At 60.2% G+C, this 104,747-nt stretch carries 106 protein-coding genes; 38 read left to right on the forward strand and 68 right to left on the reverse strand.

What is annotated here, in order from left to right:
* Window positions 1-10: 10 nt before the first annotated feature.
* Genes copD through FBY02_RS06135 form a run of 4 tightly spaced genes read right to left on the reverse strand, consistent with a single transcriptional unit; the run spans window position 11 to window position 4,110 of the window.
* The gene (gene copD / locus FBY02_RS06120) at window positions 11-937 is read right to left on the reverse strand and encodes a copper homeostasis membrane protein CopD (RefSeq protein WP_256662476.1); all 927 of its coding nucleotides are present in this window, start codon (window positions 935-937) and stop codon (window positions 11-13) included.
* Between the two features lies 1 nt (window position 938).
* A complete protein-coding gene (gene copC, locus FBY02_RS06125; protein WP_144924687.1) occupies window positions 939-1,325 on the reverse strand; it encodes a copper homeostasis periplasmic binding protein CopC in 387 nt (128 codons plus the stop codon).
* A 56-nt stretch (window positions 1,326-1,381) separates the two neighbouring features.
* Window positions 1,382-2,293, reverse strand: coding sequence for a copper resistance protein B (locus tag FBY02_RS06130; protein WP_144924690.1), 912 nt, complete (start codon window positions 2,291-2,293; stop codon window positions 1,382-1,384).
* An 11-nt stretch (window positions 2,294-2,304) separates the two neighbouring features.
* On the reverse strand, window positions 2,305-4,110 hold the full coding sequence (locus FBY02_RS06135; RefSeq protein WP_144924693.1) for a copper resistance system multicopper oxidase: 1,806 nt from the start codon (window positions 4,108-4,110) through the stop codon (window positions 2,305-2,307).
* 336 nt (window positions 4,111-4,446) lie between these two features.
* On the opposite strand from FBY02_RS06135, the gene nadA reads away from it, so the two are divergent.
* Window positions 4,447-5,505 carry a quinolinate synthase NadA gene (gene nadA / locus FBY02_RS06140; protein ID WP_024779477.1) on the forward strand — a complete coding sequence of 353 codons (1,059 nt, stop codon included), beginning with the start codon at window positions 4,447-4,449 and terminating at the stop codon, window positions 5,503-5,505.
* Between the two features lie 123 nt (window positions 5,506-5,628).
* On the opposite strand, the gene FBY02_RS06150 is transcribed toward nadA, so the two are convergent.
* From FBY02_RS06150 to FBY02_RS06185, 8 genes are all read right to left on the reverse strand, one after another.
* The gene (locus FBY02_RS06150) at window positions 5,629-6,117 is read right to left on the reverse strand and encodes an RDD family protein (protein ID WP_144924700.1); all 489 of its coding nucleotides are present in this window, start codon (window positions 6,115-6,117) and stop codon (window positions 5,629-5,631) included.
* A 93-nt stretch (window positions 6,118-6,210) separates the two neighbouring features.
* On the reverse strand, window positions 6,211-6,423 hold the full coding sequence (locus FBY02_RS06155; RefSeq protein ID WP_040070294.1) for a cold-shock protein: 213 nt from the start codon (window positions 6,421-6,423) through the stop codon (window positions 6,211-6,213).
* A 395-nt stretch (window positions 6,424-6,818) separates the two neighbouring features.
* The gene (gene gcvT, locus FBY02_RS06160; RefSeq protein WP_144924703.1) at window positions 6,819-7,943 is read right to left on the reverse strand and encodes a glycine cleavage system aminomethyltransferase GcvT; all 1,125 of its coding nucleotides are present in this window, start codon (window positions 7,941-7,943) and stop codon (window positions 6,819-6,821) included.
* Between the two features lie 35 nt (window positions 7,944-7,978).
* On the reverse strand, window positions 7,979-9,355 hold the full coding sequence (locus FBY02_RS06165; protein ID WP_144924706.1) for an L-serine ammonia-lyase: 1,377 nt from the start codon (window positions 9,353-9,355) through the stop codon (window positions 7,979-7,981).
* Window positions 9,356-9,463: 108 nt separating this feature from the next.
* Window positions 9,464-12,313 (reverse strand): aminomethyl-transferring glycine dehydrogenase, encoded by a 2,850-nt coding sequence (gene gcvP / locus FBY02_RS06170; protein WP_144924709.1) that lies wholly within the window; start codon window positions 12,311-12,313, stop codon window positions 9,464-9,466.
* Between the two features lie 10 nt (window positions 12,314-12,323).
* On the reverse strand, window positions 12,324-12,707 hold the full coding sequence (gcvH, locus tag FBY02_RS06175; protein ID WP_144924712.1) for a glycine cleavage system protein GcvH: 384 nt from the start codon (window positions 12,705-12,707) through the stop codon (window positions 12,324-12,326).
* Between the two features lie 424 nt (window positions 12,708-13,131).
* Window positions 13,132-14,640 (reverse strand): sigma-54-dependent transcriptional regulator, encoded by a 1,509-nt coding sequence (locus tag FBY02_RS06180; protein WP_144924714.1) that lies wholly within the window; start codon window positions 14,638-14,640, stop codon window positions 13,132-13,134.
* Between the two features lie 110 nt (window positions 14,641-14,750).
* On the reverse strand, window positions 14,751-15,656 hold the full coding sequence (locus FBY02_RS06185; RefSeq protein ID WP_144924717.1) for a LysR family transcriptional regulator: 906 nt from the start codon (window positions 15,654-15,656) through the stop codon (window positions 14,751-14,753).
* Window positions 15,657-15,768: 112 nt separating this feature from the next.
* Here FBY02_RS06185 and FBY02_RS06190 point away from each other — a divergent pair, with 112 nt between their 5' ends.
* The gene (locus FBY02_RS06190; RefSeq protein WP_144924720.1) at window positions 15,769-16,647 is read left to right on the forward strand and encodes an MBL fold metallo-hydrolase; all 879 of its coding nucleotides are present in this window, start codon (window positions 15,769-15,771) and stop codon (window positions 16,645-16,647) included.
* 94 nt (window positions 16,648-16,741) lie between these two features.
* Window positions 16,742-17,356 (forward strand): NAD(P)-dependent oxidoreductase, encoded by a 615-nt coding sequence (locus FBY02_RS06195; RefSeq protein ID WP_144924723.1) that lies wholly within the window; start codon window positions 16,742-16,744, stop codon window positions 17,354-17,356.
* 122 nt (window positions 17,357-17,478) lie between these two features.
* Here FBY02_RS06195 and FBY02_RS06200 read toward each other — a convergent pair whose 3' ends face one another.
* From FBY02_RS06200 to glpK, 11 genes are all read right to left on the reverse strand, one after another.
* Complete coding sequence (locus FBY02_RS06200; RefSeq protein WP_178111831.1) at window positions 17,479-17,808, reverse strand: GlpM family protein; 330 nt, start codon at window positions 17,806-17,808, stop codon at window positions 17,479-17,481.
* Window positions 17,809-17,834: 26 nt separating this feature from the next.
* Window positions 17,835-19,163 (reverse strand): sigma-54 dependent transcriptional regulator, encoded by a 1,329-nt coding sequence (locus FBY02_RS06205; protein ID WP_144924729.1) that lies wholly within the window; start codon window positions 19,161-19,163, stop codon window positions 17,835-17,837.
* The gene (locus tag FBY02_RS06210; protein ID WP_144924732.1) at window positions 19,160-21,061 is read right to left on the reverse strand and encodes a sensor histidine kinase; all 1,902 of its coding nucleotides are present in this window, start codon (window positions 21,059-21,061) and stop codon (window positions 19,160-19,162) included. Before FBY02_RS06210 ends, FBY02_RS06205 begins: the two co-directional genes overlap by 4 nt.
* 159 nt (window positions 21,062-21,220) lie before the next feature.
* A complete protein-coding gene (locus FBY02_RS06215; protein WP_024779491.1) occupies window positions 21,221-21,955 on the reverse strand; it encodes an amino acid ABC transporter ATP-binding protein in 735 nt (244 codons plus the stop codon).
* On the reverse strand, window positions 21,952-22,623 hold the full coding sequence (locus FBY02_RS06220) for an amino acid ABC transporter permease (protein WP_041020253.1): 672 nt from the start codon (window positions 22,621-22,623) through the stop codon (window positions 21,952-21,954). The genes FBY02_RS06215 and FBY02_RS06220 overlap by 4 nt, the downstream gene beginning before the upstream one ends.
* Window positions 22,623-23,369 carry an amino acid ABC transporter permease gene (locus tag FBY02_RS06225; RefSeq protein WP_144924735.1) on the reverse strand — a complete coding sequence of 249 codons (747 nt, stop codon included), beginning with the start codon at window positions 23,367-23,369 and terminating at the stop codon, window positions 22,623-22,625. Before FBY02_RS06225 ends, FBY02_RS06220 begins: the two co-directional genes overlap by 1 nt.
* 192 nt (window positions 23,370-23,561) lie before the next feature.
* Window positions 23,562-24,476, reverse strand: coding sequence for a glutamate/aspartate ABC transporter substrate-binding protein (locus FBY02_RS06230; RefSeq protein ID WP_055126729.1), 915 nt, complete (start codon window positions 24,474-24,476; stop codon window positions 23,562-23,564).
* A gap of 439 nt (window positions 24,477-24,915) precedes the next feature.
* Entirely contained in the window at window positions 24,916-26,454 is a 1,539-nt protein-coding gene (gene glpD, locus FBY02_RS06235; RefSeq protein WP_144924738.1) for a glycerol-3-phosphate dehydrogenase, read from the reverse strand.
* A 348-nt stretch (window positions 26,455-26,802) separates the two neighbouring features.
* Window positions 26,803-27,528, reverse strand: a complete 726-nt coding sequence (locus FBY02_RS06240; RefSeq protein ID WP_144924741.1) for a hypothetical protein — start codon at window positions 27,526-27,528, stop codon at window positions 26,803-26,805.
* Between the two features lie 222 nt (window positions 27,529-27,750).
* A complete protein-coding gene (locus FBY02_RS06245) occupies window positions 27,751-28,506 on the reverse strand; it encodes a DeoR/GlpR family transcriptional regulator (RefSeq protein WP_144924744.1) in 756 nt (251 codons plus the stop codon).
* A gap of 94 nt (window positions 28,507-28,600) precedes the next feature.
* Window positions 28,601-30,106: a glycerol kinase GlpK gene (gene glpK / locus FBY02_RS06250; RefSeq protein ID WP_144924747.1), complete on the reverse strand. Its 1,506-nt coding sequence runs from the start codon at window positions 30,104-30,106 to the stop codon at window positions 28,601-28,603.
* 195 nt (window positions 30,107-30,301) lie between these two features.
* Between glpK and ybaK the strand changes: the two genes are divergently transcribed.
* Both ybaK and FBY02_RS06260 read left to right on the forward strand, forming a co-directional pair.
* Window positions 30,302-30,772: a Cys-tRNA(Pro) deacylase gene (gene ybaK / locus FBY02_RS06255; protein ID WP_144924750.1), complete on the forward strand. Its 471-nt coding sequence runs from the start codon at window positions 30,302-30,304 to the stop codon at window positions 30,770-30,772.
* 113 nt (window positions 30,773-30,885) lie between these two features.
* Window positions 30,886-31,668, forward strand: a complete 783-nt coding sequence (locus FBY02_RS06260) for a PhzF family phenazine biosynthesis protein (protein ID WP_144924753.1) — start codon at window positions 30,886-30,888, stop codon at window positions 31,666-31,668.
* A gap of 134 nt (window positions 31,669-31,802) precedes the next feature.
* On the opposite strand, the gene FBY02_RS06265 is transcribed toward FBY02_RS06260, so the two are convergent.
* Both FBY02_RS06265 and argF read right to left on the reverse strand, forming a co-directional pair.
* A complete protein-coding gene (locus tag FBY02_RS06265; protein WP_144924756.1) occupies window positions 31,803-32,912 on the reverse strand; it encodes an ABC transporter ATP-binding protein in 1,110 nt (369 codons plus the stop codon).
* Entirely contained in the window at window positions 32,909-33,829 is a 921-nt protein-coding gene (argF, locus tag FBY02_RS06270; RefSeq protein ID WP_144924759.1) for an ornithine carbamoyltransferase, read from the reverse strand. The genes FBY02_RS06265 and argF overlap by 4 nt, the downstream gene beginning before the upstream one ends.
* A 403-nt stretch (window positions 33,830-34,232) precedes the next feature.
* Between argF and FBY02_RS06275 the strand changes: the two genes are divergently transcribed.
* The 3 genes from FBY02_RS06275 to grxD all read left to right on the forward strand — a co-directional run bounded on the left by FBY02_RS06275 (window position 34,233) and on the right by grxD (window position 37,207).
* Window positions 34,233-34,517, forward strand: a complete 285-nt coding sequence (locus tag FBY02_RS06275) for a hypothetical protein (RefSeq protein ID WP_047701161.1) — start codon at window positions 34,233-34,235, stop codon at window positions 34,515-34,517.
* 131 nt (window positions 34,518-34,648) lie between these two features.
* Window positions 34,649-36,757 carry a molybdopterin oxidoreductase family protein gene (locus FBY02_RS06280; RefSeq protein WP_144924762.1) on the forward strand — a complete coding sequence of 703 codons (2,109 nt, stop codon included), beginning with the start codon at window positions 34,649-34,651 and terminating at the stop codon, window positions 36,755-36,757.
* A gap of 99 nt (window positions 36,758-36,856) precedes the next feature.
* Entirely contained in the window at window positions 36,857-37,207 is a 351-nt protein-coding gene (gene grxD, locus FBY02_RS06285; RefSeq protein ID WP_144924765.1) for a Grx4 family monothiol glutaredoxin, read from the forward strand.
* Between the two features lie 230 nt (window positions 37,208-37,437).
* Here the strand turns inward: grxD and bfr are convergent, their stop codons facing one another.
* Together bfr and FBY02_RS06295 are read right to left on the reverse strand one after the other, a co-directional pair.
* The gene (bfr, locus tag FBY02_RS06290; RefSeq protein ID WP_041020241.1) at window positions 37,438-37,911 is read right to left on the reverse strand and encodes a bacterioferritin; all 474 of its coding nucleotides are present in this window, start codon (window positions 37,909-37,911) and stop codon (window positions 37,438-37,440) included.
* A gap of 199 nt (window positions 37,912-38,110) precedes the next feature.
* Window positions 38,111-38,329, reverse strand: a complete 219-nt coding sequence (locus FBY02_RS06295; protein WP_041020240.1) for a bacterioferritin-associated ferredoxin — start codon at window positions 38,327-38,329, stop codon at window positions 38,111-38,113.
* Window positions 38,330-38,625: 296 nt separating this feature from the next.
* Here FBY02_RS06295 and FBY02_RS06300 point away from each other — a divergent pair, with 296 nt between their 5' ends.
* The gene (locus FBY02_RS06300) at window positions 38,626-39,228 is read left to right on the forward strand and encodes a peroxiredoxin (RefSeq protein WP_144924769.1); all 603 of its coding nucleotides are present in this window, start codon (window positions 38,626-38,628) and stop codon (window positions 39,226-39,228) included.
* 132 nt (window positions 39,229-39,360) lie between these two features.
* Here the strand turns inward: FBY02_RS06300 and rnt are convergent, their stop codons facing one another.
* Window positions 39,361-40,038, reverse strand: coding sequence for a ribonuclease T (gene rnt / locus FBY02_RS06305; RefSeq protein ID WP_144924772.1), 678 nt, complete (start codon window positions 40,036-40,038; stop codon window positions 39,361-39,363).
* Window positions 40,035-41,081, reverse strand: a complete 1,047-nt coding sequence (pyrC, locus tag FBY02_RS06310; RefSeq protein WP_144924775.1) for a dihydroorotase — start codon at window positions 41,079-41,081, stop codon at window positions 40,035-40,037. Before pyrC ends, rnt begins: the two co-directional genes overlap by 4 nt.
* Window positions 41,082-41,271: 190 nt before the next feature.
* Here pyrC and FBY02_RS06315 point away from each other — a divergent pair, with 190 nt between their 5' ends.
* On the forward strand, window positions 41,272-42,297 hold the full coding sequence (locus FBY02_RS06315) for an OmpA family protein (RefSeq protein ID WP_144924778.1): 1,026 nt from the start codon (window positions 41,272-41,274) through the stop codon (window positions 42,295-42,297).
* A 128-nt stretch (window positions 42,298-42,425) separates the two neighbouring features.
* Window positions 42,426-43,643, forward strand: a complete 1,218-nt coding sequence (locus FBY02_RS06320; RefSeq protein ID WP_024779511.1) for an argininosuccinate synthase — start codon at window positions 42,426-42,428, stop codon at window positions 43,641-43,643.
* Between the two features lie 93 nt (window positions 43,644-43,736).
* On the opposite strand, the gene FBY02_RS28310 is transcribed toward FBY02_RS06320, so the two are convergent.
* Window positions 43,737-44,228 (reverse strand): hypothetical protein, encoded by a 492-nt coding sequence (locus tag FBY02_RS28310; RefSeq protein WP_144924780.1) that lies wholly within the window; start codon window positions 44,226-44,228, stop codon window positions 43,737-43,739.
* Window positions 44,229-44,702: 474 nt separating this feature from the next.
* Between FBY02_RS28310 and FBY02_RS06330 the strand changes: the two genes are divergently transcribed.
* Window positions 44,703-45,329, forward strand: coding sequence for a response regulator transcription factor (locus FBY02_RS06330; protein WP_024779512.1), 627 nt, complete (start codon window positions 44,703-44,705; stop codon window positions 45,327-45,329).
* 54 nt (window positions 45,330-45,383) lie between these two features.
* On the opposite strand, the gene FBY02_RS06335 is transcribed toward FBY02_RS06330, so the two are convergent.
* The 8 genes from FBY02_RS06335 to metG form a co-directional block, all read right to left on the reverse strand.
* Complete coding sequence (locus tag FBY02_RS06335; RefSeq protein WP_144924783.1) at window positions 45,384-45,563, reverse strand: PA3496 family putative envelope integrity protein; 180 nt, start codon at window positions 45,561-45,563, stop codon at window positions 45,384-45,386.
* A 107-nt stretch (window positions 45,564-45,670) separates the two neighbouring features.
* Window positions 45,671-46,309 carry an endonuclease III gene (gene nth / locus FBY02_RS06340; protein WP_144924786.1) on the reverse strand — a complete coding sequence of 213 codons (639 nt, stop codon included), beginning with the start codon at window positions 46,307-46,309 and terminating at the stop codon, window positions 45,671-45,673.
* On the reverse strand, window positions 46,306-46,836 hold the full coding sequence (locus tag FBY02_RS06345; protein WP_144924789.1) for an Rnf-Nqr domain containing protein: 531 nt from the start codon (window positions 46,834-46,836) through the stop codon (window positions 46,306-46,308). The genes nth and FBY02_RS06345 overlap by 4 nt, the downstream gene beginning before the upstream one ends.
* Entirely contained in the window at window positions 46,829-47,443 is a 615-nt protein-coding gene (locus FBY02_RS06350; protein ID WP_144924792.1) for an RnfABCDGE type electron transport complex subunit G, read from the reverse strand. Before FBY02_RS06350 ends, FBY02_RS06345 begins: the two co-directional genes overlap by 8 nt.
* Window positions 47,440-48,426, reverse strand: a complete 987-nt coding sequence (locus FBY02_RS06355; protein WP_144924794.1) for an RnfABCDGE type electron transport complex subunit D — start codon at window positions 48,424-48,426, stop codon at window positions 47,440-47,442. The genes FBY02_RS06350 and FBY02_RS06355 overlap by 4 nt, the downstream gene beginning before the upstream one ends.
* Window positions 48,413-49,426 (reverse strand): electron transport complex subunit RsxB, encoded by a 1,014-nt coding sequence (gene rsxB, locus FBY02_RS06360; protein WP_144924797.1) that lies wholly within the window; start codon window positions 49,424-49,426, stop codon window positions 48,413-48,415. The genes FBY02_RS06355 and rsxB overlap by 14 nt, the downstream gene beginning before the upstream one ends.
* Window positions 49,423-49,995: an Rnf-Nqr domain containing protein gene (locus FBY02_RS06365; protein WP_144924800.1), complete on the reverse strand. Its 573-nt coding sequence runs from the start codon at window positions 49,993-49,995 to the stop codon at window positions 49,423-49,425. The genes rsxB and FBY02_RS06365 overlap by 4 nt, the downstream gene beginning before the upstream one ends.
* A gap of 117 nt (window positions 49,996-50,112) precedes the next feature.
* Complete coding sequence (gene metG / locus FBY02_RS06370; protein ID WP_144924802.1) at window positions 50,113-52,158, reverse strand: methionine--tRNA ligase; 2,046 nt, start codon at window positions 52,156-52,158, stop codon at window positions 50,113-50,115.
* 305 nt (window positions 52,159-52,463) lie between these two features.
* Between metG and apbC the strand changes: the two genes are divergently transcribed.
* On the forward strand, window positions 52,464-53,558 hold the full coding sequence (apbC, locus tag FBY02_RS06375) for an iron-sulfur cluster carrier protein ApbC (protein ID WP_144924805.1): 1,095 nt from the start codon (window positions 52,464-52,466) through the stop codon (window positions 53,556-53,558).
* A 122-nt stretch (window positions 53,559-53,680) separates the two neighbouring features.
* Here apbC and FBY02_RS06380 read toward each other — a convergent pair whose 3' ends face one another.
* Window positions 53,681-54,439, reverse strand: a complete 759-nt coding sequence (locus FBY02_RS06380; protein ID WP_144924808.1) for an SDR family oxidoreductase — start codon at window positions 54,437-54,439, stop codon at window positions 53,681-53,683.
* A 56-nt stretch (window positions 54,440-54,495) separates the two neighbouring features.
* Between FBY02_RS06380 and FBY02_RS06385 the strand changes: the two genes are divergently transcribed.
* From FBY02_RS06385 to groL, 4 genes are all read left to right on the forward strand, one after another.
* On the forward strand, window positions 54,496-55,227 hold the full coding sequence (locus tag FBY02_RS06385; protein ID WP_144924812.1) for a HugZ family protein: 732 nt from the start codon (window positions 54,496-54,498) through the stop codon (window positions 55,225-55,227).
* Window positions 55,228-55,326: 99 nt separating this feature from the next.
* Window positions 55,327-55,803, forward strand: coding sequence for an FxsA family protein (locus tag FBY02_RS06390; protein ID WP_144924815.1), 477 nt, complete (start codon window positions 55,327-55,329; stop codon window positions 55,801-55,803).
* A 243-nt stretch (window positions 55,804-56,046) separates the two neighbouring features.
* A complete protein-coding gene (locus FBY02_RS06395; RefSeq protein WP_047701141.1) occupies window positions 56,047-56,340 on the forward strand; it encodes a co-chaperone GroES in 294 nt (97 codons plus the stop codon).
* Between the two features lie 50 nt (window positions 56,341-56,390).
* Window positions 56,391-58,034, forward strand: a complete 1,644-nt coding sequence (gene groL, locus FBY02_RS06400) for a chaperonin GroEL (RefSeq protein WP_144924819.1) — start codon at window positions 56,391-56,393, stop codon at window positions 58,032-58,034.
* Window positions 58,035-58,339: 305 nt separating this feature from the next.
* Here groL and FBY02_RS06405 read toward each other — a convergent pair whose 3' ends face one another.
* Window positions 58,340-59,083, reverse strand: a complete 744-nt coding sequence (locus tag FBY02_RS06405) for a phosphatase PAP2 family protein (RefSeq protein ID WP_144924822.1) — start codon at window positions 59,081-59,083, stop codon at window positions 58,340-58,342.
* Between the two features lie 53 nt (window positions 59,084-59,136).
* On the reverse strand, window positions 59,137-61,086 hold the full coding sequence (locus tag FBY02_RS06410; protein ID WP_144924825.1) for an LTA synthase family protein: 1,950 nt from the start codon (window positions 61,084-61,086) through the stop codon (window positions 59,137-59,139).
* Between the two features lie 208 nt (window positions 61,087-61,294).
* Here FBY02_RS06410 and colR point away from each other — a divergent pair, with 208 nt between their 5' ends.
* The 5 genes from colR to FBY02_RS28315 all read left to right on the forward strand — a co-directional run bounded on the left by colR (window position 61,295) and on the right by FBY02_RS28315 (window position 64,973).
* The gene (gene colR, locus FBY02_RS06415) at window positions 61,295-61,978 is read left to right on the forward strand and encodes a two-component system response regulator ColR (RefSeq protein ID WP_025215158.1); all 684 of its coding nucleotides are present in this window, start codon (window positions 61,295-61,297) and stop codon (window positions 61,976-61,978) included.
* The gene (locus tag FBY02_RS06420; protein WP_144924828.1) at window positions 61,968-63,257 is read left to right on the forward strand and encodes a HAMP domain-containing sensor histidine kinase; all 1,290 of its coding nucleotides are present in this window, start codon (window positions 61,968-61,970) and stop codon (window positions 63,255-63,257) included. Before colR ends, FBY02_RS06420 begins: the two co-directional genes overlap by 11 nt.
* A gap of 102 nt (window positions 63,258-63,359) precedes the next feature.
* Window positions 63,360-64,028, forward strand: a complete 669-nt coding sequence (locus FBY02_RS06425; protein WP_144924831.1) for a class I SAM-dependent methyltransferase — start codon at window positions 63,360-63,362, stop codon at window positions 64,026-64,028.
* Between the two features lie 4 nt (window positions 64,029-64,032).
* The gene (locus FBY02_RS06430; RefSeq protein WP_144924834.1) at window positions 64,033-64,743 is read left to right on the forward strand and encodes a lipopolysaccharide kinase InaA family protein; all 711 of its coding nucleotides are present in this window, start codon (window positions 64,033-64,035) and stop codon (window positions 64,741-64,743) included.
* A 2-nt stretch (window positions 64,744-64,745) separates the two neighbouring features.
* A complete protein-coding gene (locus FBY02_RS28315; protein WP_144924837.1) occupies window positions 64,746-64,973 on the forward strand; it encodes a hypothetical protein in 228 nt (75 codons plus the stop codon).
* Window positions 64,974-65,218: 245 nt separating this feature from the next.
* On the opposite strand, the gene FBY02_RS06440 is transcribed toward FBY02_RS28315, so the two are convergent.
* The 11 genes from FBY02_RS06440 to FBY02_RS06490 form a co-directional block, all read right to left on the reverse strand.
* Window positions 65,219-68,245 (reverse strand): multidrug efflux RND transporter permease subunit, encoded by a 3,027-nt coding sequence (locus tag FBY02_RS06440; protein ID WP_144924841.1) that lies wholly within the window; start codon window positions 68,243-68,245, stop codon window positions 65,219-65,221.
* Between the two features lie 13 nt (window positions 68,246-68,258).
* Window positions 68,259-69,407 (reverse strand): efflux RND transporter periplasmic adaptor subunit, encoded by a 1,149-nt coding sequence (locus tag FBY02_RS06445; RefSeq protein ID WP_144924844.1) that lies wholly within the window; start codon window positions 69,405-69,407, stop codon window positions 68,259-68,261.
* A 152-nt stretch (window positions 69,408-69,559) separates the two neighbouring features.
* The gene (locus FBY02_RS06450; protein ID WP_144924847.1) at window positions 69,560-70,654 is read right to left on the reverse strand and encodes a DUF1513 domain-containing protein; all 1,095 of its coding nucleotides are present in this window, start codon (window positions 70,652-70,654) and stop codon (window positions 69,560-69,562) included.
* Between the two features lie 2 nt (window positions 70,655-70,656).
* Window positions 70,657-71,721 (reverse strand): imelysin family protein, encoded by a 1,065-nt coding sequence (locus tag FBY02_RS06455; RefSeq protein WP_144924851.1) that lies wholly within the window; start codon window positions 71,719-71,721, stop codon window positions 70,657-70,659.
* Between the two features lie 26 nt (window positions 71,722-71,747).
* The gene (locus FBY02_RS06460) at window positions 71,748-73,184 is read right to left on the reverse strand and encodes a di-heme oxidoredictase family protein (protein ID WP_144924854.1); all 1,437 of its coding nucleotides are present in this window, start codon (window positions 73,182-73,184) and stop codon (window positions 71,748-71,750) included.
* A 150-nt stretch (window positions 73,185-73,334) separates the two neighbouring features.
* Complete coding sequence (locus FBY02_RS06465) at window positions 73,335-74,675, reverse strand: HAMP domain-containing sensor histidine kinase (protein WP_144924857.1); 1,341 nt, start codon at window positions 74,673-74,675, stop codon at window positions 73,335-73,337.
* A 65-nt stretch (window positions 74,676-74,740) separates the two neighbouring features.
* Window positions 74,741-75,178, reverse strand: a complete 438-nt coding sequence (locus tag FBY02_RS06470) for a Spy/CpxP family protein refolding chaperone (protein WP_144924860.1) — start codon at window positions 75,176-75,178, stop codon at window positions 74,741-74,743.
* Between the two features lie 155 nt (window positions 75,179-75,333).
* The gene (locus FBY02_RS06475; protein WP_144924863.1) at window positions 75,334-76,011 is read right to left on the reverse strand and encodes a response regulator transcription factor; all 678 of its coding nucleotides are present in this window, start codon (window positions 76,009-76,011) and stop codon (window positions 75,334-75,336) included.
* A gap of 7 nt (window positions 76,012-76,018) precedes the next feature.
* Window positions 76,019-76,429, reverse strand: a complete 411-nt coding sequence (locus FBY02_RS06480) for a translation initiation factor 2 (RefSeq protein ID WP_144924866.1) — start codon at window positions 76,427-76,429, stop codon at window positions 76,019-76,021.
* A gap of 96 nt (window positions 76,430-76,525) precedes the next feature.
* Window positions 76,526-76,825, reverse strand: coding sequence for a YciI family protein (locus tag FBY02_RS06485; protein WP_144924869.1), 300 nt, complete (start codon window positions 76,823-76,825; stop codon window positions 76,526-76,528).
* 1 nt (window position 76,826) lies between these two features.
* On the reverse strand, window positions 76,827-77,423 hold the full coding sequence (locus FBY02_RS06490; protein ID WP_144924872.1) for a septation protein A: 597 nt from the start codon (window positions 77,421-77,423) through the stop codon (window positions 76,827-76,829).
* Window positions 77,424-77,510: 87 nt separating this feature from the next.
* On the opposite strand from FBY02_RS06490, the gene FBY02_RS06495 reads away from it, so the two are divergent.
* From FBY02_RS06495 to rluB, 5 genes are all read left to right on the forward strand, one after another.
* Window positions 77,511-78,374, forward strand: a complete 864-nt coding sequence (locus tag FBY02_RS06495) for a PHP domain-containing protein (protein WP_144924876.1) — start codon at window positions 77,511-77,513, stop codon at window positions 78,372-78,374.
* A gap of 13 nt (window positions 78,375-78,387) precedes the next feature.
* Window positions 78,388-79,017: an L-threonylcarbamoyladenylate synthase gene (locus FBY02_RS06500; protein ID WP_024779546.1), complete on the forward strand. Its 630-nt coding sequence runs from the start codon at window positions 78,388-78,390 to the stop codon at window positions 79,015-79,017.
* A 132-nt stretch (window positions 79,018-79,149) separates the two neighbouring features.
* Window positions 79,150-79,848, forward strand: coding sequence for a ScpA family protein (locus FBY02_RS06505; RefSeq protein WP_173668659.1), 699 nt, complete (start codon window positions 79,150-79,152; stop codon window positions 79,846-79,848).
* Between the two features lie 11 nt (window positions 79,849-79,859).
* Window positions 79,860-80,798, forward strand: a complete 939-nt coding sequence (gene scpB, locus FBY02_RS06510; RefSeq protein ID WP_144924881.1) for an SMC-Scp complex subunit ScpB — start codon at window positions 79,860-79,862, stop codon at window positions 80,796-80,798.
* Between the two features lie 288 nt (window positions 80,799-81,086).
* Window positions 81,087-82,304, forward strand: coding sequence for a 23S rRNA pseudouridine(2605) synthase RluB (rluB, locus tag FBY02_RS06520; protein WP_144924889.1), 1,218 nt, complete (start codon window positions 81,087-81,089; stop codon window positions 82,302-82,304).
* A gap of 272 nt (window positions 82,305-82,576) precedes the next feature.
* Here rluB and FBY02_RS06525 read toward each other — a convergent pair whose 3' ends face one another.
* Entirely contained in the window at window positions 82,577-83,542 is a 966-nt protein-coding gene (locus tag FBY02_RS06525) for a leucyl aminopeptidase (RefSeq protein ID WP_144924892.1), read from the reverse strand.
* A gap of 90 nt (window positions 83,543-83,632) precedes the next feature.
* Window positions 83,633-83,770: a hypothetical protein gene (locus FBY02_RS28070; RefSeq protein WP_003178782.1), complete on the reverse strand. Its 138-nt coding sequence runs from the start codon at window positions 83,768-83,770 to the stop codon at window positions 83,633-83,635.
* 681 nt (window positions 83,771-84,451) lie between these two features.
* Between FBY02_RS28070 and FBY02_RS06530 the strand changes: the two genes are divergently transcribed.
* Together FBY02_RS06530 and arfB are read left to right on the forward strand one after the other, a co-directional pair.
* Complete coding sequence (locus FBY02_RS06530; protein ID WP_144924895.1) at window positions 84,452-85,861, forward strand: amino acid permease; 1,410 nt, start codon at window positions 84,452-84,454, stop codon at window positions 85,859-85,861.
* A gap of 201 nt (window positions 85,862-86,062) precedes the next feature.
* Window positions 86,063-86,476, forward strand: coding sequence for an alternative ribosome rescue aminoacyl-tRNA hydrolase ArfB (gene arfB / locus FBY02_RS06540; RefSeq protein WP_041020761.1), 414 nt, complete (start codon window positions 86,063-86,065; stop codon window positions 86,474-86,476).
* On the opposite strand, the gene FBY02_RS06545 is transcribed toward arfB, so the two are convergent.
* The 6 genes from FBY02_RS06545 to FBY02_RS06565 all read right to left on the reverse strand — a co-directional run bounded on the left by FBY02_RS06545 (window position 86,473) and on the right by FBY02_RS06565 (window position 91,305).
* On the reverse strand, window positions 86,473-87,672 hold the full coding sequence (locus tag FBY02_RS06545) for an MFS transporter (RefSeq protein WP_144924898.1): 1,200 nt from the start codon (window positions 87,670-87,672) through the stop codon (window positions 86,473-86,475). The two genes, arfB and FBY02_RS06545, sit on opposite strands and share 4 nt — an antisense overlap.
* A gap of 93 nt (window positions 87,673-87,765) precedes the next feature.
* Window positions 87,766-87,954, reverse strand: coding sequence for a hypothetical protein (locus FBY02_RS06550; RefSeq protein WP_144924901.1), 189 nt, complete (start codon window positions 87,952-87,954; stop codon window positions 87,766-87,768).
* 215 nt (window positions 87,955-88,169) lie between these two features.
* Window positions 88,170-88,313 (reverse strand): hypothetical protein, encoded by a 144-nt coding sequence (locus FBY02_RS28075; protein ID WP_178111823.1) that lies wholly within the window; start codon window positions 88,311-88,313, stop codon window positions 88,170-88,172.
* 141 nt (window positions 88,314-88,454) lie between these two features.
* Window positions 88,455-89,477, reverse strand: coding sequence for a transporter (locus FBY02_RS06555; protein WP_144924904.1), 1,023 nt, complete (start codon window positions 89,475-89,477; stop codon window positions 88,455-88,457).
* A 157-nt stretch (window positions 89,478-89,634) separates the two neighbouring features.
* Window positions 89,635-89,952, reverse strand: a complete 318-nt coding sequence (locus tag FBY02_RS06560; protein ID WP_144924907.1) for a PepSY domain-containing protein — start codon at window positions 89,950-89,952, stop codon at window positions 89,635-89,637.
* 225 nt (window positions 89,953-90,177) lie between these two features.
* Window positions 90,178-91,305: a glycerophosphodiester phosphodiesterase gene (locus FBY02_RS06565; protein ID WP_144924910.1), complete on the reverse strand. Its 1,128-nt coding sequence runs from the start codon at window positions 91,303-91,305 to the stop codon at window positions 90,178-90,180.
* Between FBY02_RS06565 and FBY02_RS06570 the strand changes: the two genes are divergently transcribed.
* Both FBY02_RS06570 and FBY02_RS06575 read left to right on the forward strand, forming a co-directional pair.
* On the forward strand, window positions 91,304-91,474 hold the full coding sequence (locus FBY02_RS06570; protein ID WP_144924913.1) for a M3 family metallopeptidase: 171 nt from the start codon (window positions 91,304-91,306) through the stop codon (window positions 91,472-91,474). The two genes, FBY02_RS06565 and FBY02_RS06570, sit on opposite strands and share 2 nt — an antisense overlap.
* A gap of 71 nt (window positions 91,475-91,545) precedes the next feature.
* Entirely contained in the window at window positions 91,546-91,872 is a 327-nt protein-coding gene (locus FBY02_RS06575; protein WP_144924916.1) for a DUF2025 family protein, read from the forward strand.
* Between the two features lie 57 nt (window positions 91,873-91,929).
* Here FBY02_RS06575 and FBY02_RS06580 read toward each other — a convergent pair whose 3' ends face one another.
* Complete coding sequence (locus FBY02_RS06580; RefSeq protein WP_144924919.1) at window positions 91,930-92,640, reverse strand: CTP synthase; 711 nt, start codon at window positions 92,638-92,640, stop codon at window positions 91,930-91,932.
* 14 nt (window positions 92,641-92,654) lie between these two features.
* Between FBY02_RS06580 and FBY02_RS06585 the strand changes: the two genes are divergently transcribed.
* Both FBY02_RS06585 and FBY02_RS06590 read left to right on the forward strand, forming a co-directional pair.
* Window positions 92,655-93,602 (forward strand): LysR family transcriptional regulator, encoded by a 948-nt coding sequence (locus FBY02_RS06585; RefSeq protein ID WP_144924922.1) that lies wholly within the window; start codon window positions 92,655-92,657, stop codon window positions 93,600-93,602.
* 86 nt (window positions 93,603-93,688) lie between these two features.
* On the forward strand, window positions 93,689-94,222 hold the full coding sequence (locus FBY02_RS06590; protein ID WP_144924925.1) for a DUF1003 domain-containing protein: 534 nt from the start codon (window positions 93,689-93,691) through the stop codon (window positions 94,220-94,222).
* Window positions 94,223-94,250: 28 nt separating this feature from the next.
* On the opposite strand, the gene FBY02_RS06595 is transcribed toward FBY02_RS06590, so the two are convergent.
* Window positions 94,251-94,859: a TetR/AcrR family transcriptional regulator gene (locus FBY02_RS06595; protein ID WP_144924928.1), complete on the reverse strand. Its 609-nt coding sequence runs from the start codon at window positions 94,857-94,859 to the stop codon at window positions 94,251-94,253.
* 187 nt (window positions 94,860-95,046) lie between these two features.
* Between FBY02_RS06595 and FBY02_RS06600 the strand changes: the two genes are divergently transcribed.
* Entirely contained in the window at window positions 95,047-96,105 is a 1,059-nt protein-coding gene (locus tag FBY02_RS06600) for an MBL fold metallo-hydrolase (RefSeq protein ID WP_144924931.1), read from the forward strand.
* Window positions 96,106-96,125: 20 nt separating this feature from the next.
* Here FBY02_RS06600 and FBY02_RS06605 read toward each other — a convergent pair whose 3' ends face one another.
* Window positions 96,126-96,443, reverse strand: a complete 318-nt coding sequence (locus FBY02_RS06605) for a helix-turn-helix transcriptional regulator (RefSeq protein ID WP_024779566.1) — start codon at window positions 96,441-96,443, stop codon at window positions 96,126-96,128.
* A 122-nt stretch (window positions 96,444-96,565) separates the two neighbouring features.
* The gene (locus FBY02_RS06610; RefSeq protein ID WP_144924935.1) at window positions 96,566-97,552 is read right to left on the reverse strand and encodes a hypothetical protein; all 987 of its coding nucleotides are present in this window, start codon (window positions 97,550-97,552) and stop codon (window positions 96,566-96,568) included.
* Window positions 97,553-97,716: 164 nt separating this feature from the next.
* Here FBY02_RS06610 and FBY02_RS06615 point away from each other — a divergent pair, with 164 nt between their 5' ends.
* Both FBY02_RS06615 and FBY02_RS06620 read left to right on the forward strand, forming a co-directional pair.
* Window positions 97,717-97,941, forward strand: coding sequence for a type II toxin-antitoxin system Phd/YefM family antitoxin (locus tag FBY02_RS06615; RefSeq protein ID WP_144924938.1), 225 nt, complete (start codon window positions 97,717-97,719; stop codon window positions 97,939-97,941).
* 99 nt (window positions 97,942-98,040) lie between these two features.
* Window positions 98,041-98,400 (forward strand): helix-turn-helix domain-containing protein, encoded by a 360-nt coding sequence (locus FBY02_RS06620; RefSeq protein ID WP_144924941.1) that lies wholly within the window; start codon window positions 98,041-98,043, stop codon window positions 98,398-98,400.
* Here the strand turns inward: FBY02_RS06620 and FBY02_RS06625 are convergent.
* The 4 genes from FBY02_RS06625 to FBY02_RS06640 form a co-directional block, all read right to left on the reverse strand.
* Window positions 98,372-98,557, reverse strand: a complete 186-nt coding sequence (locus FBY02_RS06625) for a hypothetical protein (protein WP_144924944.1) — start codon at window positions 98,555-98,557, stop codon at window positions 98,372-98,374. The two genes, FBY02_RS06620 and FBY02_RS06625, sit on opposite strands and share 29 nt — an antisense overlap.
* An 81-nt stretch (window positions 98,558-98,638) precedes the next feature.
* On the reverse strand, window positions 98,639-99,352 hold the full coding sequence (locus tag FBY02_RS06630) for an HNH endonuclease signature motif containing protein (protein ID WP_144924971.1): 714 nt from the start codon (window positions 99,350-99,352) through the stop codon (window positions 98,639-98,641).
* A gap of 324 nt (window positions 99,353-99,676) precedes the next feature.
* On the reverse strand, window positions 99,677-100,924 hold the full coding sequence (locus FBY02_RS06635; RefSeq protein WP_024776511.1) for a ribonucleotide-diphosphate reductase subunit beta: 1,248 nt from the start codon (window positions 100,922-100,924) through the stop codon (window positions 99,677-99,679).
* A 486-nt stretch (window positions 100,925-101,410) separates the two neighbouring features.
* Entirely contained in the window at window positions 101,411-101,674 is a 264-nt protein-coding gene (locus tag FBY02_RS06640; protein ID WP_144924947.1) for a DUF2790 domain-containing protein, read from the reverse strand.
* A 429-nt stretch (window positions 101,675-102,103) separates the two neighbouring features.
* Here FBY02_RS06640 and acs point away from each other — a divergent pair, with 429 nt between their 5' ends.
* Both acs and FBY02_RS06650 read left to right on the forward strand, forming a co-directional pair.
* Window positions 102,104-104,059, forward strand: a complete 1,956-nt coding sequence (gene acs / locus FBY02_RS06645; protein WP_047701102.1) for an acetate--CoA ligase — start codon at window positions 102,104-102,106, stop codon at window positions 104,057-104,059.
* A gap of 455 nt (window positions 104,060-104,514) precedes the next feature.
* On the forward strand, window positions 104,515-104,747 hold a 233-nt coding region (locus FBY02_RS06650; RefSeq protein ID WP_144924950.1), incomplete at its 3' end, for a transposase.

Consider the following 104,747-nt stretch of genomic DNA (forward strand, 5'->3'; position numbering starts at 1 on the left):
CCCACAGATGCTATTGCATCGCCGGGCTCAACGCCCCCAACCAGGCCACCAGTGCCAGGATGACCGCTGCCACTGAAAACTCGAGCACCATACTGCGCCGCAAGGCTCCCACGGCGATACTGTGTTCGCCGGTTTGCCTGGCCCGTTCCAACTGTGGGCTCAGATGAAAACGGTTCAGTGCGGCGAACACCAGCATGACTCCGAACAGGACGAGTTTGAGTGTCAGCAACTGACCGTAGGTGCTGTCGAACAGTCCGTCGATGCTCGGGCCGACGATGAACAGATAGTTCATCACGCCGGTCACGCTGATGATCAGCACGATCACCGCCCCGACTCTTTCGAAACCGGTCAGGGTTCGAGACAGCACTGACAAGCGCTGTTCGGCCTGGCGAAGCAGCAGTACAAACGCTGCCAACGCGCCGACCCAGGCACCCGCCGCCCACAGGTGCAAAAAGTCAGTGATGAAGTGCCAGCTCCGTCGTTCGCCTTCGTCCATGGCGCCATGGCCGGCCCACGCCAGTGTCGCAAGGGCCACGCCTGCGGCCAGCGTGCCCAGCCACAGGCTGGCGGTCGGTCTGTGTCTGCTTTGCGTCGCGGCGACAACGGTCAGCATCAATGCCAGGATCCGCAGACTCCAGCTCGACCCCACGTCAGTCTCCAATACCATCATCTCAAGGTGCGGTCGCAACTCGGTCCAATCCGTCACGCCGCTCATGGCCCAGACCATGCACAGCATGCCAGCGATGGACAGCAGCACGCCGATGATGGCCGTGCTCGCCAGCAGCCATGCGAAAGGCAACACTTCACCCAACCTTCGTTCCTGGCCCCGCAGACCATAAAGGCCGAAAACCGCCAGGCCGAACAGCAACATCAGATCCAGATAGAGGGCCAGGCGTAGAGCGATGTTGATCAGCGCTATGTCGATCGAGTCGCTCAACTCACTTCACCTTGAATGTGACGTTGCCGGTGATCGGGTGAGTATCGGACGATACCGCGCGCCATTGGACCTGATAGGTGCCCGACATGAGCGGGGTATTCGGGACGATGACCATGGTCTTGGGGTCTTCGCTGCCCGATACCTTGGCCGGCATAGGCATCGGCGAATGGGCCGACATGCCGGGCATCTCGGTCATCAGCAGCTTGGCGCCGGAGAACTTGGTCATCAGGTTCTCGGAAAAGTGCAGCTCGATTTTCTCCGGTGCCGATCCCTGCGAGCCTTCGGCAGGGGTGGTGGACAGCAGCTTGGGGTGTGCTTGGGTCAGGCCGCTGCTCAGCAGCCCGGTGGACAACGCGACGGTGATCACAGTGTTTTTGATGAATGACATGCAAGGACTCCTACAACGGTTTTCTAGTTTTTTGGGAAATGAAGGGGCTCAATCCGTCAGAACCACATGCGCACGCCCAGGACCAGGCGTGCCTCGCTACGGTCATCGCCTTCTTCGCGGGCGTAGTCGGCGGTGTTGCCATGGGTGCGGTTCCAGGTGACGCCGATGTAAGGGGCGAATTCGCGACGGATTTCATAACGAAGCCGCAGGCCCAGTTCGGTGTTCGATAACCCTGAACCCACCGCGCGTGCCGGATCGTTCTTGCCATGGAAATTGGCTTCGGCAGTGGGTTGCAGGATCAGGCGGTTGGTCAACAGGATGTCGTAGTCGCCTTCCAGGCGCATGGCGCTCTGGCCGTTCTCGCCGAGATAGGCCGTGGCTTGGGTTTCGAAGTTGTACAGCGCCATGCCCTGGATGCCCAAGGCAGCCCAGGTTTGTGGCTCGTCCGGCTTGAAGTCCTGGCGCACGCCGGCCACTACCTCCCACCAGGGGCTGATGGCGTGACCCCAAAGGGCCTGGAGTTCGGCTTCTTCAGTCTTGCCGTTGGTGCGTTCGCCTTCGGTGCGCAGCCACAACCGATCGATGTCGCCGCCGATCCAGCCGGAGGCGTCCCAACTCAGTGCGTTGCCTTCGTCGGCGTCTTGCCATTCCAATTGATTGACCAGGAAGAATGAGTTGAGCGCGCTGTCATTCATCCTATGGCCGCCGTGGTCCTCATAGACCGCTGCGCGATCGGCGGCGGTCAGTTCGGGGATCGGCGTGCGGCTGGTGGTCCTGGGCGGCTCCATCGACTGCATGTCCTGCATTGAATCCATGCCTTGCATCTGGCCGTGGTCCATGCCCTGCATCTGGCTGTGATCCATGCCTGGCATAGCGTTGCCGGCTGCCCAGGCGGGCGCGGCGATGCCTTGTGCCAGGCCGGCCATGACCATCATCGACAGGAGGGGGGATTGAATGTGGCGGGTCATGGTTCGGCTCCTCATTCCTGTACCCGGATTTCACGGAACATGCCCATTTCCATATGGAAGAGCAGGTGACAGTGATACGCCCAGCGTCCGAGGGCATCGGCGGTGACCCGGTAGCTGCGCCTGGAACCGGGCGGCACGTCGAGGGTGTGCTTGCGCACCATGAACTGACCGTTTTCGTCTTCCAGGTCGCTCCACATGCCGTGCAGATGGATGGGGTGAGTCATCATGGTGTCGTTGATCAGCACGATGCGCAGCCGTTCGCCGTACTTGAACAGCAACGGCTCGGCGTCGGAGAACTTCACGCCGTTGAATGACCAGACGAATTTTTCCATGTGTCCGGTCAGGTGCAATTCGATGGTGCGACCCGGTTCGCGGCCGTCCGGGTCTGGGAAGCTGCTGCGCAGGTCCGCATAGGTCAGCACCTTGCGACCATTGTTGCGCAGGCCCATGCCCGGGTCGTCGAGCTTGGGCTTGACGCTCATGGCCTGCATGTCCACCAGTGGGTTGCCTTGCTCCGATGCCGGATGGGACGGCATGTTGCCCATGCCGGGCATGGCGCCGTGGTTCATCATCGGCATGTCACCCTGATCCATGGTCGACATTTCGCCTTGATCCATGCCCTGCATGTCCTGCATGGCAGCGTGATCCATTGCGGGCATCTTGCTGTGATCCATGCCCTGCATCGATCCATGATCCATGCCGCCCATGCCCATGTCGTCCATGGTCACCAGTGGTCGCGGGTCCAGCGGTGGGACCGGGGCCGAGAGTCCGGCGTGGGTCGCCAGGGTGCCACGGGCATACCCGGTGCGGTCCATCGACTGGGCGAACAAGGTGTAGGCCTGCTCGGTGGGCTCGATGATGACGTCGTAGGTTTCGGCCACGGCGATCCGGAACTCGTCGACGGACACCGGATTGACGTATTGGCCATCGGAGGCGACCACGGTCATTTTCAGGCCGGGGATGCTCACGTCGAAGTAGGTCATGGACGAACCGTTGATAAAGCGCAGGCGAATCCGCTCGCCGGGCTTGAACAGGCCGGTCCAGTTCATGTCCGGCGCCTGGCCGTTCATCAGGTAGGTGTAGGTCGTGCCACTGACGTCCGCCAGGTCGGTGGGGTTCATTTTCATCTCGGCCCACATCTTGCGATCGGCCACGGTGGCGCCCCAGCCCTTGCTGGCGACATCGTCGATGAAGTCGCCGACGGTGCGTTTGTTGTAGTTGTAGTAGTCCGACTGCTTCTTGAGTTTGCGGATGACGTCGGCGGGGTCTTCGTCGGTCCAATCGGTGAGCATCACCACGTAGTCCCGTTCGTACTGGAAGGGCTCGGGTTCCCGGGCATCGATGACCAGCGGGCCATACACCCCGGATTGCTCCTGGAACCCGGAATGGCTGTGGTACCAGTACGTGCCGTTCTGGCGGACCTTGAATTGATAGACGTACTGGCCATCGGGTTCGATGCCCTTGAAGCTCAACCCTGGCACGCCGTCCATGTTGGCTGGCAGGAGAATGCCGTGCCAATGGATGGATGTGGTGTCTTTCAAGCGATTGCGCACCCGAAGGGTCACCGTGTCGCCTTCGCGCCAGCGCAGCAGTGGGCCGGGAATGCCGCCGTTGATGGTCTGGGCTATGCGGGGATGACCAGTGAAATTGACCGGGCTTTCGCCGATGAACAGGTCGAAATCGGTGCCGCTCAGTACATTGGGCTGGCCTGGGCCGGTCACCGCCCAGACAGGGGGGCGCCACAGGCCCAGACCACCCAGGATGCCGCCAGCGGTCAGGCCCTTTACGAAGGTGCGCCGGGAAGTTTTTGTTTGCATCGATAAAAGTCCATCCGTCGATTCGCAACGTGCATGGGGGCAATCCCCGTGCAGGTGTGAAGCAAAGATGACATAGGCGAGCGGGGCGGGTGATTACATTTCAGTCAGGTTGGTTCGCCCCTCCGTTCGCCAGCGATGCAGTGTTTGATGGCGTTGGAGCGTGCCGGCCAGGTACTGATCAGAATGATCTTTTGCATCGGCAGGATATTCTGTAGCCTTGCCGGCTTCACGTTGTCCCGTGCCTGATTGATACCCACTTTCCCGGCGGTACCCGAGTGGTCCGGAGCCGGGTGTATACTCGACTTTCGCGCAAATGCGCCTGCAGGTCTTGCGAACATGACCCAAATTTCCGAACGTCTTCTGGTCCAGGCTCACCTCGACGCCAAACAGCCCAAGCCGCTGAGTGCCGAGCAAGAAGCCTGGTACCGCGCCGCCATCGCCGCCGAGCTCAAGGCTCAGGACGCGGTGCTGGTCGCGCACTTCTACTGTGACCCGATCATCCAAGCCCTGGCCGAGGAAACCGGCGGCTGCGTGTCCGACTCCCTGGAAATGGCCCGCTTCGGCAATGCCCACCCGGCCAAGACCGTGGTGGTGGCCGGGGTCCGGTTCATGGGCGAGACCGCCAAGATCCTCAATCCTGAAAAACGCGTGTTGATGCCGACTTTGGAAGCCACCTGCTCTCTGGACCTCGGTTGCCCGGTGGACGAGTTCTCGGCGTTCTGCGACCAGCATCCGGAGCGTACCGTGGTGGTGTATGCCAACACGTCGGCGGCGGTCAAGGCCCGTGCCGATTGGGTGGTGACGTCCAGCTGTGCGCTGGAAATCGTCGAGAGCCTGATGGACAACGGCGAGACGATCATCTGGGGCCCGGACAAGCACCTGGGCACGTATATCCAACGCAAGACCGGCGCCGACATGCTGCTCTGGGACGGCGCCTGCATCGTCCACGAGGAATTCAAGTCCAAGCAATTGGAGGACATGAAGGCCCTGTACCCGGACGCCGCGATCCTGGTGCACCCGGAGTCGCCGACTTCGGTGATCGAACTGGCGGACGCCGTGGGCTCCACCAGCCAACTGATCGCCGCGGCCCAGAGCCTGCCGAACAAGACGCTGATCGTTGCCACTGACCGTGGCATCTTCTACAAGATGCAGCAGCTGTGCCCGGACAAGGTCTTCATCGAAGCCCCGACTGCCGGCAACGGCGCGGCCTGCCGCAGTTGCGCGCACTGCCCGTGGATGGCGATGAATACCCTGGAGCGTACCCTCAAGAGCCTGCAGGAAGGCACTAACGAGATCTTCGTCGACCCGGCGTTGATCCCCCAGGCCATTCGCCCGCTCAAGCGCATGCTGGACTTCACCCAGGCGGCGCGGATGAAGCTGGCGGGGAATGCCTGAGCCCTGATGTTCGTTCCCACGCTCCGCGTGGGAATGTCTCTACGGACGCTCCGCGTTCGGCTTTGGGACGCGGAGCGTCCTTGGCTGCATTCCCACGCAGAGCGTGGGAACGAGACGTGTGAATCACTTGGTCTTCTTGGGAATCCGCACCAATTGCGTATCCGAGTAGATGTCATGCCAGCTGCGCTTGCGTTTGTCGAACAACGACCAGAGAAAGCCCAGCCCCACCGGCAGCCATGAGGCAATCGACACCACGAACCGCAACAGCGCCTGCCACAGGCTGATGGCCGTGCCATCGGCGTTCTGTACGCGGACGCCCCACACCTGCATGCCTAGGGTCTGGCCGTTGTGGGTCCAGAACTTGGCGAAGAAACCGAACAGTACGAACAGCAGCACGGTGGAGAGCAACGGGTCGCCATCCAGTGCGCCGGCCTCGGTGAGGGCGCGCATTTTCTCTTCGCCGATGATTCCCATCTGGATCATCTTGTAGACGCCACTGGTGACGATCAGCAACGCCGTGCACAGCAGAAAGTCATAGAACATCGCCGCCAGGCGACGACCCAGGCCGACGGGAGGGAAGTCGCCCTGAGGGGTGAGCAGGTGTTTCGGCATGACGGCCTCGGACCAAAAAGAAGCTCATTCTACGGATTTACGCCCATAAAAAAGCCCCTGATATCAATCAGGGGCTTTTGGGGTCGCGAAAGCTTAGGCTTCGGCGACAACCTCGTCAGCCTGCATGCCTTTCTGGCCTTGCACGGCAACGAAGGTGACCTTCTGGCCTTCCTTCAGGCTTTTGAAGCCGCTGCCCTGGATGGCACGGAAATGTACGAACAGATCCGGACCGCTTTCAGGAGTGATAAAACCAAAACCCTTTTCGTCGTTGAACCACTTGACGGTACCGCTCTGACGCTCAGCCATTTTCTTATTTCCTTTGACGCTTAAATTGATGACAGCCTCTTTCACTGGAAAGAGTACTGGGGCTGGGTTGCAGGAAAGTAAGAGACGTCGAACGGGATGTAGCGAACTTCATAGGCTACTGCCCAGGTCACGATTCCAAGCGACCCATGCAAACACAGTGACCAAACTCTACGCCAACTACGAATGAAAAAACAACCCCCTCTAAAGGGCCCGGTTTTCCTCAGCTTGCCGCCATTTATGCGCTTCGTTGGCCTGGGCTTAATCGATAGGCGAGTTCAATTGTTTGCCAACGATATAAACACCGTTGAATAGGAAATAAATGCACCTTTTTATGGCGGTTGCGTTACACATTAGTGCACGTATAACGCAATCGCGTTACTTATAGAAACAGTCAATCAGCCACGGTAGTAGCGTTGTGCAACGAATGGCATTTTGCTTACAAGCAAAGGCACCTTTTTCCCACGGACGATGGCCCAGACTGGTGTTTCCAGGGCGGTATAGGCAGCGTCCAGATAACCCATCGCCAAGGGACCGCCCAGGGTCGGACCGAAGCCGCCGCTGCACACCGTACCGATGATCTCACCGGCCTCGTTGACGATTTCCGCGCCTTCGCGCACCGGTGTGCGTTCCTGGGGCAGCAAGCCGACGCGTTTACGGCTCACACCATTGTGTTGCTGGGCGAACACGGTTTCAGCGCCCGGGAAGCCACCTGCGCGGGCACCGTCGGCACGACGGACCTTGGAGATGGCCCACAGCAGGCTGGCTTCGACCGGCGTCGTCTCGGTGTTCATGTCGTGGCCGTAGAGGCACAGGCCGGCTTCCAGGCGCAGGGAGTCACGGGCACCGAGGCCGATGGCGGCGACTTCCGGTTCCGCCAGCAGGGCGCGGGCAAGTTTTTCCGCATTGGCAGCGGGCACGGAGATTTCGAAACCGTCTTCACCGGTGTAGCCCGAACGGCTGACAAAGCAGTCCACGCCCAGCAGCGTAACGCGCTGGAACTGCATGAAGGTCATTTTCGCCACGTCCGGTGCCAGACGAGCCAGCACGGTAACGGCCGCCGGGCCTTGCAGGGCGAGCAGGGCGCGGGCCTCGAACAGTGGCTCGATGTCGCACTGGCTGCCGATGTGAGTGCGCAGATGGGCCAGGTCCTGGTCCTTGCACGCCGCGTTGACCACCAGGAACAGTTCGTCGTTGCCCAGGTTGGCGACCATCAGGTCGTCGAGAATGCCGCCATTGGCGTTGGTGAACATGGCGTAGCGCTGCATGCCCACTGGCAGATCGATGATGTCCACCGGTACCAGGGTTTCCAGGGCCTGGGCGGCGCCCGCGCCGGTCAGGCGGATCTGGCCCATGTGGGACACGTCGAACAGCCCGGCCTGTTCACGGGTGTGCTGATGTTCTTTCATGACCCCCAATGGGTACTGCACCGGCATGTCGTAGCCGGCGAACGGCACCATGCGGGCGCCGAGTTCCAGGTGCAGAGAATGTAGCGGGGTCTTCAGCAGTTGTTCGGTGGACATATCAGCTCCGGGAAAAATGAAGAGAGAGGCGCGCATCAGCATTCGATGATGTTGACCGCCAGACCGCCGCGGGCGGTCTCCTTGTATTTGCTTTTCATGTCGGCGCCGGTCTGGCGCATGGTGCGGATGACTTTGTCGAGGGACACGAAGTGATGCCCGTCGCCGCGCATGGCCATGCGCACCGCATTGATGGCTTTCACCGAGCCCATGGCGTTGCGTTCGATGCAGGGCACCTGCACCAGGCCGCCGATCGGATCGCAGGTCAGGCCGAGGTTGTGTTCCATGCCGATTTCGGCGGCGTTTTCCACTTGCTGCACCGTACCGCCCAGGACTTCGCACAAGGCACCGGCGGCCATGGAACAGGCGACGCCGACTTCACCCTGACAACCGACCTCGGCACCGGAAATGGAGGCATTTTCCTTGTACAGGATGCCAATGGCGGCGGCGGTCAGCAGGAACCGCACCACGCCGTCCTCGTTGGCCCCGGGGATGAAGCGCATGTAGTAATGCAGCACGGCCGGGATGATCCCCGCCGCGCCGTTGGTAGGGGCGGTGACGACGCGCCCGCCAAAGGCGTTCTCTTCGTTGACGGCCAGGGCATACAGGTTGACCCAGTCCAGCACCGACAAGGGGTCGCGCAGCGACGCTTCAGGGTTCTTGCACAGCTGACGGTGCAGCGCCGCTGCTCGTCGCTTGACCTTCAGCCCGCCCGGCAGGATGCCTTCGTTGCGGCACCCGGCCGCTACGCAATCCTGCATCACCTGCCAGATTTTCAGCAGACCGGCGCGGGTTTCGGCTTCGGGGCGCCAGGCGCTTTCGTTGGTCAGCATCACCTGGCTGATGGACAGGCCATAGGTACTGCAATGGCCCAGCAGATCCTTCGCGCTTTTGAACGGGAAGGTCAGGACCGTGGCGTCTTCGACGATACGGTCGGCACCGGCGGCGTCTTCATCGACGACGAAACCGCCGCCCACCGAGTAGTACTCGCGACTGCGCACTTGCAGGCCCGCACCATCGAAGGCGCGGAAGATCATGCCATTTGGATGGAAGGGCAGCGGCTTGCGAATCATCGCCAGGTGCAGTTTTTCGTTGAATTCGATGGGGTGTTGGCCCAGCAGGTTCAAGCGACCGTTGCTGCGGATCGCCTGCAGGCGGGCGGTCACCGTTTCGGTGTCCACGGTATCCGGGTGTTCGCCTTCCAGGCCCAGCAGCACAGCCTTGTCGCTGCCATGGCCCTTGCCGGTGGCACCGAGAGAGCCGTAGAGCTCGACCTTGACGCTGGTAATGCTCTCGAGCAGGTCATCACGACGCAGCCCTTCGACGAAGCGGGCGGCGGCACGCATCGGGCCGACCGTATGGGAGCTGGAGGGGCCGATACCGATCTTGAACAGGTCGAACACGCTTAACGACATAGGAGGCTCCTTGGGGGAGCAGCTAGGAGCTTCAAGCTACAAGCTGCAAGTTAAAAGCAGAGTGGGGTCTAACTTGCAGCTTGCGGCTCGTCACTTGCCGCTGCTTCTTTAAGCGTAGCTTTCGATCGACGGGCAGGCGCAGACCAGGTTGCGATCGCCGAACACGTTGTCGACCCGGCCCACTGGCGGCCAGTACTTGCCTTCGATCAACGACGCGACCGGGTAAACGGCCTGTTCGCGGCTGTAGGAGTGGGTCCACTCACCGACGATTTCCGCCGCGGTGTGCGGAGCGTTTTTCAGCGGGTTGTCGTCCTTGTCCAGGCTGCCGTTTTCCACTGCGCGGATTTCTTCGCGGATGCAGATCATGGCGTCGCAGAAGCGGTCCAGTTCTTCTTTGGATTCGCTTTCGGTCGGCTCGATCATCAGCGTGCCGGCCACTGGGAACGACATGGTCGGGGCATGGAAACCGAAGTCGATCAGGCGCTTGGCCACGTCATCGACGCTGATGCCGCTGCTGTCCTTGAGCGGGCGCAGGTCGAGGATGCACTCGTGGGCCACCAGGCCGTTGCTGCCGGTGTAGAGCACCGGATAATGCTCTTCCAGGCGACGGGCGATGTAGTTGGCATTGAGGATCGCCAGTTGCGAAGCACGCTTGAGGCCGGCGCCACCCATCATGCGGATGTACATCCAGGTGATCGGCAGGATGCTCGCGCTGCCGAACGGCGCCGCACACACCGCGCCTTCCTTGCGCGCCATGTTGGCATGGCCCGGCAGGAACGGCGCCAGGTGCGACTTGACGCCAATCGGGCCGACGCCCGGGCCGCCACCGCCGTGGGGAATGCAGAAGGTCTTGTGCAGGTTCAGGTGCGACACGTCTCCGCCGAACTTGCCTGGCGCACAGAGGCCGACCATGGCGTTCATGTTGGCGCCGTCGATGTACACCTGGCCGCCGTTGTCATGGATGATGCCGCAGATTTCGCGGATGCCTTCCTCGAACACACCGTGGGTGGACGGATAGGTGATCATCAGCGCAGCGAGGTGTTCGCGGTGCTCGATGGCCTTGGCCCGCAGGTCTTCGATGTCGACGTTGCCACGGGCATCGCAGGCGGTGACCACCACGCGCATGCCGGCCATGTTGGCGGTGGCCGGGTTGGTGCCGTGGGCCGACGAAGGGATCAGGCAGATGTCGCGACGGTCTTCGCCACGGCTCTGGTGATAGGCGCGGATCGCCAGCAGGCCGGCGTATTCACCCTGGGAACCAGCGTTGGGTTGCAGCGACACCGCGTCGTAGCCGGTGGCAGCGCAAAGCATGGCTTCCAGTTCATCGGTCAACTGCTGGTAACCGGCGCTCTGCTCAGCCGGGGCGAATGGGTGCAGGGCGCCGAATTCGGCCCAGGTCACCGGGATCATTTCGCTGGCGGCGTTGAGTTTCATGGTGCAGGAACCCAGCGGGATCATGGTGCGATCCAGGGCCAGGTCCTTGTCAGCGAGCTTACGCAGGTAGCGCATCAGCTCGGTTTCGGAGTGGTAGCGGTTGAACACCGGGTGGCTGAGGATCGCCGATTGGCGCACCAGCTCGGCCGGGATGCGGCTTTGTACGGTGGCGGCCAGCGCGGTGAAGTCTGGCAGGGCCTTGCCGCCGGCCAGCAGCGCCCACAGGGTTTCGATGTCGGCCTGGCAGGTGGTTTCGTCCAGGGACAGGCCCAGGCGTTCCGCGTCCACCACACGCAGGTTGATGCGTTGGGCGCGGGCCTGGTCGTGCAGGGCAGCGGTTTGCGCGCCGGTGTGCAGGGTCAGGGTGTCGAAGAAGCTCTCTTGCTCGACGCTCAGGCCCAGCGCGCCCAGGCCCTTGGCGAGGATCGCGGTCAGGTGGTGGATACGATTGGCAATTTGCACCAGGCCCTTGGGGCCGTGGTACACGGCGTACATGCTGGCGATGTTGGCCAGCAACACCTGGGCGGTGCAGATGTTGCTCGTGGCTTTCTCGCGACGGATGTGTTGCTCGCGGGTCTGCATCGCCAGGCGCAGGGCCGGCTTGCCGAAACGGTCCACGGAAACACCGACCAGGCGGCCCGGCATGTCGCGCTTGAAGGCATCCTTGGTGGAGAAGTACGCCGCGTGTGGGCCGCCGAAACCCAGCGGTACGCCGAAGCGTTGAGCGCTGCCGATGGCCACGTCGGCGCCGAATTCGCCCGGCGGGGTCAGCAGGGTCAGGGCCAGCAGGTCCGCGGCAACGGCCACCAGGGCGTTGGCGGCGTGGAAGCGTTCGGTCAGTTCGCGGTAGTCGAACAGGTCGCCGTTACTGGCCGGGTATTGCAACAGCGCGCCGAAGAACGGGCTGGCATCGGTCAGCTCGCGTTCGTCGCCGACTACCACGTCGATGCCCAAGGGCTCGGCACGGGTGCGCAGCACGTCGAGGGTCTGTGGGTGGCAATGGCCGGATGCGAAGAAGGCATTGCTGCCCTTGTTCTTGCTCAGGCGCTTGCAGAAGGTCATGGCTTCGGCGGCGGCGGTGGCTTCGTCGAGCAAAGAAGCGTTAGCGATCGGCAGGCCGGTGAGGTCGCTGATCAGGGTCTGGAAGTTCAGCAGCGCTTCGAGACGACCCTGGGAAATTTCCGGTTGGTACGGCGTGTAGGCGGTGTACCAGGCTGGGTTTTCCAGCAGGTTACGCAGAATCGGGGCCGGCGTGTGGCAGTTGTAGTAGCCCTGGCCGATGTAGGTCTTGAACAGTTTGTTCTTGGCGGCGATGGCCTTGATCGAGGCCAGTGCATCGGCTTCGCTCTGACCGTCCCCCATCTCCAGCACGCTGGTTCCCTTGATGCTCTCAGGGATGACGCTGGCGCTCAGGGCTTCCAGGGAGTCGTAGCCCAGGCGCTCGAGCATGGCTTGCTCGTCGCTGGCCCGTGGGCCGATATGACGGGCGATGAATTCGTTGGCGGTGCCCAGATTAACGGTCATGTGGCGCTCCTCAGGCTTCGGCGTTGGCTTTGATCAGGCGGTCATAGGCGTCCTGATCCAGCAGTTGGCCAACTTCAGCGGCATTGGCTGGCTTGAAACGGAAAAACCAGCCTTCGCCCAGCGGATCTTCGTTGACCAGTTCAGGATTGCTTTCCAGGGCCGGGTTGACTTCCAGCACGTCACCGTTCAGCGGCATGTAGACACCGCTGGCGGCCTTCACCGATTCCACGGTAGAGGCTTCGTCACCCTTGGCGTAGGTTTTCAGTTCCGGTAACTGAACATAGACCACATCGCCCAAAGCGTTCTGTGCAAACGCGGTGATGCCGACTGTGACGCTGCCATCGGCTTCGGCGCGCAGCCATTCGTGATCTTCAGTGAAACGCAACTCGCTCATGGGAACTCCTGGGGCCAGATTCGTCTGGTGGACGCGAAGAAAGGCGCGGGGGCTTGGCCCGGCCATATGTAAATACCCATAGCAAGAATGCGGCCAATGTTGATAATTGCTTACAGATCAATGACTTAATTGAATTAGGTGCGACTCGGGCAACCGCATCTGTAGTGAAATCGCTACAGCTGCGCGCTTGGAGAAAATGATTGCGGGATCAAAGCCTTATCCGGCGCAGCTTACCGTAGGCTGTAGCGATAGCGTTCCACTGTAGCGCTTTCAGTACAGATAGAGGTCGTTTTTGTATGGGTTCAGGCGCGCACCGTCCCTGTGGGAGCGGGCTTGCTCGGGAATGCGGTGTGTCAGGTAATCACATATCGACTGGCAACCGCATTCGCGAGCAAGCCCGCTCCCACAGTGGAAGGTGATGCGGCTACGGCTTGTTGGGAATCCCATACTTGCGCAGCCGATGAGCAATCGCTGTGTGGGAGGTTTGCAGGCGGCTGGCGAGTTGACGGGTGGAGGGGTAGTTGACGTAGAGGCTTTCGAGCAGATGTTTTTCGAAGGTTTCCACGGCCTGTTCCAGGCTTTCGACGTCCACATCGCCTTGTCGCGCGACGGAGGTACCGGCGATGTCCAGATCGCCGATGTCCACCAGGCTGCTCTCGCAGATGGCCGCGGCACGGAAGATCACGTTTTGCAGTTGTCGCACGTTACCGGGCCAGCGGTTGCCCAGCAACGCCGGATAGGTGCCGGGGGCGAGGCGACAGACCGGGCGCTGGATCTGGGCGCAGGCCTGTTGCATGAAATGCCGGGCCAGCAGGAGGATGTCCTGGCCGCGCTCACGCAGTGGCGGGACCTCGACGTTGAGCACGTTCAGGCGATAGAACAGGTCTTCGCGGAACGAACCTTCGTTGACCATTTTCTCCAGGTTGCGATGGGTCGCGCTGAGAATCCGCACGTTGACCTTGATTTCCCGGTCGCCGCCGACCCGGCGGAAGCTGCCGTCGTTGAGGAAGCGCAGCAGCTTGGCTTGCAGGTACGGCGACATTTCGCCGATTTCATCCAGGAACACCGTACCCTGGTTCGCCAGTTCCATCAGCCCCGGTTTACCGCCCCGTTGTGCACCGGTAAAGGCGCCGGGGGCGTAACCGAACAGTTCGCTTTCGGCCAGGTTCTCCGGCAGCGCGGCGCAGTTCAGGGCCAGGAACGGTGCACCGTGCCGCGCACTGATGGCATGGCAGGCCCGGGCTACCAGCTCTTTGCCGGTGCCGGTTTCTCCTTGGATCAGCAGCGGAGCATCCAGCGCGGCAACCCTTTTCGCCCTGGCCTTGAGGGAGCGGATCGCCGGGGAGTCGCCAAGCAGCGCATCAAAACCTTCGGCATGGTCGTGGTGCAGCGCCGACAAGCGTTCGCCGATGCGGTTCGGCTGGTACAGCGTGAGCAACGCGCCGGCGTCGGTGATGGGCATGGCGTCCAGCAACCAGGTCTGGCCATTGAGGGTGATTTCTCGCAGCGGCAAGCGAAAGCCATTCTCCACCAGGGTATCCAACAGCGCCTCGTCCCCGAACAGCCCGGCTACGCTTTCGCCGGCCGGTTCGCGACCGTACAGGGCAATCAGCGCAGGGTTGGCCAGCAACACGTTGCCGGAGCTGTCGAGGGCCAGCACCGGGTCGGTCATGGCCGCCAGCAACGCATCGAGCTGCAGATGCCGACGCTGGCCCGGCAGGATGTCCACCACGGTGACCGATTGTACCCCGCGCACGCTGAACAGCGCCTCGCGCAGCTCGTCCAGCACCTGTGGGCTGAGGGTCGGGGCGTCGATGTAGACGTTGGGCGGTACCATCTCCACCGCATCCAGATTGAGATTGCGACCACCCAGCAATGCCAGGACTTCCTGGGTGATGCCAACGCGGTCGATGAAACTGACGTGGATACGCATGGGGCGGTTTCGGGTTCTGGAATGCGGAGGGTGGCAAGTATGCCTTGGGGCGGGCTGTTGGTGGAATCCTGGCGCTATTCTTGACCTCCACTGGGTACCCCTGTGGGAGCTTACAAGCCGATATCCCACTCCGGCGTCTCGGGAAATCTCACCACCAGGAAATCCACCAGGCTGCGCAGTGCCGACGGCATGTGTCGGCGTGATGCGTACACCGCGTACATGTTCATCTGCCGGGGTTCGGCGTGGGCCAGCAGGCGAACCAGCTCACCGCTCTTGATGTGGGCGCCGGCCTGGTAGCTGGGCAGCATTGCCACGCCGGCCCCGGCGATGGTCGCTCGCAGCAGGGTACTGGCGTCGTTGCCGCTGATATTGCCCTGCACCGGCACCGCGACCTGCTCGCCGTCCTGCTCGAAATGCCAGAGGCTCTTTCCCACGTAGGAATGGGTCAGGCAATTGTGCCGGCTCAGGTCCTCGACCCGTTGCGGTGCCGGGTGTTCGCGCAGATAGCTGGGCGAGGCACAGATCACCGAGCGGCAGACGGTGAGGCGCCTGGCGATCAGGCTGGGGTCCAGGTCGTAGCTCATGCGGATCGCCAGGTCGATGCGCTCATCTACCAGGTTCACGATGCGATCGAGCATTTGCAGGTCGACGCTCACTCCCGGATAACGGGTGACATACTCGGTGATGGCCGTTGCCAACTGGGCCTGGCCGAACGAGGTGCTGGAACTGATGCGCAACATGCCCCGTGGGGCGTCGTCCGGTGCACTGACGGCCGCCTGCATATCGCTGGACAGCTCCAGCATTTGCCGGCAGCGTGGCAATGTTTCGATGCCGGCGGCCGTCAGGCTCAGCTTGCGGGTGGTTCGGTGCATCAGCCGGGCACCGATCCAATCCTCCAGTTCCGCCAGATACCGCGACACTACCGGCCGCGACAGCTCCAGATAATCGGCCGCCGCCGATTGGCTGCCCAGGTCCACCACGGTGATAAACACCCGCATTGCTTGTAGACGATCCATGATTTGCCCGATTTCAGAAACAAACTATGTCGTAGCATCGCATTTTTTGGAGCGAATCAGGTGACTAAGCTCCGTTTCATTGCCTTCGGGCCAATCGACAACGGAGCACAGCATGACCGCAAGCACCTCACTCAAGCGCCTGTTGCTGGCGACTGCCGGCTTGGTCTTCGCGGCCCACGCCTGGGCCGCCGACCTTACCCTCGACGTCTACAATCCTGGCGAGGCAGCGGTGTTCCCAGTGACCTCGGTACTGGTCAGCGGCGCAAAGGAGGCGATTCTGGTGGATGCCCAATTCGGCAAATCCCAGGCTGAGCAGGTGGCGCAGAAAATCCGTGCCAGCGGCAAGCGATTGACCGCGATTTATATCAGCCATGGCGACCCGGACTACTATTTCGGCCTGGAAACCCTGACCGCCGCGTTCCCGGAAGCCAAGGTGCTGGCGTCTGCGCCAACCGTCGAGCACATCAAACAGACCGTCGACGGCAAGCTTCAATACTGGGGGCCGATCCTGAAGGCCGACGCACCGGCCAAGGCGGTCGTGCCCCAGGTACTCAAGGGCGACAGCCTGATGCTGGAAGGCCAGCGCTTGCAGGTCGTCGGCCTCGACGGTCCACAACCGGACCGCAGTTTTCTGTGGATTCCATCGATCAAGGCCGTAGTCGGCGGTGTGGTGGTGGCCGAGAATATTCATGTCTGGATGGCCGATACCCAGACGCCGCAATCCCATAAGGACTGGCTGGCGATACTGGCCGGCATTGAGAAGTTGCAACCGCGCATGGTGATTCCGGGCCATTACCTGGGCGAGAGCGAGCGTTCGCTGACGTCGGTCAAATTCACCGCCGCCTACATCCAGGCCTTCGACGAAGAAACCACCCGCGCCAAAGACTCCGCTGCCCTTATCGCCGCGATGAAGCAACGCTTCCCGAGCCTGGGTGAAGACAGCTCTCTGGAGCTCAGTGCCAAAGTGGCCAAGGGGGAGATGAAGTGGTGAAGCCCGATTTCCGGTTGTAACCCGGTTGTGGCGAGGGATAAATCCCCTCGCCAAAAAGCAAGCTTTCAAACATTGATAATCACAGGAGAACACCATGAGCAAAATCGCAATCATCGGTGCTACCGGTCGTGCCGGCAGCCAACTGATGGAAGAGGCCCTGCGTCGCGGTCACAGCGTGACAGCCATCGCTCGTAACACCGCGAAAATCGGGGAAAGGGCCGGGGTGACCAGCAAGCAACTGGATGTATTGGACAGCGAAGCGTTGACCGCAGCGGTCGCCGGCCACGACGTGGTCATCAGCGCCGCCCACTTCGCCACCGTCCCGGCCGACAAGGTGATCGCTCCGCTCAAGGCTGCCGGGGTCAAGCGCTTGCTGGTGGTGGGCGGTGCCGGCTCGTTGCTGCTGCCGGACAACAGTCGGGTGATCGACAGCGAGGGTTTTCCTGAGCAATACCTCGCCGAAGCCACCGCCGGTGCGCTGTTCCTGGACGTGCTGCGCAAGGAGCAGGACCTGGACTGGACCTTCCTCTCGCCCTCGGCGGAGTTCGTCGAAACCGGGCGCACCGGCCAGTTCCGGCTTGGCAAGGAGCACCTGTTGTTCGACGCCAGCGGGCGCAGCTGGATCAGCTTTGCCGACTACGCCATTGCAATGATCGATGAAGTGGAAGCGCCGCAGTTCTCACGCGCGCGGTTCACCGTCGGCTACTGATCCGGCCCCATCGCGAGCCCCTGTGGGAGCGGGCTTGCTCGCGAAGGCGGTGTGTCAGCCAAGTAAATGTCGACTGACACGCCGCTTTCGCGAGCAAGCCCGCTCCCACAGGGTTTTACAGATCAGCCGTGAACCTTCACCCAGACACTGACCAGTACCGTCGCCGCCATCAGCCATGCCACGGCCGCCACGGCCAGTGAAGCCTCGAGGCGCATGCGGTCGACCATGATGTACAGCGTCGCCAGATATACGAAGTACGGAATGATCGACCACATGCCAAACACGATGGTGGTCTTCAGGTCCTCCACCGAGCGGCCCTTACCGACGATGTAATGGGCAATCAGGGCAAAGGTGGGGAACAACGGCACCAGCCCGGCGATGTAATAGTTGCGGGTCTTGGCGAGCATCGCCAGGATCACCACCACCGCCGCGCCGAGCGCCGCCTTGAAAATCAGGTCCACAGTTTCATCGTCCCCGGTCAGTGGCTCAGGCCATATTTTTTGACTTTGTCGAACAGCGTGGTTTTGGCCATCCCCAGTTCCTGACTGGCCTGGGTCAGGTTGCCACCGCTGCGTTGCAGGGCGTCGACCAACAGGTTGCGTTCGAAGGCTTCCACCGCTTCGGCGAAGGCCAGGCCCTGGCTGGCGCCGCTGGACCCGGATTTTTTGAAGGCCGGCAAGCCGAGGGCGAAGCGTTCGGCAACGTTGCGCAGCTCCCGCACGTTGCCTGGCCAGTCGTGGCTCATCAGATTGGACAGGGTCTGGTTGTCCAGCTCCGGTGCCGTACGGTCGAAGCGCAGGGATGATTGCTGAAGAAAATGCTCGAACAGTTGCAGGATGTCTTCCCGCCGTTCGCGTAGCGGCGGCAGTTCCAGGGTCACCACGTTGAGGCGGTAATACAGGTCGCTGCGAAACTGTCCGGCCCGACCCAGTTCATCCAGGTCGGACTTGGTCGCGGCGATCACCCGGCAATCCACGGCCACGCTCTGGTTCGAGCCCAGCCGTTCGAGAGTGCGCTCCTGCAGGACGCGCAACAGCTTGATCTGCAAGGGCAGGGGCATGCTTTCCACTTCATCGAGAAACAGCGTGCCGCCGTCGGCGTGCTCGATCTTGCCGATCCGACGCTTGCCTGCACCGGTGAAGGCATTGGCTTCGTGGCCGAAGATCTCGCTTTCGAACAGGTTCTCCGGCAAGCCGCCACAGTTCAGCGCGACGAACTGTTTGCCGTTGCGTCGGCTGAAGTCATGCAGGCAGCGGGCGACCAGTTCCTTGCCGGTACCGGTTTCGCCTTCGATCAGCACGTTGGCCGAAGTATCGGCTACGTTGGCGATCAATTCCCGCAAGTGCTGCATGGCCGGCGAGCGACCGATGATCCGCCCTTCCAGGGAGTCGCGTTCGGCCAGTTGCCGGCGCAGCGAAGTCACCTCTCGGGCCAGGCTGCGCTTTTCCAGGGCGCGGCGGGCGACGTCCACCAGGCGTTCGGGGGAGAAGGGTTTCTCCATGAAGTCGTAGGCGCCTTTTTGCATGGCGTCCACTGCCATGGAGATGTCGCCGTGACCGGTGATCAGCACCACCGGCAGGCTGCGGTCCCGTTCCTTGAGGCGGGTCAGCAGTTCCAGGCCATCGATGCCCGGCAGGCGGATGTCACTGATGACGATGCCGGCAAAGTCTTCGCCGACCCGCGCCAGGGCCTCTTCGGCGCTGCCCACGCCGTCACAGGGAATGTCTTCCAGGGCCAGGGCCTGCTGGCAGCCCAGCAGGACATGGGGATCGTCTTCGACGATCAGTACGCTCAGGTCGTTGTTCATAGCGGCTCGGCAGATAAAGGGCTTACCAACGGTAAACTGAGGACAAAGGTGCTGCCACCGCCTTCCGGGTGCTCGACATCCAGGTGCCCGCCAGCGGCGGCGGCCAGGCTCGCCGAGAGCGTCAGCCCCAGCCCCAGGCCTTGTTCGCCGGGTTTGGTGGTGAAAAAGGGTTCGAACAGATGCTTGCGCGTTTCCGGGTCGATACCGTGGCCATTATCCCGTACCCGCAGGCGATATTTCCCATCCTGGGCCTGGCCTTCGAGCCACAGCCGAGGCTCGGGTCGGTCCTGCATGGCGTCGAGGGCGTTGCCGATCAGGTTCACCAGGATCTGCTCCAGGCGCGTCTGGTCGATCTGCACCTGGATGTCATCGAAGCCGGCATGCACCTGGACACCCTGGTTTTCAAGGCGACCGGCCAGTAGCTGCAGGGCGGCCTCGACGGCCTTGCCGAGGCTGGCCCGGCCCTTGTCGTCCCCGCGCCGGGCGAAGGAACGCAGGCTGGCGGTAATCCGGCCCATGCGATCGATCAGTTCGTTGATGGTCTTCAGGTTGGCGCTGGCTGTATCCAACTGGCCGCGCTCCAGGAAGCGCACGGTGTTGCCGGACAAGGTGCGCAGGGCGGCCAACGGCTGGTTGAGCTCGTGAGCGATGCTGGTGGACATCTGCCCGATGGCCGCCAGTTTGCCGGCCTGCACCAGTTCGTCCTGGGCCCGGCGCAATGTTTCTTCAGCCTGCCGGCGTTCGCGGATCTGGCTCTTGAGCCGATCGTTGCTGGCCCGCAGGTCGGTGGTGCGTTCGGTAATCCGACGCTCGAGCTGGCTGTTGGCTTCCTGCAGGGCTTCACGGGCGGCGAGGCGGGTGGCGATGACCTTGCGCCGTTCGTTCCAGGCAATCAACAGGAACGCCACCAGGGCGAAGGCCACGGCCACCAGGATGCCCTGGTTGATTGACTGGCGACGCAAGTCTTCAAGGGGCGTCAGCAGGGTGAAATTCCACGGTGTGTCGTTCAGGGGACGGGTCTGCGAAAGGTAACTGATGGCCTGCTTCTCGGCGGCCACTTCGGTGTTGGCCGGGAAGGTCAGTTTCTCCATGCCTTCGGTCAGCCGCTCCCGGGCCAGGGGGATCAGTTCGTTCAGCGGGAACCAGTAATACTGCAGACTGCGTGCCAGGCGCTCCTTGGTGTCGTCACTCAGCGGACGCACGGATTTGAGCCGTCGTGCCGGATCGCTGGAGAGGATGATGATGCCGTTCTCGTCGCTGACGAAAGCCTCCAGGCGCGCCCGTTGCCAGCGCTCCTCCATGGCTTCGAGCCGTACCTTGACCACGGCCACGCCGATGATCTTGCCCTGTTGTTCGAGACCATGGGCCAGGTAATAGCCTGGTTCGCCATTGGTGCTGCCGATGCCGTAGAAGCGTCCCGGCTGGCCGCGAACGGCGTTCTGGAAGTAGGCGCGGAAGGACAGGTCTTCACCCAGGTAGCTGTCGACGTCGCGCCAGTTGCTGGTGGCCATGACCCGCCCGGTGGTGTCCATCACGTAGATGGCCCGGCTGAGGCTGCGGCGGTTCAGGCCTTCGAGGTATTCATTGACGGTCTTGCGATGTTCCGGTGTCGGGTCGTCGAGCAGTTGCGAGACGCTGGATTCAAGCTCCAGCAGGCTGGGCAGGTAGGTGTACTTGCTGATCTCGCTCTCGACGGCGCGGGCATGCAACTCCAACTGGCGCTCGCCATTTTCGGCGAGACCGCGAATGCCATAGTGCTCGCTGATCCAGAAACCAAGGTAACCCAGGCCGATCGTCAGCGCGATGATCAACGGCGGCAGGAACAGATGGCGGATCAGACGGGGTTTCACGGCAAGTGATGGCGGCGTCGCGCGATAGAGGGTGGGGTCGCATTTCATCACAGAAGCCTTGGGTCAACCACAACACAAATCTACAAGCCAACTCCAACCCCTATGTGGGAGCGGGCTTGCTCGCGAAATCGGTGTGTCAGCCACATGAGGTTGAATGTGCTGCCCTATTCGCGAGCAAGCCCGCTCCCACAGAGAAGGGTGGAGCTTTTAGTGCTGCAGGATTTTCTCAAGGAAGTGCTGCGCACGTTCGGAGCGGGCGCTGATGTCGCCGAAGAACTCCTCCTTCGGGCAGTCTTCGATGATCTGGCCCTGGTCCATGAAGATCACCCGGTTCGCCACTTTACGGGCGAAGCCCATTTCGTGGGTCACGCACATCATGGTCATGCCTTCGTGGGCCAGTTGCACCATCACGTCGAGCACTTCGTTGACCATTTCCGGGTCGAGGGCCGACGTTGGTTCGTCAAACAGCATGACCACTGGGTCCATCGCCAGCGCACGAGCAATCGCCACGCGCTGTTGCTGGCCGCCGGAGAGCTGTCCCGGATGCTTGTGGGCGTGCGCGGAGAGGCCGACCCGATCGAGCAACTGCAAGCCTTTCTTGGTGGCTTCTTCCTTGCTGCGACCCAGCACCTTGATCTGCGCGATGGTCAGGTTCTCGGTGATGGTCAGGTGCGGGAACAGTTCGAAGTGCTGGAACACCATGCCCACCCGCGAACGCAGTTTTGGCAGGTTGGTCTTCGGGTCGGCGATGGACGTGCCGTCGACGACGATGTCGCCTTTCTGGAACGGCTCCAGGGCGTTCACGCACTTGATCAGGGTGGACTTGCCCGAACCCGACGGCCCGCATACCACCACCACCTCACCTTTGCTGACCTCGGTGCTGCAATTGGTCAGTACCTGGAAGTCCCCATACCACTTGTTGATGTTCTTGATAGAGATCATACGGCGAACCTTTTTTGCAGACGCTTGACCAGCAGCGAGGCGGCAAAGCTGATTGTGAAGTACACGAGACCTGCGACGATCAGGAACTCATTGGAGCGGCCGATGATGTCGCCATTGGCCCGCGAAGCATTGAGGAAGTCCACCAGGCCGACGGTGTACACCAGCGAGGTGTCCTGAAACAGGATGATGCTCTGTTGCAGCAACAACGGGGTCATCTTGCGAAACGCCTGGGGCAGGATGATCAGGCGCATGGTCTGGCCATAATTCATTCCCAGCGCCTGGGCGGCGCCCATCTGGCCCTTGGGGATCGACTGCACGCCGGCCCGTACGATTTCGCAGAAGTACGCGGCTTCGAACATCATGAACGCCACGACGCAAGAGCCGAACGCCCCGATTGGCGTGTCTTCGCCGGTGATCCAGCGCAGCACGAACGGCACCGCCAGGTAGAACCAGGTGATTACCAGCAGCAGCGGGATCGAGCGGAAGTAGTTGACGTAGGCGCCGGCGATGTTGGACAGCAACTTGTTGTGGGACAAGCGCATCAACGCCAGGATCGTGCCCAGGACGATGCCGCCGACCACGCCGAGGACCATCAGCTTGAGGGTCATTACCATGCCGTTCCACAGGCCGGGAATGGCCGGGACGACACCACTGAAATCGAATTCCATTATTTACCCCCCACGGAGATGAGGCCGGGCACCGCGACTTTCTTTTCGACCATGCGCATGAGCAACATCAGGCTCATGTTCAGGGTGAAGTAGATCAGTGTCGCCAGGGTGAAGGCTTCGAACAGGTTGGCGGAGAACTCGGCGGTCTGCTTGGTCTGCGCGAGCAGTTCCATCAGGCCGATCAGCGAGGCCACGGAGGAGTTCTTGAAGACGTTGAGGAATTCCGAGGTGAGCGGCGGAATGATGATCCGGTAGGCCTGTGGCAGCAGCACGTTCCAGTAGATCTGCGGCAGCTTGAAGCCCATGGCCCGGGCCGCGGATTCCTGGCCGCGTGGCAGCGCCTGGATACCGGTGCGCACTTGCTCGCAGACCCGGGCGGCGGTGAACAGGCCCAGGCACACGACGACGCTCAGGTAGGCCGAGGTGGTCGGGTTCAGGTCCTGCTTGTACCATTCCTGGATATCGGCGGGCAGCAGGTCGGGCACCAGGAAGTACCAGATGAACAGCTGCACCAGCAAGGGCACGTTACGGAAAAGCTCCACGTAGCAGGTGGCAATACCCGACACCAGCCGGTTCGGCACGGTGCGCATCACGCCCAGGATCGAGCCCAGCAGCAGGGCGATGATCCAGGCCACGACGGCGATGGCGATGGTCCAGCCCAGGCCGGCGATGTACCAGTCGAGATAGGTCTCGCTGCCCACACCGGTGGACTTGAAGAATACGCCCCAGTCCCAGTTGTAATTCATTAGGGTCTCCCCTCAGATCGTTCGATGTACAGATGCCCGTCTGGGGAAGCTCCGTTCCCGCCCGGCCTTGAAGGCCAGGCACACGCGACCGGCTCGACAGCCACCGGTTCGAGTGTTTCCTTATTGTCAGCTGGGAGTGACCATCCCCTGAAAGGGCCGGGCCCCTTCAGGAGATAAGGTTAGTCAGAAAAATCAGGACTTCTTGTCGTCAGCCGCTTTGTCGGTCGGATTGGCGATCAGTGCCTTGAGCTCGTCGCTCATCGGGAAGTTCAGGTTCAGGTTTTTCGGTGGGATCGGCTGGGTGAACCACTTGTCGTAGATCTTGTTGATCTCGCCCGACGCGTAGGTGGCCTTGATGGCGTCGTCCACCGCCTTTTTGAACGGCTCGTCGCCTTTGCGCATCATGCAGCCGTAGATTTCGTAGGACTGTGGCGTACCGGTGACGGCCCAGTCATCGGCTTTCTTGGCCTTGGCCGCTTCGCCAGCCAGCAGGGCGTCGTCCATCATGAACGCGACGGCACGACCCGATTCCAGCATCTGGAAGGATTCGCCGTGGTCTTTGGCGGAGATGACGTTCATGCCCATCTGCTTGTCGGCGTTCATGGCCTTGAGCAGGCGCTCGGAAGTGGTGCCGGCGGTGGTCACGACGTTCTTGCCTTTCAGGTCGTCGAAATCCTTGTACTTGGAATCTTTCTTGGAGAGCAGGCGGGTGCCGATCTCGAAGATGCCGACGGAGAAGTCAACCTGTTGCTGACGCTCGACGTTGTTGGTGGTGGAGCCGCATTCCAGGTCCACGGTGCCGTTCTGTACCAGGGGGATACGGGTTTGCGAGGTGACCAGGTTGTACTTGACCTGCAGGTTGGGCATGTCCAGGTCTTTTTTCAGGGCTTCGACGACTTTCAGCTGAATGTCGTGGGAGTAGCCGACCGGTTTGCCGGAAGCGTCCGCGATGTAGGAGAACGGAATGGAAGCGTCGCGATGGCCAAGCGTGATGACGCCGGACTCTTTGATCTTTTTCAGCGTGCCGGTCAGTTCGGCGGCGAAAGCTGGGGTGCTGATCAGAGCGACAGCAACGGCTGCGCCCAGGAGATGGGGAACGATACGCATCGATGTTTCCTCGACATTGTTTTTTTTATTTCAGCCGGTTCGGCCCTGAGTACTTCGAATGTCCGGTTGCTCCTGTTGTGTTGGCGCCCGGGCATTCGTCTCCACGAGTGTAGAGCATGACCCGTGCCAGGCCAGGACGTTAGTACTAACTTATTGTTTTATATGGGTATTAATGTTTTGTTTCAGGTTTTTTGTGGGCAAATTATCCGGTTAGCCGAACCGACCGTCGGGTCGTGTTCGGAAAACCGAATGGCTTGGGCCCGTCTCAATCCAGTGGGAGCGGGCTTGCTCGCGAAAGCGGTAGGTCAGCCACTTTGATGCTGGATGTGCTGCCCTTTTCGCGCGCAAGCCCGCTCCTACAGGGGATATGCGGTGTATGCCAGAATGAAAAAAGCCCCTGAATCGCTGGATCCAGGGGCTTTGGGGGGCGGGGTATCGATCAGGCCGCTTCGATCTTGCGGCGGTTGTGGGCAACTTTATCCAGGTATTGCTGCAGCTTCTCCTGTTCGGCCGGAGTGGTGAACAAGCCCAATTTGCTGCGGCGCCACAGAATGTCCCGGGCATCGACGGCCCATTCGTCACTGCACAGGTAGTCGACTTCCCGGGTATAGAGGTCGGCACCGATCAACTCCCCCAGGTCGCTCAGATTGTGCACGCCTTCAAGCATGCGCCAGGTACGGCTGCCATAGGTCGTGGCCCAACGGCGCGCGAGGGCGGTCGGTACCCAGTCGAACTTATCGCGAATTGCCGAGCAGAGCGCCTGCGGGGTGGTCATGTTCTCGCCGCCGGGCAGCGGGGCGTCGGCGGTCCAGCTCGGCTGTATCTGGGTGAAATAGGGGGCCAGTTGCGCCATGGCCGATTCGGCCAGTTTGCGGTAGGTGGTCAGCTTGCCGCCGAACACCGACAGCAAGGGCGCCTCTACGCCGACGCCGGAGAGTGCCAGGGTGTAGTCCCGGGTCACGGCCGATGGGTTGTCGGACTCGTCGTTGCACAACGGACGTACACCGGAATAACTGTGCAGAATGTCGTCACGGCTGATCTGTTTCTTGAAGTGGGCGTTGACCACATTCAACAGGTAATCGGTTTCGCCGTCGGTAATCGCCACTTTGGCCGGATCGCCGGTGTATTCGCGGTCGGTGGTGCCGATCAGGGTGAACTGGTTCAGGTAAGGAATGGTGAACACGATGCGCTGGTCTTCGTTCTGAAGGATATGCGCGTGTTCGCCTTCGTAGAGTTTCGGCACGATCACGTGGCTACCCTGGATCAGGCGAATGCCATAGGGGGATTCCATCTTCAGGTCATCGCGAATGAACTTGGCGACCCACGGGCCGGCCGCATTCACCAGGGCCTTGGCGCGGATGGAAAACAGGCTGCCGTCGGCGCGTTCCAGGTGCAAATGCCACAGTCCATTGCTGCGGCGAGCGTTCACGCAGCGGGTACGGGTGTGGACGTGCGCGCCTTTTTCCCTCGCCGCCATGGCGTTGAGCACTACCAGCCGAGCGTCGTCGACCCAGCAATCGGAGTATTCGAAGCCCTTGGTGATTTCGCTTTTCAGCGCGCTGTCGGCACCGAATTTCAAGCTCTTGGAACCGGCGAGTTGTTCACGCTTGCCCAGGTGATCGTAAAGGAACAGGCCGGCACGGATCATCCAGGCCGGGCGCAGGTGCGGACGGTGAGGCAATACGAAGCGCATCTGCTTGACGATGTGTGGGGCCTTGGTCAGCAACACCTCGCGCTCGGCCAATGCTTCACGCACCAGGCGGAATTCGTAATGTTCGAGGTAGCGCAGCCCGCCGTGGATCAGCTTGCTGCTGGCCGAGGAGGTGTGGCTGGCCAGGTCGTCCTTTTCGCAAAGGAACACCGAAAGACCGCGACCGGCAGCGTCCGCGGCAATCCCTACGCCATTGATACCACCGCCAATGACGGCAAGGTCGTAGATTTCGGCAATTGGGGGCGTAGGCAACGTGGAGGTGGGCATCGGCTGGCCTCGGGTTCTGTTCGCAATATTTGAATTCGAACATAAATGTTCATTTGCGAAAATATTAGCCCATAAAGACGCCGGCAGCCAGTGGGCTTCGATTGAAAATACTGATCAAAGGAAACTGAAAGGAAAATTTTCGAAAAAAATTAGGGCGCAGGTAATGTCGGTCAACCAGGGGGAGGCGCCGCAGAGCTCGTGGGAGCAAGCTTTGCTCCCACGAGTGATGGCTTAACTGACTTACATTGAGCGTGTGGGCGCCTCGTAACGGGGCAAACGTAGGGTTGAGGAGGGCTTGGGTGTTGGCATCGGCGACGTTGAAAACGTGCCGCCGATATACTTTAGATTTCAATCGCGCGTGACTTTCAGCACGGCTGGAAGAGATGTCCCAAGGATATTTTCATCATTCCCGGTGTAATAGACGATGCGTACCTCGCCGCCATCCTCGGTCAGGTTCAGGACCGGGCGAAAGATAACCACAGAAAGGTCATCTCCTACGCCGAATCGCTCCCTATACATCACCCTGCCGTCGCGTCCGTAGCTTGTCCATCTAGCCCACAGTACAACGAACCTGGGAAAAATAATCGTGAGTCCGGGGTCGGGGATTTTGTCAGGATCGAACAGACCTCCGGTGGCAGCCGGAACTTCCGGGGGTGGGTTCGGTGAGATTTCGCTTCGATGGAAATACAAGGAGTTGACTGCTGATTCCTTGTTTTCCCCAGAGGCTGGAAAAACCTGATAGCTGACATCTGGATGGGCAAAGTTTGTTCCCGGAGGCGTCCCAGGGTCTGCGCGCAGAACACTCTTCGGCACAACGAAATCGAGAAACCGCTCGGGATCCCGTACCGACGACTTTGCGTAATAGCTGCTCGCCTCGTTTCCGCCCAGCCATGAAAGCTGGACAGTATCGTTTGTAGTCATACCCGGATAGACCGCTATGCGGACAACGGCTCCTGACTCGGCAACCGAGGGCAAATCGAGATTTCCACTTTCTGGCGAAAGCTCCATGACCATCGGAAGATCCAGTACATCGGCACCAGGAAGGTAACGCAGGTCTTTTGGCAAATCGGTCATAGTAGTAACTCCACACACTCAAGTCATGGCAGCTACTACGTGCCGTGGTCATTTGGTCAGTGCCCGCTCGGCTGGTGCGGAGCGGGTGCCCAAACGAACGCAGGATTGAGAAGGCACAAACCCAACGTCATGGTCTGTCAGCAAATCTGGTATTCGACCGCTTGGCTATTTTTCAAGCTAGCAGAATTTTAAAGCCCGAAACGCTGGACGGATGGATGGCAGTCAAACCACCTCCAACCGAATTTTGTGCTGGTTCAGCAACTGCACCAAGGCCGGCACCGGTTGCTGGTCGGTGACCAGGCAATCGATCAGGCTGATGGGCCCCAGGCGGACCATGGCGTTGCGCCCGAACTTGCTGGAATCCGCCGCCAGCAGGACTTGCCGGGCATTGGCGATGATTGCCTGGGAGACGCGCACTTCCTGGTAATCGAAGTCCAGCAGGCTGCCGTCTTCGTCGATGCCGCTGATACCTACCAGGGCGAAGTCGACCTTGAACTGGTTGATGAAATCGACGCTGGCCTGGCCAACCACGCCGCCGTCGCGGCGCACGTTGCCACCGGCGATCAGCACTTCGAAGTCGTCCTTGGCGCTGAGGATCGAAGCCACGTGCAGGTTGTTGGTGATGATTTTCAGCTGATTGTGGTTGAGCAGCGCCCGGGCGATGGATTCGGTGGTGGTGCCGATGTTGATGAACAGCGACGCATGATCGGGGATCTGCGCGGCGATGGCTTCGGCGATGCGTTGTTTCTCATCGCGCATCTGATCGGCGCGCATGGCGTAGGCGGTGTTTTCAACGCTCGAATCGTAGGCGGCGCCACCATGGTAGCGACGCAGCAGGTTCATCTCGGCCAGCTGATTGATATCGCGGCGGATGGTTTGCGGGGTGACGACGAACACCTGAGCCATTTCCTCGATGCTGACATAGCCGCGTTCACGGACCAGTTCGAGGATTTGCTGCTGACGGGGAGGCAGATTCATGGGGCTTCCTTTGGGCTGCCATGCAAAATTTGCCCATGATGCCGCAGGAATCCACTCCCGACCAGTTTCAGTCCTTTCTCATGCCGGTTTCAGGCTACTCGGCGTCTTCATGGGATTCCCAATCACGGGTGCGGCTGATGGCTTTTTTCCAACCGGCGTAGAGTTTTTCCTTCGCCTGTTCGTCCAGTTGTGGTTCGAACCGGCGCTCGATCACCGCTTTGCCGCGCAACTCTTCCAGGCTGCCCCAGAAGCCGCACGCCAGGCCCGCCAGGTAGGCGGCGCCCAAGGCTGTGGTCTCGCGCATTTTCGGGCGTTCGACCTGGGTGCCGAGGATATCGGCCTGGAACTGCATCAGGAAGTTGTTCGCCACCGCGCCGCCATCAACGCGCAGGGCCTTGAGGCGTTCACCGGAATCCTGCTGCATGGCATCGAGTACGTCGCGGGTCTGGTAGGCAATCGACTCCAGCGCCGCGCGGATGATGTGATCGACCCGAACGCCGCGGGTCAGGCCGAACAAGGCGCCACGGGCATAGGGGTCCCAGTACGGCGCGCCCAGACCCGTGAAGGCGGGCACGAGGTACACGCCATTGCTGTCCTTGACCTTGTTGGCGAAGTATTCGGTGTCGAGGGCGTCGTTGACGATTTTCAGCTCGTCGCGCAGCCATTGCACTGTGGAGCCGCCATTGAATACTGCTCCTTCCAGGGCATAGGCCACTTCGCCGCGGGGGCCGCAGGCGATGGTGGTGAGCATGCCGTGATTGGATTTGACCGCCTTCTCCCCGGTGTTCATCAACAGGAAACAGCCGGTGCCGTAGGTGTTTTTCGCCTGGCCCGGTTCCACGCACATCTGGCCGAAGAGAGCGGCCTGCTGGTCGCCGGCGATACCACCAATGGCAATGCCGCTCTTGGTGCGGCCGTAGATTTCCGAGGAGGACTTCACTTCCGGCAACATTTCCCGGGGGATGTCGAGGATGTCGAGCATCTTCGCGTCCCACTCCAGGGAATGGATGTTGAAAAGCATGGTGCGCGAGGCGTTGGTGTAGTCGGTGACATGGACCTTGCCGCCGGTAAATTTCCAGATCAGCCAGCTGTCGACGGTACCGAACAGCAGTTCGCCGTTGCGCGCACGCTCACGGCTGCCTTCCACGGTGTCCAGGATCCACTTGAGCTTGGTGCCGGAGAAGTACGGGTCGGTGACCAGGCCGGTGGTCTGGCTAATATAAGGCTCGTGGCCGTCGCGCTTGAGCTGTTGGCAGATTTCGGTGCTGCGCCGACATTGCCAGACGATGGCGTTGTAGATCGGTCGGCCGGTGGTCTTGTCCCACACTACCGTGGTCTCACGCTGGTTGGTGATGCCGATGGCGGCCACCTGATCATGATGCAGGCCGGCCTGGGCCAGGGCTTCGACCATGACCGCGCTCTGGGTGGCGAAGATTTCCATCGGGTCATGTTCGACCCACCCGGCCTGGGGATAGTGCTGGGCGAATTCGCGCTGGGCAGTGCAGACCACATTGGCGTCACGGTCGAAGATGATCGCCCGGGAGCTGGTCGTACCCTGGTCGAGGGCAATGATGTAGTTCTTGTTCTGAATGTCGGTCATATCGAATGCCTTGGGACGTAAATCTGGTCTCGGGTGGTCTCGAGATGTGCGGTCTGGCTTTCACTTTCGAAAAAATATAGACAAGAAACGCTGCTGTCAAAGATTGAAAGTGAACCTTCGGTCATATTTTCAACTATTCGTGAAGTATGACTTAGAATCCCGGCCCACTCTTTTCTGATTTCTTCAGGAGCGGTCATGACCCCCGCATTGGATCTGCTTAAAAAGGTGCGCGCCGAGCATCGTGTCCACAGCTACGAACACGACCCCAAGGCCGCCTCCTATGGCCTGGAGGCTGCGGAAAAACTGGGGCTGGATCCGGCGCAGGTGTTCAAGACATTGCTGGCTTCCAGCGAAAAAGGCGAGTTGCTGGTGGCGGTGGTGCCGGTGGTCGGCAGCCTGGATCTTAAGGCGCTGGCCCATGCCGCCAGGGTGAAAAAAGTCGAGATGGCCGACCCGGCGGCCGCACAACGCTCCACGGGTTATCTGCTGGGCGGTATCAGCCCGTTGGGGCAGAAGAAGCGCTTGCGTACCTTCATCGACAATTCCGCCCGGCCCTTTGCCAGCATCTATGTCAGTGCGGGGCGGCGGGGGTTGGAGGTGGAACTGGCGCCAGGGGTACTGGCCGAGCATACCGGGGCGGCGTTCGCTGATATCGGCCGTGTCTGATCTCTTGCGGGCTACGCTGTAGGGTGAAAATTCACTTGATCTGTCACTGGCGTGACGGCTCAAGGCGCTACATGCTCGCGCCTCTATAACAAGGATCCTACAAGGAGAAGGCCATGCAGCTTGCGTTTCATCAAGTCGATGCGTTCAGCGACCGACCGTTTGGCGGCAACCCGGCGATAGTCTATAGGCTCGATACCTGGCTGGCCGATGACTTGATGCACAAGATCGCCGCCGAACACAACCTGGCCGAAACCGCGTTCCTGGTCCGCGAAGGCCAGTATTGGCACATCCGCTGGTTCACCCCCACCACCGAAGTCCCGTTATGCGGACACGCCACGCTGGCCAGCGCCCATGTGCTGTTCGAGGTCTACCACGAGACTGCCGAGCGGTTGGATTTTATCTGCAAGTCCGGCCCCTTGAGCGTCAGTCGCGAAGGTGACCGGTTGTGGTTGGATTTCCCGGCCATGGTGCCCAGCGAACTGGGCGCCTCCCTGGCCGTGCAGAATGCCCTCGGTGTCGAGGCGGTGGACGTCCTGTCATCCAATGTACTGATGGTGGTGCTGGAGTCGGAGCAAGCGGTGCTCGATTGCAAACCGGATATGGCGGCCCTGGCCAAACTGCCGTGGCCCGGTGCTATCGTGACCGCGCCGGGTAGCCGGCATGACTTTGTTTCGCGTTTCTTTGCGCCAGCGATTGGTATCAACGAGGACCCAGTGACCGGATCGACCCATTGCAGCCTGGTTCCGTACTGGTCCAAGCGCCTGAACAAGCTGGGACTGACGGCCTATCAGTGCTCGACCAGGGGTGGGGCGTTGTTCTGCCGGCTGGAGGGGGAGCGGGTGAAAATTGGCGGGGATGCGATGCTAGTGGCCAGTGGGACGTTGTTGCTGGGCTGAGTTGAACTGAGTACGTCAGGGAGAGTCAGGCCGCTATCGCGAGCCTGCTCGCGATGGACGGCGGCAAAGATAAGACAGTTGCTCCTGCAATCAAAGATCCGAGCACCGTGGAGAGAAGGCGGCTCGGGCCAGGCTCAATGAGCCGTGCTGTACCGCCGCACCCCACTTTCCACCGCCGGTATCTGCGCGGCCATGCTGCCCGAGGCCTGGAACAGCACCAGGTGTTCAGCCAACACGCGGATACCGACATTGGCGCCGACCTGATGATCAGCATGACTCGGGAAAATCGATTCCAGCTGCGCTCCCGTCGGCAATTGCAGGCGGTACAAGGTCGAAGCACCCAGGAACGTCTTGCCGACGATCCGGGCGGTGAGTGGGCTGTCCGGCGCATAGACAATATCGTCCGGCCGCAGCAGCACGTCCACCGCGCCGCCGACGGGCCAGGTGTAGGCCCGGTTGCCACGCAGGATACCCAGTTCGGTCTGCACCGATTCCGGGCTTTCGAGCCGGCCACGGATGAAATAGCCCTGGCCGATGAAACTGGCGACGTAGGGCGTCAACGGCTCGTGGTAGAGGTTGTAGGGCGTGTCCCACTGCTCCAGCCGGCCCTCTTTGAACACGCCGACATGGTCACTCACGGCGAAGGCTTCTTCCTGGTCATGGGTGACCAGAATGGCGCTGGTGCCGCGTGTCTTGAGGATGTCCCGCACCTCATGGCTGAGTTTGCGACGCAGCTCGCCGTCGAGATTGGAGAACGGCTCATCGAGCAACAGCAGCTGTGGCTCCGGCGCCAGCGCACGGGCCAGCGCCACCCGCTGTTGCTGGCCGCCGGACAGTTCGTGGGGAAAGCGTTTGCCCAGGTTCTTCAGGTTGACCAGCTCCAGCAGCTCTTCCACCACGCGATCCTTGGCCGGATGCTTGCGGATGCCGAAGGCGATGTTCTCGGCCACGCTCAGGTGGGGGAATAGTGCGTAGTCCTGGAACACCATGCCGATACGGCGTTTTTCCGGAGCCAGGGTGAAGCCGGCGCGGGAAAGGGTTTCTCCGGCCAGCTGGATTTCACCTTCATGTACCGGCTCGAAGCCGGCGATGGCCCGCAGTGTCGTGGTCTTGCCACACCCGGACGAGCCGAGCAGGCAACCGATGTCGCCGGCATTGAGGTGCAGGTTGAGATTCTGCACGACTCGCTGATCCTGGTAACCGCAGGCCAGGTTCTGCAGGTTCAACAGCAGGGAATGACTCATGCGTGGTGATACGCTGGCTCGACAAGGAATTCGAGCAGGGCTTTTTGCGCATGCAGACGATTCTCGGCCTGGTCCCAAGCGACCGAGCGTGGGTCGTCCAGCAGGTCGAAGCTGATTTCCTCGCCACGGTGGGCCGGCAGGCAATGCATGAACAGCACGTCGGCGTCCGCCAGGTCGAGCAGGGCCCGGTTGACCTGCAGCGGTGCGAACAGCTCGAGACGCCTGGCGGTTTCTTCTTCCTGGCCCATGGAGGTCCAGACGTCGGTGCTCACCAGATGTGCGCCGGCTACGGCCAGTTTCGGATCACGGACGATGGTCACCCGGTCCCCGGCCTTGGCGACCAGCTCGGCGTTGGGGTCGTAGCCCTCGGGGCAGGCGATGCGCAACTGAAAGTCGAATTGCATTGCCGCTTCTATATAGCTGTTGCACATGTTGTTGCCATCGCCGACCCAGGCCACGGTCTTGCCCTGAATCGAGCCACGGTGTTCCAGGAACGTCTGCATGTCGGCCAGCAACTGGCAGGGGTGCAGGTCATCGGACAAGCCATTGATCACCGGCACACGGGAATGTGCGGCGAATTCGGTCAGGGTGTTGTGGGCAAAGGTGCGGATCATCACCACGTCGAGCATGCTCGACATGACGATGGCGCAATCGCCGATCGGCTCGCCACGGCCCAGCTGGGTATCGCGGGGCGACAGGAAGATCGCCTGGCCGCCGAGCTGGATCATGCCGGCTTCGAACGAAATACGGGTACGGGTCGATGATTTTTCGAAGATCATGCCCAGTACGCGGTTCTTCAGGGGCTCGAACAGTACGCCGCGGTTACGCAGGTCTTTGAGCTCCACGCCTCGACGGATCACGCCGAGCAACTCATCGGGCGTGAGATCCATCAGGGAGAGAAAGTGCCTTGCGCTCATGATTGACTACCTTTTTGTAACGGACCGCAGATACTCAAAGCCTTGTTTAAGGAAAAACGGGCGAGACCTGCGGCAAAAGCCGCACGGGGGCGACGAAAATAGGGGAAGGCGCGATATTGACATTAAATGTCGCGTCTTACCAATAGGGCTACGGTTTTGGGGATTTCAGCGGGGTCACCACCAGACTGTGATGACATGTTTGAGGCCGGTTTCCTGACAGCAGCGACCCATTTGTACACTGGCGTTGCGCGGCTTGGCAATCAGTCGGGACGGACCTGGCATGACAGGTGGTCGCTTTATGACCTGTCGCTCAATGATTCGCCTGTCTGTTGGTGAGTGCGAAACATTTCCTAATGCAAAAGGGCTGGGTTATAAAAGAACCCCTAGACGCAGGAGTTTCGAAATGGATTCGAAAGAGCAACAACTGATGGAGCTGCTGGGGCTGACGGCACGCTCCCTGACTCACCTCACCGCTTCGGTGACGTCCATGTCATTCGAGTTGTTGCGCAGCGACGATGAAGTCATCAAGGCCGCCGGTCGCCGAATGATCGATCGCATGGCCACCATCAGCGGCGGGCTCGACGAGCATTGGCGCTTGATCGGTGAGCTGACGGGAGAGCCTATCGCCCAGGAACAGGTGCAGACCGTCGAAGAGATCCAACTGCTGGCTCCGCCCCCGGAGCAGTGATGCCAGTTCATCGGTACGCCTGATGCCCGGCAATTCACAGGACGAACCTCGCTGGCAAAGGCGTGGATCACGCGCCATAGTTTTGTTCCCGCGGCCGAAAGCGGCCGCCACGAATAAAACAGAGGCTGGCCATGACCAAGACTCTTCATCACCGTGCATGCCATCTGTGTGAAGCCATCTGCGGCTTGACCCTGGAAACCACCGAAACCGAAGGCCAGGGCCTGGCGATCACCTCGATCAAGGGTGATCCGCTGGACAGCTTCAGCCGTGGTCACATCTGCCCCAAGGCGGTGGCTCTGCAGGATATCCAGAACGACCCGGATCGTTTGCGCCAACCCATGCAGCGCATTGGTAGCGAATGGCAGCCCATCGCCTGGGACGACGCGTTCGCATTGGTCGCTGAGCGTTTGGCAGCCATTCAGGAGCGTCACGGCCAGAACGCGGTGGCGGTCTACCAGGGCAACCCCAGTGTGCACAACTATGGGCTGACGACCCACAGCAACTATTTCCTGGGTTTGCTGAAGACCCGTAGCCGCTTCTCGGCGACGTCGGTGGACCAGTTGCCCCATCACCTGACCAGCCACCTGATGTACGGCCACGGCCTGTTGTTGCCGATCCCGGACATCGACCACACCGACTTCATGCTGATCCTGGGCGGCAACCCGCTGGCGTCCAATGGCAGCATCATGACCGTGCCGGATGTCGAAAAGCGCCTCAAGGCGATTCAGGCCCGCGGCGGCAAGGTGGTGGTGGTCGATCCGCGTCGCAGCGAAACGGCGGCCATGGCCAGCCAGCATCTGTTCGTACGCCCCGGTGGTGACGCCGCGCTACTGTTTGGTTTGCTCAATACCCTGTTCAGCGAAGGCCTGACCCGTGACAGCCACTTGCCGGTGGATGGCCTCGAGGACGTGCGCCAGGCTGTCGCAACCTTCACCGCCGAGGCGATGAGCCCGCTCTGTGCAGTGCCGGCACCGCAGATTCGTCAGTTGGCCCGGGACTTCGCGGCCGCGCCATCGGCGGTCTGCTATGGGCGGATGGGCGTCTCGACCCAGGCTTTCGGTACGCTGTGCCACTGGCTGATCCAGTTGATCAACCTGGTGACCGGTAACCTGGACCGGGCGGGCGGGGCGCTGTGCACCGAGCCGGCGGTGGATGTGGTTGCCAGTACCTCGGGCGGGCATTTCAACCGCTGGCAGAGCCGTGTGTCCGGGCGTCCCGAGTACTCTGGCGAACTGCCGGTGTCGACCCTGGCCGAGGAAATGCTCACCGAGGGCGAAGGCCAGATCCGGGCATTGATTACCGTGGCCGGCAATCCGGTGCTGTCCACGCCCAACGGACGGCAACTGGAGCAGGCACTGGACGGGCTGGAATTCATGGTCAGCGTCGATTTGTACATCAACGAAACCACGCGCTATGCCGACCTGATCCTGCCTTCGACCTCCGCCCTGGAAAACGACCATTACGACACCACGTTCAATCTGTTCGCAGTGCGCAATGTCACCCGTTTCAACCGGGCCATCCTGCCCAAGCCCGAGGGCGCTTTGCACGATTGGGAAATTTTTGTCGGCCTGGCCAAGGCCTTCGCCGCTCGGACCGGCAAGGCGCTCAAGCCGACCATGCCGCCCGCGCAGATGATCGACTTCGGCCTGCGGGCGGGCGCTTATGGGGATGACTCGCCGCACAAGCTGTCCCTGGCGACGCTGTTTGACCATCCCCATGGCATCGACCTGGGGGCGCTCAAGCCCAACCTGGCGCCGCGGCTGAAGACCGAAAATGGACGGGTGCAGGCCGCCCCCGCGGTGATTCTCGCCGACATCGGACGTTTCGCCGCGTTGCCGACACCCAAGTCGGACGAGTTGCTGATGATTGGCCGTCGGCATGTGCGCAGCAACAATTCCTGGATGCATAACTTCCATCGGCTGGTGAAGGGCAAGCCGCGTCATCAGTTGCTGATGCACCCGGATGACCTGGTCAGTCGCGGGCTGAGTGATGGGCAGCGGGTGAAGGTCAGTTCACGGGTGGGAGTGATTGAAGTCCAGGTGCAGGGCAGCCCGGACATGATGAAGGGCGTGGTCAGCCTGCCTCACGGTTGGGGGCATGCCCGGCCGGGCGTGCAGATGAGCATTGCCAGCGAACAGCCGGGCTCCAGCGCCAATGATCTGACCGACGACCGTCAGCTGGACGAGTTGTCCGGCAATGCGGCGCTCAATGGCGTGCCGGTGACGGTGGTGGCTGCGTGAATTTGCCTCTGGAGGAGACCGAGCACCTTGCTCGGCTTTCCGTTACAATGCGCCACCGTGTCGACGACTTAAGTCGCGAAGTTTAAGCCGAGGTGCTCCATGGATATCATCGAAACGATCAAAGACCAGATTGCCAACAACACTGTCCTGCTCTACATGAAAGGCTCGCCGAATGCGCCGCAATGCGGTTTCTCGGCCAAGGCTGCCCAGGCGGTAATGGCATGTGGCGAGAAGTTCGCCTACGTGGACATCCTGCAGAACCCGGAAATCCGTGCCAACCTGCCGAAGTACGCCAACTGGCCGACCTTCCCACAACTGTGGGTCGGGGGTGAGTTGATCGGTGGTAGCGACATCATGGTCGAGATGGCCGCTGACGGTACGTTGCAGACCACGATCAAGGATGCGGTCAAGCAAGCGGCAGAGAAAGCGGCGAGCCAGACCGAAGCCTGATTTACGCTGGTCCGGGTTCAACACACATATTGTGGTTGAACCCGGATCTTGTGGGAGCGAGCCTGCTCGCGATAGCGGCGGGTCAGATACAGTGATGGCGGCTGATACACCGCCATCGCAAGCAGGCTCGCTCCCACAGTGGATTTCAGTTGTCCTTGAAGTCCAGGCAACAAAAAGCCCCGCCTCTCGTCAGAGGGCGGGGCTTTTTAGTGGCTCGTTTTTGGCGAAGATTACTCTTCGCCCATCTGCGATTGCAGATAATTCTCAAGACCCACTTTGTCGATCAGGCCCAGTTGGGTTTCCAGCCAGTCGATGTGCTCTTCCTCGGACTCGAGGATATCTTCCAGCAGTTCACGGCTGCCGAAGTCGCCAACGCTTTCGCAATGAGCGATGGCGGCTTTCAGGTCGGCGTGGCCGGTGCGTTCGATACGCAGGTCGCACTCGAGCATTTCCCGGGTGTGTTCGCCGATGTGCAGTTTGCCCAGGTCCTGGACGTTCGGCAGGCCTTCGAGGAACAGGATGCGCTTGATGAGCTTGTCCGCGTGTTTCATCTCATCGATGGACTCGTGGTATTCGTGCTTGCCCAGCTTGTTCAGGCCCCAATCCTCGTACATGCGCGCATGCAGGAAGTACTGGTTGATTGCGACCAGTTCATTGGCAAGGATCTTGTTGAGATGCTGGATGACTGTTACGTCGCCTTTCATGGTGAGGCCTGCCCTGTAGTAGCTGTGTATGAGGCAGAGTTTGAGCCGCGCATTTACGGGTGTCAAACCTAAGTTATTGAATAATAAATGAAAATTAATCGGAATAAGAATGTTTGTGTTCCGCGTCTTGGAGCTAAGCAATTGATTTAAAGGCATAAAAAAACCGGACATTGAGTCCGGTTCTATAAAAAGCTGTTTATCAAGCGGCGGTAAATTCCACGGGGAAGGGGATCGATGCCTGTGCCGTTTGCACTTTGGCGAGGGTTTCGCGAACCACTTCCTTGGCCAGGCAGGCGCATTTGCCGCATTGGCTGGCTACGCCGGTGGCCTGACGGACTTCGCGATAGCTGCAGCAACCCTCATAGATCGCTTCGCGGATTTGCCCGTCGGTGACGCCAGTGCAGAGGCATACATACATAAGTGAGAACCGTCGCTGGTTGTGACTCAATTGAGACGGATCTTAATGTTAACGAGAATGATTGTCAAAGTGGTTTCTGAAATGCCTGGATTAGAGCGGCGTCGGGCTGACGAACGGTTTTTTAGTGGCACCCTGGCGATTTTTCGATAACGCCAAAAAACCGTTGAGGACAGTCCAAATGCGCGGTGTATGATGGTCGGTCCTTGCAAGCAGGTTCGTGTCACAGGGCTGTCGCCGGAGGGTGGCAGGCTGATGTGAACCTTGAATTTTCACGTTACTACACCAGGAGATATCCAATGAGCGTACTCGTAGGCAAGCAAGCCCCTGACTTCACCGTTCCTGCCGTTCTTGGCAATGGCGAAATCGTCGACAGCTTCACCCTGTCCTCGGCCATCAAAGGCAAATACGGCCTGGTGTTCTTCTATCCGCTGGACTTCACCTTCGTCTGCCCGTCCGAGCTGATCGCCCTGGACCACCGCATGGACGACTTCAAGGCGCGCAACGTTGAAGTGATTGCCGTTTCCATCGACTCCCACTTTACCCACAACGCCTGGCGCAACACGCCGATCAACGGCGGCGGCATCGGCCAGGTGAAATACACCATGGCTGCCGACATGAAGCACGAAATCGCCAAGGCCTATGATGTCGAGTCCGAAGGTGGCGTAGCGTTCCGTGGTGCATTCCTGATCGACGACAAAGGCGTGGTTCGTTCGCAGATCGTCAACGACTTGCCATTGGGTCGTAACATGGAAGAGCTGATCCGTCTGGTCGACGCCCTGCAATTCCACGAAGAGCACGGCGAAGTCTGCCCTGCCAACTGGAAAAAAGGCGACAAGGGCATGACCGCTTCGCCTGAAGGCGTTGCTGCTTACCTGGGTGAGCACGGCGACAATCTGTAAGCGAACCTGGCATAAAAAAACCGGCCTCGATGGGCCGGTTTTTTTATGGGCGTTTCAAACTGAAACGCAGTACTTGTGGCGAGGGGATAAATTCCCTCGCCACAGATACATCCCCCAGCACAGGGGCCTATTTCAATCGTCGAAATCCTGCCAGCCACCCATCTCCTTCCAGCGGTTGACGATCCCGCAGAACAGCTCGGCGGTTTTCTCGGTGTCGTAGCGGGCCGAGTGAGCCTCGCGGCCGTCGAAATCGATGTCGGCCGCTTGGCAAGCCTTGGCCAACACCGTCTGGCCGTACGCCAGGCCGGCCAAGGTGGCGGTATCGAAGCTGGAGAACGGATGGAACGGGTTGCGCTTCATGTCCAGGCGGGCGACGGCCGCGTTGAGGAAACCGAGGTCGAAGCTGCTGTTGTGCCCGACCAGGATCGCGCGTTTGCAACCGTTGGCCTTCAGTGCCTTGCGCACACCGCGGAAGATGTCGGTCAGGGCCGTTTCCTCGCTGACGGCCATGCGCAACGGGTGATCGAGCTTGATGCCGGTGAATTCCAGGGCCGCGGCTTCGATGTTGGCGCCTTCGAAGGGTTCGACGCGAAAGAAATAGGTGTGGTCGGGGAGCACGAAGCCTTTTTCGTCCATGCCGATGGTGGTCGCGGCGATTTCCAGCAACGCATCGGTGGCGGAGTTGAAGCCGCCGGTCTCTACGTCGACCACGACCGGCAGGTAACCGCGGAACCGGGCAGCCATGGGATGGCGAGTGCCGCTTGAACCGCTGTTACCGTCCAGTTCGTCATCGAAATGCTCTTCACTCACGCGTTTTCCTCCAGCAGGCGCCAGCGCAGTTTTTCACCGGCGCGCAGCGGGATGACAGTCTGTTCGCCGAACGGCAGGCTGGCGGGGGCGGTCCATTCGTCGCGGACCAGGGTAATGCGATCGGTGTTCACCGGCAGGCCGTAGAAACCTGGGCCATGGAGGCTGGCAAAGCCTTCGAGCTTGTCCAGTGCGTTGCGTTGTTCGAACGCTTCGGCGTACATCTCGATGGCGGCATAGGCGGTGTAGCAACCGGCGCAACCGCAGGCGGCTTCCTTGGCATGGCGGGCGTGGGGCGCCGAGTCCGTGCCGAGGAAGAACTTGGCGCTGCCGCTGGTGGCGGCATCGAGCAAGGCTTCCTGGTGGGTGTTGCGCTTGAGGATCGGCAGGCAATAGAAGTGAGGCCGGATCCCGCCCACCAGCATGTGGTTGCGGTTGTACAGCAAGTGATGCGCAGTGATGGTAGCGCCGACGTTGGCCGGGGCCTCGTTGACGAATTGCACGGCATCGCCGGTGGTGATGTGCTCGAATACGACCTTGAGTGTCGGGAAGCGCTCCACGACACGGCGCATGTGCTCGTCGATGAAGATTTTCTCGCGATCGAATACGTCGACATCGCCGCGGGTGACTTCACCGTGGATCAGCAAGGGCATGCCGACTTCCGCCATGGCCTCCAGCGCCGGGAAGATCTTGTCGATGCTGGTGACGCCGGAGTCCGAGTTCGTCGTGGCGCCGGCAGGGTACAGCTTGGCAGCGTGGACGAAGCCGCTGGCCTTGGCGTCGCGAATCTCTTCGGGCTGGGTACGGTCGGTGAGGTAAAGCACCATCAACGGTTCGAAGCGGCTGCCGGCCGGGCGTGCGGCGAGGATACGCTGACGATAGCCGTCGGCCTCGCTGGCATTGCGCACGGGTGGAACCAGGTTAGGCATGATGATTGCGCGCCCGAAGGTGCGCGCGACATCAGCGACGGTATGGGTCAACACAGCACCATCGCGAAGATGAATATGCCAGTCGTCGGGACGCAGCAGGGTCAGGCGGTCGGACATTGGGGGGCTTCCAGGCGGGTCAAACTCTGGGGAATGCTACCGGAAAAGACCGATACAGGCACCCGCTATCAAGTTTTGCCGCAAGTGACCGATAGCTCCTTCAGGTATGAACCGAATCCGTGCGGTGTCTCGGGCGGCGTCATACTCCCAGCGAGTACCGAATTTCGTACAAAAGCCAGTGGAGCCTCCCGTGCGCCAGCGTTATCTAGCCTTGCTCAGTGTGTTTGCCAGCCTTCCTGCCATGGCGCTCACTTTCCAGACCCGTCTGGAGAGCATTGAGTGGACGGTCGAAGGTGACAAGTTCGAGTGCCGGCTAAGCCAGCCGATCACCGATTTCGGCAGCGGCGAATTCGTGCGCCGGGCGGGCGAGCAGGCCACGTTCCGCCTCAAGACCTATAACCCGATGCAGGGCGGCGGATCGGCCACCTTGCTGGCGGCGGCTGCGCCATGGCAACCGGGACGGGGCGACATCAACTTGGGTTCGGTCAGGATCGGCAGTGGCGATGTACTGTTCAATAGCTCCCAGGTCCAGGCGGGGCGTTTGATCAGCGGGTTGATGGAGGGCCGTAGCCCGGTGGTGCGTCGCAATACCGAGGACGGGCGGGTGTCGGAAGTCCGGCTGCTGCCCGTGCGCTTCAACAAGGCCTTCAGCGACTATCAGGGCTGTGTGGCAAAACTGTTGCCCAAGAATTTCGAGCAAGTGAAGCAGACCCAGATCGGCTTCCCCGGCGAAGAGGTCGAGCTCGACGCGCACGCCAAGGCTCAATTGCAGGTCATGCTCGACTTCATCAAGGCCGACCCGAGCGTCAATCATGTCGAGCTTGATGGCCACTCCGACAACAGTGGTAATCGCTTGACCAATCGTGAGCTGTCACGTCGCCGGGCCCTGGCGGTCCAGGATTTCTTCAAGGCCAATGGCTTCCAGGAGTCGCAGATCACCGTGCGCTTCCATGGCGAGCGCTATCCCCTGGTGCCCAACACCAACGCCGCCAACCGGGCCAAGAACCGTCGTGTGGTCGTCCAGCTGTCACGTGTGTCTCCCTCCGAAACTCCGGCTCCTCAACCAGCCTCTCAGCCAGCGCCTCCTGCGCCCGCTGCGGCTCCAGCCAAGGTTCCGGCACCAACCGCTGCACCCGCCAAAGCCCCGGCACCTGCGGTCGCGCCGGGCAAGACAACGGCCCCGAGCCCCGTTCCGGCGACAGCGCGCACATCCTGATCAAATGTTGATCGTCGCGCGGTCGACATAATCTGTCGCTTCGTCGTCATAAGCTGTCGCGCCTCTGTAAATTATCTGCGCTGGACGTTAGACTTCACGGCTTTCCGTACAACCCGTGGAGTGATGGCATGGCGGACGTAAACAAGGTCGTTCTGGCGTATTCCGGCGGCCTGGACACTTCGGTGATCCTCAAGTGGCTGCAGGATACTTATAACTGTGAAGTGGTGACTTTCACCGCTGACCTGGGACAAGGCGAGGAAGTCGAGCCTGCACGCGCCAAGGCTCAGGCCATGGGCGTCAAAGAGATCTACATCGATGACCTGCGCGAAGAGTTCGTCCGCGACTTCGTGTTCCCGATGTTCCGTGCCAACACCGTTTACGAAGGCGAGTACCTGCTCGGTACCTCCATCGCCCGTCCGCTGATCGCCAAGCGCCTGATCGAAATCGCCAACGAAACCGGCGCCGACGCCATTTCCCATGGCGCTACCGGTAAAGGCAACGACCAGGTGCGTTTCGAATTGGGCGCCTATGCCCTCAAGCCCGGCGTGAAAGTCATTGCCCCGTGGCGCGAATGGGACCTGCTGTCCCGTGAAAAACTGATGGATTACGCCGAGAAGCATGCGATCCCGATCGAGCGTCACGGCAAGAAGAAATCCCCGTACTCGATGGATGCCAACCTGCTGCACATCTCCTATGAAGGCGGCGTGCTGGAAGATACCTGGACCGAGCACGAAGAAGACATGTGGCGCTGGACCGTTTCCCCGGAAAAGGCCCCGGACACCCCGCAATACCTGGAACTGACCTATCGCAACGGCGATATCGTTGCACTGGACGGCGTGGAAATGAGCCCGGCCACGGTGCTGGCGACCCTGAACCGCATTGGTGGCGAACACGGCATCGGTCGTCTGGACATCGTCGAGAACCGTTACGTCGGCATGAAGTCCCGTGGTTGCTACGAAACCCCGGGCGGCACCATCATGCTGCGCGCCCACCGGGCAATCGAATCGATCACCCTGGACCGCGAAGTGGCGCACCTCAAGGACGAGCTGATGCCCAAGTACGCCAGCCTGATCTACACCGGCTACTGGTGGAGCCCTGAGCGCCTGATGCTGCAACAGATGATCGACGCTTCCCAGGTCAATGTGAACGGTGTCGTACGCCTGAAGCTGTACAAGGGCAACGTGATCGTGACCGGGCGCAAGTCCGACGATTCGCTGTTCGACGCCAACATCGCGACTTTCGAAGAGGACGGTGGCGCCTACAACCAGGCTGACGCGGCCGGGTTCATCAAGCTCAATGCCCTGCGCATGCGTATCGCGGCGAACAAGGGTCGCAAGCTGTTCTGACCTTGCCGATGTGAAAACGGCCTGCCTTGAGCAGGCCGTTTTTTTCCTTCCCAGCCTGTGCTGCGCCCCATTGCGGCACTTCCTCCTGATCGTTTATCCGTCCGGCACAATGTCGGCCCTGTCGTGGTCGAACATGACGTACACGACGATCTCTGCACGCTCCTTCGCCTGTCTCGAACGTTTTGCCCGGTTGATTTCGATCAGCCGCTCCGACGGGCTATACACCAGAAAGACCAGGCACCGTGGATCGTGCTTTGCTCGCTGAAGGCGCCCCCGCCATTTTTTCATCTTGTGGGGCCGACGGAACATACGTCTACCGCGGCACGTCGGCTCATCCATGGTCTTGACGAAGTGTTTGTTCTTGCGAAAGTCCGAAGGGGAATATAACGAGCGATAATTGAAATTGAGCGTGACGAAAAAAAGAAGCAACAGATAAAAAGGAAAACTGATCAGGAACCACAAATAATATTTACGATCCTGAGCATCCAGAAACGGCAGGGAAATCGCTGCGGAGGTTTCGGATAAAGTTGCGAATATAGCGATGAGGGTCATGGGGTTTGCAATGGTTTTCAAAGGTCTGTTCATGATGAATGCTCATGGGTGATCCAGTTCGGTAGTTTAAGTTGAGTAAAGTTTGAAAAGGGTTGAGGTCAAGGCGTTGAATGACGAAAAGGAGACGTCTTCTAGTAATAGTTATATGAGGTGGTCCTGATCTTTTATATGAATTCTGTTGCTTGGGTGGGAGGAAATTTGATTTATGGATAAATAAATCGGTTACTTTTTATGAGCGGCCGAGTGCCTGTCCTCATGTAAAAAGAGTGGTTTCCTAGGGTCAAAGCCACGCTGTTCATAGGAGCGCGGGAACCAAGGAAGCGCTCCTCGGGTTCTGCTGACCTATTCATGACACATTATTTCTACGGGAATTTGTAGGAATTTTCTGTGTTGCCTGTAGGTTGCGTCTTTCGGTGTGGGCGGCCAGGGGGCGCGGCATGCCAAGGTAGAAATGACTAGGCTATTGTGCCTGCTCTAAAAATTCGAACAGCGAAGTTGGATTTGCCCATGAATAAAGTGCTGATCGTCGATGATCATCCCGTCATTCGTCTTGCTGTACGTTTACTGATGGAGCGTCATGGTTATGAAGTTATTGCCGAAACGGATAACGGCGTCGATGCGTTACAACTTGCCCGGGAGCAAGCCCCTGATATTGTCATCCTGGATATTGGTATTCCGAAGTTGGATGGATTGGAGGTCATTGCGCGTCTGACCGCCAACCCTTCACCGTTGAAAGTGCTGGTGCTGACTTCCCAGGCACCCGGGCATTTTTCGATGCGATGCATGCAGACGGGGGCGGCCGGATATGTATGCAAGCAACAGGATCTCACGGAATTGTTGAGTGCGATAAAGGCGGTACTCTCCGGCTACAGCTATTTTCCCAACCAGGCGTTGCACACGGTGCGTTCGAGTCTGGGTAATGCCAGCGAGTCCGATATGGTGGATCGCTTGTCTGGACGAGAAATGATGGTGCTGCAACAACTGGCTCGCGGAAAAACCAACAAGGAAATTGCAGACGGGATGTTCTTGAGCAACAAGACCGTCAGTACCTACAAGACCCGCTTGTTGTTGAAGCTCAATGCCCGTTCGCTGGTCGACCTGATCGAGCTGGCACAGCGTAACGGGTTGGTGTGAGGTTTCGGTCACGCGTACTCAGTAAAAAGCCTCCACCAGGGAGGCTTTTACGTGTCAGAGGTCAAAGTCGTACTCGGCCAGCTGCTTCTGCAGGCGACGGTCTTCCAGCAGGTTGTCGATGGTGCGACGCTTGCTCAGGTTGGTCTTGGGCACTTCCACCACCGGTTCGGCGTCTTCAGTTTCAACGGCGATGAAATCGTCTTCTACATCCAGTTGTTCTTTGCCAGTACTCATGGGTTCGACTCCAGGCTAAGACTGCCTTTGGGGCACCTTATATCGATAAACCACGAGCGGGTAAAAAAGATTTTTTCAATCGATGAATCCATAAAGGCAATAACGGCTCAATCGTCAGAGGTCTTGTCCTTGTATTCGCACAGGTCTTCGATCCGACAACTGCCGCAGCGGGGCTTGCGTGCCAGGCAGACGTAGCGCCCATGCAGGATCAGCCAGTGATGGGAGTCGAGAAGGTACTCCTTGGGCACGAACTTCATCAGCTTCTTCTCCACTTCCACCACGTTCTTGCCCGGCGCCAGGCCGGTGCGGTTGCTGACCCGGAAAATGTGGGTGTCCACGGCCATGGTCAACTGGCGGAATGCAGTATTGAGGACCACGTTGGCGGTCTTGCGGCCTACGCCGGGAAGGGCTTCCAGCGCCTCGCGGGTCTGGGGAACGACACTGCCATGACGCTCGATCAGCAGGCGGCAGGTTTCGATCACGTTCTTTGCTTTGCTGTTGAACAGGCCGATGGTCTTGATGTACTCCGATAGCCCCTCGACACCCAGGGCATGGATTGCCTCTGGGGTGTTGGCCACCGGAAACAGCTTGGCCGTGGCCTTGTTGACGCCGACATCGGTGGACTGTGCCGAGAGGATCACTGCGATCAACAACTCGAACGGCGAGGAGTAGGCCAGTTCGGTTTTCGGCTCGGGATTGTCTTCGTGAAAGCGACGAAATATTTCCAGGCGTTTTGCGGCGTTCATGGGCGCGGCGTTTCCTCGCGGGGTGATTGGGTTTGGGCAAGCATCCAAGCCTGGTAGGCCGCCAGCAACAGGCCGAGCAGCAGGAATCCTCCGGGGGCAATCAAGGCCAATGGCGTGCCCTTGCCGATCAGTTCGCGCAGCGCGCCCATGCCGAGCATCAACAGGCCAAACAGTCCCGTCAGCGTGAGATAGCCGGGCAGGCGCGGCTCGATGAATGAGCGGTCGTGTTCCTGCGCCACGCAGCTCAAGGCTATCCAGCCGATGTAAAGGTTCAACGGCCGGTACCATTCCAGCCACCAGCCCTGCACGACCAGGCTGGCGCAGGCGGTCAGGATAGCGGCCAGGATGACAGAGGTCAGCAAGCGCTGATAGGCGCTCAGGCGCGGCCGCACGAGGCCCATTGCCAAGCCGTGGCCGCCGCTGATCAACGTCCATGCCGCCCACAGGCCCAGCGCATTGATCAATGAGTTGCTGGCGCCGACCAAAGGCACGAGCAGCAGGCCGCGGGTCAGTGATTGTTTATTCATGGGCAACGCCTCCGGTCAACGGTGCCTTGTGTTCGTCGAAATAGCGCAGCGCATCGTGTACGGCCTGGAGCACCGCCCGGGAGGTCACCGTTGCGCCGGCCAGTTGATCGAATTGCCCCTGGTCCTTTTTCAACGCCCAACCGCTGTCGTTGGGAGCCCCGCGGGATTTACCGGTGAAACTCTGCAGCCAGGCGTTCGGCCAACTGGCAATGGCCGCCCCCAATCCCGGTGTTTCGGCTTGGCGCAGGGTTTTCACACCCAGCAGATGGCCCGACGGGTCGATGGCGATCAGCAGTTCGATGCTGCCTTCGTAGCCCAACGCCTGGCTGCGTAACAGCACAGCGGCGGGTTGGCCGGCATGGGTCGCGAGGTAACCGCCCAGCAGCGTGCTATGGGCCAGGGGGACCGGCTCCGTCAACACCGGTTGTGCCAATGGCTGGTTGTCGTACAGGTTGGTGGGCAAGACCTCGAGCAGGGCTCTGTTCGCGAGGGTCTGTTGCTGGACCTCGATGCGCTCGGCAGTGCCGATTTGCATGAGGTAAGTGGCGCCGAGACCGAGAACGGTCAACAGCGTCAGGAGGGCAAGACCGCCGGGATTATTTCTCATGGTGCTGGCCGTCCCTGCCGTGCCTCGACGAAACGCTCCAGCGCCGGCACCCCGAGGTTCATCAGCAGCACCGCAAAGGCCACGCCGTCCGGATAGCCACCCCAGATGCGGATCAGATAGACCAGCAGTCCCACGCCTGCGCCGAACAGCAGGCGAGCGAGCGGCGCCTTGGGCCCCGAGACCGGTTCGGTCACGATGAAAAACGCTCCCAGCAGGGTTGCCCCTGTCAGCAGATGAAACAGTGGAGAGCCATGGGAGTCCGAGCCCGAGCCGTTCCAGCACAACAGACTGATGGTGAACAGGCCGGCCAGCATGCCTACTGGCGCATGCCAACTGAACACGCGTTGTTGCAGCAGAAACAGACCGCCCGCCAGGAACGCCAGGTTGATCCATTCGACCCCGCGACCGCCAAAACGTCCGAACGCCGGATGGCTGGCGAACAACTCATCAATGGTCAGGCTTTTGTTAATACGCAGGCTGTCCAACGCTGTCGCGCCGGCCCAGGCATCGGGGCTGGGATGAATGCCAACCACCTGTTGCAGGCCTTCAAGCAAGCCGACGCCATGGGGCATTGGCCATTGACTCATGTGGACGGGGAATGCCACCAGCATCAGGGCGTAACCGAGCATGGCCGGGTTGAACGGGTTGTTGCCGACGCCGCCCCACAGGTGCTTGCCGAACAACAAGGCGCAGGCGGCCGCAGTAACCGTCAGCCACCATGGACAATAGGCCGGCAAGGCCAGGGCCAGCAATGTGGCGCTGACCAGCGCGCTGCCGTCGCTCAGTTCGGCTTTGAGCGGTCGATGCCGCAAGCGCAGCACCAGTGCTTCGACCGCCAATGCGGTGATCCCGGACAGCAACAGGTTGAGGATTATGCCCCAGCCATAGAACCACATCAGTACCAGCACGCCGGGTAGCGTGGCCAACAGCACGCGCATCATCGCTTGCCGCAGCCGCTCCTCCGGGGCCTCAGGAAGTGGCATGAGCGTCCACCTGGCGTTCGGCGTTTTTGACCGCTTGTTCCAACGCCTGTACGTCTGCGTCCGGGGCTGCCGCAGCCCGGGCTTTGCTGAGCTCCGCGCGCCGCATCGCCAGTTGAATCTTCGCCCGCTTCAGTTCGGCATCCTGCGCCGGTGCAGGGGCTGTTGGGGTGGGTAGCGCGGTGTTTTCCAATTGCGCCAAGGCCTGCTCCGCTGCTTCGTACTGGCGTTGCAGCAGGATCAGTTGCGACTGCTGCTCAAACGTCGGCGGATGGCCGAATGCCTTCAAGGATTTATTCAATTGTGCCCGGCTCATGGCCAGGTCGACCTTGGCCTTTTTCAGCGCGGCGTCGGCGCTGGCGGCTTTTTGCGCGCGCACCCGTTCCAGTGCGGCTTGCACCGGATCGCTGGTCTGGGGCTGGGCTTGGGATTTGGCGGCATGCTGGGTTCGGGCCAGGCGCTCCGCCTGACGCTGCTCTTCCTCGCGAAGTAAACGCGCAGTGCGTTGTTCGAAGCGTCGCCGGGCATGGTTGCGCTTGGCGGTACGGGCCTGGTGTTCCTCGGGACTGAAGGCCAGGCCTCCGACAACCGGCACCACGGTTGTCGGAGGCAGGGGCCGCATTTCAATGCAGTCGACCGGGCAGGGGGCCACGCAGAGATCGCAGCCCGTGCATTCGTCGATGAGAACGGTGTGCATCAGCTTTGCCGCGCCGACAATCGCGTCCACCGGGCAGGCCTGGATGCACTTGGTGCAGCCGATGCATTCGGCCTCACGGATGAAGGCTATTTGTGCCGGGGCCGAGCCGCGGCTGGTATCGAGTTCCAGTACCGGTATTTTCAGCAGGTCGGCCAGGGCGGCGATGGTTTCGCTTGCACCGGGTGGGCATTTGTTGATCGGTTCGCCCTCGGCGATGCCTTCGGCGTAGGGCTTGCACCCCGGGTGACCGCACTTGCCGCATTGGGTTTGCGGTAGCAGGGCATCGATACGTTGAATCAGGTTCATGTCTTGACCAGCCCGCGTAATCCAAGGAACGCCACCGCCATCAAACCGGCGGCAATCAACTGAACAGGCAGGCCTCGAAAGGGTAGGGGAATATCATTATCGAGGGTGCGCTGGCGCAAATCGTCGAACAGGCTCAACACCAGCCAGAAGCCCAGTCCGGCACCCAGGCTCAAGGCAATGGCGTGGGCCTGCCCCTGATCGTCCAGGCTATTGAGCAGCGTGACACCCAGTATGCCGGCGTTGCCAAGCAACAGTGGCCACAATCCCTTGAACGGCAGTGTCGGCAGCCAACGTGCCAGCAGGCGCAGTAACGGCCTGATCAGCAGGACGCTCAGGGGCAGCCAGGCGAACAGGCGCAGCGACGTCAGGCCTGCCGGCATCAGCAGCCAGTGGTCGATCAGGTAACCCAGGGTGCCGACCATCGGCATCAGGCATGTCGAGGCCAGGCCCAGGGCATGGACCTGCCGTCTTCCGCCAGCCTTCAGCAGCGGATCGACGCCCAGCGGCCAATGCAACACCAGGTTGTTGATCAGGGCGGTGCCGAGCAATGTGAGAAGGAGGTCGGACATGAGCTATTGGGCGACAAAGAACCTGTTACAAGATTAGGCATTATCCGGCAGGCCAGATATGAAAATCCCACAGCCGCTTGCAAAGCGTCTGTGGGATCGGTGCAACGTACAGCCGCTTTACTTGATCCGCTGACCCGGCTTGGCGCCGCTGTCGGGGCTCAGCAGGTAGATTTCCTCGCCGCCTGGGCCCGCCGCCATCACCATACCTTCAGAGATGCCGAAGCGCATTTTGCGCGGCTTGAGGTTGGCGATCATCATCGTCAACCGGCCTTCGAGCTTGGCCGGGTCCGGGTAGGCACTCTTGATACCGGAGAACACGTTGCGTTGCTCATCGCCGATGTCCAGGGTCAGGCGCAGCAGCTTGTCGGCCCCTTCGACGGCTTCGGCCTTGACGATCAGCGCCACGCGCAGGTCAACGGCAGCGAAAGCGTCGAAGTCGATTTCCGGCGACAACGGATCCTTGGTCAACTCGCCGTTGCCGGTCGGGCCGCCGGTGTCGGTCTGGCTGGCGGCCAAGTCTTCCTTGGAGGCGTCGATCATGGCTTGGACCTTGGTGGCATCGATACGGGTCATCAATGGCTTGAACGCGTTCAACTGATGGTTGCTCAGCAGTGTCTGGTGGTCGTTCCAGGTCAGCGGCGCGACGTTCAGGAACGCTTCGGCATCAGCGGCCAGCAACGGCAGCACCGGCTTGAGGAAGATCACCAACTGGCGGAACAGGTTGATGCCCAAGGCGCAGATGGCCTGGACTTCGTCCTGCTTGCCTTCCTGCTTGGCCAGCGACCACGGGGCCTTGTCGGCGATCCAGGCATTGGCGCGGTCGGCCAGGGCCATGATTTCGCGCATGGCACGGGCAAAGTCGCGGCTCTCGTAGGCATCGGCGATGCTGGGTGCCGCCGCCAGGAAAGCGTCGGTCAGTTCCGGCGCGGCGTTACCGGCGACCAGGACCCCGGCGTTGCCCTTATGAATGAACCCGGCGCAACGGCTGGCAATGTTGACGACCTTGCCCACCAGGTCGGAGTTGACCTTCTGCACGAAGTCTTCGAGGTTCAGGTCGAGGTCGTCGACGCCGCGGCCGAGCTTGGCCGCGTAGTAGTAGCGCAGGTATTCCGGCGACAGGTGGTCCAGGTAGGTCCGGGCCTTGATGAAGGTGCCGCGGGACTTGGACATCTTCTGGCCATTGACGGTCAGGTAGCCGTGGACGTTGATGCCGGTCGGCTTGCGGAAACCGGCGCCTTCGAGCATGGCGGGCCAGAACAGCGCGTGGAAGTTGACGATGTCCTTGCCGATGAAGTGATACACCTCGGCAGTGGAATCCTTGCCCCAGAACGCGTCGAAGTCCAGCCCAGGCGTGCGATCGCAAAGGTTCTTGAAGCTCGCCATGTAGCCGATGGGCGCATCCAGCCACACGTAGAAATACTTGCCGGGCTCGCCGGGGATTTCGAAGCCGAAGTACGGCGCATCGCGGGAAATGTCCCACTCCTGCAGGCCCGAGTCGAGCCATTCGGCGAGTTTGTTGGCCACCGCGTCGTGCAACGTGCCGCTGCGGGTCCAGGTTTGCAGCATCTCTTGGAAATCCGGCAGCTTGAAGAAGAAATGCTGGGAGTCCCTGAGCACCGGGGTGGCGCCGGAAATCGCCGATTTCGGGTCTTTCAGGTCGGTTGGTGCGTAGGTGGCGCCGCATTTTTCGCAGTTGTCGCCGTATTGGTCTTCGGTTCCGCATTTCGGGCAGGTGCCCTTGATGAAGCGGTCGGCCAGGAACATGTTCTTTTCCGGGTCGAAATACTGGGTGACCGAACGAGTGGCGATGTGCCCGGCGTCACGCAGCTTCAGGTAGATCTGGCTCGACAGCTCACGGTTTTCTTCGGCGTGAGTGGAGTGGAAGTTGTCGAAGTCCACCAGGAACTCGGCAAAGTCGGCGCTGTGCTCGGCCTGGACGTTGGCGATCAGTTGTTCCGGGGTGATGCCTTCCTTTTCCGCGCGCAGCATGATGGCCGAACCGTGGGCGTCGTCGGCGCAGACATAGATGCACTGGTTGCCGCGATGTTTCTGGAAGCGCGTCCACATATCGGTCTGGATGTATTCCAGCATATGGCCGAGGTGAATCGAACCATTGGCATAGGGCAGGGCGCTGGTGACGAGAATCTTGCGTGGCTCGGACATGGGGCTCGGCTACTTGATGAAACGGAGGTCGGCCACTATAAAGCGCTGGCGGCTTTTTTTCACCCTTCGGGCCTGTTTCGGGAGGGTTAAAGTGTGAACTGTGGCGAGGGGATTTATCCCTGCTGGGCTGCGAAGCAGCCCGGAAATCAGCCGACTCGGTGTGCCAGACTGATCCGGTTGGGTGGACTGGGGGGCTGCTTCGCACCCCAGCGGGGATAAATCCCCTCGCCACAAAAGTATTCACATGCTGGTAATCGGGTCTAGGATAGCGACCTGTTTTTCTAGCCCTGTTATCGGAGTTGCCCATGAGCGCCGTCAATCGCGCAACGGTGGAAGCCGTCCTTCGCCAATACACCGACCCCTACCTGAACCAGGACCCGGTCAGCGCCGGATGCGTGCGCGCTATCGATATCCAGGGTGAGCGTGTCAGTGTCCAGTTGGAAATCGGCTATGCCGCCGATCTGTTCAAGAGCGGTTGGGCGCAGATGCTGCAGATGGCCATCGAGGCCCTGGACGGTGTGACCAGCGCCAAAGTCGATGTCACCAGCGTGATCGCCCCGCACAAGGCCCAGGCACAGGTGCCGGGATTGGCGAACGTCAAGAACGTGATCGCCGTGGCTTCGGGCAAGGGTGGTGTGGGCAAGTCCACCACCGCCGCCAACCTGGCCCTGGCCCTGGCCCGTGAAGGGGCGAAGGTCGGGATGCTCGACGCGGACATCTACGGCCCGAGCCAGGGCATCATGTTCGGCATCGCCGAGGGCACCCGGCCGCAGGTCAAAGACCAGAAGTGGTTCGTGCCGATCCAGTCCCATGGCGTGGAGGTCATGTCCATGGCCTTCCTGACCGACGACAACACGCCGATGGTCTGGCGCGGGCCGATGGTGTCCGGTGCCTTGCTGCAACTGGTGACACAGACCGCCTGGGGCGACCTGGATTACCTGGTGATCGACATGCCGCCCGGCACTGGCGATATCCAGTTGACCCTCGCGCAGAAGGTCCCGGTGGCCGGTGCGGTGATCGTCACCACGCCCCAGGACCTGGCCTTGCTGGACGCCCGCAAGGGTGTGGAGATGTTCCGCAAGGTGAACATCCCGGTGCTGGGCGTGGTGGAAAACATGGCGGTGCACATCTGTTCGAACTGCGGGCACGCTGAACATCTGTTCGGCGAAGGCGGCGGGGAAAAACTGGCCACCCAGTACGGCGTCGAATTGCTGGCTTCGCTGCCGCTGTCGATGCTGATCCGCGAACAGGCGGACAACGGCAAGCCGACGGTGATCGCCGAGCCGGACAGCCAGATCGCCATGGTCTATCAGGAACTGGCCCGTCATGTGGGCGCGCGGATCGTGTTGCAGGAAGCGGCTGCACCGGCGATGCCGAACATTACTGTCAGCGACGATTGATCGCACGCTGGCCCTTGTGGGAGCGGGCTTGCTCGCGAATGCGGTAGGTCAGTCAATTTATCCATTGAATGGCACGCTGCATTCGCGAGCAAGCCCGCTCCCACATTTGGTTTGCGGTGTTCTTACATCCGCAACCCGCCATCCATCTCCAGGATCCGTCCGGTGTAATAGTCGTTCTCGAAGATATAGGCCGCTGAATGAGCGATTTCTTCGGGCCGACCCATGCGCCTGAGTGGAATCGCCGAGGTCATTCTTTCCAGGGCCTCGGGTTTCATGCTTTGGGTCATTTCGGTTTCGATGAAGCCCGGTGCGATGCCCGCGACACGAATGCCGTAGCGCGCGAGCTCCTTGGCCCAGGTCACGGTGGCGGCTGCCACGCCGGCCTTGGCGGCCGAGTAGTTGGTCTGGCCGATGTTGCCGGCCCGGGAGATCGACGAGATATTGATGATGGCGCCGCTGTTCTCCAGTTCGACCATTTTCGCCGCCACTTCACGGGTGCACAGGAACACGCCGGTGAGGTTGACGTCGATCACGGCCTGCCACTGGGCCAGGCTCATCCTGGTCATCTCGCCGTCCTTGACCTTGAGCAGCAGGCCGTCACGCAGGATCCCGGCGTTGTTGATCAACCCGTGGATCGCCCCGAAATCCTGGGCGACCCGGGCGACCATGTCGCTCACCTGCTCTTCATTGGCCACGTTGCACAGGTAGGCCCGGGCTTCGACGCCCTTGGCCACGCAGGCGGCAACGGCCTGGTCGAGTTTCTCCTGGTTGAGGTCCACCAGGGCGAGCTTCGCGCCTTTGCCAGCAAAATACTCAGCCATGGAGCGGCCCAGACCCTGGCAACCGCCGGTGATAATGATTACTTTGTCAGTGAGTTGCATTCGTATGTCCAGGTGTCTGAGCGTTTTTAGACGAATTTTATTGAAGGAGTCATAAATTGAGCGTTGACGCTGCCAAGCATGCACGAGAATTACTGCTCAAGGAATACCGTGGAATGCTCTCCACCCATTCCAAATCCATGCCTGGCTTTCCGTTCGGCTCCGTGGTGCCGTATTGCCTGGACGAGCAAGGGCGGCCGTTGATCCTGATCAGCCGCATTGCCCAGCACACCCACAACCTGCAGAAAGACCCGAAGTGCTCCATGCTGGTGGGCGAGCGGGGCGCCGAAGACGTACAGGCCGTGGGGCGTCTGACCTACCTGGCCGAGGCGCGGAAACTTGAAGACAGCGCCGCCATCGATGCTGCCGCCGAGCGTTATTACCGCTACTTTCCTGAATCGCAGAACTACCACAAGGCTCACGATTTCGATTTCTGGGTGCTCGATCCTGTGCGCCATCGCTACATCGGCGGTTTTGGCGCCATCCACTGGATCGACCGGATCACCTTGGCCAACCCCTTTGCCGGCAAAGCCGAGGCGAGCATGATCGAACACATGAATGCCGATCATGCCAAGGCCATCGCCCATTACGTCGATCTGGCCGATCTGCCCAAGACCGAAGCGGCGCAACTGGTGGGCATCGACAGTGAAGGCATGCACCTGCGTATCGGTCAGGGGCTTCATTGGCTGGCATTTCCTGCGTCCTGCAACACGCCGACACAAGTGCGCGAAGCCTTGGTTTATCTGGCTCACGCCGAACAATGGCCGAAAAATGCAGAGGCCGACGCTTGAATTCACGAAAGGGCGACGTCATTTAGGTTTTCATAGCTAGTGGCCTGTGTGGCTAACCGTACAGGCCACCAGGCATTCTTGCGTTGAGGAAACCATTTGATGCGCCCTTTTTTATTGCTCTTTCTGCTGTTCCCGGTGTTGGAGCTGTTCGTATTCGTGAAGGTCAGCGGTGCGATCGGGTTTTTCCCGGCCCTGCTGCTGGTCATTCTCGGCTCGATGCTCGGCGTGTTCGTGCTGCGCATCGCCGGTCTCGCCACGGCCTTGCGTGCCCGTGAAAGCCTGAGCCGCGGCGAGCTGCCTGCCCAGACCATGCTCGAAGGCCTGATGCTGGCCCTGGGCGGCGGTCTGCTGATTCTGCCTGGCTTTATCAGCGACGTATTGGGCCTGCTCATGTTGCTGCCTTTCACCCGTCGGTTGCTGGCCAACAAGATGCGCCAGCGAGCCGAGGAACAGGCGATGCGCCAGCGGGCGTTTGCCGACGACCTTCAACCACGTGGTGGCCCGGCGCCGCGAGAGCCGTTGGGCCGCGAACCCAATGTGATCGAAGGCGAATTCGAACACCGCGATTCCAAGTAAAACCCACCACACGGCACCTTCGGGTGCCGTGTGCGTTTTCGGCTCGATGAAGAAATTTTTTTCGATCCGGCCCTTGTAATCCCCTTGTACGCCCTTATGTATCGGTCACCGCAAGGTTTCCGGTGGCAACACCGGACAGACTTCCGCGGTTCGACTGACGAACCGCACCCGGCTCTGCCGGCTTTTGTTAAACCCGCCGGGACTACACCGGCCGATGAAAACCAAAATTAGGAGAGATCGACAATGAAGCTTCGTCCTCTGCATGACCGCGTCGTCATCCGTCGCAGCGAAGAAGAGAAGAAATCCGCTGGCGGCATTGTCCTGGCAGGTTCGGCTGCCGAGAAAGCCAACCACGGTGAAGTTCTCGCTGTAGGTACCGGCCGTGTGCTGGACAACGGTGAAGTGCGTGCGCTGGCCGTGAAAGTGGGTGACAAGGTCGTGTTCGGCCCTTACTCGGGCAGCAACACAGTAAAAGTCGACGGCGAAGAACTGCTGGTCATGGGCGAGAGCGAAATCCTCGCTGTCATCGAAGGCTGATTTCCCCGCTCATTTTCCCGCTACTACACAGTATTTAAGGAATATCGATCATGGCTGCTAAAGAAGTTAAATTCGGCGATTCCGCCCGCAAGAAAATGCTCGCCGGTGTCAACGTCCTGGCTGACGCAGTAAAAGCGACCCTGGGCCCGAAAGGCCGTAACGTGATCATCGAGAAGAGCTTCGGCGCTCCGACCATCACCAAGGACGGCGTTTCCGTAGCCAAGGAAATCGAGCTCAAGGATCGTTTCGAAAACATGGGCGCGCAGCTGGTCAAGGACGTTGCCTCCCGTGCCAACGACGACGCCGGTGACGGCACCACCACCGCCACCGTCCTGGCTCAATCGATCGTCAACGAAGGCCTGAAAGCCGTCGCTGCCGGCATGAACCCGATGGACCTCAAGCGCGGTATCGACAAGGCGACCATCGCCATCGTCAAAGAACTGAAGGCCCTGTCCAAGCCGTGCGCCGACTCCAAGGCCATCGCCCAGGTAGGTACCATCTCGGCCAACTCCGACAATTCCATCGGCGACATCATTGCCGAAGCCATGGAAAAAGTCGGTAAAGAAGGCGTGATCACCGTTGAAGAAGGCTCGGGCCTGGAAAACGAACTGTCCGTCGTTGAAGGCATGCAGTTCGACCGTGGCTACCTGTCGCCATACTTCGTCAACAAGCCGGACACCATGGTTGCCGAGCTCGACGGCCCGCTGATCCTGCTGGTCGACAAGAAGATCTCCAACATCCGTGAAATGCTGCCAGTGCTGGAAGCCGTTGCCAAAGCCGGCCGCCCACTGCTGATCGTGGCCGAAGACGTTGAAGGCGAAGCCCTGGCGACCCTGGTGGTGAACAACATGCGTGGCATCGTCAAGGTTGCCGCCGTCAAGGCACCAGGCTTCGGCGACCGTCGCAAGGCCATGCTGCAGGACATCGCCGTCCTGACCGGCGGTACCGTGATCTCCGAAGAAATCGGCCTGAGCCTGGAAAGCACCACCCTGGAGCACCTGGGTAACGCCAAGCGCGTGATCCTGACCAAGGAAAACACCACCGTGATCGACGGTGCCGGCGTTGAGACTGACATCCAGTCCCGCGTTGCCCAGATCCGCGCACAAGTGGCCGACACTACCTCGGACTACGACCGTGAAAAACTGCAAGAGCGCCTGGCCAAGCTGTCCGGCGGCGTTGCTGTCATCAAGGTTGGTGCCGGTTCCGAAGTTGAAATGAAAGAGAAGAAGGCCCGCGTTGAAGACGCCCTGCACGCTACCCGTGCAGCCGTCGAAGAAGGCGTGGTACCTGGCGGTGGCGTGGCACTGGTTCGTGCCCTGCAGGCCATCAGCGAACTGAAAGGCGACAACGCCGATCAGAACGTCGGTATCACCTTGCTGCGTCGCGCTGTCGAAGCTCCGCTGCGCCAGATCGTTGCCAACTCCGGCGACGAGCCAAGCGTTGTGGTCGACAAGGTCAAGCAGGGTTCGGGTAACTACGGTTACAACGCTGCTACCGGCGAATACGGCGACATGATCGAAATGGGTATCCTGGACCCGGCCAAAGTGACTCGTTCGGCTCTGCAGGCGGCGGCTTCCGTTGCCAGCCTGATGATCACCACCGAGGCAATGATCGCTGAAATCAAGGAAGACGCTCCAGCGGCTGGCGGCATGCCAGACATGGGCGGCATGGGTGGCATGGGCGGCATGATGTAAGCCAGCTTTACCCCTGTACTGAAAAACCCCGCCTGCGAAAGCAGGCGGGGTTTTTTATTGACGCGGTCTTTGGGAACTGAGCTTCTCGCGATAGCGGTGGGGCAGCAGCAGTGATGTTGAAATGTGCCGCCTTCGCGAGCAGGCTCGCTCCCACAGGGTTAGGCGGTGTTTTCGGAGGTTGTTGGCCTTCACTGTCCAGGGAGGGAGCGAGCCTGCTCGCGATTACGGTGGATCAACTCGCAATGATGCTGGGCATGCCGCTGTTATTGCAGGTTCGACTCCCATAGGCTCCAGTCGGAGGTTGCTCAAGCATTGACCGGTTGTGTCTCGACCAAGGGTTCTGCTCTCGTGGCCGGCCGATACAGGACGAAGTAATAACATCCCAGGCAGATCAGCCAGCAGAACACCGCCGTCCACACGTTGTGCGAGAAGAAGTGTGCCCCTTGCATCATCCGGCCTATGGAGAACACCGTTCCCAGGGTGAACGCAAATACGAAAGCCCGTCGGGCCAGGCGCGGCTTGCGGTCGCGCAATACGAAGAACAGGGCGAACAGGGTAAATCCGGTGGCGGCATGCCCCCCCGGCCAGCATCTGCCCGGTTTGTTGGTATCAGGACGCGGGCTCAGCAGTTCACTGTAGGTTTCCTTGCCGCCGAACTCCTTCAGGCTCCAGGGGCATTGCACCGCCGTCACCGCTTTCATCGGCGTGACGAAGGATGTCGCCAGCGCCAGGGAGAGCACAAGGCAGCCCAATTCACGTTTGAAGGGTTTGAGTCGGGTGACGAAAAAAGCGCTGATGAAGCCGATGATGGAAAACACCGAAAAGGCGATGACCACTTGCTTCGCGCGGTCATGGAGGATGTCTTCCAGGAAAAAACTGTGTCGTCCGATGAAGTCGCCAACGGTGGGGTCGTAGAACAGCTGGGCCAGGTTCATGTCCAGGTCGGTCCATTCCAGCAAAATCAGAATGATCGCCGTAACGGCGGGAATGCCCAGGCACAGCCAGAAGTTCAGCGGGCGGGGGGAAGAGCGTAGAACGCTTGACGGCATAACAGATCCTGCACAAAGAAAGCGCCCCGGGCCATCCTCCCGGGGCAGTTCGGTTAACGTTCGCTGACTTGCTCGGCACCCTCCATGGGCGCTCTCCAGCCAAGCAGCTGTTGCTTGAAGCCATAACTGGCGGTTTGGTAATACGCAATGGCGCGGCTGATCAAGGGATCGTCACTGGTTGCCCGGGACTCACGGCTTTCGGTCAGTGCGTCATCATGCCGGCGCAGGCCCTGGCGCGGGCTGAGTATCGCCAGATCCTTGCCATCGAACATGCCCAGATGCTGGTAATTGCCGACGACGACGCGGGGCGGTAACGGGTTGTCCTGCAACAGGTTGCGACCGAAGAACGTCGACTCGTAATCCAGATTCAGCAAGCCGAGCAAGGTCGGCGCAAGATCGATCTGACTGGCGAGCTGGTTGGTTTCCCGTGGCTCGATCAGCTTTGGCGCATAGACGAACAAAGGGATCTGATAGTTACTGATCGGCAGGTCCTCCTTGCCGGCGCTACCAGCAGTGTGGTCGGCGACGAAGACGAAGATCGTATTATCGAACCACGGTTTCTGCCGTGCCTGGTCCAGGAACTGACCGATGGCATAGTCGGTGTACTTGACTGCTCCATCCCGGCCGTTGCCGGATTTGATATCGATCCGGTTATCCGGATAGGTGTAAGGGCGATGGTTGGAGGTCGTCATCAGTTGTAACAGGAACGGCCGCTGTTTTGCGTAGTTGGCATCGGCCAGTTTCAATGTCTGCTTGTACAGGTCTTCGTCGGCCATGCCCCAGGCATTCTTGAAGTGGATTTCGGACTCCTCGACACTGCTCTGGTCAACGACACGATAACCGTTGCCGCTGAAAAACGCGTTCATGTTGTCGAAGTAGCCGCGGCCACCGTAGACGAACACGCTGTCGTAGCCGATCGCGCTCAATTGTTGGCCCAGGCTGGCAAAGCCGCTTTCCCGGCCGATACGCTTGACGATCGAACGTCCCGGTGTCGGCGGAATGGCCAGGGTAATGGCTTCCAGGCCGCGATCGGTACGGGTACCGGTGGCGTAGAATCTATTGAAATACAGACTTTGCTTGCGCAAGGCGTCCAGGTTGGGGGTCAGGTCGCGTTTGTCACCATTGCTGCCCAGGTACTTGGCACTGAGGCTTTCGATAGTCACCAGCACAATGTTCGGTTTGCGCAGAGTACCGGGATTGTCTATCCGCCGCCGGATGCCTTGTGGATCTTCATCGATAAAATGTGCATTGGGCTCGTTCAGTTCGGCGCGAATCTGCGGGGCGACGGTAGCCGGGGGCAAGCTGCTGTAGAACTGTCCGTAGTCCAGTTCGTTGTTACGGAACGCAGCGAAGAACTGGTACGGGCCGTTGCTCGCCAGCTCGTTCTGGTAGGCGTTGCCGCCTTGGGTGCGTGGCGCATCCTGACTGAGTAATTGCAAACTCAGGCCGGTGAGGGCCAGCAGGCCCAAGGCAATGGCCAGGCGTCCGCGCAAGGCTGGTAATGGGGCGTCCAGCGCGGCCTGGAGCGGTTTGCGCAAGGCCAGGCTCAAACCCACAGCCACTACGGCAAGAATCGTCAGCAGGATGCCGATCGGGTAGGACTCCAGTACGTTGTTCAATACTTCATCGGAGTAGACCAGGTAATCGACAGCAATGAAGTTGAAGCGCACGCCAAACTCATCCCAGAACAGCCATTCGGCCACCGAGATGAACAGCATGGTGAACAGACTGACCGTCAACAGGCCCTGAAGGAACCAGCGATGGCCGCGACGGCGCCACAAGGCAGCAGGGCAAAGCAACAGGTACAGGCCCATCGGCAGGATTGCATAGGCGAGGAAGCCCAGGTCATATACCAGTCCAACACCGAAGACCGAAAGTGCGTTGCCACCGGATTCATCCAGATGGGCCAGCAGTAAAACGGTTCGTGTCAGGAGAAACACCACCAGCCAGGCGCCGGAGATCAGCAGCAAAAAGCGCACGGGCGCCATTTTCATAAAGTCCATTTACTACATTCCTTATATATCGATCCGATAGCGCGAAAGTGTTACCCCCTCACTGTAGTCAGGTTGTGAACCTGTAGTGAAAAACTCATCAATGATGTGATTGCTTGACGGCGTTGACGCATGTCGTTTCCAGTGCTGGCCCTGAGTCGCCATTGGCCTTAAGCTGCGCGGGCCAAGACGGCCGTTAACCGTATATGCAGAGGTGCCCATGCGAATTCTATTGGTCGAAGACAACCGCGACATCCTGGCCAACCTGGCCGATTACCTGGGGCTCAAGGGGTATACCGTCGATTGCGCCCAGGACGGTCTGTCGGGCTTGCACCTGGCTGCGACCGAGCATTACGACCTGATCGTGCTCGACATCATGTTGCCCGGCATCGACGGCTACACCTTGTGCAAGCGCCTGCGTGAAGATGCCCGGCGCGATACGCCGGTGATCATGCTCACCGCCCGGGATCAACTGGACGACCGCCTGCAAGGCTTCAAGTCCGGGGCCGATGATTACCTGATCAAACCCTTTGCCTTGTCGGAACTGGCGGCGCGGATCGAAGCGGTCATGCGCCGGGCCCAGGGCGGCGGCCGGCGCGCCTTGCAGGTCGGCGACCTGAGTTATGACCTCGATACCCTGGAAGTGACCCGCGAGGGCAAGCTGCTCAAGCTCAACCCGGTCGGCCTGAAGTTGCTGGCGGTACTGATGCAGAAGAGTCCCCACGTGTTGCGTCGGGAAATCCTTGAAGAAGCCTTGTGGGGCGATGACTGCCCGGACAGCGACAGCCTGCGCAGCCATGTCCACCAACTGCGCCAGGTGATCGACAAACCGTTCGACAAGCCTCTGCTGCATACCGTGCACGGTGTCGGTTATCGCCTGGCCGAGGGCCGCGATGGAGTTTAAGCAGAGCCTTGCTCAACGGATCATCATTGCCTTTGCATTGATGAGTGCATTGGTGGCCGGGGCGTTCGCCATGGGCATCGTGGCGACGGTGCACCTGGTGGAAGAGAAGCTGATTTCTGCTGGACTGGGTGGCGACCTGCAACGCCTGTTGCTGATGGACAGCGTCTCGGACTGGAATCATCGTCCGGAACCTGACCAGTTGTTCTATTTCAGCGGCGGCCCGGGTGATTTCGAATTGCCCAAGGATTTGCGTCATTTGGAACCTGGCTTCCACGAGGTGTTTCGCGAACAATTGTCCTATCACGCCATGGTGGAGATCGTTGACGGCCGTCATTATGTGTTGCTGCAGGACCAGAGTGACTTCGAAGAACGCGAGCGGGTACTGTTCGCCGTCGTACTGGTGGGCTTCGTGCTCAGCCTGGCGCTGGCGGTGTTCCTTGGCTGGATCCTGGCTCGCCGGGTGATGGCACCGGTGGTGCGCCTGGCTCGGCAAGTACGGCATCGTGACCAGCTCCTCGGGCTCGCTCCACCGTTGGCGCCTGATTATGCCGCCGATGAAGTGGGTGAGCTGGCGGTGGCGTTCGACGCCACTTTGGGGCGGTTGCGCCAGGCCCTGACGCGCGAGCGGTTGTTTACCAGTGATGTCAGCCATGAGTTGCGCACGCCATTGATGGTCTTGGCGACTTCCTGTGAACTGTTGCTGGAAAACCCGGCATTGGATCAACGGGGTCGCCTGCAGGTCGAGCGCATCAGTCGAGCCAATGAAGAGATGCGCGAATTGGTGCAAACGTTTTTGATGCTTGCCAGGGCTCAGCGCGAGGACAACGGCATGTCGCCTCGCCTGACCCTTGGTCAGGTCGCGGAAAATCTTCTCGGCACATGGCGTGCGGCCATTGAATCCAAAGGCTTGGCGCTCATTTTCGAGCCGGGCCAGCCCCTCGATACTCCCTATAACGCCACATTCCTGACGGCGGTCATGGGTAACCTGCTGCGCAACGCCTTGCACTACACCGACCAGGGCTTCATCCGCCTCACCCTCCATAGCACTGGATTCGTGGTGGAGGACAGTGGAGTGGGCATTCCCGAGGAGAAGCGCGAGGCAATGTTCGAACCGTTCGTGCGCGGCAACGAGAAGCGCGGCGAGGGGCTTGGGCTGGGTTTGTCGCTGGTGCAGCGGATTTGCGAGAACCAGGGCTGGGTGGTGAGTCTCAGTACGATGGAACCCAATGGTTGCCGGTTCGAGGTTGAGTTGAATCCCGAGGGAGTGAGTGCGCCCTGAAAAATTTTGTAATCATTGCCAAGATTACATGACTTCTTTTTCACAAACTGATGACAAAGCGATTTTTAAGGTTGGGCCTGTCTGAAATGGAGGTCCCCTTCAATGTCCAAGTCCATCAAGCTCGATTTTTCCGAAAAGTACGACGAGCAGCACGCGCAGAAGTACTTCCATAAGCATCGAAGCGGCTTGAGTCGCCGTCTCTCCAATCGGCGAGATCAACAACTGGCCAAGCGCGCGTTGGCACTTGCCGGTGACCCAGGCTTGGTGTTGGACCTGCCTTGCGGTGCCGGGCGTTTCTGGTCCTTGCTGGCCGAAAAGCCGAATCGCGTCATCATTGGTGCGGACAACTCCGAGGCGATGATCAAGACTGCAATGGCATCTCAACCCGCCGATGTCGTAAAACGGGTACAACCCTTGCACACTTCTGCATTCGACATCGCCTTGCCTGATAACGCCGTCGACAGCATTTTTTGTATGCGCCTGCTTCACCACATCGGCGAACCCGCGCATCGACTGGCCATTCTGAAGGAATTCGCGCGTGTCAGCCGCGATAGCGTGGTTATTTCATTGTGGGTCGATGGCAATTTCAAGGCCTGGAAACGCAAGCGTCAGGAACGTAACCGTGGGCAGAAAGACTACCAGAATCGATTTGTGTTACCGGTTGCTACAGTAGAAGAGGAGTTCAGGCAGGCTGGGTTTCGTATCCAGGAGCAACTGGACTTCCTACCGCTCTATGCCATGTGGCGAGTTTATGTATTACGCAAGAGGTAACAGCATGGTTGCGCAGGTAGTAGAAACACCTGGGGTTTCCCGCAGCAGCTTCGACCATTTCTGGAACATGAAGGGCGAATGGGTAGAAGAGCCCAACGTGCGTCGTGGCGGAGAAAGTGGCGTACAACGGATCATTAGCAAGGAAGGCGAGCTGCTTTACGCCAAGCGTCAGACTGGACACATTTATCGCAGTTGGCTGCATCCGTTCGGCAGGCCTACAGTGCTGCGAGAGCAGGACGCTCTGCTGGCGCTGACCCGGCTTGATGTTCGCGTTCCTCAATTGGTTTTCTGTGGGGCCCAGCGGGACCCGGTCCACAAGTGGCGTGCGCTGCTGGTGACCCGGGCGCTCGAAGGTTTCGAGGAGATAGAGAAATGGTATGCCGCGGGTGGGCGCGAGCGCCATGGCGAAGCGGTGAATGATCAGATCCTCCGGGCATTGGCCGAAAACCTGGCCCGTATGCACAAAGGCCGCTGGCAGCACGGCTGCATTTACATCAAGCATGTTTTTGTGCGCGTGACGGGGGAGGGTGAGGCGGCGAAGCCCGAAGTTGCCCTGCTGGACCTGGAGAAGTGTCGCCAGCGTTTGACCGCCCGAAGGGCTGCATCCCATGACTTGAAACAGCTACGGCGCCATTCGTCGTTCAGCGATTCTGACTGGAAAAAACTCGTCTACTTTTATGAGACGGCGTTTGGCAGCGCTATCAAAGGCTTATAACGATGAAACTTGAAATTGCTAGAGGTGTGTTTTTAGTTGGAGCCCTGGCAGTTACGTCGATGGCGGTGGCTGTGTGGGAACAGCCCCGTTCTCAGATACTCAGTGCCTCCCACTCTGACGCTCACTGCCCTTTACCACGGGTGGCCAAGGCCAGTGAGGTTGTCCGGCCGGATAATGACCTGTTGTTGTTCATGTTCAGTCTTTCCCAAGGCGTGAGGCCGCAGAGTTGAGAGTCATGAGATCAAAATAAAGGCCTCGCATCTGCGAGGCCTTTATTTTTGTGTATTGGGAAGTGGTTGAAACCTCTGTGGCGAGGGAGCTTGCTCCCGCTGGGTTGCAAAGCAACCCTGAAGTTCTGCAACTTGGTTTCAGGTGGATTGGGATGGGGTTGGGGCGGCTCCGCCACCCAGCGGGAGCGAGCTTCCTCGCCACAGATAAATCCTCTCGCCACAGAAATCCCTTGCTCAAATAGGGGTCAGGCTTTATCCGGCTTGGCCACCAGCGTGTAGATGCAAGGCAATACGAACAGCGTGAACAGGGTACCGATCGACATGCCGGTGGCGATGACTGTGCCAATGTCGAAGCGGCTCACTGCTCCGGCGCCGGTGGCCAGGATCAGCGGTACCATGCCAAACACCATTGCAGCGGTAGTCATCAGTACCGGCCGCAAACGAATCGACGCGGCCTGCTCCACAGCTTCCCGCGGCGTCAGGCCCTGTTCCTTGCGCAGTTGATTGGCGAATTCAACGATCAGGATCCCATGCTTGCTGATCAGGCCGATCAGTGTCACCAAGCCCACCTGGGTGTATATGTTCATGCTCGACCAGCCGAGGAACAACGGAATCAGTGCGCCACAAATTGACAGGGGCACTGTCACCAGGATCACCAAGGGGTCGCGAAAGCTTTCGAACTGTGCCGCCAGCACCAGGAAGATGATCGCCAGCGCCAGGGCAAAAGTGACCCACAAGGCGCTGCCTTCCTGGACGAACTGACGCGAGGCGCCTGCATAATCGAAGGCAAACCCCACCGGTGCTTCTTCATGGGCGATCTGGCTGACGATCTGGACGGCCTCGCCCATGCTCACGATGGGGAAGCCGGAAATCCTCACCGCATTGAGTTGTTGGAACTGATTGAGTTGCCGCGGGCGGGCCCGGTCGCTGACCTTGATCAGCGTCGATAGCGGTAGCGATTCACCCTTGGCGTTTTTCACGTAGTAATTGTTCAACCAGGCAGGATTGTCCCGGAATGGCCGTTCGACCTGAGCAATGACCTTGTAACTGCGCCCTTCGAGGGTGAAGCGGTTGATCTCCGACTCCCCCAGCAAGGTGGCGAGGGTTCCGCCCAGGTCCTGCATCGAGACGCCCATCTGGGCGGCCTTGTCACGATCGATGTCGACGACCACTTCGGGCTTGTCGAAGGCCAGGTCAATGTCCATGAACGCGAACTTCCCGGATTCCTCTGCGCGTTTCTTGATTCGTTCTGCCACTTCCAGAAGTGTCGCGTAGTCTTTCGGGGAGTTGATGACGAAGTCAAAGGGCAGGCCTTCACCGGTGCCGGGCAGGGAAGGGAGGTTGAAACCGAAGATCTGCAGCCCCGGGATGCTTTCCAGCTTGGCCTGGACATCCGGCAGGATTTCCATCTGGGTGCGGCTGCGTTCGTTCCAGGGCTTGAGCAGGAAACCGCCGATGCCGGATTGCACGCCGTTGTAGCCGTTGATCTGGAACGAAGAGTAGTACTCCGGGAACTCCTTGAAGATTTCGAGGAAGTGGTCCGTGTAGGTGTTCAGGTAATCGAGGTTGGTCGGCTGCGGCGCCGTAGCCATCATGAAAATGATGCCCTGGTCTTCGTCGGGGGCCAATTCGGACTTGGTGAACATGATCAGCACAGGAATCAGCAACAGGACGATCACGGCGAACACCAGCACCACCGGCCGGGTATTGAGCGTGCCGTGAAGCATGCGCTGGTAGCGGTTCTTCAAGCGCTCGAAGACGGTGTCCAGCCGATGGGCCAGCCCCGAAGGGTTCTCGTCGTGGCGCAGCAGCATGGCGCACATCATGGGCGACAGGGTCAGGGCGACGATCCCGGAAATCACCACGGCCCCTGCCAGGGTCAGGGCGAACTCCTTGAACAAGGCGCCGGTCAGGCCTTCGAGCAGGCCGATCGGCGCATACACCGCCGCCAGCGTGATGGTCATCGAGACCACCGGCATGGCGATTTCCCGGGCGCCTTCCAGCGCTGCATCGAATGGGCTCTTGCCTTCCTCGATGTGCCGGTGGATGTTCTCCACGACGACGATGGCGTCGTCCACCACAAGACCGATGGCCAGCACCATGGCGAGCAGCGTCAGCAGGTTCATCGAGTAGCCCATCAACTGCATGAAGAACATCACGCCGATCATCGACAGCGGGATGGTCACCACCGGGATGAGTACCGAACGCAGGGCGCCGAGAAACAGGAACACCACGACGATGACGATCAACACCGCTTCGAACAGGGTTTTCACCACCTCATCGATGGAGGCCTGGATGAACAGGGTCGCATCGTAGGCAATCTCGGCCTTGAGGTTCGCCGGCAACTGGGCCTCCATTTCCGGCATGATCTTGCGCACTTCCCTGATCACATCCAGCGGATTCGCGCCGGGCGTGGCCTTGATCCCGATGTACACCGAGGGCGTACCACCGAAGGAGCTGATGGTGTCGTAGTTCTCGGCACCCATCTCCACCCGCGCCACATCACGCAGCAGGACCCGGCTGTCACCGTCGGTCTTGAGTGGTATCGCGGCAAAGGCCTCGGCGGATTTGAGTTCGGTGTTGGCGTTGATGCTGGTAACCACGTATTCGCCCTTCACCTCGCCAGCGGCAGAGAGAAAGTTGTACTGGCGCACCGCGTTGGTCACGTCGGCGGCGGTCAGGCCGAATCCGGCGAGCTTGGCGGGGTCGAGCCACAGGCGCATGGCGAAGTCCTGGTTGCCAAGGATTTCCGCCTCAGCCATGCCCGGGAGGGTCGCCAGCTTGGGCTGGACCACCCGTGACAGGTAGTCGGTGATCTGCGGGTTGTTCAGTTCCTTGCTGAAAAAGCTGATGTACATCAGGGCCGAGGCATCCGCGGCCTCCCGGCTGAGCACCGGGTCCTCGGCATCCTGGGGCAGCTGGTTCTTGACCTCGTTGGCTTTGGCCAACAGTTCGGTGAAGAGCCGGTCGCTGTTGGAGCCGATGCGGGCGTGGACATATATCACCGAGAAATTCTGGCGGCTGACCGAGGTCATGTAGTCGATGCCCTCGGCGCTGGCCAGGCTCTGCTGCATCGGCTGAGTGATATAGCCCTGGATGGTTTCGGCGTTGGCCCCGGGGTAAGCGGTGGTCACCGTGATCAGGGCGTTCTCCATCTGTGGATACTGGCGCAGGGGCAACTTGCTCCAGGCCTGGAAGCCCAACAGCACGATCAGCAGGCTGACCACGGTGGCGAGCACCGGACGGCGGATGAACGGATCGGTAAAAGCCATGGGGATTCCTTGATCAGTCCGCGGATCGCGGGCTGTTCTGTTCGGTCAGGGTCTTGTCGTCACTGATGGCGATGTGGGTACCGTTATCCAGTCTGATCTGGCCGGCGATCACGACTTGTTCGCCGCTCTGTACGCCCTTGGTAACCAGCACCAGCCCGTCACGACGTTCGCCGGTTTCGACGAAGCGTCGTTCGGCAATCAGGACCGGCTGGCCCTTGTCATCCTTCTCGACATTGCCGTCGGCGGCTTTCTTCTGTGTGACCACGTACATGGAGTTGCCATAGAGGGTGTAGGTCACCGCGGTCTCCGGCACGACGATCCCGGCCGCCACATCAGGCAGGATCACCTGCAGGTTGGCGAACATGCCGGGCAACAGCTTGCCGTCGGGGTTGGCCAGGGTGGCGCGTACCAGCACATTGCGGGTGCTGTCTTCGACCTTGGGGTTGATGGCACTGATGGCGCCGACGAACGTCTGGCCGGGGTAGGCCGGGACGCCGACATTGACCGGTTGGGCAACAGCCAGCCTCGGTACCGTTTGCTCAGGAACGTAGAAGTCCACGTAGAGGCTGCTGAGGTCCTGCAGGGTGGCGATGACCGTGCCACTGGCGAGGTAATCACCAACATCCACCTGGCGAATGCCGATGGTGCCACTGAACGGTGCGACGATGCGTTTCTTGTCCAGTGACGCCTTGAGCTGGTTGACCGTGGCCTGGTTCTTTTTCAATTGTGCCGAGAGCCGGTCGAACTCGCCCTTGGAGATCGCCTGGCTGCCCACCAGCTGCCGACCGCGACCGAAGTCCAGTTGCGACAGGCCCAGGTCGGCCTCGGCGGTTTCCAGCAGGGCACTTTCGACTTCACTGTCCAGTTGCAGGAGCGGCTGGCCGGCCTTGACCTTCTGTCCGGACTGGAACAGCACCTTCTGCACGGTCCCGGCAATCTCCAGGCTCAGGTCCACGCCTTGCAACGCCTTGAGGCTGCCGACAGTAGGCAGCCGGCTCTGCCAGGGCTGCTCGGCGGCGCTGGCCACGGCGACACTGATTGGCGGTTTCGGCACAGAAAACGACTGGATCTGCTGGTAGATGGAGAAGCCCTTGTAGCCGCCCAGCAACAGCACCACCAGCAGGACAACACCCAACATGATCAGCATGCGGCGTCGCAGCATGTTCCACTTCCTTGGACAGGTGTTAGAAAAGACATTCAGGCGGGCACATTACTCTGAGTGTGCTGGGGATTCCAGATCCCGTAAGGCCTGCGTTGTGTAGGAATATTCCCGAAATACGGGGGCTTCGTGTCGATAACTCCGCCCCCGTTCAATCAGGCCAGGTGCAAGTGGTTGTCCCAGAGCCCCGCCGGCAGGTCCAGCGGCTTTACAACCGGTTGGGCCTGTCGACAATCGTAATAGCGACAACGGCCCTGGCCCGAGGTCACGACGAAGCCATCCGCCACCGCTCCCACCCCGGCGCAATCCGGCAGAGGGGCGTCCAGGCGGACTTCACCGCTGTCCAGGTCCCAGATGAAAAAGCGATTGCCACGGGGGGCGGTCAGGGCGACCAGGCGCAGGTCACTGTTCACGGCGACGCTGGCGGTGTAATGCCCCATGGCTTGCAATTGCTGCTCGGACACCGGAAACGCCTTGAACGGCTGGCCTGGACGCTTGATCGCCACCAGCTCCGAGGATTCGTGGGCATCTCCCATGAACTGCTGGCCGGAAACGATGGTGCCGTCACTGGCGATGCCCAGGTGGCGCACGCTGTTCATGGCCTGGGGGAGGGTTTCCTTGCTCAACAGCGTGCCGTCGCGTTGCATGAGGACCAGGCTGGGTTCCATGGCGTCGAGGTTCATCTCGACCCGGCTCTCGGCTTCGGTGCGGATACCGCCGTTGGCCACCACCAGGGTTTCGCCGTCGGGCATCCACGAGACCTGGTGCGGACCGATGCCGTGGGTGGGGATCTCGCCGCTGTGTACCAGCCGTTCGCCTTCGAAGCGGTACACGCCCAACAGGCCGCGTCCGGGATCAGAGGTGTCATTCTCGGTGGTGTACAGCCACTCGCCACTGCGATGGATCACCGCATGGCCGTAGAAATGCCGGTTCGGCAAGGACGTGATGGTCTGCAGCAACGTGCCGTCGCGCAGGTCGATCAGGTAGCTTTCGGTGCCCGGGCGACGGGCAACGAACAGCGCAACCGGCTGCGACGGATGATTGACGATGTCGTGGCAGCGCTGGCCGACCCGGGTGGCGAACACCCGCGTGCCGTCCAGTCGATAACCCACGGCGTAGTGCTTGCCATCACCATCGTCCCGTGCCGAAAGCAGCAGCGCAGGTTTGTCCTTGTGCTTGAACAGCGTCCAGCCACCCAGGGTAACGGCGCCGAGCAAGCTGCCCAGTGCCAGGACCTGACGTCGAAACATGATCAGTCACCATCGTTGGCATTAAAGCCCAGTTGGATGCCCAGCGCCTTGGCCAGTTCGCCTTCGTGCAGGCGATGGACGACGTTGAGGCTGTCGTACAAGTCGTTGAGTTGCTGGCGCCCGGCGTCGTCGTTGAGCATTTCGGTCAGTGAGCGCTGGGTGCTGGCGAACAGTTTCAACGATGCGTCATAGGCGGCGTCGATCTTGTCGGCGAGAGGTTTCTGGTCGCTCGGCAACAGACCACGCAGGCCCTTGTTATCCACGCCTACCCAAACCGTCCTGGCCGCGCTGAGGCTGGCTTCCAGGCCTTGCAACGACGACTGGCTGCGCCAGGCATCGGCCTGGAAAGGTTGCGGTACGCCCTTGGTCTGGCGGCCCATCGGGGTGCCGAGTTTCTTCTTCAATGTATCGAGGGCGGTGACCTGGACCCGCAGCAGATCGGCGATCGCTTCGTGGGAATCGGCGTAGCGCTGGTTCGGGAACTTGCTCATCTGTGCGAGCATGCCGTCGTTGGTATTCCAGCGCGACAGGATCTCTTCCGCCAGTTGTTGCTGACGTTCCGCAATGGCCATCAGCAGTGGGCAATACTTGGCTTTCTGCGTGCTGTCGGCCATGTCGATCCTGGCATCGAACAGCAGGTATTCGTAGGCCGACAGTCCCTGGACCACGACGCTGGATTTGGCCAGACCGGCGGCGTCGATCTGCGGCTGGCTTTCGACCAGTTGCTCGACCTGACGGCCCACCAGGTTTTTCTTGTCCGGCCAGAACTGTACCTGCCAGGCGCGGTTGCCTTCGGCCAGCGGACCGATCAGCAGCGGTTGCAGCTCGGCCCAGGCCTTTTGTGCCTTGAGGAAGTCGGCGCGGGCGGTTTCCAGGTTCTCCTTGCCTTGGCAGAACGCCAGGGCGCTGCTCGCCAGTTGCCGGTCGGCATCGACCCAACGGCTGTAGGTCGGCAGGATCACTTGCTTGGCGATGGCGGCCGACGTGACTGCTTGCGGATCCTGGGGCGAGCATGCGCCGAGGGCGAAGGCGGCGAGGCTGGTGAACAACAGCTTGGGACGGAACATGTCGGACTCCCGTTTCGGAAAATTATTTAAAGGGAATTCAGGAAAGCCAGCAACGCGGCGCGTTGCTCGGCATTGAATGCTAAAACCTGGCGCTGTGCCGCTTGCGCTTCACCGCCATGCCAGAGCACGGCTTCGAGCAGGTTGCGGGCGCGTCCGTCGTGCAGGAACTGGGTGTGGCCGCTGACGGTTTCGGTCAAGCCGATACCCCACAGCGGCGGGGTCCGCCAGTCACGGCCGCCGGCCTTGAATTCGCTGCGGTTGTCGGCCAGCCCTTCGCCCATGTCGTGCAACAACAGGTCGGTGTAAGGGCGGATGACCTGGTTCGCCAACTCCGGCTCGGCAGCGTTGGCGGACGTGGTGTATTTCGGCGTGTGGCAGGATTGGCAGCCGGCTTGGAAAAACAGGTTCTTGCCGGCCAGCACCTGAGATGAATTCACGTCCCGGCGCGCCGGTACGGCCAGGTTGCGGCTATAGAACAGCACCAGCCGCAGGATGTTGTCGCTCACCTCCGGCTCGCCGTCCGGACCATTGCCATTGGGTGCGCGCTTGCAATCGACCTGGGCCTCGGTGCAATCGTCGAACGGCCGCAGGCTTGTCGTCAGGCCCATGTCGCCGGAGAACGCGTGGACGTTCTGCTGGTTGAGGTTGGGCTGTCCGGCTTTCCAGCCGAAACGTCCCATGACGGTTTTCTGCAGGGCATCGTCCCAGACCTGGTTCGGCCGACCGGCGATGCCGTTTTTCTCCCGCGCCTGGGCCTCGGCATTCGCCAGGATGGCTTCATCGGGAATGGCTTCCAGCAATCCCAAGCCGATCATCGGCGGCGCGACCCGGGCGGATAAACGTGTGTCGGGGTGCATCGGACCGTAGCCCAACTGGCTGATCTGCAGGTTCGGCTTGCGCAGTTCCACCACCGTACCGTCGTTGAAACGAACCGGGACAGGCGCGTAGTCGACCCGCACCTTGCCTTCGGGGGCGACGCCAGGTACGGACATATCCTGCAATTGTCCACCGTACACCGGCTCCGGCACTACGCCCAATTGCTCGATGACCTTGGCGTAGGACGGCTCATCGGGAATCGACAGGCGCACCAGCATCGACACCGCATTGGCCGCGTCCGGCGCTGGCGGATGGCCGCGACCGTCCTTGATATGGCAGTTCTGGCAGGCATTGGTATTGAACAGCGGCCCGAGGCCATCCCGGGCGGTGGTGGTCGACGGCGCGATCACCCAGGGGCTGCGGAAAAAGCTGTTGCCGACGCTGAAATCCACGCGCCGTGAGGGCGGCAGGTTGGCCGAGGGCAGGGAGAACGCGTTCTGATCGGCCTTGCGAACCGTCGCGGCACCGCCGGACCGGGCTTCACCAGGTTCGGCCTGGGTAAAGCGCGGCGCCTCATCGCAGGCACTCAGACCTATGGCCACGGACAGTGCCATGAACAGCGCGCATGGAAGAGGCAACGACCGCATCGAACATCCTGGAAGGCGAGTGAAACGAGGGCGCAAAGTCTAACAGGACCGGGGACTTTGAATAAGAGGAATTATCGTTTGGTTTGGGGGCGGCAGTCTTGTCGCCACAATCCCTGTGGGAGCGGCGGCCGTGGACTCCCTCGCCACGGCTCAAGGCTGGACAACAGCCCCCGGCACCAACGGTAGTTCCAGGCTTGCGATGAACCCTCCATCGGGATGGTTGGCCAGTATCAAGGTACCACCGTGCCGTTCCGCGGCACGGCGCGCAATCGCCAAGCCCAGTCCATGGCCGGCGGCGGTCTGGCCAGGTGCACGATAGAACGGCTCGCCCAGTTGCCCCAGGTGTTCGGCCTCCACGCCTGGACCATGGTCGCGCACGCTCACCAGAATCTTTTCTCCCTGGCGCACCGCACGCATTTCGATGGGTTGCCCGGCCGGGTTGAAGCGCTGGGCGTTGCGCAGCAGGTTGTCCACCGCTCGCTCGATCATGGTCGGCCAGCCCTTGAGGGTCAGGCTCGGCTCGGCGTTCAATTGCACGCTTTGTTCCGGGGACGCCAGTTGTGCATCTTTTTGCAGGGCGACCAGCAGGCCGTTCAGATCGATCTCTTCGGCGCCGGCGTTGTCGGCATCGACCCGGGCCAGCACCAGGATTTCACTGATCAACGCCTCCAGGCGATCGCATTCGCGGGTCAGGCGCGGCCACAGCGCTTCGCGCTCCTGGGGGCCGGCCCGCTCCGCCAATGCCAGGGCGATGCGCAGCCGGGCCAGGGGCGAGCGCAGTTCATGGGACACGTCCCGCAGCAACTGTCGCTGGCTGCCAATCAGGCTTTGCAAGCGTGCGCCCATGCGGTTGAAGTCTGTCGCCAATACACCGAATTCGTCGCGACGGTTGGCCAGTTTGGCCAGGCTGTTCTGTTGATAAGTGGTTTGTCCCAGGTCATGCACGGCACCGCGCAGCCGGTTCAATGGGCGAGTGATAGAGAAAGTCACCAGCAGACTGAACAAGGTCAGCACCACCAAGGCGATGCCCAGGGCACTGAGGGGCCAGAGCAGGCTGTCGCGGTGCCAGGCATCCAGCTCGGGATGGGGGATGCGGTAGATGAACAGGTAAGTGTCTCCGGTCTTGGCGCTGGTGAACTCGTCGGTCAGGCGTCGCCAGGGCAGGCGTCGGTCGTCGTTGTTCTGGCGTGCCTCAAAGGCGGCCGCCCGATGGGGAAACGTGCCGCGCACCACCGGGTCGCCGCTCTCGTTGAACACCTGGACGTCGATGTGATACTGGCGTTTGCGCTGTTGCAGAATATCCTGGGCCGCATCCTCGCCCTGGCTTTCGTAGGTTTGCGTCCACTCTTCGGGCAGGGTGTTGAGCCCTGGATGGCGGCTGAGGATCCAGGCGTCCTGGTTCAGCATGTGCCCCAGCAGGATGGAAAGCCCTGCAACCAGCGTGATGGCCAGCCAGAAACTGGCCAGGATGCGCCAGAACAATGAACGCACGGTAAATCCTCGAAACAGAGAAAGCCCAGCGGCACGTAGCCGCTGGGCTGGGGAACGTCAGTGCATTATTGCGCTTTTTGCGGCTGTTGCGCCTTCCAGGCCTTGAATTCGGCCCACTCGGCGCGACGCTCGGCCTGTTTCTTCTGGATCGCGTCGAACTCTTTCTGTTGCTCAGGCTTCAACAGAGCACGGATCTGGGTGTCGACTTTCTCGTGCCGTGCTTTCATTTCATCCTGCATGGCCTTCTGGTCGGCCGGCGACAGTTTCGCCAGGTATTTCTCTACCAGCTCCTGACGTTCATGGCGCTGTTCGCCCATGATTCTGCGGATCTGCTGGCGCTGTTCGTGGGTCAGGTCCAGCTGGCTGTACGGACCTCTGTCGTGCATCTGGCCGCCGTGACGCGGGCCATCCATCGGCCCCATCGGGCCAGCGCCTTCAGGCATGGCCATGGCCACGGTCGGCAGGGCGGCAGCGAACATCAGAGCGATAAGGGTCTTGCGCATGGTGTATCTCCTTGTCTCGTTCCCGGTCGGTTCCGGATGTGTGCAGATTACTGAGATCAAGGTCAGCGGCGGTCAGGGGTGGGTAAAGCTTGGGTAAAGAGGTTTGGGTGTGATCCTGACAAAACGCAAACCCGTGGCGAGGGGATCTGCGTCGTTCAGAGGCTGTAGTAGTAACCCCGGCTGCGCAACGCCACGATGCGCGGGCGGCCGTCGGGATGGGGGCCGATTTTCTTGCGCAGGTTGCTTACGTGCATGTCGAGGCTGCGGTCGTACAGGGTCAGCTTGCGGCCCAGGGCGATCTGTGCCAGTTCCTGCTTGTCCAGCGGCTCACCTGGTTGCTTGAGCAGCGCTTCGAGCAGGCGGCTCTCGGACACGGTGAGGGTCTGTTCCTGCTCATCGATGCTGACCACGCCACGTACCGGGCTGAAGGTCAGGTCGCCCAGTTCGATCTGGCTGGACACCGCCGTCGGATGACTGCGCCGCAGCACGGCGCGCAGGCGGGCGGTCAGTTCCCTGGGGTCGCAGGGCTTGGCCAGGTAGTCGTCGGCGCCCAGTTCCAGGCCGAGGATGCGGTCCAGCGGCTCGCCGCGGGCCGACAGCATCACCACCGGCAGTTCCGGATGGTCGGTGCGCAGTTGCTTGAGCAACTCCAGGCCACTGCCGTCGGGCAGCATCACATCCAGCACCACCGCTGACGGAGCGGTTTCGGCCAGGGCCTTGCGGGCACTCTGGCCATCGTGGCAGGCCCGGACCTGGAACCCTTCCTGACCCAGCCAACTGCCGAGGAGCTCACACAGCTCCTGGTCATCATCAATCAGTAACAGCTCGCTCATGAAACACTCAATTTAGCCATTGCCGACGCTGTCTACGTCCACCGCTGGCAAAGATACCGCAGAGTAGGGCCAATAGCGCTACCCCGGCACCAATGACGAACCATTGCTGTTGATCGGTCAACAGGCGCGGCAGCGTGCTTGACTGGGCTTCCTTGAGTTGCAGCTTCAGGCGCTGGTTCTCCTGGCGCAACCGGCTCACCAGTGCGGTTTCGCGTTCGCTGTTGGTGTTCTGCAATTGTTGGGTCAGTTCTTCGCGCAGGCGCTCGCTGTCTTTCAAGCGTTGCTGCAGCTCGGCGAGCTGGCCGCCCGCGCTCAGGGACAAGGGCGTCGAATGACTGCCCTCGGTGCTTTCTTCGCCATGGGCGGGTGCCCCGATCGACAACATGATCAACAACAGGCACAACGGACCTTTGCGCATGGTCACTCCTGAATTCCGCTCGAGTTTAGACAGATTAGACAGGTTGTCGGCAGGCAAATGAGAACAATGAGCCATGAAGGCTCATTGCGCATCGGGTTATGGCAGGACTTGCTTGAACGGCTTGACCACGACATTGGCGTAGACGCCAGCGGTCACGAACGGGTCGGCCTCGGCCCAGGCTTGCGCGACGGCCAGGGATTCGAACTCGGCCACGATCAGGCTGCCGCTGAAACCTGCGGCACCTGGATCATTGCTGTCCACCGCAGGGTGGGGGCCAGCCAGCACGACACGGCCTTCGGCCTTGAGCTGCTGCAGGCGCGCCAGGTGCTCGGGGCGAGCGGCCAGGCGTTTTTCCAGGGAGTTGGCGACGTCGGTGGCAATGATTGCGTAGAGCATGTCAGTCCTCGGTTTTTTGCGGGGGGGTGTCGGCATCGTGCAGATGGCGGGACAGGTAGATGCCTTGGCCGATCAGGAACAGCAGCGTCATGCCCAGGCTGCCGAAGACCTTGAAGTCGACCCAGTAGTCCTGGAACGTGAACGCGACGAACAGGTTGGCGCCGCCGCAGAACAGGAAGAAGGCGATCCAGGCGATGTTCAGGCGGGTCCAGATCACGTCCGGCAGGCTGACGGCATGGCCCATGATGCGTTTGATCAGCAGGCTGTCGCCGATGAAATGACTGCCGATAAAGGCCAGGGCGAACAGCCAGTTGACCACCGGCGCTTTCCATTTGAGGAAGGTATCGCTGTGGAAGGCCAGGGTCAGGCTGCCGAACACCAGGCAGGCGATCAGGGTCAGCCACTGGCTTTTTTCCAGCTTGCGCTGGGAGATGAACAGCGCGCCATAGACCACCAGGGAACTGATGATAAGCACCGCGGTGGCGCTGTAGATACCACCCACGGTCAGGGACTGACCGGCAATGTCGACGGTGCGTGGGTCAAGTTTATAAGCGATGAAAAACAGCAGAAGCGGAATGAAGTCGATGAATTGTTTCACAATGGCAGCCAGAAGCAGGATGTGGCGGCATAATAACAAACATCCTTGGCCGCGATAGGGCCAGCTGATTTGAGGTAACAACCCCCCGTGAATGTTGATTTGCACTGCCATAGCACGGCCTCCGATGGCGCCCTGGCGCCTGCGATTGTGGTGGCGCGGGCGTTCGAGCACGGCGTGCGAGTCCTGGCCCTGACCGATCACGACACCCTCGAAGGCCTCGATGAGGCTCGCGACGCGGCGACAGCGTTGGGCATGCAGCTGGTCAACGGCGTCGAGTTGTCCTGCACATGGGGTGGGGCGACCATCCATGTGCTGGGCTATGGTTTCGATGTCGGTGCGCCGCCACTGGTGCAGGCCATCGCCGAATTGCGCGATGGGCGCTGGCTGCGTGCCGAGGAGATCAGCCGCAAGCTGGCCCTCAAGGGCATGCCCGGTGCGCTGGAGGGCGCCCGGCAGATCCAGCAGGAACTGGGGGACAGCGGCAATGCGCCGGCCCGGCCGCACTTCGCCGATTGGATGGTGCGCGAAGGTTTCGTCAAGGACCGCGCCGAAGCGTTTCGCAAATGGTTGGGGGCCGGCAAGCTGGGGGACGTCAAGCAACATTGGCCGACGCTGGAACAGACGGTTGAGACTTTGCGGGCCGCCGGGGCCTGGGTCAGCCTGGCGCATCCCTGGCACTATGATTTCACCCGTAGCAAACGTCGCCGCCTGATAGCCGACTATATTCAAGCAGGGGGCCACGCCATTGAGGTGGTCAATGGCCATCAGCCGGCCGAGCAGGTCGGCAGCCTGGCGATTCTGGCCCGGGAGTTTGGCCTGCTGGTTACCGCCGGCAGTGATTTCCATGGCCCTGGAGGCTGGTCCGAGATCGGCGAGTACCGCCCGTTGCCCGAAGATCTGCCACCACTTTGGTGTAGATTCAAACATGATCTTGTTACCGACGCCGTCTGAACAGGTAGAACACGTGAGTCAATTTTTCCAGATTCATCCGGAAAACCCGCAAGCGCGCCTGATCAAACAGGCGGTGGAAATCATTCGTGGCGGTGGGGTGGTGGTCTATCCCACCGACTCCTCCTACGCCATCGGCTGCCAGATCGGCGACAAGAATGCCGTGGAACGGGTCAGGCGCCTGCGTCAGTTGGACGACAAGCACAACTTTGCGTTGATCTGCAGTGACCTGTCGCAACTGGGCCTGTTCGCCAAGATCGACACCGGCACCTTCCGGCTGCTCAAGGCCCATCTACCGGGCCCCTACACCTTTATTCTCAACGCCACCCGCGAAGTACCGCGCCTGTTGCTGCACCCGAAGAAACGCACCATCGGCCTGCGGGTGCCGAGCCACCCCATTGCCCTGGCGCTGTTGGCGGAACTGGGTGAGCCGTTGATGAGTGTGACGCTGATCATGCCCGGTGAAACCGATCCCCTGACCGATCCCTACGAAATGCGCCAGTTGCTCGAACATCAGGTCGATCTGATCATCGATGGCGGTTATGGCGGCATGAAAGCCTCCACCGTGATCAACCTGGCCGACGGCGAGCCGCAGGTGGTGCGCGTCGGTTGCGGCGATCCGGCGCCGTTTCTGGTCGAGGCCTGAATGTCCGCCGTGGAAGCCGTGGTGGACAGCGTAGACAGCCAGGCCGGCGCCCAGCAGGAGTTGCCGTTCGCCATGGTCTACGGCCAGGCGGTCACCGAAATGCCCCTGGACCTGTACATTCCGCCGGATGCCCTGGAGGTTTTCCTCGAAGCCTTCGAGGGCCCCCTTGATCTGCTGCTGTACCTGATCCGCAAGCAGAACATCAACATCCTCGACATCCCCGTGGCGGAAATCACCCGCCAGTACATGGGCTATGTCGAGCTGATGCAGTCGGTGCGCCTTGAGCTGGCGGCTGAGTACCTGGTGATGGCAGCCATGCTGGCCGAGATCAAGTCACGGATGCTGTTGCCGCGCTCGGCCGAGGTCGAAGCGGAGGAGGACGATCCCCGTGCTGAACTGATCCGGCGATTGCAGGAGTACGAACGCTTCAAGGGCGCCGCCGAAGGCATCGATGGCTTGAGCCGGGTCGGGCGCGACGTGGTGGTGCCCAAGCTCGATGCTCCCGAGGCACGAGCGCGCAAGTTGCTGCCGGACGTGAGCCTGGAAGAATTGCTGATGTCCATGGCTGAGGTCCTGCGCCGGGGCGACATGTTCGAAAGCCACCAGGTCAGCCGCGAAGCGCTGTCCACCCGCGAACGCATGAGCGACGTGTTGGAGCGGCTCAAGGGCGGCGGTTTCGTGCCATTCGTCGAGCTGTTCACCGCCGAGGAAGGGCGGTTGGGGGTGGTCGTCACGTTTATGGCGATCCTGGAATTGGTCAAGGAATCCTTGGTCGAGCTGGTGCAGAATGAGCCGTTCGCAGCGATCCACGTGCGGGCACGAGCCGAATAACGAGCAAATCAATGAATCTGACTGAACCCCGCGAGCTGGCCCCCTTGCTTGAAGCTTTTTTGTTGGCCTCGGGAAAGCCGCAATCGATGGAGCGCCTGTTCGAGCTTTTCGAAGAAGGCGAGCGGCCGGAACCGGCCGTGTTCAAAAAAGCCCTGACCCTGTTGGGCAAGTCCTGCGAGGGGCGGGCCTTCGAGCTCAAGGAAGTGGCTTCCGGTTATCGCCTGCAGATCCGCGAGAAATTCGCGCCGTGGGTTGGGCGCCTATGGGAAGAGCGGCCCCAGCGCTATTCCCGCGCCATGCTCGAAACCATGGCTCTGATCGCCTACCGCCAGCCGATCACTCGCGGCGAGATCGAGGATGTGCGGGGCGTGGCGGTCAACAGCCACATCGTCAAGACCCTGCTTGAGCGTGAGTGGATCCGGGTCGTCGGTTACCGCGACGTGCCGGGCAAACCGGCGATGTTCGCCACCACCAAGGCTTTTCTCGATCATTTCAACTTGAAAAACCTCGATGAGCTGCCTCCGCTGGCCGAACTGCGGGAACTGGAGCCCGAGCCGATGCTCGAGTTCGACGACGCCCCGGTGCCCCAGGGTTTGCAAGACCTGGCCGATGCCAGTGCCGAACCGGAGGAGCCGAAGGAAGAAACCAGTTTCCATTCGTTGCTGCTGGAACTGGACACTATGGAAGAGGGGCTCAAGACCGATTTCGACGACTTGCTGCGTGACGGTCCGGAACCTGAGGGCGAGGCGCCTGACAATGAAGTTGAACCCGCGGCCGAGCCTGAACCCGAAGAGGACGTGCTCGGAGTTGCCGAAGCCCGGGAAAAACTGCTGGCTGCTGTAGCTGCCCTTGAGCCGCACGTACCCGAGCCTGAGCTGAGCGACGAGGAAGCCGAAGCCCGGGCGCTGGCTGAAGCGATCGAAAACGAACGTCGCCAGTTTGACGATTGACCCAGCTCATACTGCACCCTCTGTGGGAGCGGGCTTGCTCGCGAAGACGGCGGCACAGTCAACATCACCTCCAACTGACTCACCGCTTTCGCGAGCAAGCCCGCTCCCACAGTGGAATATGGAGAGTATGGAAAATGGCTTGCAACCGATCGGCGGAAATCGCGTCGGGCACCCATAGATCAGCTACTCTCTGATGCGCAAACGCCTCAACGGGCGTATGATTCGCGACCCTTTGGCGAACCTTGCGCCAAACGACCCTTTTCAAGACCACACCGGGAGGTGCCCAGCATGAAAGACCAAGACAAGAACGACAGCCACGAAATCGGTCCCGCAGGCGAGAAACTGCAGAAAGTCCTCGCCCGTATCGGCGTCGGCTCGCGCCGCGACGTGGAAGCCTGGATCACCCAGGGCCGGATCAAGGTCAACGGCAAAGAGGCCACCTTGGGCCTGCGCGTCGACATGCACGACGCCATCACCATCGATGGCAAGGTGATCAAGCGCGAAGAGGCCGCCGAAACGGTGCGCCGCGTGATCATGTACAACAAACCCGACGGCGAGATCTGCACTCGTGACGACCCGGAAGGCCGTCCGACCGTGTTCGACAAGATGCCGCGTCCGAAAGAAGGTCGCTGGATCAACATCGGCCGCCTCGATATCAACACCACCGGCTTGCTGATGTTCACCACCGACGGTGAGCTGGCCAACCGTCTGATGCACCCGTCCTACGAGATGGACCGCGAGTACGCCGTGCGCGTACGCGGTGAGGTCGACGATGAGATGATCGAGCGCTTGAAGGCCGGCGTCGTGTTGGAAGACGGCCCGGCGCGCTTCACCGACATCAAGCAGGCGCCCGGTGGTGAAGGTTTCAACCACTGGTACCACTGCGTGGTGATGGAAGGCCGTAACCGTGAAGTGCGTCGCCTGTGGGAATCCCAGGGGCTGGTGGTCAGCCGTCTGAAGCGCGTGCGTTTCGGCCCGGTGTTCCTCAATTCCGACCTGCCGATGGGCCGCTGGCGCGAAATGAGCCAGCAGGAAGTCGACATCCTGTCGGCCGAAGTTGGTCTTGCGCCGGTGACAATGCCGCAGATGACCGCCAAGAGCAAGGACAAGCTGGAGCGGATGCAGCGTAAATCCTCGCGCCCGATGGGCAAGACCGAGCGCGTACGGACCTTGCGTCCAGCGGCTGAGGGCGCAGCGCCTGCCCCACGTGCTCCACGCGAGCCGCAGATCGAAGGCGAACGTCCGGCCCGCAAGCCGGGGCCTCGTCAGGATGGTGAGCGTGGTCCACGCACGCCGCGCCCGGCCAACGGCCGGACTGAGCGTGGCGAAGGTCGCGGTACCCCGGTGGCTGAACGCCCGGCCGACGTCAAGCGCCCGGCCAAGCCGACCTCGAAGAAACGCCCGGCCATCACCTTGGTGGATCGTGACGCGCCGTCGGGCAAGCGTCGTGGCGCACCGGCGGGTTCGGGGCAGCGTCCTGGGTTTGGGCGTCGCAAGCCGGAGTGAGGCGGGTTTGAGCTGCTAGCGGCAAGCTGCAAGAAAAAACGCCAACCGTAGGGTTGGCGTTTTTTTTTGGTCTGGCTTGAGTGATGGGGTGTAGCTGAGACCGCTTTCGCGAGCAATCCCGCACCCACATTGGGGCGGTGGCGTTCACCAACCTTCCATTCACTGAGATAACTGTGGGAGCGGGCTTGCCCGCGAAGGGGCCCGCAGTCCCAACCATACTCTTCCAGACCCACCCCTCGCTTGCCGCTTGAGCTTGCCGCTCAACGCTGCCCTTAAAACACAAACCGCCCATCAAACATCGGCTCATTATCCAGCGCCAGCATACCGCTCTCGAAAATCAGATCCAGGTGATGGCTGCCCTTGGCGCCGCCACCCAGTCCCAGGTGCAGGCCACAATGTCGCTCCTCGAACCCGGCGTTGCGGGCATACAGGCTCTTGACCCCTTCGTTGGTGCCGATCCCCAACTCTTCGATGCGCCGGTTGGACGGGTTGGCGTCCAGGTAGCGGTTGAAGTCGTGTTCCAGGCCTGGCACCTCGGTAGCGATTTTCTGAATGGTGGAGTCTTCGATCCACAGCTCCAGGGGCGACTGCAGCACGCCATATTTGCGTGCGAACGGGATGGTGCTCAGGAATGTGCCGACGAAACTCACCCGGCCATTGATGGTGTCACTGTGAGTGGCGATTTCACCAGGGGCCAGGTCGTAATTGCCGAGGCCGTTGATGTCGGTCCACTTCTTGACGCTGTCCAGTGCCGTATCGAAGTACGAGCCGTGCTCGTCCTGGAAGCTCAGCGTGCTTGCTTGTGACATGCGCCGGATAAGATGACTGTTGAGCCCGGCGATACGTTGCGGGATGACGCTGAAGGTGTCGTAGAAATATTCGCCGTAGTCCTTGAACAACAGCGATTTTTTCCAGTTGTCCGCCATCACGCCTTGCAGGGCGCGGACGAAGTCCGGACCGTCAGGCCGTGGATGGGGCAAGGTGGAAGAGTCGTAGAAGAAAATATACAGATCGCTGTCGGCAATGGCCTTGGACAGACGCTCGGTGGATTCGAGGTCCAGACGCATGGCGCTGAAGCGGAAGGGTGATCCGTTGCCGGCTTGTTCGGCAATGGCGCCGGTCAGGGCTTCGTAGTCGGCGGTATGGCCGAGCAGTACCTTGGCGGGCTGGATGCCGGCCAGGGCGGGGTGGTGTTCGAGGTAGTAAAGGAAATGTGAGATGGCTCGTTGAGTGTCCATACTTGTTTTCTTCCTTGATGAATGAGCGTCCCTGACAACCTGCTGAAAGTGGCGGAGCCGACCGGCCGGATCAACTCCGCCGGGTTGCGCTTACAGAGGCCACATCGCCGTGCCGAACGGAACGACGGCGTCGGCTTGCATCATTTCAACGGCGGCTTCATGGGTTGGCGCTTCAAACCATTCGTCCAGTTGCAGTTCGGTTTCCAAGTCTTTGTCCAGTGCTTGCATAGTGAATCTCCTAGATGACTTTTACGGAAAGTTGCGGGTAATCCGGTGAGTGAAAGCTGACCGCATCAGGCCCCGCAGGGCTTGCCGGCACGATGCCTGGGCAAGTCGCTAAAACCTAGTCGACGGGATTTTGGAATGCAAAAAATAATTTTATTTTTTTTGAGATGAACTTTTTATTCTATTTCTCGCAGATTTTTTTGCTTTTTTAAACAGCCACCTGCAGGGGTCAGGTGTTAGGAAACTTCCTACCGTCAATTTGTATACGGACTACAGAAAATTCCTACGTGGAAAAATTTCGTTACGCATCGTAAAGGAATGCTTACGAAAAGCGTGCGCCTGCTCGGTTTGTAAATCTCCTCCAGATGAATGTAAGAAAAAGCTTCCAGCAGACCTTTCATACGTCGTGCCGTAAGGTGTTGGCCGGCTTGTTTCCAATCCATGAGGAGGGTCATATGCGCCTCATGCCTTGTCAGGTGTCTAGTGGCCTGTGTGGCTAATTCGTGTACTCAAATTAGCCGTACAGGCCACTACAGCCAAGGGTCGGCGGTGTACAATGCGCCGCGTTTTACTGTGACCCTTCGCGTACCCACGCACCTTCAAGGTTATCCGCCTTGCTCATTCCGCCACGCCACAAGCGTGTCGGGTTCGATTTCGTCACAGATAAAAACAAACAGGTGACGCATGACCGGTGTAAATACAGGCGAGCTGAAACGCGGCCTGAAAAATCGACATATTCAATTGATCGCCCTCGGCGGCGCGATCGGTACCGGCCTGTTCCTGGGCTCGGCGGGGGTGCTGAAATCAGCCGGCCCGTCGATGATCCTGGGCTACGCCATCTGCGGCTTTATCGCCTTCATGATCATGCGCCAGTTGGGCGAAATGATCGTCGAAGAGCCGGTAGCCGGTTCTTTCAGCCACTTTGCCCACAAGTACTGGGGCGGTTTCGCCGGGTTCCTGTCGGGTTGGAATTGCTGGATTCTGTATATCCTGGTGGGCATGTCCGAGCTGACGGCCGTGGGCAAGTACATCCATTACTGGGCACCGGACATTCCGAGCTGGGCCTCGGCGGCGGCGTTTTTCATCCTGATCAACGCCATCAACCTGGCCAATGTCAAAGTCTTCGGTGAGGCCGAGTTCTGGTTCGCGATCATCAAGGTCGTGGCGATTGTCGGCATGATTGCCTTGGGCAGCTACCTGCTGGTCAGTGGCCATGGCGGCCCGCAAGCTTCGCTGACGAACCTGTGGTCACACGGTGGGTTCTTCCCCAATGGCGTGAGTGGGCTGGTGATGGCGATGGCGATCATCATGTTCTCCTTCGGTGGCCTGGAAATGCTTGGTTTCACCGCCGCCGAGGCCGACAAGCCGAAAACCGTGATTCCCAAGGCCATCAACCAGGTGATCTATCGGATCCTGATTTTCTACATCGGTGCCCTGGTGGTGCTGTTGTCCCTGACCCCTTGGGACAGTTTGCTGGCCACGCTCAATGCCTCCGGCGATGCCTACAGCGGTAGCCCGTTCGTGCAAGTGTTCTCGATGCTGGGCAGTAACACGGCGGCGCATATCCTCAACTTCGTGGTGCTGACCGCCGCGCTGTCGGTGTACAACAGTGGTACCTACTGCAACAGCCGCATGCTGCTGGGCATGGCCGAGCAGGGCGATGCGCCCAAGGCCCTGGCCCGGATCGACAAGCGCGGCGTGCCGGTGCGTTCGATCCTTGCCTCGGCGGCGGTGACCCTGGTGGCGGTCTTGCTGAACTACCTGATCCCGCAGCATGCGTTGGAGCTGCTGATGTCGCTGGTGGTCGCGACTCTGGTGATCAACTGGGCGATGATCAGCTACTCGCATTTCAAATTCCGCCAGCACATGAACCAGACTCGCCAGGTGCCGCTGTTCAAGGCGCTGTGGTACCCCTATGGCAACTACATCTGCCTGGCGTTCGTGGTGTTCATCCTCGGCGTGATGCTGATGATTCCCGGTATCCAGATTTCGGTATACGCGATTCCGGTGTGGCTGGTGTTCATGTGGGTGTGCTACCTGATCAAGAACAAGCGCAGTGCCCAGCATGGATTGACCGTAGCGGCTGCCAAGTAGGCATCCTTGAGATACCCCAAACCCGGCTGAATGCCGGGTTTGTTTTTTTCTGGTCCAGTCCAATCCCTGTGGGAGCGGGCTTGCTCGCGAAGGCGTTGTTACATTCAATATTTTTGCTGACTGACACGCCGCTTTCGCGAGCAAGCCCGCTCCCACAGAGGATTCGGGGTATTCTGTGGGGCCTGATACCGGACGCTTTCCATGCTGGCGATTTCCAACAACGTGCACATTCCCGATGCCGAGATCGAGCTGACGGCCATCCGCGCCCAGGGCGCCGGGGGGCAGAACGTCAACAAGGTCTCCAGCGCCGTGCACCTGCGCTTCGACATTCCTGCTTCGTCGCTGCCCGAGTTCTACAAGGAGCGGCTGCTGGCCCTGCGTGACAGCCGCATCACCAGCGATGGCGTGTTGATCATCAAGGCCCAGCAGTACCGGACACAGGAACAGAACCGGGCCGATGCATTGGAGCGCCTGGCCGAGCTGATCCTCAGTGCCACCAAGGTCGAGAAGAAGCGCCGTCCGACCAAACCGACCCTGGGCTCGAAGACGCGTCGCCTGGAGTCCAAGAGCAAGCGTGGTTCGATCAAGGCCGGGCGGGGCAAGGTGGATTTTTAGTTTCTATTGCGTTCCTCGCGATACCTCGGCGCCTGCCGGTACAGGTAGATGCTCAACGCCAGGCCGCCGAGCGCTGCCAAGGCCGCGAACAGGAAGATCGAGGCAAAGCCAAACCCTGCTGCAATCGCGCCGGCCAATGGTCCGGTGATCCCCAGTGACAAATCAATGAACAGCGAATAAGCGCCCACCGCCGCCCCACGGCTGGAGGCCGGTACCAGATTGACGGCCTCGACACCCAGTGCCGGGAATACCAGCGAAAAACCGAAGCCGCTCAACGCTGCGCCCGCCAGTGCCCACTGCGCATCGGGTGCCAGCCATAGGAGCAACAAGCCAAGGGTTTCCACTGACAGGCAGGCAATTGCTACCCGAAAGCCTCCCAGGCGGTTGATCAGATTGCCGAACAGCAGGCGTGCACCGATGAAGCAGGCACCGAACAGGCTCAGGCACAGCACCGCGTTGTCCCAATGTTGGGTCGCGTAGTACAGGGTAATGAACGTGGCGATGGTGCCGAAACCGATGGAACCCAGGGCCAGGCCGCTGCCATGGGGCAGGACACGCCCCAGTACATGCATGAACGGTAGGCGCTCGCCGGCAACCACGGGCGCGGCGGTTTTCGGCCAGGCCAGCGCCACCCCCAGCACGGCCAGCAGGATGATGCTGACGCCCATGCTCCACAGTCCCAGGGACTTGACCAGCCACACCCCCAGTGGTGCGCCTATCGCCAGCGCGCCATAACTGGCGATGCCGTTCCAGGAAATCACCTTGGCGGTATTCGCGGCGCCGACCCGGCCGATGCCCCAGCCAATCGAGCCTGAGCCCACCAGGCTTTCCGCGCTGCCCAGCACCAGGCGACCGATCAGCAGACTGGTCAGGCTCAGCGTCGGCAGGTCATGAGTCCAGGCCGAGACCAGCATGAACACACCGCTCAGCCCACACCCGGCCAGGCCGAAGATGACGGCGCGCTTGCTGCCCAGGTTGTCGATGATCTTGCCCGCGTAAGGGCGGCTGAGCAGGGTGGCCAGGTACTGGACACTGATCACCAGCCCGGCGATGACCGCGCCAAAACCTAATTCGCCATGGACGAACCCGGGCAGCACGGCCAGGGGAATGCCGATATTCAAATAGCCGATGAAGGTGAAGAGAACGATGGAAACGACTTGCAGCGTGACCGCCAGGGGGCGCTGGGAATCTGACATGGGAAAAGGTCCACGGAGCAGCTGGATAGATAGGCTGCTTATGATAACGGCGCGCGTAGAAATGAGGCGTGGGAAAGTAAAACTATTTGCCTGTCAGGCCTCGTTTTGCCCGGCGACCAGGTGTGTGGTGACCAACGCGGCGAGGGCATTTTCCTCGGTGCCGAAACGGGCCAGCAGCGTGGCTTGTTTCTCTGGCGAAAGGCGCGTCCAGATCTCGACCATTTTTTCAGTGGTGCCGATCAGCACACTGGCCTGGGCTTCGCTGAAGTTGTCATCGGTCATGGTCGGGGCTCGGATTCAGGCAGTGTGGAAAGCGCATCTTAGGCTCTGTACGAAAAGACTTGAGACGAAGGTCAGGCAAGGCGAAAACAGCCGGGCAAGCGCAGTGTACTGGAGTACATGAGCATTGCGAGGCTGTTTTCAACGCAGCATGAACGAGTATCAAGGCTTTTCGTCCAGAGCCTGCGCTTTCCACACGGTCTGGTGGTGCTGATGGATCAGTCTTCGCTGTCGGCCTGGCGGCGTTCAGTGGCTTCTTTGGGCTCGGGTTGCCGGGCGTCTGGTTGCCCTGCGGCCTGTAGCGTGGTCGTCTGCTCAGTGTCGTGCAGGCTTGGGAAGGGGAGATTAGGAATCTCGTGCATATCGCGCTCCTCGCAAAGTCTGTTGGTAGATCTGGTAGATCCTCGCTTCTGTAAAGCCCGGGCAGGATACCGCAGGAAAGATGACAGAAAGACTTTTAAATCCTGTTGTACCGACAGATGGGGTTGTCTAGACAGGTCAGCTCACTGGTCTTGTTGCTTGCGAAATGCCCAGCGGCCGGCGATCAAGGTGAAGGTCGCCACCAGTGCCACGAGGATCCAGAAACCTTCAGGGTCAGTGGCCAACGGCACGCCGCCGACGTTCATGCCAAAGAAACCGGCGATGATGTTGATGGGCAAAGCCAGTACCGTGACCATCGTCAGGGTGAACAAGGTGCGGTTGGTCTGTTCGTTGAGGTTGGCGGCGATTTCTTCCTGCAACAGCTTGATCCGTTCGCCCAGCGCGGTGAGGTCGTTGATGATCAAGGCGAACTCCTCGGTGGATTTGCGCAGCTCCTTGACGTCTTCTTTCTGCAGCCACTGCGGCGGCCGGTTCAGCAGGCGCAGCAATGAGCCGGGCTCCAGCGCCAACAGGCGTTGCAGGCGCACCAGCACCCGGCGTTGGGCGCCGAGTTCGGCGCGGTTGGTGGACAGGCGCGAGGAGAGCAACTGATCCTCGATCTGATCGACGCTGAGGCTAGTCTTGCGCACGATCTGGGTCAGTACTTCGCCCTGGTCGCGCAGCAGGTGCACGAGCAGTTCCACGGGTGAGCGAAAGCACTCACCGGCCTTGACCGATGAGCGCAGCTTGTCGACCGAGTGCAGGGGTTGCAGGCGTGCGCTGACAATCAGTCGGCTGTGGACGCAGACCCACAAGGTCGAGACGTCCGAAGAGACCAGGTTGCTCAGGTTGAACACGACATCGTTCACCACCGCCAGCAATGCCGAGTCCACATGTTCGATGCGGGTCGAACGCGAACCTTCGTGCAAGGCTTCGAAAAACTCCTGGGGCAAGGCCAACTGACTTTTCATCCAGCGCTCGCAGGCTGCATGCGCCAGGTTCAGGTGCAGCCAGAGGAATTCATCGTTGTCTTGTGGTTGCTGCAGGCTTTGCAGGGCCTGGGCCGAATCGATTTCCCGCCCGCGCTCGCCGGGACGGAAACGAAACCCGTAGAGCAGGCCGAACAGGTCCGGGTCGCGGTGGCTTTGGTCAATGCTGTGGTTCATGAAGGCTCGCTGGCGGGAAGTGCCTGTGGTGGCTACAGGTTCACTTGGGCGAGATCATGGCAAGAAATCTTGATGGTTTTGTGACAGTTGTGCGGTGTGGGAGCGGATTGATAGATGAATAAAAAAGCCGCGCAACCTGACGATTGCGCGGCTCTTTTTAATCCTTTTTGTCGAGTTCGTTTTTCAGGACTCCGCCGGTGGCTGCGTTGAGCTCAACTTCATACTCTCTGCCGTCGGGGTAACGTACTTCAACTTCGTATTCATAGCCGTTGAAGCGCTTATCCAGCTCAGGGAGGCCGTGGGTCGCTCCCGGATGCAACTTCTCGACTTCTTGTTTCAGCTGTTCCATCGGCAGGATCTTGCCTTCCTTGACCAATTGAGGGATATGTTCAGGTCGAACATCATCATCCGCGTGGGTCAGGCCGGCAGTCAGGGTCAGGGCCGCAGCGGTGAACAGGGCAGTCAAAGTTTTCATAAGGTCTTTCCTTGGGTGTGTCGTTTAAGTGGGATCAGATTAACTGTGGCAACTTAATTCACCCTTAATTTGAAAAAACCTTTGCGCGGGACTGCTGAAGTAAGGTTTGTTGGGATAAGAACTGCGACAGCCTGTGGGAGCAAAGCTTGCTCGCGATGTGGGCAGTACGGTTTCAGTACAGCCGCATTATCGTTCGTCGCAAGCAAGCTTTACTCCCACACTTGATCAATAACCGTTCTTCTCCAGCAACTGCGTCACACTGCCAGTTTCGGGACGCTTGAAATACTTGAGCAATTCACTGGCCCGGTTGGTGAAAATGCCATCCACGCCGGCCTCCATCACTTTCTTGAAGTCCACCGGCTCATCCACAGTGTAGACATGCACCAGCAAACCCTGATCGTGGGTGTATTGGTTCATCCAGGGCTGCACCAGGTCTGAATAACTCTGGCTGCCGCCGTGGGTCAGCGCGGCGGATGGTCCGGTGCCGATGACGCCCTGGGCCTTGGCGTACTGGACCCATTTCTCGAACTCGGCGCGGTCCTTGGGTTGTTGCTTGGCGTAGTAAGCCGCCTTGTCGGTTTCACCGGACTCGGCAAATGTCACCTTGGACTTGGGCTCTATGTTGCCTTCACCCACCCACAGCAACAGGACCTTCGGTACCTTCGGCATCTCTTTGTGCAGCAGTTCGAGACTGCTCTTTTCGAAGGTCTGCAAGACCACTTTGCCCTTGCCCTGGCCTACGCCGGTAGCACTTTTGGCCAACTTGGAGCCGGCCGGACTCAGCCAGCCGCGGTCCTGCAGTTTATCCTTCAGGTCGCGTTCGATGCCGGGGAACAGCTTCGGCTCCTTGGTTTCGATGTACAGCCCCGGTTTGTGCTGCGGATTTCCCTCGGCGATGTCGATGACTTCATCGAGGGTCAGGATCTTCAGCCCCGCGAACCCGGGACGCGCGCGGTCCGGGTAGGCGGTGTTGAACCAGCTGCCGGCATCGAGGGTCTTGAGCTCGGCCATGGTGAATGCGTTGGCGCTGCTGTCCTTGCGCTCGGGGAACTTGGTCGCGACGTCCGTGGTGCGCAGCAGGCTGTCATCGTGCAACACGAACAGCACGCCATCCTTGCTGCGTTGCAGGTCCAGTTCCAGATAATCGGCGCCGAGGTCGCGGGCCAACTTGTAAGAGGCTGCGGTGGATTCCGGTGCATCGAACGAAGCACCACGGTGAGCGATCACCGCCGGGTGGGGAATACCCTGGCGAGTGGCCAAGGCCTTGGGGTTCGGCGCCTCGGCGGCCGATGTCTGACCGACGCCGAGCAACAGGCTCAACATCAACACGCTACGGGTAAAGGTGACGGGCATGCTCGAGATCCTTTCGTCGTTGTGCAAAGCCTATCTTTTAACAACTGAACGCTCTGAGCGCTATCGCCAAACTTACATAAAGCTTCGGGAAACAGATTTTTCCCACATCTTTGCAGGCGGTTTGCAGTACCCTTGGCCGCAGCAGTTTCCCCGGCAGAGGGAAACCTGAAGCGACATTCGCCTGCCCTGCGTGTAAACCATCGATCAGACGTCCCGCGGGACGCATCCATGAGGTTTACCATGCGCACCACTTCAACCTTCATCTGCCAGGCCGCCGATCAACTCAAGGGCTTTGTCGGCCTGAACCGCAAGACCGGCCAATACATCGTGCGCTTCAGCGAAGACGCCTTCGGCATGGACGTGGCCGCCGACGGCATCATTCCGACCTGCGAGTTCGTCTGGGTGGCTGTCACGGACGGCACCATGATCCTCAAACGCGAGCGGATCCAACTGCTGTTGGACCAGAACATCGATGATCGTCTCAACCTCACCGAACCTTTGCGGGTGTACATGGCACGCAGCGACCTGCCGGAAATCGTAGCGATGCGGCAGTTGGTCGAAGGCTGATCCACCGCTATCGCGAGCAGGCTCGCTCCCACAAAGGATTTGTGGTGGGCTTGCCGCTCACGCCGCCTCCCTCGCACACGCTTCGACAAAGGCTTTGATCAGCGGCGGCACCCGATTTTCCAACGCTGCGCGTTCAGGCTGGAACAGGGTCGCGACAAAGAATGGATGATCTCGCAGCTCCACGGCCCGCAACTCGCCGGCCGAATCCCGGGCCACGGCATGCAGGCGGCCACCCAGCAAATCCCGCTCAAACACTGGATTGACCCCAAAGCGGCAACGATAGCCTTCGAACACTGTCTGGCGGCCATAGGCCTTGGCAGTCAGCGATTGCGCATCAAGCTGAAGACTGTCGATGGTTTCGACCAAGGCACAGCTCAGCGGTGTCAGCAGTGCCCGTTGCGCTTCTGGGGAGGTTTCGCCGTGGGCGGCATCGGTCCAGCCCATCACGTGGCGCGCGTATTCCAGCACGGCGTGCTGAAACCCACCACAGGTGCCGAGGAATGGACGACGCTGTTCGCGGGCAAAGCGAATGGCGTGCAAGGCGCCTTGTTCGTTTCGGTAGGGGCTGCCGGGTACGCACCAGATGCCGTTGAAGTCGGCCAGAGGGGTAGCGTCAGTGATCAGATCCGTCGCCAACCATTGAAAGCCAACGTCATGGCCGGTTTGCCTGCTGGCTAGGTCAAGTGCGATGGGAATGGCTCTATGGGCCGTTATCTGCGGGTCGTGGTCGCCGATCAGGGCGATGTGCAAAGGGCGCTGGATTTTCATGGAGGGCTCACCGCTTGTTGATTGCTGACCGCCACTATAGATTGGCGTTCACGCACTCAATATTGGCGTTTATCCAAGTGTTCAATGCATCGGCGCATTATCGTCTGGAGTATTCCGATCTCTCCCTGATCCTGGCGTTGGTCCGTGGCGGCTCGCTGGCTCGGGCTGCGCGGCTGTTGGACGTGGATGTGTCTACGGTGTTCCGCTCGGTACGCCGACTTGAGGCGGCCCTGGGCCAACCCTTGTTCGAAAAAAGCCGTGCCGGGTATTTGCCCACGAGCCTGGCCCAGACACTGTCCGAACAGGCCGAGCGCGCCGAGCAGGCCCTGGAGGCGGCACGTATCGGTGTGGAGCAGGGCGGTGAGGTGGTTACGGGCACCGTGCGCCTGACCTGCACCGACTCGGTCCTGCAAGCGTTGCTGCTGCCCGCGCTGGCGCGGTTCATGCCGGCCTATCCGGCATTGACCCTCGAATTGAGCACTTCGAACGACTTCGCCAACCTGAGTCGCCGCGACGCCGACATTGCCTTGCGCCTGACCCGCACACCGCCGGAACATCTGGTGGGGCGACATCTGGGCGATGTCGTCTACCGAGTCTGCGCAAGTCCGACATACCTGTCTGGCGCGAATCTGGATGACTTGGCGTCCCTGATCTGGATCGCGCCGGACGACTTCCTCCCCGATCACCCCACCGTGGCCTGGCGCCGACAACACTTTCCCGGGGTGATGCCGGCCTATCGCTGCAACAGCATGCTCTCTGTCGCCGAGTTGGCGCGGGCCGGTCTGGGCGTCGCGGCGCTGCCGGACTTTCTGATCGGTGAAGGTCAGGGACTGATCCCCTTTGGTGAGCCGCTGGATGGGCATGACACGGCGCTCTGGCTGCTGACACGGCCAGACTGCCGCGCCTTGCGTTCAGTAGTGACACTGTTCGACGAGTTGGGGCGTAGTCTGCGGCAGCGCTGATGTTTCATGAGCGGAACGCGCTGGGTTAGATGATGATCGCCTAATAGTTATAGTGCCTTTAGCACCAGCCTCAGGCGGAGAACATCATGGCGACCCCTTACCAATCCACCCCCGTAGCTCCTGTTGATCACTTGCGTTTTCATCGGCCTCACGCGCATCTGGGACCCACCTTCGGGAATGATCGCTTTGCGCTACGGGCGGAGGCGTTCGCGCGTTTTTTCGGCACGCCGATGTTCCTTGGCGCGCAAACTCTGATCGTGCTGATCTGGGTAGGCTTGAACCTGTCGGGCGTCGTGCATTTCGATGCCTACCCGTTCATTCTGCTCAACCTGGCGTTCAGTCTGCAGTCGGCCTATGCCGCCCCGCTGATCCTGTTGGCGCAAACCCGCCAGGCCGCTCGGGACAAAGCCCAGGCGGAAGCCGATGCCCAACATCGCGAAGCCCTGGCCATTGCCAACACCGAGCGTCAAGCCCAGGCCGCGCACAATACGGCGCAGTTGCTCGAATTGTTGGAGCAGAACACCCGCCTGACGGAAATGACCAAGGCACTGACGGAGCGTATCGACAGCTTGACCACTGAGATGCACCAGAAATTTGTCAACACGCCCCCAGAACAGTAAACCTCATACCGCGTTCGTGGCGAGGCGCTCAAGCCTGGTAGCAAATCAGGAACATGTCGAGGGCTGACTCGATCACCTGCGCTTGTTCTTCATGGGGCAGGCTCGGCTGACCCATGGAAATCTGTGGCCAGAAGGCGAAGGTCTTGATCAGCCCGTGCATTTGCTGGGCAGCAAATTCCGGTTCCACGGGCTTTAACCGGCCATCGACCTGGGCTTGGCGAATCCAGGTGGTGAGGCCTTCTTCACGCTGTCCCATGCGCGAAACCATGTTTTGGGCCCGCTCTGGAGAATGTATGGTCGCGGCGATAGCGATACGCGCCAGATCGAGGAAGTGCTCGTCTGACATCACCCGCAGCTTGGCTTGCAGTAACCGATGCAATTGCTCACGCAAAGGCTCCAGCGGGTTGTACGTCATCTCCTGCTCGGCGGTAATGCTGTTCCATAGCCGATTCAGGATTTCAGCGAACAACTCTTCCTTGCTGGGAAAGTGGTTGTACACCGTACGCTTCGACACTCCGGCGGTTGCCGCGATCTTGTCCATGCTGGTGACCTCGAAACCGTTGCTGCGAAACTCGGCAATCGCGGCCTGGAGAATGGCTTCGCGTTTTCGTTCGGTAAGGCGTTGCGGTACGGTCATGGGCATTCGTCGGTTGATGAGCGTGGAATTACACTTGGTAGTTTACTTGCTCCCGGGATTCATGCAATCTAGAAACTACACCGAGTGGTGTAGATTTAGTGTGGGCGGCTGAGTGTAGATCTCGCAGTCACCCATGTCCCGCAACGGCGAAGCGTACTTTCGGCGACGCCCTTGGAGTTATCGCACCATGAGCACTCCTGCTTCCTCGACCGACAGCACGGCTGCCAGCCCTGCCTCCCGACACGAACAAGGGAAGTTTCGCAATCACGCCCATACCCCACGAGAAGGGTTCGGCCAAATGCTGCGCATCATCTGGAACATGCTGCTCCACAAACCGCGCACCACCCGTCCGGCGGGTGCCATCACCGTCCAACCGCTGACACGCGCCGAACTGTTGGCAGCGCCGAACCAGAGTGTGTTTCGTCTCGGCCATTCCACGGTCCTGCTTAAATTGCGCGACAAATTCTGGATCACCGACCCGGTTTTCTCCGACCGTGCCTCGCCTGTGCAGTGGGCCGGACCCAAGCGTTTCCATCAGCCGCCCATCAGCCTGGACGAGCTGCCGCCGATCGAGGCGGTGATCCTTTCCCACGACCATTACGACCATCTCGATCACCAGGCCATCCTCAAGCTTGCCGCCAAGACCCGGTACTTCCTGACGCCCCTTGGCGTGGGTGACACCCTGGTCAAATGGGGCATCGAGGCCAGCAAGGTACGTCAGCTGGATTGGTGGCAACGTAGCGAAGTGGATGGCATCGAGTTCATTGCCACACCGTCGCAGCATTTTTCCGGTCGCGGCCTGTTCGATGGCAACAGCACGTTATGGGCGTCATGGGTGATGATCGACGGCGGCACGCGGATCTTCTTCAGCGGCGACACCGGTTATTTCGACGGTTTCAAGCGCATCGGCGAGCGATACGGTCCCTTTGACCTCACGCTGATGGAAACCGGCGCCTATAACGTCGATTGGCCCCATGTCCACATGCAGCCGGAGCAGACCCTCCAGGCTCATATCGACCTCAGGGGCCGTTGGCTGCTGCCGATTCACAATGGCACGTTCGACCTGGCGATGCATGCCTGGTTTGAACCCTTCGACCGCATCCTGGCCCTGGCCTGGGAGCGCAATGTGTCCATCACCACGCCGCAAATGGGCGAAGCCTTCACCCTGACCCATCCGCATCGTGGCCGTGCCTGGTGGCTGGATGTAGAGGCCTCGGCCTATCAGAACCAGGCTGGCGCGGCCTGATACCCGATGCAACGATCCCGCTATTCGATCATCGCATAGTCGGGCCGCCCCGCCGGGTCTGGCGTGGCGCCCTTGATGTTCATGCCACGCCCCGGTGCAAAGCCGGGGAAGAACACCAAGCCTTCGGCTTCAAGGCAGAATGCGAGCGCCAGGCGCGTTACATCGAGCAACTCGCCTCCCGCTTCGAAGCGCCGGATAGCCTTGACCGAAACCCCGGATTGTCGGGATAGCTCCTCGACGCTCCAGCCCAGCATGGCGCGGGCCTGTGCGCTGTGGGCAGGGGTGAATTGATAGACAGCGATGCGTTCCAGGGTGGTTTTGATTGCGAGAGAGGCCATGGGATTCTCCAAAGCAGTGGATTCAAAAATACTGTGTTTTTGTACAGTTGTTTTGAGGCCGGATCAATCTCATTTTTTTGATCAATGACCAGCGGTCTTCAGCCAAGCCACTGCGCGGTACCCTAGCCATCAGCCAACCCCGGCGCCTCCCGAATAATGAAGTGGTCCAGGTTCTCGATATTGGCGCTGAACACCCCGAACGTCTGTTCGGGATTTTTCTTGCTCGGTACCTGCTTGAACCCCGGCGTTACGCCATAAAAGAAACAATACAACGGCGCTTCACTGTCGACGGCGTGCTTGATCTCTTCCAGGAATGCCTTGCGCTTGCGGTAGTTGTCGATCAGCTTCTTGCTCAGGTAAACGTTGACCGAGTAAGGCTTCTTCTTCGCGTCGTCCGCTTGCTTGAACCAGACCTTCTGTTCGAAATCGATGCGAAAGCTCTGGGTGTAGTCCTTGATCTCCTTGATCTTCCCCCAGTAAATCAACCCTTTGTTATCCAGCAGGTACTCGATCTTCTTGAAGAACGACGCGTAGGGCGCCGTGTGTTCGCCAATCTTCAGCGGCATGCGCTTGAGCAGGTCCTTGTCGGCAAAGTTCGAAACAAAACATTCCACCGGGTGGGCGAAGACACTGGTCTTGTCCGGCGCCGAATCACGGCTCGGGTGCTCGACATGACTGGCAGGCGAAGGCGCTCGCTCATTGCCCATGGAGTCCGCCACCACCGCCAGGTTGGATGGCTTGCGCACATACTCACGGCGAGTCAGCAGCAACTCCGACGGAAAATGCTCCTCCCGACCGTCATCCATTTCCGCACCTTCCGCCTCCAGCCCTGCGGCCGGTGCTTTCAGGCTGACGTAAGGACAGCCTTCTATGTGCCGCGTGCTGGGGATGTTCTTGAAATGCGGCGTACGCACGTAGCGCACGTTCTTGGCATTGAACGTCCCCAGCACATTCTCCACATCAAACGCCGCCCGACAGGCATCGTTGGGACACTGGAAATGCTCTTTCGCGGAATCGAAGGCCACCGTCTCGTCAAAATTCAAATCGCGCACGTCATAGATCGACAGCTTTTCGTCGAGGCTGAGGCAGTAGGCGAGGTCGAATTTCATGAGGGCTCGGGTCCTTGAGGGGAGGGTATTAATAGCGAGTGGTGGGGCGGGTTGCACTGAATGTTTTCAATGCATCGTAAAAATGTCAGACAGTCAGCCCGATCGTTCTGCCTATCGAAAATATCCTGCTCAGGTTAACTTGGCTAATCCGATGGAGGTGTTGGATGAGTGAGCGGGTACAAGTGAACATGCGCGAAGCTAAGTCCATGCTCTCCCTGCTGGCTGAGCGTGCATGGCGTGGCGACAAGGTGGTGATCACCAAGGACGGCAAGCCTTATCTGGACCTGTTGCCTCATGTCGATTCATCTCGGGCGCGTAAACCTGGGCGGTTGAAGGGGAAAATTTGGATATCTGCTGATTTTGACCAGCCTACCGAAGATATAGGGTAATCGGCATCATAATGCCGGATATGAGTGCGAATGCTCATGTAACCGGAATTATATTGCTGGGAGTGAATAGCTGTTGCTTATGGTTGAACGAGAATTTTGATGGAAGAGAATCCCGGCGAACGGCGCAAGATGCTCATTGAAGACATCGTGATGCAGCACGCGATGGGGAACGAAACCCTAGGAACCGCTGTTCGCCGGCTAAGGCTCGAGGTGACCGGTCTAGACCAAGACACCTTTGCACTGATGTGTAAGATGTCGACCAAAGCCCTGTACCAGATCGAGAAGGACAAGGGCAATCCGACCCTTAGCACCATCGAATCGATTTTGAGGAAGTTCGGGCTGCGCTTGGGGCTGACCACTGCCCTCCAAACCATTTATGCGCCGCCGCCTGAACCGCGCAAGCCTGCCGCTAACGCGCCGATTCGTGGGGCTAAGCCTCGGCGAAAGCCGGCGGGTTAGCGCCGAACATCTGAGCAGGTGGGATTTCAGGCTCCTCACCAATGCACGCCTCGTCGAACTCGCCCATGGTGGTCTCGTCGATAGCGCCGATTTTCAGCAGGGCTTCAGCCGAGCTATGAATCGACTCGAAGGCCACACTTTTAAACGCGTTAGCCATTAAATATCTCCAGTAGAAGTTGGACTGAAGCCTTGCCCATCCCGTGGGGCTGCGAAGCAGCCCCGCTTTAACTAAATGTCGTCACTCAACTATCAGCCGCTCAACCCTTTCATACAACGACAGAGTAAATGCCTCTCTATCACTGGCAAGATGACAACGCCGATGACAGTTCGGACACAACGCAACGGCATTAGTAATACTGTCCGACCCTCGCTGAGCCAAATGCTTCACATGATGCACTTCAAGGAACGGCAACCCATCCACCTCGAACGGTGCCTTCTGGCCACAACCTTCGCAGACACCTTTCGCCAACCCAGCAACCCACGCCCGAACCTTCGGATCCCGAACGTAGGCTGTCGTAGCCGTGCTGACCTGCGGCGGATTTGGATTCCCTGATGGCTCGACCTTGAGTCCGTTTTTTTGAAGCCTGGAGGCTCGGCTGATCAAAGTTCGTTGATCAGATGTCGGAGCAACTTCATCGGCGCCAGGTATTACCTTATTGGCGAGTACCTTGCGGATCCGTTGAGCCACACCCGCCCCGATGTTCTTGGCAGGCATGTAGCCGCTGATGCGCCGCAAACCCATCTGTTCCAACACCGCCGAGATATTTTGCATACGGTATTCCACCGATGAGGCACTGCGCTTGCTCAGCGGTCCATCACGTAAAAGCTGGTTCTCAACCGACTTCTTGAATGTCTGGCCGCTTAACTCGCGGGCGAGCATCATCAAGTACGCATCGATCGAAGCCTCAAGCTCGTCATCGCTCCAGCCACTTTTTTCAGTTGGTGTGTCCATACAGCCGCCGAGGTTGAAAATCCTCGGACGATACTGACTGGCCATTACCCCTGTCTATGAAAATTCCTACATAACAAACTGAGCTTTCGCTCGGAATGCTCCTAGGATGCCGAATGCCCAGAGACACGTGAAACACCTCAAGCAACCGACGCCACCATGGCTTTGCTAACACCGCCTGGCCTCGCGTCCGATTCAATAACAGATAGGGGATATCTCGAAGCCAGAATCTGTTCTGGCGTAAACACGGTTGATTCTGCAAATGCAAAAAACCCCGTTTTCACGGGGTTTTTAGTAGGGCGTCAACTGACAGGCAACTCAGGATTATCAATCCCAGCTAAGTGCACCACCCGTCTGATACTCAATCACCCGCGTCTCAAAGAAATTCTTCTCTTTCTTCAAGTCCATGATCTCGCTCATCCAAGGGAACGGGTTAGTCGTGCCTGGGTACTCTTCTTTCAGACCAATCTGCGACAACCGACGGTTGGCGATGAACTTCAGATAGTCCTCCATCATCGCCGCATTCATTCCCAACACCCCGCGAGGCATGGTATCGCGTGCATATTCGATCTCCAGCTGAGTCCCTTGCAGAATCATCTGGGTCGCTTCTTCCTTCATCTCGGCATCCCACAAATGTGGGTTTTCGATCTTGATCTGGTTGATCACGTCGATGCCGAAGTTCAGGTGCATGGATTCGTCGCGCAGGATGTACTGGAACTGCTCGGCGACGCCGGTCATCTTGTTGCGGCGGCCCATGGAGAGGATCTGGGTGAAGCCGCAGTAGAAGAAGATGCCTTCCAGGACGCAGTAGTAGGCGATCAGGTTGCGCAGCAACTCCTTGTCGGTTTCCGGGGTGCCGGTTTCGAACTTCGGATCGGAAATCGAGCGGGTGTACTTCAGGCCCCAGGCGGCTTTTTTCGCGACCGATGGGATCTCGTGGTACATGTTGAAGATTTCGCCTTCATCCATGGCCAGCGATTCGATGCAGTACTGGTAGGCGTGGGTGTGGATCGCCTCTTCGAAGGCCTGGCGCAGGATGTACTGGCGGCATTCCGGGTTGGTGATCAGGCGGTATACGGCCAGGACCAGGTTGTTGGCCACCAGGGAGTCGGCGGTGGAGAAGAAGCCCAGGTTGCGCATTACGATGCGGCGTTCGTCGTCGGTCAGGCCTTCCGGGTTTTTCCAGAGGGCGATGTCGGCGGTCATGTTGACTTCTTGCGGCATCCAGTGGTTCGCGCAGCCGTCCAGGTACTTCTGCCAGGCCCAGTCGTATTTGAAAGGTACGAGCTGGTTGAGGTCGGCGCGGCAGTTGATCATGCGCTTTTCATCGACGGCGACACGGGCGGAGGCGCCCTCGAGTTCGGCGAGGCCTTCGGCGACGTCGAGTTTGTCGAGGGCGGCTTTGGCGCGAATGATCGCGGCCGAGTCGCTGGCCGTCACGGCGCGGGCTTCGAGCGCGGCGGCACCGCCGGCGCTGTCGAGGCGGTCCATGTTGGCTTCAGAAGCGTGGCCGGCATTGGCGCCTTTTACAGCGACTTCGCCATCTTCTTTGTCGAATTCGTCCCAGCTCAGCATGACGTGTCGTCTCCTGCGTGAGGGCCAGAAGCCTGGTAAGGGCCTGCTGGCGGCGGTGGATCTTGGAAAATCGTTTCTTGCAGCTGACGCAGGCAATAAACAGAAAAATGTACGGGTCATGCTGAAGCGGCGGTGAACGCGAAAAGGCGAGGGGCCTTTGCGTGGGCTTCAGGCTGGCTTGATCCCCTGTAAGGGAATATTGCAGGCCCGTTTAAGGCGGCATTATAAGGACTTTTTTGCCTACGTGGTGCGGCGAAATCGCCCACGGAGGGCGTGCTGGGGGGGCGTATTCGCGTTGGAGCGAGGGTTTACAAGGCTTTGGCGGTTATAGATTTTTTTTGCATGAATCGAATGACATGATTTTTTGATCAAAAAACGACCTGTTTTTGCGTTTTTACACTACATGTTGTGTTTGGGGAGGGTTTTCGACGTCGCCAGACACAACCAGGCCCGATCAAATCGGGCCCTGAAAAATAGCGGTAATGATCAGCCGTCCGAACAGCCGTTGCCCATGACGCTGTAGCGCAGGATATGACGTTGGCCCTTGGAGTCTTCGTATTCCATTTTTGCCGGGACCACTTCGCAGACGTTCGGGACAGCGCTCATGGAGATGATTCTGGCGATGTCCAGGTGGGTGGAGTAGGTGTACTCCTCAATGGCGGTTTTTTGCCGGGCGACATCGGTCGGGGCCTCGTCTGCCATCGCCGTTGCGCAAAGGCTGCCGAGGACCAGGACCCATAAAGCTTTCATCTGATTTCACCTTTCTTGAGGTCGAGTGGGGTCACGCAACCTTTTTGGGGTTGCGTGTGGAGCAGGTTTTGGGAAGTTGATTAACGGCCTTCGTGGGGGCTGTGTTGCGTCAATCATGTTTGCCGGTTGGCGAGATGGATTCTAGGGCGCGGGGATTGATGCAAACAGACCGGGTTTTGATAAAGACTTTTGGTTGATTTGGTAATAATCGCTGACGGCTGAAGAGTGCCTGTTAACTCTGTGTTGGATTGGCTGGCGTCATCGCGAGCAGGCTCGTTCCCACAAGGGAATGGGTTGTGATTATGGTCTTGCACGTTTGTACCGACATTTTGTAGGGACTTGTTACTACCATCGTCGAATGGTTCTATAGGCCCGCCCCGGGCTACAACGGGACCATACAAAAACAACTATGTCACCGAGGTAAGAAACATGAGTGCGGCTTCTCTGTATCCCGTTCGTCCCGAGGTAGCAGCCAGTACGCTGACTGACGAGGCGACCTACAAGGCCATGTACCAACAGTCGGTGGTCAACCCGGATGGCTTCTGGCGCGAGCAGGCCAAGCGCCTCGACTGGATCAAGCCGTTCACTACGGTGAAGCAGACGTCCTTCGACGATCACCATGTCGATATCAAGTGGTTTGCCGACGGCACCTTGAACGTTTCCTATAACTGCCTCGACCGTCACCTGGCCGAGCGTGGTGATCAGGTCGCGATTATCTGGGAAGGCGATGACCCGGCCGAGAGTCGCAAGATCACTTACCGTGAACTGCACGAAGAAGTGTGCAAGTTCGCCAACGCCCTGCGCGGCCAGGACGTGCATCGCGGCGACGTGGTGACGATCTACATGCCGATGATCCCCGAGGCTGTGGTCGCCATGCTGGCCTGTACCCGCATCGGCGCGATTCACTCGGTGGTGTTCGGTGGTTTTTCGCCGGAAGCACTGGCCGGTCGCATCATCGACTGCAAATCCAAAGTGGTGATCACCGCCGACGAAGGCGTTCGTGCCGGCAAGAAGATCCCGCTCAAGGCTAACGTCGACGACGCGCTGACCAACCCGGAAACCAGCAGCATCCAGAAAGTCATCGTGTGCAAGCGCACCGCGGGCAACATCAAGTGGAACCAGCATCGCGACATCTGGTACGAAGACTTGATGAAGGTGGCGGGCACCGTGTGCGCGCCAAAGGAAATGGGCGCTGAAGAAGCGCTGTTCATCCTCTACACCTCCGGTTCCACCGGCAAGCCAAAGGGCGTGCAACACACCACGGCCGGCTACCTGCTGTACGCGGCCATGACCCATGAGCGCGTGTTCGACTACAAGCCGGGCGAGATCTACTGGTGCACCGCCGACGTCGGTTGGGTCACCGGCCACAGCTATATCGTCTACGGTCCGCTGGCGAACGGCGCGACCACCCTGTTGTTCGAAGGCGTGCCGAACTACCCGGACATCACCCGGGTGGCCCAGGTCATCGACAAGCACAAGGTCAATATCCTTTACACCGCGCCGACCGCTATTCGCGCGATGATGGCCTCGGGCACCGCGGCCGTCGAAGGCGCCGATGGCAGCAGCCTGCGCCTGCTGGGTTCGGTGGGTGAGCCGATCAATCCGGAAGCCTGGGACTGGTACTACAAGAACGTCGGCAAGGAACGTTGCCCGATCGTCGACACCTGGTGGCAGACCGAAACCGGTGGCGTGCTGATCAGCCCGCTGCCAGGTGCCACGGCGTTGAAACCGGGTTCGGCCACGCGTCCGTTCTTCGGCGTGGTGCCGGCACTGGTGGACAATCTCGGCAACCTGATCGAAGGCGCGGCCGAAGGCAACCTGGTGATCCTCGATTCGTGGCCAGGCCAGGCGCGGACGCTGTACGGCGACCACGACCGTTTCGTCGATACCTACTTCAAGACCTTCAGCGGCATGTATTTCACCGGCGACGGTGCGCGTCGCGATGCCGATGGCTACTACTGGATCACCGGTCGGGTGGATGACGTGCTCAACGTGTCCGGCCATCGCATGGGCACGGCCGAGATCGAAAGCGCCATGGTCGCCCACCCGAAAGTCGCCGAAGCGGCGGTGGTCGGTGTGCCGCACGATATCAAGGGGCAGGGCATCTATGTCTATGTCACCCTCAATGCCGGCGAAGAAACCAGCGAAGCCCTGCGCCTGGAGCTGAAGAACTGGGTGCGTAAGGAGATCGGTCCGATTGCTTCGCCGGATGTCATCCAATGGGCGCCAGGGCTGCCGAAAACCCGCTCCGGCAAGATCATGCGCCGTATCCTGCGCAAGATCGCCACGGCGGAATACGACGGGTTGGGTGATATCTCCACGCTGGCCGACCCGGGTGTGGTGGCGCATTTGATCGAGACACACAAGACCATGAACGTCGCCTGACGACGGTTCGTGTCACCTGAAAGCTCCGCCCGGTAATTGCCGGCCGGGGCTTTTTTTCGACTTGCCTTTACTCAATGGCAAGCTGAGCCACCGCTATTGCGAGCAGGCTCGCTCCCACATTGGTCCGGGGCGGCTCCCAATATCCAGTCGCCGCAGATCCCCTGTGGGAGCGAGCTTGCTCGCGATGACGGTGCTCCGGTCAGCACAGGATCCACAGACAGGCTGCCTTCGCGAGCAAGCCCGCTTGTGTCTTGCTCTGCGATTAAACTGATGGTGAGAGCGGTGAGTGGCAAGCTGAATGCCCGGAGTGCTTAAAGCACGTGTGGGAGCCCATGCTGCCACTCACCTCTCCACTCTGGTCATTGAGCCCGAACAGTTGAACGAGCCCACCTCGAACAGTTACAAGCGTGGGCCAAGCCAGAGCGCTCTCACTTTGAGTGTAAGAGGGTTTGGCTATGTTTTCCTATGCCGGTATTGATGTTTCCAAGGACAGTCTCGAGGTTCAGGTCAATCTGCTGGAGGCCGGGATTAGATGCCCTAATGCCGAAGGTGATTTTCCTGGGTTGATTGGATGGCTGATGCTGCACCAGGTGGGTCGCGTGTTACTGGAGGCCACTGGCGGTTATGAGCGCAAAGTCATGAAGGCACTTCAGGCTGCGGGCTTTGACGTCATACGGATCAACCCATG

It is taken from the genome of Pseudomonas sp. SJZ078 (assembly GCF_007828255.1).
Taxonomy (GTDB): domain Bacteria; phylum Pseudomonadota; class Gammaproteobacteria; order Pseudomonadales; family Pseudomonadaceae; genus Aquipseudomonas.

Bases quoted from the DNA above. Each gene is read 5' to 3' on its own strand.
- copC (WP_144924687.1), bottom strand. From the start codon at position 1,325: ATGTCATTCATCAAAAACACTGTGATCACCGTCGCGTTGTCCACCGGG.
- FBY02_RS06130 (WP_144924690.1), bottom strand. From the start codon at position 2,293: ATGACCCGCCACATTCAATCCCCCCTCCTGTCGATGATGGTCATGGCC.
- FBY02_RS06135 (WP_144924693.1), bottom strand. From the start codon at position 4,110: ATGCAAACAAAAACTTCCCGGCGCACCTTCGTAAAGGGCCTGACCGCT.
- nadA (WP_024779477.1), top strand. From the start codon at position 4,447: ATGACCCAAATTTCCGAACGTCTTCTGGTCCAGGCTCACCTCGACGCC.
- FBY02_RS06150 (WP_144924700.1), bottom strand. From the start codon at position 6,117: ATGCCGAAACACCTGCTCACCCCTCAGGGCGACTTCCCTCCCGTCGGC.
- FBY02_RS06155 (WP_040070294.1), bottom strand. From the start codon at position 6,423: ATGGCTGAGCGTCAGAGCGGTACCGTCAAGTGGTTCAACGACGAAAAG.
- gcvT (WP_144924703.1), bottom strand. From the start codon at position 7,943: ATGTCCACCGAACAACTGCTGAAGACCCCGCTACATTCTCTGCACCTG.
- FBY02_RS06165 (WP_144924706.1), bottom strand. From the start codon at position 9,355: ATGTCGTTAAGCGTGTTCGACCTGTTCAAGATCGGTATCGGCCCCTCC.
- gcvP (WP_144924709.1), bottom strand. From the start codon at position 12,313: ATGACCGTTAATCTGGGCACCGCCAACGAATTCATCGCCCGTCATATC.
- gcvH (WP_144924712.1), bottom strand. From the start codon at position 12,707: ATGAGCGAGTTGCGTTTCACTGAAGATCACGAATGGCTGCGCGCCGAA.
- FBY02_RS06180 (WP_144924714.1), bottom strand. From the start codon at position 14,640: ATGCGTATCCACGTCAGTTTCATCGACCGCGTTGGCATCACCCAGGAA.
- FBY02_RS06185 (WP_144924717.1), bottom strand. From the start codon at position 15,656: ATGGATCGTCTACAAGCAATGCGGGTGTTTATCACCGTGGTGGACCTG.
- FBY02_RS06190 (WP_144924720.1), top strand. From the start codon at position 15,769: ATGACCGCAAGCACCTCACTCAAGCGCCTGTTGCTGGCGACTGCCGGC.
- FBY02_RS06195 (WP_144924723.1), top strand. From the start codon at position 16,742: ATGAGCAAAATCGCAATCATCGGTGCTACCGGTCGTGCCGGCAGCCAA.
- FBY02_RS06205 (WP_144924729.1), bottom strand. From the start codon at position 19,163: ATGAACAACGACCTGAGCGTACTGATCGTCGAAGACGATCCCCATGTC.
- FBY02_RS06210 (WP_144924732.1), bottom strand. From the start codon at position 21,061: ATGAAATGCGACCCCACCCTCTATCGCGCGACGCCGCCATCACTTGCC.
- FBY02_RS06215 (WP_024779491.1), bottom strand. From the start codon at position 21,955: ATGATCTCTATCAAGAACATCAACAAGTGGTATGGGGACTTCCAGGTA.
- FBY02_RS06220 (WP_041020253.1), bottom strand. From the start codon at position 22,623: ATGGAATTCGATTTCAGTGGTGTCGTCCCGGCCATTCCCGGCCTGTGG.
- FBY02_RS06225 (WP_144924735.1), bottom strand. From the start codon at position 23,369: ATGAATTACAACTGGGACTGGGGCGTATTCTTCAAGTCCACCGGTGTG.
- FBY02_RS06230 (WP_055126729.1), bottom strand. From the start codon at position 24,476: ATGCGTATCGTTCCCCATCTCCTGGGCGCAGCCGTTGCTGTCGCTCTG.
- glpD (WP_144924738.1), bottom strand. From the start codon at position 26,454: ATGCCCACCTCCACGTTGCCTACGCCCCCAATTGCCGAAATCTACGAC.
- FBY02_RS06240 (WP_144924741.1), bottom strand. From the start codon at position 27,528: ATGACCGATTTGCCAAAAGACCTGCGTTACCTTCCTGGTGCCGATGTA.
- FBY02_RS06245 (WP_144924744.1), bottom strand. From the start codon at position 28,506: ATGAATCTGCCTCCCCGTCAGCAGCAAATCCTCGAACTGGTCCGTGAA.
- glpK (WP_144924747.1), bottom strand. From the start codon at position 30,106: ATGACCGACATTCAGAACAAGAACTACATCATTGCCCTCGACCAGGGT.
- ybaK (WP_144924750.1), top strand. From the start codon at position 30,302: ATGACCCCCGCATTGGATCTGCTTAAAAAGGTGCGCGCCGAGCATCGT.
- FBY02_RS06260 (WP_144924753.1), top strand. From the start codon at position 30,886: ATGCAGCTTGCGTTTCATCAAGTCGATGCGTTCAGCGACCGACCGTTT.
- FBY02_RS06265 (WP_144924756.1), bottom strand. From the start codon at position 32,912: ATGAGTCATTCCCTGCTGTTGAACCTGCAGAACCTGGCCTGCGGTTAC.
- argF (WP_144924759.1), bottom strand. From the start codon at position 33,829: ATGAGCGCAAGGCACTTTCTCTCCCTGATGGATCTCACGCCCGATGAG.
- FBY02_RS06275 (WP_047701161.1), top strand. From the start codon at position 34,233: ATGGATTCGAAAGAGCAACAACTGATGGAGCTGCTGGGGCTGACGGCA.
- FBY02_RS06280 (WP_144924762.1), top strand. From the start codon at position 34,649: ATGACCAAGACTCTTCATCACCGTGCATGCCATCTGTGTGAAGCCATC.
- grxD (WP_144924765.1), top strand. From the start codon at position 36,857: ATGGATATCATCGAAACGATCAAAGACCAGATTGCCAACAACACTGTC.
- bfr (WP_041020241.1), bottom strand. From the start codon at position 37,911: ATGAAAGGCGACGTAACAGTCATCCAGCATCTCAACAAGATCCTTGCC.
- FBY02_RS06295 (WP_041020240.1), bottom strand. From the start codon at position 38,329: ATGTATGTATGCCTCTGCACTGGCGTCACCGACGGGCAAATCCGCGAA.
- FBY02_RS06300 (WP_144924769.1), top strand. From the start codon at position 38,626: ATGAGCGTACTCGTAGGCAAGCAAGCCCCTGACTTCACCGTTCCTGCC.
- pyrC (WP_144924775.1), bottom strand. From the start codon at position 41,081: ATGTCCGACCGCCTGACCCTGCTGCGTCCCGACGACTGGCATATTCAT.
- FBY02_RS06320 (WP_024779511.1), top strand. From the start codon at position 42,426: ATGGCGGACGTAAACAAGGTCGTTCTGGCGTATTCCGGCGGCCTGGAC.
- FBY02_RS28310 (WP_144924780.1), bottom strand. From the start codon at position 44,228: ATGAACAGACCTTTGAAAACCATTGCAAACCCCATGACCCTCATCGCT.
- FBY02_RS06330 (WP_024779512.1), top strand. From the start codon at position 44,703: ATGAATAAAGTGCTGATCGTCGATGATCATCCCGTCATTCGTCTTGCT.
- FBY02_RS06335 (WP_144924783.1), bottom strand. From the start codon at position 45,563: ATGAGTACTGGCAAAGAACAACTGGATGTAGAAGACGATTTCATCGCC.
- nth (WP_144924786.1), bottom strand. From the start codon at position 46,309: ATGAACGCCGCAAAACGCCTGGAAATATTTCGTCGCTTTCACGAAGAC.
- FBY02_RS06345 (WP_144924789.1), bottom strand. From the start codon at position 46,836: ATGAATAAACAATCACTGACCCGCGGCCTGCTGCTCGTGCCTTTGGTC.
- FBY02_RS06350 (WP_144924792.1), bottom strand. From the start codon at position 47,443: ATGAGAAATAATCCCGGCGGTCTTGCCCTCCTGACGCTGTTGACCGTT.
- FBY02_RS06355 (WP_144924794.1), bottom strand. From the start codon at position 48,426: ATGCCACTTCCTGAGGCCCCGGAGGAGCGGCTGCGGCAAGCGATGATG.
- rsxB (WP_144924797.1), bottom strand. From the start codon at position 49,426: ATGAACCTGATTCAACGTATCGATGCCCTGCTACCGCAAACCCAATGC.
- FBY02_RS06365 (WP_144924800.1), bottom strand. From the start codon at position 49,995: ATGTCCGACCTCCTTCTCACATTGCTCGGCACCGCCCTGATCAACAAC.
- metG (WP_144924802.1), bottom strand. From the start codon at position 52,158: ATGTCCGAGCCACGCAAGATTCTCGTCACCAGCGCCCTGCCCTATGCC.
- apbC (WP_144924805.1), top strand. From the start codon at position 52,464: ATGAGCGCCGTCAATCGCGCAACGGTGGAAGCCGTCCTTCGCCAATAC.
- FBY02_RS06380 (WP_144924808.1), bottom strand. From the start codon at position 54,439: ATGCAACTCACTGACAAAGTAATCATTATCACCGGCGGTTGCCAGGGT.
- FBY02_RS06390 (WP_144924815.1), top strand. From the start codon at position 55,327: ATGCGCCCTTTTTTATTGCTCTTTCTGCTGTTCCCGGTGTTGGAGCTG.
- FBY02_RS06395 (WP_047701141.1), top strand. From the start codon at position 56,047: ATGAAGCTTCGTCCTCTGCATGACCGCGTCGTCATCCGTCGCAGCGAA.
- groL (WP_144924819.1), top strand. From the start codon at position 56,391: ATGGCTGCTAAAGAAGTTAAATTCGGCGATTCCGCCCGCAAGAAAATG.
- FBY02_RS06405 (WP_144924822.1), bottom strand. From the start codon at position 59,083: ATGCCGTCAAGCGTTCTACGCTCTTCCCCCCGCCCGCTGAACTTCTGG.
- FBY02_RS06410 (WP_144924825.1), bottom strand. From the start codon at position 61,086: ATGGACTTTATGAAAATGGCGCCCGTGCGCTTTTTGCTGCTGATCTCC.
- colR (WP_025215158.1), top strand. From the start codon at position 61,295: ATGCGAATTCTATTGGTCGAAGACAACCGCGACATCCTGGCCAACCTG.
- FBY02_RS06420 (WP_144924828.1), top strand. From the start codon at position 61,968: ATGGAGTTTAAGCAGAGCCTTGCTCAACGGATCATCATTGCCTTTGCA.
- FBY02_RS06425 (WP_144924831.1), top strand. From the start codon at position 63,360: ATGTCCAAGTCCATCAAGCTCGATTTTTCCGAAAAGTACGACGAGCAG.
- FBY02_RS06430 (WP_144924834.1), top strand. From the start codon at position 64,033: ATGGTTGCGCAGGTAGTAGAAACACCTGGGGTTTCCCGCAGCAGCTTC.
- FBY02_RS28315 (WP_144924837.1), top strand. From the start codon at position 64,746: ATGAAACTTGAAATTGCTAGAGGTGTGTTTTTAGTTGGAGCCCTGGCA.
- FBY02_RS06440 (WP_144924841.1), bottom strand. From the start codon at position 68,245: ATGGCTTTTACCGATCCGTTCATCCGCCGTCCGGTGCTCGCCACCGTG.
- FBY02_RS06445 (WP_144924844.1), bottom strand. From the start codon at position 69,407: ATGCTGCGACGCCGCATGCTGATCATGTTGGGTGTTGTCCTGCTGGTG.
- FBY02_RS06450 (WP_144924847.1), bottom strand. From the start codon at position 70,654: ATGTTTCGACGTCAGGTCCTGGCACTGGGCAGCTTGCTCGGCGCCGTT.
- FBY02_RS06455 (WP_144924851.1), bottom strand. From the start codon at position 71,721: ATGTTCCGTCCCAAGCTGTTGTTCACCAGCCTCGCCGCCTTCGCCCTC.
- FBY02_RS06460 (WP_144924854.1), bottom strand. From the start codon at position 73,184: ATGCGGTCGTTGCCTCTTCCATGCGCGCTGTTCATGGCACTGTCCGTG.
- FBY02_RS06470 (WP_144924860.1), bottom strand. From the start codon at position 75,178: ATGCGCAAGACCCTTATCGCTCTGATGTTCGCTGCCGCCCTGCCGACC.
- FBY02_RS06475 (WP_144924863.1), bottom strand. From the start codon at position 76,011: ATGAGCGAGCTGTTACTGATTGATGATGACCAGGAGCTGTGTGAGCTC.
- FBY02_RS06480 (WP_144924866.1), bottom strand. From the start codon at position 76,429: ATGCGCAAAGGTCCGTTGTGCCTGTTGTTGATCATGTTGTCGATCGGG.
- FBY02_RS06485 (WP_144924869.1), bottom strand. From the start codon at position 76,825: ATGCTCTACGCAATCATTGCCACCGACGTCGCCAACTCCCTGGAAAAA.
- scpB (WP_144924881.1), top strand. From the start codon at position 79,860: ATGAATCTGACTGAACCCCGCGAGCTGGCCCCCTTGCTTGAAGCTTTT.
- rluB (WP_144924889.1), top strand. From the start codon at position 81,087: ATGAAAGACCAAGACAAGAACGACAGCCACGAAATCGGTCCCGCAGGC.
- FBY02_RS06525 (WP_144924892.1), bottom strand. From the start codon at position 83,542: ATGGACACTCAACGAGCCATCTCACATTTCCTTTACTACCTCGAACAC.
- FBY02_RS28070 (WP_003178782.1), bottom strand. From the start codon at position 83,770: ATGCAAGCACTGGACAAAGACTTGGAAACCGAACTGCAACTGGACGAA.
- FBY02_RS06530 (WP_144924895.1), top strand. From the start codon at position 84,452: ATGACCGGTGTAAATACAGGCGAGCTGAAACGCGGCCTGAAAAATCGA.
- arfB (WP_041020761.1), top strand. From the start codon at position 86,063: ATGCTGGCGATTTCCAACAACGTGCACATTCCCGATGCCGAGATCGAG.
- FBY02_RS06545 (WP_144924898.1), bottom strand. From the start codon at position 87,672: ATGTCAGATTCCCAGCGCCCCCTGGCGGTCACGCTGCAAGTCGTTTCC.
- FBY02_RS06550 (WP_144924901.1), bottom strand. From the start codon at position 87,954: ATGACCGATGACAACTTCAGCGAAGCCCAGGCCAGTGTGCTGATCGGC.
- FBY02_RS28075 (WP_178111823.1), bottom strand. From the start codon at position 88,313: ATGCACGAGATTCCTAATCTCCCCTTCCCAAGCCTGCACGACACTGAG.
- FBY02_RS06555 (WP_144924904.1), bottom strand. From the start codon at position 89,477: ATGAACCACAGCATTGACCAAAGCCACCGCGACCCGGACCTGTTCGGC.
- FBY02_RS06560 (WP_144924907.1), bottom strand. From the start codon at position 89,952: ATGAAAACTTTGACTGCCCTGTTCACCGCTGCGGCCCTGACCCTGACT.
- FBY02_RS06570 (WP_144924913.1), top strand. From the start codon at position 91,304: ATGCTCGAGATCCTTTCGTCGTTGTGCAAAGCCTATCTTTTAACAACT.
- FBY02_RS06565 (WP_144924910.1), bottom strand. From the start codon at position 91,305: ATGCCCGTCACCTTTACCCGTAGCGTGTTGATGTTGAGCCTGTTGCTC.
- FBY02_RS06575 (WP_144924916.1), top strand. From the start codon at position 91,546: ATGCGCACCACTTCAACCTTCATCTGCCAGGCCGCCGATCAACTCAAG.
- FBY02_RS06580 (WP_144924919.1), bottom strand. From the start codon at position 92,640: ATGAAAATCCAGCGCCCTTTGCACATCGCCCTGATCGGCGACCACGAC.
- FBY02_RS06590 (WP_144924925.1), top strand. From the start codon at position 93,689: ATGGCGACCCCTTACCAATCCACCCCCGTAGCTCCTGTTGATCACTTG.
- FBY02_RS06595 (WP_144924928.1), bottom strand. From the start codon at position 94,859: ATGACCGTACCGCAACGCCTTACCGAACGAAAACGCGAAGCCATTCTC.
- FBY02_RS06600 (WP_144924931.1), top strand. From the start codon at position 95,047: ATGAGCACTCCTGCTTCCTCGACCGACAGCACGGCTGCCAGCCCTGCC.
- FBY02_RS06605 (WP_024779566.1), bottom strand. From the start codon at position 96,443: ATGGCCTCTCTCGCAATCAAAACCACCCTGGAACGCATCGCTGTCTAT.
- FBY02_RS06610 (WP_144924935.1), bottom strand. From the start codon at position 97,552: ATGAAATTCGACCTCGCCTACTGCCTCAGCCTCGACGAAAAGCTGTCG.
- FBY02_RS06615 (WP_144924938.1), top strand. From the start codon at position 97,717: ATGAGTGAGCGGGTACAAGTGAACATGCGCGAAGCTAAGTCCATGCTC.
- FBY02_RS06620 (WP_144924941.1), top strand. From the start codon at position 98,041: ATGGAAGAGAATCCCGGCGAACGGCGCAAGATGCTCATTGAAGACATC.
- FBY02_RS06625 (WP_144924944.1), bottom strand. From the start codon at position 98,557: ATGGCTAACGCGTTTAAAAGTGTGGCCTTCGAGTCGATTCATAGCTCG.
- FBY02_RS06630 (WP_144924971.1), bottom strand. From the start codon at position 99,352: ATGGACACACCAACTGAAAAAAGTGGCTGGAGCGATGACGAGCTTGAG.
- FBY02_RS06635 (WP_024776511.1), bottom strand. From the start codon at position 100,924: ATGCTGAGCTGGGACGAATTCGACAAAGAAGATGGCGAAGTCGCTGTA.
- FBY02_RS06640 (WP_144924947.1), bottom strand. From the start codon at position 101,674: ATGAAAGCTTTATGGGTCCTGGTCCTCGGCAGCCTTTGCGCAACGGCG.
- acs (WP_047701102.1), top strand. From the start codon at position 102,104: ATGAGTGCGGCTTCTCTGTATCCCGTTCGTCCCGAGGTAGCAGCCAGT.